This window comes from Agromyces excoecariae (genome assembly GCF_051715505.1).
Taxonomy (GTDB): Bacteria; Actinomycetota; Actinomycetes; order Actinomycetales; family Microbacteriaceae; genus Agromyces.
Window position 1 is genome coordinate 564,970 of sequence record NZ_JBPSLA010000001.1, and the last position, 110,612, is coordinate 675,581.

Annotated in this window: 104 protein-coding genes and 1 pseudogene (2 of these 105 only partly in view); 51 read left to right on the forward strand and 54 right to left on the reverse strand. The window is 73.2% G+C overall.

Annotated features, from left to right (window positions below; all coding sequences use genetic code 11):
• The 3 genes in view from ACSJD1_RS02625 to ACSJD1_RS02635 are tightly spaced (at most 56 nt apart) and all read left to right on the forward strand, a layout consistent with a single transcriptional unit that may run on beyond the window.
• Positions 1-929, forward strand: the 3' end of a protein-coding gene (locus tag ACSJD1_RS02625) for a cation-translocating P-type ATPase (protein ID WP_438853757.1). 1,978 nt of this gene lie to the left of the window's left edge; the window shows 929 of its 2,907 coding nt (coding positions 1,979-2,907); the start codon falls outside the window, past its left edge; its stop codon occupies positions 927-929.
• Between the two features lie 41 nt (positions 930-970).
• Positions 971-1,963 (forward strand): arginase family protein, encoded by a 993-nt coding sequence (locus ACSJD1_RS02630; RefSeq protein WP_438853758.1) that lies wholly within the window; start codon positions 971-973, stop codon positions 1,961-1,963.
• Between the two features lie 56 nt (positions 1,964-2,019).
• The gene (locus ACSJD1_RS02635) at positions 2,020-2,502 is read left to right on the forward strand and encodes a SixA phosphatase family protein (RefSeq protein WP_438853759.1); all 483 of its coding nucleotides are present in this window, start codon (positions 2,020-2,022) and stop codon (positions 2,500-2,502) included.
• 293 nt (positions 2,503-2,795) lie between these two features.
• Here ACSJD1_RS02635 and ACSJD1_RS02640 read toward each other — a convergent pair.
• From ACSJD1_RS02640 to ACSJD1_RS02660, 5 genes and pseudogenes are all read right to left on the reverse strand, one after another.
• A pseudogene (locus ACSJD1_RS02640) lies at positions 2,796-3,378 on the reverse strand (ATP-binding cassette domain-containing protein); the annotation flags it as partial.
• Entirely contained in the window at positions 3,375-4,220 is an 846-nt protein-coding gene (locus ACSJD1_RS02645) for an ABC transporter permease (protein WP_438854111.1), read from the reverse strand. The gene ACSJD1_RS02645 and the pseudogene ACSJD1_RS02640, both read right to left, overlap by 4 nt.
• 2 nt (positions 4,221-4,222) lie before the next feature.
• Positions 4,223-5,032, reverse strand: a complete 810-nt coding sequence (modA, locus tag ACSJD1_RS02650; protein WP_438853760.1) for a molybdate ABC transporter substrate-binding protein — start codon at positions 5,030-5,032, stop codon at positions 4,223-4,225.
• Between the two features lie 71 nt (positions 5,033-5,103).
• Entirely contained in the window at positions 5,104-5,520 is a 417-nt protein-coding gene (locus ACSJD1_RS02655; RefSeq protein ID WP_438853761.1) for a TOBE domain-containing protein, read from the reverse strand.
• 103 nt (positions 5,521-5,623) lie between these two features.
• Complete coding sequence (locus ACSJD1_RS02660; RefSeq protein WP_438853762.1) at positions 5,624-6,280, reverse strand: GNAT family N-acetyltransferase; 657 nt, start codon at positions 6,278-6,280, stop codon at positions 5,624-5,626.
• Between the two features lie 189 nt (positions 6,281-6,469).
• Between ACSJD1_RS02660 and ACSJD1_RS02665 the strand changes: the two genes are divergently transcribed.
• The 4 genes from ACSJD1_RS02665 to ACSJD1_RS02680 are packed head-to-tail and all read left to right on the forward strand — an operon-like array spanning position 6,470 to position 10,329.
• Complete coding sequence (locus tag ACSJD1_RS02665) at positions 6,470-7,597, forward strand: ThiF family adenylyltransferase (RefSeq protein WP_438853763.1); 1,128 nt, start codon at positions 6,470-6,472, stop codon at positions 7,595-7,597.
• Complete coding sequence (locus tag ACSJD1_RS02670) at positions 7,597-8,793, forward strand: molybdopterin molybdotransferase MoeA (protein ID WP_438853764.1); 1,197 nt, start codon at positions 7,597-7,599, stop codon at positions 8,791-8,793. Before ACSJD1_RS02665 ends, ACSJD1_RS02670 begins: the two co-directional genes overlap by 1 nt.
• Entirely contained in the window at positions 8,790-9,890 is a 1,101-nt protein-coding gene (gene moaCB, locus ACSJD1_RS02675) for a bifunctional molybdenum cofactor biosynthesis protein MoaC/MoaB (protein WP_438853765.1), read from the forward strand. The genes ACSJD1_RS02670 and moaCB overlap by 4 nt, the downstream gene beginning before the upstream one ends.
• Complete coding sequence (locus ACSJD1_RS02680) at positions 9,883-10,329, forward strand: molybdenum cofactor biosynthesis protein MoaE (protein ID WP_438853766.1); 447 nt, start codon at positions 9,883-9,885, stop codon at positions 10,327-10,329. The genes moaCB and ACSJD1_RS02680 overlap by 8 nt, the downstream gene beginning before the upstream one ends.
• Before the next feature lie 28 nt (positions 10,330-10,357).
• Here the strand turns inward: ACSJD1_RS02680 and ACSJD1_RS02685 are convergent, their stop codons facing one another.
• Positions 10,358-10,633, reverse strand: a complete 276-nt coding sequence (locus tag ACSJD1_RS02685) for a MoaD/ThiS family protein (protein WP_438853767.1) — start codon at positions 10,631-10,633, stop codon at positions 10,358-10,360.
• Positions 10,626-11,693: a GTP 3',8-cyclase MoaA gene (gene moaA, locus ACSJD1_RS02690; RefSeq protein ID WP_438853768.1), complete on the reverse strand. Its 1,068-nt coding sequence runs from the start codon at positions 11,691-11,693 to the stop codon at positions 10,626-10,628. The genes ACSJD1_RS02685 and moaA overlap by 8 nt, the downstream gene beginning before the upstream one ends.
• A 128-nt stretch (positions 11,694-11,821) precedes the next feature.
• On the opposite strand from moaA, the gene ACSJD1_RS02695 reads away from it, so the two are divergent.
• From ACSJD1_RS02695 to ACSJD1_RS02705, 3 genes are read left to right on the forward strand one after another with little or no spacing between them, the layout of a single operon-like run.
• Positions 11,822-12,415 carry a sulfite oxidase-like oxidoreductase gene (locus tag ACSJD1_RS02695; protein ID WP_438853769.1) on the forward strand — a complete coding sequence of 198 codons (594 nt, stop codon included), beginning with the start codon at positions 11,822-11,824 and terminating at the stop codon, positions 12,413-12,415.
• The gene (locus ACSJD1_RS02700) at positions 12,412-13,179 is read left to right on the forward strand and encodes a ferredoxin reductase (protein WP_438853770.1); all 768 of its coding nucleotides are present in this window, start codon (positions 12,412-12,414) and stop codon (positions 13,177-13,179) included. Before ACSJD1_RS02695 ends, ACSJD1_RS02700 begins: the two co-directional genes overlap by 4 nt.
• The gene (locus ACSJD1_RS02705) at positions 13,179-13,436 is read left to right on the forward strand and encodes a DUF6510 family protein (RefSeq protein WP_438853771.1); all 258 of its coding nucleotides are present in this window, start codon (positions 13,179-13,181) and stop codon (positions 13,434-13,436) included. Before ACSJD1_RS02700 ends, ACSJD1_RS02705 begins: the two co-directional genes overlap by 1 nt.
• Before the next feature lie 183 nt (positions 13,437-13,619).
• On the opposite strand, the gene ACSJD1_RS02710 is transcribed toward ACSJD1_RS02705, so the two are convergent.
• A complete protein-coding gene (locus tag ACSJD1_RS02710; protein ID WP_438853772.1) occupies positions 13,620-14,294 on the reverse strand; it encodes a TetR/AcrR family transcriptional regulator in 675 nt (224 codons plus the stop codon).
• A gap of 113 nt (positions 14,295-14,407) precedes the next feature.
• Between ACSJD1_RS02710 and ACSJD1_RS02715 the strand changes: the two genes are divergently transcribed.
• Positions 14,408-15,448, forward strand: a complete 1,041-nt coding sequence (locus tag ACSJD1_RS02715; RefSeq protein WP_438853773.1) for an NAD(P)-dependent alcohol dehydrogenase — start codon at positions 14,408-14,410, stop codon at positions 15,446-15,448.
• Between the two features lie 93 nt (positions 15,449-15,541).
• On the forward strand, positions 15,542-16,027 hold the full coding sequence (locus ACSJD1_RS02720) for a DUF6326 family protein (RefSeq protein WP_438853774.1): 486 nt from the start codon (positions 15,542-15,544) through the stop codon (positions 16,025-16,027).
• A 150-nt stretch (positions 16,028-16,177) separates the two neighbouring features.
• Here the strand turns inward: ACSJD1_RS02720 and ACSJD1_RS02725 are convergent, their stop codons facing one another.
• Positions 16,178-16,804 (reverse strand): hypothetical protein, encoded by a 627-nt coding sequence (locus ACSJD1_RS02725; protein WP_438853775.1) that lies wholly within the window; start codon positions 16,802-16,804, stop codon positions 16,178-16,180.
• Positions 16,805-16,915: 111 nt separating this feature from the next.
• Here ACSJD1_RS02725 and ACSJD1_RS02730 point away from each other — a divergent pair, with 111 nt between their 5' ends.
• Both ACSJD1_RS02730 and ACSJD1_RS02735 read left to right on the forward strand, forming a co-directional pair.
• Entirely contained in the window at positions 16,916-17,254 is a 339-nt protein-coding gene (locus tag ACSJD1_RS02730; protein WP_438853776.1) for a hypothetical protein, read from the forward strand.
• Between the two features lie 59 nt (positions 17,255-17,313).
• Positions 17,314-17,610, forward strand: a complete 297-nt coding sequence (locus tag ACSJD1_RS02735; protein WP_438853777.1) for a DUF503 domain-containing protein — start codon at positions 17,314-17,316, stop codon at positions 17,608-17,610.
• A 19-nt stretch (positions 17,611-17,629) separates the two neighbouring features.
• Here ACSJD1_RS02735 and hutI read toward each other — a convergent pair whose 3' ends face one another.
• The 4 genes from hutI to hutH form a co-directional block, all read right to left on the reverse strand.
• Positions 17,630-18,907 carry an imidazolonepropionase gene (gene hutI, locus ACSJD1_RS02740; protein WP_438853778.1) on the reverse strand — a complete coding sequence of 426 codons (1,278 nt, stop codon included), beginning with the start codon at positions 18,905-18,907 and terminating at the stop codon, positions 17,630-17,632.
• Positions 18,904-20,625: a urocanate hydratase gene (gene hutU, locus ACSJD1_RS02745; RefSeq protein WP_438853779.1), complete on the reverse strand. Its 1,722-nt coding sequence runs from the start codon at positions 20,623-20,625 to the stop codon at positions 18,904-18,906. Before hutU ends, hutI begins: the two co-directional genes overlap by 4 nt.
• A gap of 125 nt (positions 20,626-20,750) precedes the next feature.
• Positions 20,751-22,268, reverse strand: coding sequence for a M23 family metallopeptidase (locus ACSJD1_RS02750; RefSeq protein WP_438853780.1), 1,518 nt, complete (start codon positions 22,266-22,268; stop codon positions 20,751-20,753).
• A gap of 121 nt (positions 22,269-22,389) precedes the next feature.
• Entirely contained in the window at positions 22,390-23,979 is a 1,590-nt protein-coding gene (gene hutH, locus ACSJD1_RS02755) for a histidine ammonia-lyase (RefSeq protein ID WP_438853781.1), read from the reverse strand.
• Positions 23,980-24,063: 84 nt separating this feature from the next.
• On the opposite strand from hutH, the gene ACSJD1_RS02760 reads away from it, so the two are divergent.
• Positions 24,064-24,837 carry an IclR family transcriptional regulator gene (locus ACSJD1_RS02760; RefSeq protein ID WP_438853782.1) on the forward strand — a complete coding sequence of 258 codons (774 nt, stop codon included), beginning with the start codon at positions 24,064-24,066 and terminating at the stop codon, positions 24,835-24,837.
• A 30-nt stretch (positions 24,838-24,867) separates the two neighbouring features.
• On the opposite strand, the gene ACSJD1_RS02765 is transcribed toward ACSJD1_RS02760, so the two are convergent.
• The 3 genes from ACSJD1_RS02765 to ACSJD1_RS02775 form a co-directional block, all read right to left on the reverse strand.
• On the reverse strand, positions 24,868-26,697 hold the full coding sequence (locus tag ACSJD1_RS02765; protein WP_438853783.1) for a glycosyltransferase: 1,830 nt from the start codon (positions 26,695-26,697) through the stop codon (positions 24,868-24,870).
• The gene (locus tag ACSJD1_RS02770; RefSeq protein WP_438853784.1) at positions 26,676-27,269 is read right to left on the reverse strand and encodes an antibiotic biosynthesis monooxygenase; all 594 of its coding nucleotides are present in this window, start codon (positions 27,267-27,269) and stop codon (positions 26,676-26,678) included. Before ACSJD1_RS02770 ends, ACSJD1_RS02765 begins: the two co-directional genes overlap by 22 nt.
• 128 nt (positions 27,270-27,397) lie before the next feature.
• Positions 27,398-28,405, reverse strand: coding sequence for an alpha/beta hydrolase fold domain-containing protein (locus tag ACSJD1_RS02775; RefSeq protein WP_438853785.1), 1,008 nt, complete (start codon positions 28,403-28,405; stop codon positions 27,398-27,400).
• A 212-nt stretch (positions 28,406-28,617) separates the two neighbouring features.
• Between ACSJD1_RS02775 and ACSJD1_RS02780 the strand changes: the two genes are divergently transcribed.
• Complete coding sequence (locus ACSJD1_RS02780) at positions 28,618-29,397, forward strand: HNH endonuclease family protein (RefSeq protein ID WP_438853786.1); 780 nt, start codon at positions 28,618-28,620, stop codon at positions 29,395-29,397.
• A 19-nt stretch (positions 29,398-29,416) separates the two neighbouring features.
• On the opposite strand, the gene ACSJD1_RS02785 is transcribed toward ACSJD1_RS02780, so the two are convergent.
• Together ACSJD1_RS02785 and ACSJD1_RS02790 are read right to left on the reverse strand one after the other, a co-directional pair.
• Positions 29,417-30,598, reverse strand: a complete 1,182-nt coding sequence (locus ACSJD1_RS02785) for a hypothetical protein (RefSeq protein ID WP_438853787.1) — start codon at positions 30,596-30,598, stop codon at positions 29,417-29,419.
• A gap of 109 nt (positions 30,599-30,707) precedes the next feature.
• Positions 30,708-31,259, reverse strand: a complete 552-nt coding sequence (locus tag ACSJD1_RS02790; RefSeq protein ID WP_438853788.1) for a GNAT family N-acetyltransferase — start codon at positions 31,257-31,259, stop codon at positions 30,708-30,710.
• A gap of 291 nt (positions 31,260-31,550) precedes the next feature.
• Here ACSJD1_RS02790 and ACSJD1_RS02795 point away from each other — a divergent pair, with 291 nt between their 5' ends.
• The 5 genes from ACSJD1_RS02795 to paaZ all read left to right on the forward strand — a co-directional run bounded on the left by ACSJD1_RS02795 (position 31,551) and on the right by paaZ (position 38,871).
• Positions 31,551-33,629, forward strand: coding sequence for a DEAD/DEAH box helicase (locus ACSJD1_RS02795; RefSeq protein ID WP_438853789.1), 2,079 nt, complete (start codon positions 31,551-31,553; stop codon positions 33,627-33,629).
• A 235-nt stretch (positions 33,630-33,864) separates the two neighbouring features.
• Positions 33,865-35,067 (forward strand): thiolase family protein, encoded by a 1,203-nt coding sequence (locus tag ACSJD1_RS02800; protein ID WP_438853790.1) that lies wholly within the window; start codon positions 33,865-33,867, stop codon positions 35,065-35,067.
• Positions 35,064-35,849: an enoyl-CoA hydratase/isomerase family protein gene (locus ACSJD1_RS02805; protein WP_438853791.1), complete on the forward strand. Its 786-nt coding sequence runs from the start codon at positions 35,064-35,066 to the stop codon at positions 35,847-35,849. Before ACSJD1_RS02800 ends, ACSJD1_RS02805 begins: the two co-directional genes overlap by 4 nt.
• Positions 35,846-36,715 carry a 3-hydroxyacyl-CoA dehydrogenase family protein gene (locus ACSJD1_RS02810; protein ID WP_438853792.1) on the forward strand — a complete coding sequence of 290 codons (870 nt, stop codon included), beginning with the start codon at positions 35,846-35,848 and terminating at the stop codon, positions 36,713-36,715. The genes ACSJD1_RS02805 and ACSJD1_RS02810 overlap by 4 nt, the downstream gene beginning before the upstream one ends.
• Before the next feature lie 41 nt (positions 36,716-36,756).
• The gene (gene paaZ / locus ACSJD1_RS02815) at positions 36,757-38,871 is read left to right on the forward strand and encodes a phenylacetic acid degradation bifunctional protein PaaZ (protein ID WP_438854112.1); all 2,115 of its coding nucleotides are present in this window, start codon (positions 36,757-36,759) and stop codon (positions 38,869-38,871) included.
• A gap of 69 nt (positions 38,872-38,940) precedes the next feature.
• On the opposite strand, the gene ACSJD1_RS02820 is transcribed toward paaZ, so the two are convergent.
• Complete coding sequence (locus ACSJD1_RS02820) at positions 38,941-41,043, reverse strand: RecQ family ATP-dependent DNA helicase (RefSeq protein WP_438853793.1); 2,103 nt, start codon at positions 41,041-41,043, stop codon at positions 38,941-38,943.
• A 79-nt stretch (positions 41,044-41,122) separates the two neighbouring features.
• Between ACSJD1_RS02820 and ACSJD1_RS02825 the strand changes: the two genes are divergently transcribed.
• The 4 genes from ACSJD1_RS02825 to ACSJD1_RS02840 all read left to right on the forward strand — a co-directional run bounded on the left by ACSJD1_RS02825 (position 41,123) and on the right by ACSJD1_RS02840 (position 43,972).
• Complete coding sequence (locus ACSJD1_RS02825; RefSeq protein ID WP_438853794.1) at positions 41,123-41,686, forward strand: TetR/AcrR family transcriptional regulator; 564 nt, start codon at positions 41,123-41,125, stop codon at positions 41,684-41,686.
• On the forward strand, positions 41,683-42,420 hold the full coding sequence (locus ACSJD1_RS02830) for an ABC transporter ATP-binding protein (protein ID WP_438853795.1): 738 nt from the start codon (positions 41,683-41,685) through the stop codon (positions 42,418-42,420). Before ACSJD1_RS02825 ends, ACSJD1_RS02830 begins: the two co-directional genes overlap by 4 nt.
• Complete coding sequence (locus ACSJD1_RS02835; protein ID WP_438853796.1) at positions 42,417-43,235, forward strand: ABC transporter permease; 819 nt, start codon at positions 42,417-42,419, stop codon at positions 43,233-43,235. Before ACSJD1_RS02830 ends, ACSJD1_RS02835 begins: the two co-directional genes overlap by 4 nt.
• Before the next feature lie 92 nt (positions 43,236-43,327).
• On the forward strand, positions 43,328-43,972 hold the full coding sequence (locus ACSJD1_RS02840; RefSeq protein WP_438853797.1) for a hypothetical protein: 645 nt from the start codon (positions 43,328-43,330) through the stop codon (positions 43,970-43,972).
• Positions 43,973-44,101: 129 nt separating this feature from the next.
• Here the strand turns inward: ACSJD1_RS02840 and ACSJD1_RS02845 are convergent, their stop codons facing one another.
• The 3 genes from ACSJD1_RS02845 to paaI all read right to left on the reverse strand — a co-directional run bounded on the left by ACSJD1_RS02845 (position 44,102) and on the right by paaI (position 46,690).
• Positions 44,102-44,719, reverse strand: coding sequence for a TetR/AcrR family transcriptional regulator (locus ACSJD1_RS02845; protein ID WP_438853798.1), 618 nt, complete (start codon positions 44,717-44,719; stop codon positions 44,102-44,104).
• A gap of 126 nt (positions 44,720-44,845) precedes the next feature.
• Positions 44,846-46,147, reverse strand: coding sequence for a phenylacetate--CoA ligase PaaK (gene paaK / locus ACSJD1_RS02850; RefSeq protein ID WP_438854113.1), 1,302 nt, complete (start codon positions 46,145-46,147; stop codon positions 44,846-44,848).
• Positions 46,148-46,222: 75 nt separating this feature from the next.
• Positions 46,223-46,690, reverse strand: a complete 468-nt coding sequence (gene paaI / locus ACSJD1_RS02855) for a hydroxyphenylacetyl-CoA thioesterase PaaI (protein ID WP_438853799.1) — start codon at positions 46,688-46,690, stop codon at positions 46,223-46,225.
• Positions 46,691-46,833: 143 nt separating this feature from the next.
• Between paaI and paaA the strand changes: the two genes are divergently transcribed.
• The 7 genes from paaA (at position 46,834) to ACSJD1_RS02890 (ending at position 54,425) form a co-directional block, all read left to right on the forward strand.
• Entirely contained in the window at positions 46,834-47,805 is a 972-nt protein-coding gene (gene paaA, locus ACSJD1_RS02860; RefSeq protein ID WP_438853800.1) for a 1,2-phenylacetyl-CoA epoxidase subunit PaaA, read from the forward strand.
• A 78-nt stretch (positions 47,806-47,883) separates the two neighbouring features.
• The gene (gene paaB / locus ACSJD1_RS02865; RefSeq protein ID WP_067948099.1) at positions 47,884-48,189 is read left to right on the forward strand and encodes a 1,2-phenylacetyl-CoA epoxidase subunit PaaB; all 306 of its coding nucleotides are present in this window, start codon (positions 47,884-47,886) and stop codon (positions 48,187-48,189) included.
• Positions 48,186-49,052 carry a 1,2-phenylacetyl-CoA epoxidase subunit PaaC gene (paaC, locus tag ACSJD1_RS02870; protein ID WP_438853801.1) on the forward strand — a complete coding sequence of 289 codons (867 nt, stop codon included), beginning with the start codon at positions 48,186-48,188 and terminating at the stop codon, positions 49,050-49,052. The genes paaB and paaC overlap by 4 nt, the downstream gene beginning before the upstream one ends.
• Before the next feature lie 65 nt (positions 49,053-49,117).
• Positions 49,118-49,618 (forward strand): 1,2-phenylacetyl-CoA epoxidase subunit PaaD, encoded by a 501-nt coding sequence (gene paaD, locus ACSJD1_RS02875; RefSeq protein ID WP_438854114.1) that lies wholly within the window; start codon positions 49,118-49,120, stop codon positions 49,616-49,618.
• A complete protein-coding gene (gene paaE, locus ACSJD1_RS02880; RefSeq protein WP_438853802.1) occupies positions 49,618-50,832 on the forward strand; it encodes a 1,2-phenylacetyl-CoA epoxidase subunit PaaE in 1,215 nt (404 codons plus the stop codon). The genes paaD and paaE overlap by 1 nt, the downstream gene beginning before the upstream one ends.
• 106 nt (positions 50,833-50,938) lie before the next feature.
• Complete coding sequence (locus ACSJD1_RS02885; RefSeq protein ID WP_438853803.1) at positions 50,939-51,712, forward strand: enoyl-CoA hydratase/isomerase family protein; 774 nt, start codon at positions 50,939-50,941, stop codon at positions 51,710-51,712.
• A 100-nt stretch (positions 51,713-51,812) separates the two neighbouring features.
• Positions 51,813-54,425, forward strand: coding sequence for a N,N-dimethylformamidase beta subunit family domain-containing protein (locus tag ACSJD1_RS02890; RefSeq protein ID WP_438853804.1), 2,613 nt, complete (start codon positions 51,813-51,815; stop codon positions 54,423-54,425).
• 35 nt (positions 54,426-54,460) lie between these two features.
• Here the strand turns inward: ACSJD1_RS02890 and mnhG are convergent, their stop codons facing one another.
• Genes mnhG through ACSJD1_RS02920 form a run of 6 tightly spaced genes read right to left on the reverse strand, consistent with a single transcriptional unit; the run spans position 54,461 to position 60,830 of the window.
• Positions 54,461-54,838 (reverse strand): monovalent cation/H(+) antiporter subunit G, encoded by a 378-nt coding sequence (mnhG, locus tag ACSJD1_RS02895; RefSeq protein ID WP_438853805.1) that lies wholly within the window; start codon positions 54,836-54,838, stop codon positions 54,461-54,463.
• Positions 54,835-55,107: a monovalent cation/H+ antiporter complex subunit F gene (locus ACSJD1_RS02900; RefSeq protein ID WP_438853806.1), complete on the reverse strand. Its 273-nt coding sequence runs from the start codon at positions 55,105-55,107 to the stop codon at positions 54,835-54,837. The genes mnhG and ACSJD1_RS02900 overlap by 4 nt, the downstream gene beginning before the upstream one ends.
• The gene (locus ACSJD1_RS02905; protein ID WP_438853807.1) at positions 55,104-55,817 is read right to left on the reverse strand and encodes a Na+/H+ antiporter subunit E; all 714 of its coding nucleotides are present in this window, start codon (positions 55,815-55,817) and stop codon (positions 55,104-55,106) included. The genes ACSJD1_RS02900 and ACSJD1_RS02905 overlap by 4 nt, the downstream gene beginning before the upstream one ends.
• A complete protein-coding gene (locus ACSJD1_RS02910) occupies positions 55,814-57,427 on the reverse strand; it encodes a Na+/H+ antiporter subunit D (protein WP_438853808.1) in 1,614 nt (537 codons plus the stop codon). Before ACSJD1_RS02910 ends, ACSJD1_RS02905 begins: the two co-directional genes overlap by 4 nt.
• Entirely contained in the window at positions 57,424-57,879 is a 456-nt protein-coding gene (locus ACSJD1_RS02915; RefSeq protein WP_438853809.1) for a sodium:proton antiporter, read from the reverse strand. Before ACSJD1_RS02915 ends, ACSJD1_RS02910 begins: the two co-directional genes overlap by 4 nt.
• On the reverse strand, positions 57,876-60,830 hold the full coding sequence (locus ACSJD1_RS02920; protein WP_438853810.1) for a Na+/H+ antiporter subunit A: 2,955 nt from the start codon (positions 60,828-60,830) through the stop codon (positions 57,876-57,878). Before ACSJD1_RS02920 ends, ACSJD1_RS02915 begins: the two co-directional genes overlap by 4 nt.
• A 144-nt stretch (positions 60,831-60,974) precedes the next feature.
• On the opposite strand from ACSJD1_RS02920, the gene ACSJD1_RS02925 reads away from it, so the two are divergent.
• Positions 60,975-61,850, forward strand: a complete 876-nt coding sequence (locus tag ACSJD1_RS02925) for a sulfurtransferase (protein WP_438853811.1) — start codon at positions 60,975-60,977, stop codon at positions 61,848-61,850.
• Positions 61,851-61,856: 6 nt separating this feature from the next.
• Here the strand turns inward: ACSJD1_RS02925 and ACSJD1_RS02930 are convergent, their stop codons facing one another.
• Entirely contained in the window at positions 61,857-62,693 is an 837-nt protein-coding gene (locus ACSJD1_RS02930; RefSeq protein ID WP_438853812.1) for a class I SAM-dependent methyltransferase, read from the reverse strand.
• A 111-nt stretch (positions 62,694-62,804) separates the two neighbouring features.
• Here ACSJD1_RS02930 and ACSJD1_RS02935 point away from each other — a divergent pair, with 111 nt between their 5' ends.
• Positions 62,805-63,761: an FKBP-type peptidyl-prolyl cis-trans isomerase gene (locus ACSJD1_RS02935; protein WP_438853813.1), complete on the forward strand. Its 957-nt coding sequence runs from the start codon at positions 62,805-62,807 to the stop codon at positions 63,759-63,761.
• 73 nt (positions 63,762-63,834) lie between these two features.
• On the opposite strand, the gene ACSJD1_RS02940 is transcribed toward ACSJD1_RS02935, so the two are convergent.
• Both ACSJD1_RS02940 and ACSJD1_RS02945 read right to left on the reverse strand, forming a co-directional pair.
• On the reverse strand, positions 63,835-64,632 hold the full coding sequence (locus tag ACSJD1_RS02940; RefSeq protein WP_438853814.1) for a glycosyltransferase: 798 nt from the start codon (positions 64,630-64,632) through the stop codon (positions 63,835-63,837).
• The gene (locus ACSJD1_RS02945) at positions 64,626-65,141 is read right to left on the reverse strand and encodes a glycosyltransferase family protein (RefSeq protein WP_438853815.1); all 516 of its coding nucleotides are present in this window, start codon (positions 65,139-65,141) and stop codon (positions 64,626-64,628) included. Before ACSJD1_RS02945 ends, ACSJD1_RS02940 begins: the two co-directional genes overlap by 7 nt.
• Before the next feature lie 150 nt (positions 65,142-65,291).
• On the opposite strand from ACSJD1_RS02945, the gene ACSJD1_RS02950 reads away from it, so the two are divergent.
• Together ACSJD1_RS02950 and ACSJD1_RS02955 are read left to right on the forward strand one after the other, a co-directional pair.
• Entirely contained in the window at positions 65,292-65,708 is a 417-nt protein-coding gene (locus tag ACSJD1_RS02950) for a transferase (RefSeq protein WP_438853816.1), read from the forward strand.
• A 127-nt stretch (positions 65,709-65,835) separates the two neighbouring features.
• Positions 65,836-67,575 (forward strand): alpha-glucosidase, encoded by a 1,740-nt coding sequence (locus tag ACSJD1_RS02955; protein WP_438853817.1) that lies wholly within the window; start codon positions 65,836-65,838, stop codon positions 67,573-67,575.
• A gap of 19 nt (positions 67,576-67,594) precedes the next feature.
• Here the strand turns inward: ACSJD1_RS02955 and ACSJD1_RS02960 are convergent, their stop codons facing one another.
• Entirely contained in the window at positions 67,595-68,644 is a 1,050-nt protein-coding gene (locus ACSJD1_RS02960) for an LLM class flavin-dependent oxidoreductase (protein WP_438853818.1), read from the reverse strand.
• Positions 68,645-68,884: 240 nt separating this feature from the next.
• Here ACSJD1_RS02960 and ACSJD1_RS02965 point away from each other — a divergent pair, with 240 nt between their 5' ends.
• Positions 68,885-70,387 (forward strand): FAD-binding oxidoreductase, encoded by a 1,503-nt coding sequence (locus tag ACSJD1_RS02965; protein ID WP_438853819.1) that lies wholly within the window; start codon positions 68,885-68,887, stop codon positions 70,385-70,387.
• A 193-nt stretch (positions 70,388-70,580) separates the two neighbouring features.
• The gene (locus tag ACSJD1_RS02970) at positions 70,581-71,765 is read left to right on the forward strand and encodes a hypothetical protein (RefSeq protein WP_438853820.1); all 1,185 of its coding nucleotides are present in this window, start codon (positions 70,581-70,583) and stop codon (positions 71,763-71,765) included.
• A gap of 53 nt (positions 71,766-71,818) precedes the next feature.
• On the opposite strand, the gene ACSJD1_RS02975 is transcribed toward ACSJD1_RS02970, so the two are convergent.
• On the reverse strand, positions 71,819-72,325 hold the full coding sequence (locus ACSJD1_RS02975) for a hypothetical protein (protein WP_438853821.1): 507 nt from the start codon (positions 72,323-72,325) through the stop codon (positions 71,819-71,821).
• A gap of 75 nt (positions 72,326-72,400) precedes the next feature.
• On the opposite strand from ACSJD1_RS02975, the gene ACSJD1_RS02980 reads away from it, so the two are divergent.
• On the forward strand, positions 72,401-73,402 hold the full coding sequence (locus tag ACSJD1_RS02980; RefSeq protein WP_438853822.1) for an LLM class F420-dependent oxidoreductase: 1,002 nt from the start codon (positions 72,401-72,403) through the stop codon (positions 73,400-73,402).
• A 128-nt stretch (positions 73,403-73,530) separates the two neighbouring features.
• On the opposite strand, the gene ACSJD1_RS02985 is transcribed toward ACSJD1_RS02980, so the two are convergent.
• Positions 73,531-73,815: a glutaredoxin family protein gene (locus ACSJD1_RS02985; RefSeq protein ID WP_438853823.1), complete on the reverse strand. Its 285-nt coding sequence runs from the start codon at positions 73,813-73,815 to the stop codon at positions 73,531-73,533.
• Positions 73,816-73,928: 113 nt separating this feature from the next.
• Here ACSJD1_RS02985 and ACSJD1_RS02990 point away from each other — a divergent pair, with 113 nt between their 5' ends.
• Positions 73,929-74,366 carry a YdeI/OmpD-associated family protein gene (locus ACSJD1_RS02990; RefSeq protein WP_438853824.1) on the forward strand — a complete coding sequence of 146 codons (438 nt, stop codon included), beginning with the start codon at positions 73,929-73,931 and terminating at the stop codon, positions 74,364-74,366.
• Between the two features lie 57 nt (positions 74,367-74,423).
• Here ACSJD1_RS02990 and ACSJD1_RS02995 read toward each other — a convergent pair whose 3' ends face one another.
• The 3 genes from ACSJD1_RS02995 to ACSJD1_RS03005 all read right to left on the reverse strand — a co-directional run bounded on the left by ACSJD1_RS02995 (position 74,424) and on the right by ACSJD1_RS03005 (position 81,601).
• A complete protein-coding gene (locus tag ACSJD1_RS02995; protein WP_438853825.1) occupies positions 74,424-77,966 on the reverse strand; it encodes a TM0106 family RecB-like putative nuclease in 3,543 nt (1,180 codons plus the stop codon).
• 89 nt (positions 77,967-78,055) lie between these two features.
• Entirely contained in the window at positions 78,056-80,881 is a 2,826-nt protein-coding gene (locus ACSJD1_RS03000) for a helix-turn-helix transcriptional regulator (RefSeq protein ID WP_438853826.1), read from the reverse strand.
• Between the two features lie 90 nt (positions 80,882-80,971).
• A complete protein-coding gene (locus tag ACSJD1_RS03005) occupies positions 80,972-81,601 on the reverse strand; it encodes a TetR/AcrR family transcriptional regulator (protein ID WP_438853827.1) in 630 nt (209 codons plus the stop codon).
• Positions 81,602-81,702: 101 nt separating this feature from the next.
• Between ACSJD1_RS03005 and ACSJD1_RS03010 the strand changes: the two genes are divergently transcribed.
• The 5 genes from ACSJD1_RS03010 to ACSJD1_RS03030 all read left to right on the forward strand — a co-directional run bounded on the left by ACSJD1_RS03010 (position 81,703) and on the right by ACSJD1_RS03030 (position 88,813).
• Positions 81,703-83,319, forward strand: coding sequence for a purine-cytosine permease family protein (locus ACSJD1_RS03010; RefSeq protein WP_438853828.1), 1,617 nt, complete (start codon positions 81,703-81,705; stop codon positions 83,317-83,319).
• Entirely contained in the window at positions 83,316-84,350 is a 1,035-nt protein-coding gene (locus ACSJD1_RS03015) for an agmatine deiminase family protein (protein WP_438853829.1), read from the forward strand. The genes ACSJD1_RS03010 and ACSJD1_RS03015 overlap by 4 nt, the downstream gene beginning before the upstream one ends.
• On the forward strand, positions 84,347-86,089 hold the full coding sequence (locus tag ACSJD1_RS03020; RefSeq protein WP_438853830.1) for an amidase: 1,743 nt from the start codon (positions 84,347-84,349) through the stop codon (positions 86,087-86,089). Before ACSJD1_RS03015 ends, ACSJD1_RS03020 begins: the two co-directional genes overlap by 4 nt.
• Positions 86,090-86,235: 146 nt before the next feature.
• On the forward strand, positions 86,236-88,506 hold the full coding sequence (locus ACSJD1_RS03025) for a cell wall-binding repeat-containing protein (RefSeq protein ID WP_438853831.1): 2,271 nt from the start codon (positions 86,236-86,238) through the stop codon (positions 88,504-88,506).
• Between the two features lie 79 nt (positions 88,507-88,585).
• Positions 88,586-88,813, forward strand: a complete 228-nt coding sequence (locus ACSJD1_RS03030) for an RNA-binding S4 domain-containing protein (RefSeq protein WP_438853832.1) — start codon at positions 88,586-88,588, stop codon at positions 88,811-88,813.
• Between the two features lie 19 nt (positions 88,814-88,832).
• Here the strand turns inward: ACSJD1_RS03030 and ACSJD1_RS03035 are convergent, their stop codons facing one another.
• From ACSJD1_RS03035 to ACSJD1_RS03065, 7 genes are all read right to left on the reverse strand, one after another.
• Complete coding sequence (locus ACSJD1_RS03035; protein WP_438853833.1) at positions 88,833-90,476, reverse strand: molybdopterin-dependent oxidoreductase; 1,644 nt, start codon at positions 90,474-90,476, stop codon at positions 88,833-88,835.
• Between the two features lie 81 nt (positions 90,477-90,557).
• On the reverse strand, positions 90,558-90,962 hold the full coding sequence (locus ACSJD1_RS03040) for a TM2 domain-containing protein (protein WP_438853834.1): 405 nt from the start codon (positions 90,960-90,962) through the stop codon (positions 90,558-90,560).
• 59 nt (positions 90,963-91,021) lie between these two features.
• Positions 91,022-91,720: an alpha/beta hydrolase family protein gene (locus ACSJD1_RS03045; RefSeq protein ID WP_438853835.1), complete on the reverse strand. Its 699-nt coding sequence runs from the start codon at positions 91,718-91,720 to the stop codon at positions 91,022-91,024.
• Between the two features lie 130 nt (positions 91,721-91,850).
• The gene (locus tag ACSJD1_RS03050; RefSeq protein ID WP_438853836.1) at positions 91,851-92,732 is read right to left on the reverse strand and encodes a tryptophan-rich sensory protein; all 882 of its coding nucleotides are present in this window, start codon (positions 92,730-92,732) and stop codon (positions 91,851-91,853) included.
• A gap of 101 nt (positions 92,733-92,833) precedes the next feature.
• Positions 92,834-94,063, reverse strand: coding sequence for a carboxylate-amine ligase (locus ACSJD1_RS03055; RefSeq protein ID WP_438853837.1), 1,230 nt, complete (start codon positions 94,061-94,063; stop codon positions 92,834-92,836).
• Between the two features lie 187 nt (positions 94,064-94,250).
• Positions 94,251-95,462, reverse strand: coding sequence for an adenylate/guanylate cyclase domain-containing protein (locus tag ACSJD1_RS03060; RefSeq protein ID WP_438853838.1), 1,212 nt, complete (start codon positions 95,460-95,462; stop codon positions 94,251-94,253).
• Between the two features lie 73 nt (positions 95,463-95,535).
• Positions 95,536-98,466: an aminotransferase class III-fold pyridoxal phosphate-dependent enzyme gene (locus ACSJD1_RS03065; protein ID WP_438853839.1), complete on the reverse strand. Its 2,931-nt coding sequence runs from the start codon at positions 98,464-98,466 to the stop codon at positions 95,536-95,538.
• Positions 98,467-98,613: 147 nt separating this feature from the next.
• On the opposite strand from ACSJD1_RS03065, the gene ACSJD1_RS03070 reads away from it, so the two are divergent.
• Positions 98,614-98,832 carry a hypothetical protein gene (locus ACSJD1_RS03070; RefSeq protein ID WP_438853840.1) on the forward strand — a complete coding sequence of 73 codons (219 nt, stop codon included), beginning with the start codon at positions 98,614-98,616 and terminating at the stop codon, positions 98,830-98,832.
• 22 nt (positions 98,833-98,854) lie between these two features.
• On the opposite strand, the gene ACSJD1_RS03075 is transcribed toward ACSJD1_RS03070, so the two are convergent.
• The 5 genes from ACSJD1_RS03075 to msrB all read right to left on the reverse strand — a co-directional run bounded on the left by ACSJD1_RS03075 (position 98,855) and on the right by msrB (position 102,809).
• Positions 98,855-99,613, reverse strand: coding sequence for a hypothetical protein (locus ACSJD1_RS03075; RefSeq protein ID WP_438853841.1), 759 nt, complete (start codon positions 99,611-99,613; stop codon positions 98,855-98,857).
• A 36-nt stretch (positions 99,614-99,649) separates the two neighbouring features.
• Positions 99,650-100,582 (reverse strand): PLP-dependent cysteine synthase family protein, encoded by a 933-nt coding sequence (locus ACSJD1_RS03080; RefSeq protein WP_438853842.1) that lies wholly within the window; start codon positions 100,580-100,582, stop codon positions 99,650-99,652.
• A 20-nt stretch (positions 100,583-100,602) separates the two neighbouring features.
• Entirely contained in the window at positions 100,603-101,670 is a 1,068-nt protein-coding gene (locus ACSJD1_RS03085) for an FUSC family protein (protein WP_438853843.1), read from the reverse strand.
• 90 nt (positions 101,671-101,760) lie between these two features.
• Positions 101,761-102,321, reverse strand: a complete 561-nt coding sequence (msrA, locus tag ACSJD1_RS03090; protein ID WP_438853844.1) for a peptide-methionine (S)-S-oxide reductase MsrA — start codon at positions 102,319-102,321, stop codon at positions 101,761-101,763.
• Positions 102,318-102,809 (reverse strand): peptide-methionine (R)-S-oxide reductase MsrB, encoded by a 492-nt coding sequence (gene msrB / locus ACSJD1_RS03095; RefSeq protein WP_438853845.1) that lies wholly within the window; start codon positions 102,807-102,809, stop codon positions 102,318-102,320. The genes msrA and msrB overlap by 4 nt, the downstream gene beginning before the upstream one ends.
• A gap of 202 nt (positions 102,810-103,011) precedes the next feature.
• On the opposite strand from msrB, the gene ACSJD1_RS03100 reads away from it, so the two are divergent.
• Positions 103,012-103,977 carry a 5'-3' exonuclease gene (locus ACSJD1_RS03100; RefSeq protein WP_438853846.1) on the forward strand — a complete coding sequence of 322 codons (966 nt, stop codon included), beginning with the start codon at positions 103,012-103,014 and terminating at the stop codon, positions 103,975-103,977.
• Positions 103,978-104,079: 102 nt separating this feature from the next.
• Here ACSJD1_RS03100 and ACSJD1_RS03105 read toward each other — a convergent pair whose 3' ends face one another.
• Both ACSJD1_RS03105 and ACSJD1_RS03110 read right to left on the reverse strand, forming a co-directional pair.
• Positions 104,080-104,826, reverse strand: coding sequence for a hypothetical protein (locus ACSJD1_RS03105; RefSeq protein ID WP_438853847.1), 747 nt, complete (start codon positions 104,824-104,826; stop codon positions 104,080-104,082).
• A gap of 62 nt (positions 104,827-104,888) precedes the next feature.
• The gene (locus ACSJD1_RS03110) at positions 104,889-105,440 is read right to left on the reverse strand and encodes a hypothetical protein (protein ID WP_438853848.1); all 552 of its coding nucleotides are present in this window, start codon (positions 105,438-105,440) and stop codon (positions 104,889-104,891) included.
• Between the two features lie 102 nt (positions 105,441-105,542).
• On the opposite strand from ACSJD1_RS03110, the gene ACSJD1_RS03115 reads away from it, so the two are divergent.
• The gene (locus ACSJD1_RS03115; protein WP_438853849.1) at positions 105,543-106,031 is read left to right on the forward strand and encodes a nucleoside deaminase; all 489 of its coding nucleotides are present in this window, start codon (positions 105,543-105,545) and stop codon (positions 106,029-106,031) included.
• A gap of 51 nt (positions 106,032-106,082) precedes the next feature.
• Here the strand turns inward: ACSJD1_RS03115 and ACSJD1_RS03120 are convergent, their stop codons facing one another.
• Complete coding sequence (locus tag ACSJD1_RS03120) at positions 106,083-106,901, reverse strand: class I SAM-dependent methyltransferase (protein WP_438853850.1); 819 nt, start codon at positions 106,899-106,901, stop codon at positions 106,083-106,085.
• Positions 106,902-106,998: 97 nt separating this feature from the next.
• Here ACSJD1_RS03120 and ACSJD1_RS03125 point away from each other — a divergent pair, with 97 nt between their 5' ends.
• Positions 106,999-107,529: a hypothetical protein gene (locus tag ACSJD1_RS03125; RefSeq protein ID WP_438853851.1), complete on the forward strand. Its 531-nt coding sequence runs from the start codon at positions 106,999-107,001 to the stop codon at positions 107,527-107,529.
• 46 nt (positions 107,530-107,575) lie between these two features.
• Here ACSJD1_RS03125 and ACSJD1_RS03130 read toward each other — a convergent pair whose 3' ends face one another.
• Positions 107,576-108,070, reverse strand: a complete 495-nt coding sequence (locus tag ACSJD1_RS03130; protein ID WP_438853852.1) for a hypothetical protein — start codon at positions 108,068-108,070, stop codon at positions 107,576-107,578.
• Positions 108,067-109,173 carry a LacI family DNA-binding transcriptional regulator gene (locus ACSJD1_RS03135; RefSeq protein WP_438853853.1) on the reverse strand — a complete coding sequence of 369 codons (1,107 nt, stop codon included), beginning with the start codon at positions 109,171-109,173 and terminating at the stop codon, positions 108,067-108,069. Before ACSJD1_RS03135 ends, ACSJD1_RS03130 begins: the two co-directional genes overlap by 4 nt.
• Before the next feature lie 241 nt (positions 109,174-109,414).
• Here ACSJD1_RS03135 and ACSJD1_RS03140 point away from each other — a divergent pair, with 241 nt between their 5' ends.
• Together ACSJD1_RS03140 and ACSJD1_RS03145 are read left to right on the forward strand one after the other, a co-directional pair.
• Complete coding sequence (locus ACSJD1_RS03140; protein WP_438854115.1) at positions 109,415-110,266, forward strand: ABC transporter substrate-binding protein; 852 nt, start codon at positions 109,415-109,417, stop codon at positions 110,264-110,266.
• Positions 110,267-110,348: 82 nt separating this feature from the next.
• A protein-coding gene (locus tag ACSJD1_RS03145) for an amino acid ABC transporter permease (RefSeq protein WP_438853854.1) crosses the window boundary here: on the forward strand, positions 110,349-110,612 show its 5' portion. 525 nt of this gene lie beyond the right edge of the window; the window shows 264 of its 789 coding nt (coding positions 1-264); it begins with the start codon at positions 110,349-110,351; its stop codon lies beyond the right edge, outside the window.

Genomic DNA, 110,612 nt, shown 5'->3' on the forward strand with positions numbered 1-110,612 from the left:
CCGGCGACGGCGTGAACGACGCGCCCGCGCTGAAGTCGGCCGACATCGGGATCGCGATGGGCATCACGGGCACCGAGGTCACCAAGGAGGCGGCGAAAATGGTGCTCGCCGACGACGACTTCGCGACCATCGTGCACGCGGTCCGGGAGGGCCGGGTGATCTTCGACAACATCCGCAAGTTCCTGCGCTACCTGCTCTACTCGAACATGGGCGAGGTGCTCACGGTGTTCCTCGGCGTCGTGCTCGCGGGCGCCCTCGGCTTCGCCGGCGCCTCCGACGAGGCCGTGGTGCTGCCGCTGCTCGCGACCCAGATCCTCTGGATCAACCTCGTCACCGACTCGGGCCCCGCGCTCGCGATGGGCGTCGACCCCGAGGTCGACGACGTCATGGCGCGGCCGCCGCGCGGCCTGCACGACCGTGCGATCGACCTCGGCATGTGGATCGGCATCGCCACGACGGGCATCGTGATCGCGATCGCGACCCTGCTCACCATGGACGCACTCCTGCCCGGCGGGTTCGTCCCGGGCGGAACCGACACGTTCGAGACCGCGCGCACCGCCGGGTTCACGACGCTCGTGTTCGCGGGGCTCTTCACGGCGTTCAACGCCCGATCGGCGACGTCGAGCGCGTTCCGCGGGGTCTTCGCGAACCGCTGGCTGTGGGGCGCGGTCGCGCTCGCGGTGGTGCTGCAGGTCGCGGTCGTGTCGTGGGCGCCGCTGCAGGTCGCGTTCGGCACGAGGCCGCTCGACGCCGCGCACTGGGCGCTGTGCGTCGCGATGGCCTCGTCGGTGCTGTGGGTCGAGGAGCTGCGCAAGATCGGCATCCGGATGATCGCGCGTCGGCGGGCGACGGGCGGCACCGGCGCCGGTGCCGTCGGGGATGCCGCGGCATCCGGTCCGTCCGGGATCGGAGACACGCGCTCGCGCTGAACCATGGGCCCGCGGCATCCGTCGTCGCTATCGTCGGCAGCATGACCGAGGCTGCCGCACTCTCGTACGACCCGCTCTGGCCGCGAGCCGGCGACTGGCCGGCGTTCGAGTCGATGGCGGATGGCGCGCGCGCCGCGCTCGCGATCCTCGGCGTCCCCGCGTGGCGGACGTCGCTCTCGCCCACCGCGGCCCACGCGACGCCCGCCGCGATCCGCGCCGCGCTGCGGCGGTACAGTCCGGCGCTCGTGCCCGACCGCTCGCGCGACCCGTTGGACTCCCCGCTCGCGGACGCGATGGACCTCGGCGTGCTCGACCTCGTCGACGCCGGCGACATCGAGGAACCCGACGGCGACGCCGGCGAGTCGCGCACGCGCGCCCGTGTCGGCGAGGTGCTCGCGCGATCGGAGGCGCTCGTCGCCCTCGGCGGCGACAACTCGGTCACGTTCGCGACGGCGCTCGGCGCCTGGGGCGCCGACCTCGGCACCGCGGGGATCGTCACGATCGACGCGCACTACGACCTGCGCGACGGCGTCTCGAACGGCTCGCCCGTGCGCCGGCTCATCGAGGCCGGGCTCGACCCGAGCCGGATCGTGCAGATCGGCATCCAGGACTTCGCGAACTCGGCCGCGTACGCGCGCCGCGCCGCCGACCTCGGGATCACGGTGATCCACCGGAACGAGCTGCATCATCGCCTCCCGCACCTCGCGATGGCGGAGGCGCTCGAGATCGCCGGCGCGGCCGGCGGGCCCGTGCACCTCGACGTCGACGTCGACGCGTGCGACCGATCGGTCGTGCCCGCATGCCCGGCGTCGGTGCCCGGGGGCCTCGCGGCGTGGGAGCTCCGCGCGCTCGTCCGCGCCGCGGCATCCGACCCTCGAGTGCGCAGCGCCGACCTCGTCGAGATCGACGCGACCGCCGACGCTGCCGACGGGCGCACCGTGCGCCTCGCGGCCCTCTGCGTGCTCGAGTTCGCCGCGGGCGTGGCGCTGCGGAGCCTGCCCGGACCCGCGGAGCCGGTGGTCGTACCCGAGTAGCACCGCGCGGTCGCGGTGTCTCGCCACGGCCCTCGCAGAGTGGCAGACTCGGCCGCATGAAGACGCTCGTGCTCGTGCGCCACGCGAAGTCGGCGTGGGGTGACCCGACGCTCGCCGACCACGACCGCCCGCTGAACGAACGCGGGCGGCGCGATGCCCCGGAGATGGCGAGGCGGCTCCGCGAGCGCGGGGTCGTGCCCGACGCGATCCGGGCGAGCACGGCGGTGCGGGCCCGGACGACGGCGGAGGCCATGGCGGCCGAGCTCGACCTGCCCGCCGACGCGCTCGTGCTCGACGAGCGGCTCTACGGCGCGGGCCCCGACGCGATCCTCGCCGTCGTCGCGGAGCTCGGCGAGGAGCCCGGAACCGTCATGGTCGTGGCGCACGATCCGGGCATGTCCGACCTCGCGTTCCGGCTGTCGGGCGAGATCGAGCACATGCCGACGTGCGCCGTGGCGGAGTTCCGGTTCGCGGTGTGGTCGTGGTCCGAGCTCGCCGAGGCCGACGCGGTCGCGGTGCACCTCGACACACCGCACTGACCCGGTTCGCCCGGTCCGCCCGGCACCGGACGGTCGGCGTGCGTCAGCGCTCCGTCGGAGCCGGCCGCCCGGCGTTCACGAATCGTCGCCGGGAGTCGCGAGCATCCGCCGCACGTACGGGGTCGCGGGTGCCGCCGCGAGTTCCGCGAGCGTGCCCCGCTGGGTGACGCGTCCGTCCTCGAGCACGAGCACGTGATCGGCGAGCGTCGCGGCGTCGGCCCGGCTGTGCGTGACCACGACGGTCGCGCCGCCGAACTCGCGCACGTGCCGGGCGAGCTCGGCGCGGGTGTCGTGCCGGAGCTCGACGTCGAGGGCCGACATCGGCTCGTCGAGCAGGAGCACCTCGGGCTCCGCCGCGAGCGCCCGGGCGAGGGCGACGCGCTGCGCCTGCCCGCCCGAGAGCTGGGCGGGCAGGCGATCGGCGAGCGGCCCGAGGCCGTAGCGCTCGAGCCACGGCTCGGCGGCGGCGCGAGCGGCATGGCGCGATCCGCGCATGCGTGCGGCGAACGCGACGTTGTCGCGGACCGTGAGGTGGGGGAAGAGCACGTAGTCCTGGAACAGCACGCCGACCCGCCGCCGCTCCGGGGGGAGGCGGTCGACGCCGCGGTCGCCGATGCGCACCGAGCCGGCGTCGATCGGCACGAGGCCGGCGATCGCCGCGAGCAACGTCGACTTGCCGGCGCCGTTCGGCCCGATGACGGCGAGCGGATGCCCCGGCACCGCGTCGAAGGCGGCCTCGACGCGGTGCGCGCCGCGCGTGACCGTCACATCCGCGTGCAGAGCGGGCCGTCGCGCGGCCGGCACCGGCCCCCGGGGCAACGGGCTCGGCGGGGTCTGCGGATTCGGCTCGGTCGGCGGCCGGTCGGGGGGCGTCATCCGCGCACTCCCGGCAGCCACCGGTCGCGGAGGAGCAGCAGCACCCCCACGGACACGGCGAGCAGGAGCAGCGCGAGCGCGATCGCCTCGTCGGGATCGGTCTGCATCGCCAGGTAGCTCGCGATCGGAAGGGTCCGCGTGACACCGGGCAGCGAGCCGGCGAAGGTGATCGTCGCCCCGAACTCGCCGAGGGCGCGCGTGAAGCAGAGCACGGCGCCGGCAGCGACGCCGGGTGCAACGAGGGGCAGGGTGACGTGGCGGAACACCTGCCAGCGCGACGCCCCGAGGGTCGCGGCCGCGAGCTCGGTGCGACGGTCGGTCGATCGCAGGGCGCCCTCGACCGCGAACACGAGGAACGGGAGCGCCACGAACACCTGCGCGATGACGACGGCGCCGGTGGTGAACGGCACCGTGATGCCGAACAGGTCGTCCAGCAGGCCGCCGAGCAGCCCGCGTCGACCGAGGAGCAGCAGCAGCGCGATCCCGCCGACGACGGGCGGCAGGACGAGCGGCACGGTCACGGCGGCCCGCAGCAGGCGTCGGGCGGGGGTCGGCCACTCGACCGCGCGTGCGAGCAGCGCGGCGAGCGGCACCCCGAGGACGAGGCACGCGCCCGTCGCGACGATCGCAGTGCCGAGCGAGAGCAGGAGCGCCTCGAGCACGGACTCGCGCGCGAGCAGCCCGCCCAGCTCGCCCCACGGCGCGCGCACCACGAGCGCGACGAGCGGGAGCACGAGTACCGCGAGCCCGATGCCGGCGAGCAGGGCGACGGGCCACGCGAGCCCGCCGTGCGGGCGGACGGGGCCGCGACGCGGCGGCGCGTTCGGCGCAACCGGCCGCATGGTCACGGCGCGCCGAACCCGAGTCGGCCGAGCACCTCGCGCCCCTCCGGGCCCGTCACGAACGCCGTGAACGCGATGGCCGCGGTCGGATGCGGCGCGTCGGCGAGTGCGGTGATCGGGTACCGATTGACGACGGATGCCGCCGCGGGCACCGCGATTCCCTCGACCGCGTCTCCGGCCGACCGCACGTCGGTCCGGTACACGAGTCCGGCGTCGACCTCGTCGAGCGCGACCTTCGTGAGCACGGCCTTCACGTCGGACTCCAGCGTGTCGGGAGCGGCGTCGATGCCCTCCTCGGCGAGCAGGGTCGCCGCGGCGGAGCCGCAGGGCACGCTGGGATCGCACAGCGCGATCCGGAGTTCGGGACGCGCCAGGTCGTCGAGTCCGGTCACTCCGGCGGGGTTGCCGGCGGGCACGACCAGCTCGAGGGTGTTCGTGGCGAAGACCGTGACGGCGTCGGCGAGCCCGGCGTCGACGACGACCCGCATGGGCGACTCGGCCGCGGCGGCGAAGACGTCGGCCGGCGCGCCCGCGACGACCTGCTCGGCGAGCGCGGCGCTGCCGCCGAGGTTCAGCGCGACCTCGACCTCGGGATGCCGCGCCTCGAAGCCGGCGGCGAGTTCCTCGAACGCCTCGGTGAGCGACGCGGCGGCGAAGATCGTGATCGTGCCGGCTTCGGGCGTCTCGGAGGTCGCCGCCGCCGAGCCACCGGTTCCGGGGTCGGAGGCGCCCCCATCGGCGGTACCGGTCGGGCCGCTCGCGCACGCCGCGAGCACGCCCACGCCCGCGATCGCGACCGCGATGCGCGCCACCCGCGGAGTGCGCACGACGCGGGAGCGGGGCATCCGCCGTCGGACACGCCGGACCCCTCGGGCGACTCGGTTCACGCGTCGCCGCCGCTCGGCAGCTCGATGGAGACGACGGTCGCCTTCGCGCTCGCCGCCGCGAGCACCCCGGGCTCGAGTCCGAGTTCGTCGGCGGCCTCGCGGCTCATGAGCGACACGATGCGGAAGGGGCCGGCGCGCAGCTCGACCTGGGCCATCACGCCGTCGCGTTCGACGGCGGTGACGAGTCCGACGAAGCGGTTGCGCGTCGACGCCCGGGCGAGGGGGAACGCCTGCGCGAGCGCCCCGTCGTCGGCTTCGTCGCCGAGCAGTCGGACGAGCTCGGTGCCGGCGACCATGCGCATGCCGTTCGGCCCGCGCTCGAGCTCGAGGCGTCCGGCGTCGGCCCAGCGCCGGATCGTGTCATCGCTCACGCCGAGCAGTGCGGCCGCCTCGCTGATGCGGAACGAGTTCATGCTCTTCTCCGCAGATGCGTCGCCATGTAACGAACATACCCGCGTATGCGGGTCCGAACCAGTGCGAGGCGCGCCTCGAGCCGGGGCCTGCGCGCACGACGACTCAGCGGCCGTGCAGCGCTCGGTACCGTTCCGCGTCGAGGGCCATGACCCGCGTGGTCCCGTCGTTGCGCTCCTCCTCGAAGCCGAGCCGCTCGGCGAGCGCCTTCGAGGCGGTGTTGCCGACCGTCATGTGCGCCTCGGCCTCTGAGGCCTTCAGGTCGTCGAAGGCGAGCCCGAGCATCGCGAGCCCCGCCTCGGCGGCGTACCCCTTGCCCTGCCAGCGCGGGCCGACGACCCAGCCGACGTCCACCCGGCGCGCGCCGGGCTCGAGCGAGCGCAGGTGCAGCGATGCGTCGCCGATGAGGCGATCCTCCAGCACGACGGCGAGCGCGAGGAAGTCGTCGCGCTGCTCGAGCCGGTCGTGGTGCGTGCGGTTGAGGAGGTGCACGAACGATTCGGCGCGCGTGCGCAGCGGCCATGAGAGGTGCTCGACCACGGCCGGATCGGACTGCAGCTCGTACCAGGCCGCGGCATCCGCCAGCCGGTGCGGTCGGAGTCGGAGGCGCGGCGTGACGATGACGGGGGAGCGGACGCCGTCCGGGATCCGTGGCCCGCGCATGAAGCGCGGGCGCTGCGGGACGAGGTCGCGAAGCAGTCGCAGCACGTCGGTGGGTGCGAACCGCCCGGTGCCGGGCGGTGCTCCTGTCGTGCGGCTCATCGAGGCCCCCCATCACGCTTCCGCGTTCGTCGACGCCGCGCAAGGCCCCCTGACCGGTCGCCTGCCGACGGTGCGACCGCGGCACCCCACCGGCACGGCCTGCGTTCGACCGTATGCGGCGATCCTGTGAGGACGGTAGGGATTGCCTGTGGCGACCCGATGGCGTAGGTCGGCTGCGAGAATCGATCCATGCCCATCGATCCCGATTCGCCTCGGTTCGCACGGCAGCGCGTGCTGCCCGGCATGGGTGCCGCCGGCCAGCAGCGGCTCGCGGGGGCCCACGTGGTCGTGCTCGGCGCGGGCGGCCTCGGCAGCGCCGTGATCCCCGCGCTCGCCGCGGCGGGCGTCGGGCGGCTCACGATCGTCGACGACGACGTGGTCGAGCCCACGAACCTCCATCGCCAGACGCTCCACCACGACGCCGACGTCGGCCGGCCGAAGGTCGATTCGGCGACGGATGCCGCGCTGCTCCTCGCACCCGACGCGGAGGTTCGCGGGGTGCGCGCACGGTTCGACGCCGGCAACGCCGACGACCTGCTCGTCGCGGCCGACCTCGTCGTCGACGGCACCGACGACATCCTCACCCGCTACATCGCCGACGACGCCGCGGCCCGCGCCGGGATCCCGCTCGTCTGGGGGTCGGCGGCGAGGTTCTCCGGCCAGGTCGGGGTGTCGTGGGAGGGGCGCGGCGTCTCGTACCGCGACCTCTTCCCCGAGCCTCCGGCCGACGCAGGCCTCAGCTGCGAGATCGACGGCATCCTGCCCAGCGTGTGCACCGTGACCGGCGGGCTTATGGCCGGCGAGGCGCTGAAGCTCCTCACCGGCCTCGGCGATCCGATGCTCGGGCGGGCGGCCGTGTACGACGCGCTCTCCGGGCGCACGCGCGAGATCGTGTACGCCCGGGCCGACGACGCACCCGTCCGCGCCGCACCGGGGCCGCCCACCGCGTCGGCGGCGGCCCAGGCACCGGCGGCGACTCGTGGCACCGCCGCGTCCCCGGTCGGCGAGGTCGACGCCCTCGCGCTCGCCGCGGAGCTCGCCTCCGACCGCCCCCCGCTGCTGCTCGACGTCCGCGAGCCGTGGGAGGCCGACCTGGTCGGGATCGCGGGTTCGAGGCTGATCCCCCTGCACGAGCTCGGCGCCCGCACGCGCGAGCTCGACCCCTCGGCATCCGTCGTCGTGTACTGCCACCTCGGCGTGCGGTCGCGCCTCGCAGCCGAGCACCTCGCGGCCGCGGGCTTCGCCGACGTGCGCAACCTGGTCGGCGGCATCGACGCGTGGTCGGTGGCCGTGGACCCCGACCTGACGAGGTACTGATGACGCGGATCCCGTTCGACGAGCACGCACGGTTCGTGCGATCCCTGCTGGCTCCGCTCGGCGCCCGGCCGACCGAGCGGGTCGCGGTCGCCGATGCGCTCGGTCGCATCACGGCCTCGCCGGTCGAGTCGCCGATCGCACTCCCGCCGTTCCGGAACTCGCAGATGGACGGGGTGGCGGTGCGGGCCGCGGAGGTCGCCGGTGCTCCGGTCGAGCTGCCCGTCGTCGGCGAGTCCGCTGCGGCGCCGGGAGCGCCTGCCCCACTCGGCCCGGGCACCGCCGTGCGGATCATGACCGGCGCGCCCGTACCGGACGGCGCCGACGCGGTCGTGCCCGTCGAGGACACGGAGGAGGTCGACGGCTCGGGCTCGGTCCGCATCCTGCGGCCGCGCGCCGCGGGCGAGTTCGTCCGCGAGGCCGGATCCGACCTCGCGGCCGGAGACGACGTGCTGCCCGCCGGCATCCGCCTCGCGCCGCGCCATCTCGCGGCGGCTGCGGCTTCCGGGCTGACCGAGCTGCTCGTGCGCGAGCGCCTGCGCGTCGCGGTCGTGAGCACGGGCAGCGAGCTCGTCGAGCCGGGCACGCCGCTCGGGCCCGGCGAACTGCCCGACGCGAACGGCGTCGCGCTGCGCGCCGCGGTCGCCGCGTGCGGTGCCGTCGTCGTGCACACCGGACGCGTCCGCGACGACGTCGCGGCGCTCCGCGCCGAGCTGGATGCTGCGGTCGATGAGGGTGCCGAGCTCATCCTCACGAGCGGCGGCATCTCGAAGGGCGCGTACGAGGTGGTGCGCGAACTGATCGAACCGCTCGGCGCGTGGGTCGGCTCGGTGGCGATGCAGCCCGGCGGTCCGCAGGCGACCGGCGTCTTCCGAGGAGTGCCGCTCATCGGGTTCCCGGGCAACCCGGTCAGCGCCCAGCTCTCGTTCGCGCTGTTCGTCGCGCCGTCCCTCCGCGCGATCGCGGGCCTGCCGCCCGCCCGGACCGAGCGGATGCCGCTCGCCGAGGACGTCTCGTCCGTTCCCGGGAAGCGGCAGTTCCTCCGCGGCCGCGCGACCGACGGCGGTCGTGCGCTTGCCGTCGGCGGCCCCGGTTCGCACCTGGTCGCCGCGCTCGCCGCATCCGAACTCCTCATCGTGATCCCCGAGACGACCGAGGCGCTGGCGGCCGGCGACGAGGTCGATACCGTGTACCTATGAGCGAGGGTCGGATGAGCGAACTCACGCACCTGGACGACGACGGCCGAGCGCGCATGGTCGACGTCGGCGGCAAGCCCGTCACGCGCCGTGTCGCCATCGCCGAGGGGCGCCTCGACACGACCGCCGAGGTCGTCGGGCTCGTCCGATCCGACGGGCTGAAGAAGGCCGACGTGCTGCCGACCGCCCGGATCGCCGGGATCTCGGCGGCCAAGCGCACGAGCGAGCTGATCCCCCTGGCGCACATCGTGCCGCTCGACGCCGTCTCGATCGACTTCGGCTTCGGGGTGTCCTCCGTCACGATCCGTGCGACCGCGTCGACGACCGGGCGCACGGGCGTCGAGATGGAGGCGCTCACCGCCGTCGCCGTCGCCGGCCTGACGCTGCACGACATGGTCAAGGCCGTCGACCCCGCCGCGCAGCTCGGCGGCATCCGGCTCGTCGAGAAGCGCGGCGGCAAGCGCGGCGTGTGGCGGGCGGACGGCACCGGCGGCGAGGCATCCTCCCCCGGCATCGAGGTCGACGCTTCGACGACGGATGCCGCGGGCGCGCGCCGCGCGATCGTGCTCGTCGCCTCGACCCGCGCCGCAGCCGGCACCGCCGACGACACGACCGGGCCGGTGATCGCCGGATGGCTCGGCTCGCGCGGCTTCGACGCGGCCGCGCCGCGCGTGGTCGCCGATGCCGACGTCGCCGAGGCGCTGCGCGCCGCCGTCGACGAGCAGCCGGCCGTGATCCTCACCACCGGCGGCACGGGCGTCAGCCCGACCGACCGCACTCCGGAGGCGACGGCGGCATTCCTCGATCGCGAGCTCCCCGGCGTGGCGGAGGCCATCCGCACGGCCGGGCGCGCGGCCACCCCGACGGCGGCGCTCAGCCGTGCACTGGCCGGGGTCGCGGGCCGGACCGTCGTGGTCAACCTCCCCGGATCGCGCGGTGGCGTGGGCGACGGGCTCGCGGTGCTCGACGAACTGCTGCCGCACCTCGTCGACCAGGTCGCCGGCGGCGACCATGCCCGACGCCCGATCGCGGGCGCCGTCGGAGACGAGCCCGTCGGCGAGTCGGAGCGCATGGAGCACGGGGGAGCGCCGCATGCCTGAGCCCGGTACCGCGAGGCCCGGAGCGGATCCGGACGTCTACGCCGTCGTCACCGATGCCGTCATCGATCGCGCGGAGGTCGAGTCGTTCGTGCTCTCGCGACGCGACGGCGCGCTCGTGACGTTCGAGGGCGTGATCCGCGACCACGACCACGGCGAGAGCGTGTCGGCCCTCGACTACTCCGCCCACCCCGACGCCGAGCGGTTCCTGCGCGAGACGTGCATCGAGGTCGCCCACGAGACCGGGCTCGCCGTCGCGGCGGCCCACCGCGTCGGCGCGCTCGCGATCGGCGACGTCGCCCTCGTGGCATCCGTCGCCGCACCGCACCGCGCCGAGGCCTTCGCCGCATGCGCCCTGCTCGTCGACCGCATCAAGGAGCGCACCCCGATCTGGAAGCGGCAGCACCTCGCCGCCGGCGCGAGCGAGTGGGTGAACCTCTGACGCAGGGGTGCGCGGCGGAGTTCGCCGCTCAGCCGCCGGCGAACGGCGGCAGCACGTCGACCTGCGCCCCGACGCGGGCGGCAGAGTCGCGACGCACGACGCCGTCGACGAGGAACGAGCCGTTCGCGACCACGCGGGCCATCTGCGGGCCGTACCGGTCGACGAGCAGGGCGCCGAGCGCGCCGACCGTCGTCGCATCGCCCTCGAGCTCCAGGCGCTCCTCCTCGACTCCGGCGGCCTCGGCCGCCGCGGCGAAGTAGCGCACGAGCACGGTCGTGGTGCCGGTCGTCGCCGCCTCAGCCACCGATGCCTCCCATCGTCCGGACGGGGCGGACGAAGTCGACGTCGTCGATCCCGTGGCCGGCCTTCTTCGCCCACATCGCCGCCCGCCACCGGTCGGCGATCTCGTCGTCGCCCGCGCCGGAGCGGAGCAGCTCGCGCAGGTCGGTCTCGTCGTCGCCGAACAGGCACGAGCGGACCGAGCCCTCGGCGGTGAGTCGGGTCCGGTCGCACGCGCCGCAGAACGGGCGGGTCACCGACGCGATGACGCCGACCGTCGCCGGGCCGCCGTCGACCAGCCACTCCTCGGCCGGCGCGGCCGGATCCTCGCGACCGACGGGCGTCAGATCGAAGCGCGCGCCGAGCACGCCGAGCAGTTCGTCGGCGTCGACCATGTTCGCGCGGCGCCACGCCTCCTCGGCGTCGAGCGGCATCTGCTCGATGAAGCGGAGCCGGCATCCGTGCTCGATCGCCCAGGCGAGCAGTGCGGGCGCATCGTGCAGGGTCTGCCGCATGAGCACGGCGTTCACCTTCAGCGGCCCGAGGCCGGCCCGGTGCGCGCCCGCGATGCCGGCCAGCACCGCGGGAAGGCGGTCGCGCCGGGTCAGGCGGGCGAAGTGCTCGCGGTCGAGCGTGTCGAGCGAGACGTTGACCCGCGTCAGCCCCGCGTCGCGCAACGCCTCCGCACGCTTGTCGAGGCCGATGCCGTTCGTCGTGAGCGCGAGCGGCGTACCGGGCGCCGCCTCGGCGCTCCGGCGCACGATGTCGACGAGGTCGCCGCGGGTCAGCGGCTCGCCGCCGGTGAAGCGCACCTCGCGGACGCCGAGGTCGCGGACCGCGATCCCGACGAGGCGGCCGATCTCGTCGGCGGACAGCAGCTCGTCGCGCGGGATGACCGGCAGGCCCTCGGCGGGCATGCAGTACGTGCACCGCAGCGAGCAGGCCGACGTGATCGAGATCCTGAGGTCGTGGGCGACGCGCCCGAACCGGTCGACGAGGCCGGTGACGTCGGGGCGGCCGGCCGTCGAGGGCGCAGCGGCATCCGCCCGGCGGATCGCCGGGATGCCGAGCGCGATGGCAGCCATGACCCCACCCTACGCAGCACCCCGCCCGATCGGGGGCGTCGGACGTTTCGTGAAGATGACGAAGCGGATCCACCGGTGACATCCGGCCCCGCCCTCACTATCGTGAGACCGACGGGGGAGGGGGCGCCATGTCGTTCATCACGAGGGGCTTCTCGGGACGTTCGCGCGAGCGCGACGATCGGCTGCCGCCGGGCCAGACCCTCGTCGGCGACTTCCCGGTGCTGTCGGCCGGTCCGACGCCCGACGTCGACACCGCGGACTGGGAGTTCACGATCCGCACCGAGTCGGGTGCGCAGCACTCGTGGAACTGGGATCAGTTGATGGCGTTGCCGATCGAGGACGTCACGACCGACATCCACTGCGTCACGCACTGGTCGAAGCTCGGGACCGGATGGCGCGGGGTCGCCCTCGACACCCTCTTCGAGGGCGTCGACACCGACTACGCGTACACGATGGCCCACAGCTACGGCGGGTACACGACGAACGTGCCGCTCGACGACCTGCTCGACGGCAAGGCGTGGATCGCGTTCGAGTTCGACGGCGAACCGCTCGACCCGGAGCACGGGGGCCCGGCCCGCTTGGTCGTGCCGCACCTGTACTTCTGGAAGAGCGCGAAGTGGGTGCGCGGCCTCGTGATGATGGAGGACGACGAGCCCGGGTTCTGGGAGCAGAACGGCTACCACCTCCGCGGCGACCCGTGGAAGGAGGAGCGGTACTGGTGAGCGACGCCGCCGAGGCGCCGGCCGTGCCGCGTGCGGGCTGGCACGTCGCGACCGTCGCGCGCACCGCTCGCGAGACGCCGAGCGCCGCCCGACTCGAGCTCGACGTCGACGGATGGCCCGGCAACGCCGCCGGTCAGCACCTCGACGTGCGGCTGACCGCGGAGGACGGCTACACGGCGACGCGGTCGTACTCGATCGCCTCGTCGGGCGACGGCTCGCGGGTCGTGCTCGCGGTCGACGAGCTGCCCGACGGAGAGGTGTCGCCGTTCCTCGTGGAGGCGGTGCGCGCCGGCGACATGCTCGAGGTGCACGGGCCGCTCGGGGCGTTCTTCGTCTGGCGACCGAGCCCGAACGGCGGCACTGCACGCCCCGTCCAGCTCATCGCGGGCGGATCGGGCATCGTGCCGCTCTACGCGATGGCGCAGGCGCACGCCGATGCCGACGATCCGACGCCGTTCCGGATGCTGTACGCGGTGCGCACGCCCGACGACGTGTACTTCGACGACGAGCTGTCGGCGCTCTCGGCGGCGGGCGCGCCGTTCCGGCTCGACGTCGTGTACTCGCGCCGCGCCCCCGACGGCTCGTCGACGCCGCCGGGGCGGATCACGCGCGAGCAGCTCGAGGCGGCGGTGATCCCGGCCGCCGATCGCCCCGTCGTGTTCGTCTGCGGTTCGACGGGGTTCGTCGAGCGGGTCGCCTCGTGGCTCATCGAGCTCGGGCACGACGCCCGGGACATCCGCACCGAGCGATTCGGAGGCACCTGATGACCGGTCACGTCGACGGCAACGCGATCGCTGGACCGCTCGCCGACTTCTTCTCGTTCGACGTCACGATGGCGACCGGGCGCTGTCGCGCCTGCGGCACGGTCGCCGAGCTCGCCAGGGCGATGGTGTACGTCAGCGGCGCGGGCACGGTCGTGCGGTGCTCGACGTGCGACCACGTGCTCGCGGTGCTCGTCGACATCGGCGAGCGGGCGTGGATCGACCTCGGCGGCGTGACCGCGATCGAGGTGCGACGCTAGCGGAGCGCGTCCTGCCGCGACGGCGACGCCTGCCCGGGAGTTCGCAGGAACCTCCCGGCTTCGCCCGCTGCGGTTCGGCCTAGGCTGAGCTCGCAGCCTGGGTCGTGAGGGTCCGGGGTGTCGACGGAATCGCCGGCAGGCTCGTCGACCCCACGTACCGGGGGCTTCATCCGGTGAGCGACGTCATGCAGGGGTTCTCAGCGGCTCCAGGGCGTCGAGGATGAGGTCGAGGCCGAAGACGAACTCGTCCGCCGGGTCGAAGCCGGCCGCGACGAGCGCCGCGGCGGATTCGTTGAGGTGGGGGAACTGCTCGCGAGGGAGCTGGGGCAGGTAGACGTCCTCGGCGAGGTCCGCGAACTCGCCGGCGGTGTCGAACGGCAGGCTGGCCTCCTGCAGGGCGAAGCCGTAGACGTAGCTGTCGAGCAGCCAATTCGCGTGGGTCGCCATCGAGACCGGGAATCCGGCCGTTCGCAGGCAGGCCAGGACCGCCTCGTGATGGCGGAGGTTCGCGGGCCCCGGCGAGGTCCGCGACTCCATCAGGCCGATCGCCCACGGGTGGCGTGCGAGAACCCGGCGGGCGGATGCCGCCCTCCCGCGCATCGCCGACTGCCAGTCGATCCCGTCGCGCGGGAGCTCGATCTCGTCGAACACCACGTCGATCATCGCGTCGAGGAGTTCCTCCTTGCTCGCCACGTAGTGGTACAGCGACATCGCCCCCGCGCCGAGCGTGCGCGCGAGCTGGCGCATGCTCATCCCCTCGGCGCCCTCGCGGTCGGCGAGCCGGATCGCCTCGGCCACCACCCGCTCCTTGCTGAGGCCCGCGTCTGTCGCGGCCTGGCGTTGGTCCCTCGCAGACACGGCTCTCCTCGTTCGAACGGCTTGACAATCGTACAGCGTACGGTCATAGTACAGCGTACGACGTACGGTGTACGAGCCAGCGGGAGTCGCGGCTCGTGCGTGAGGAGGGCTCCATGGGAATCGAACAGCGATCGGATCCCGACACGTCCCCGGCGCGGGGTGCGGGTCCGGCCGGGGCGGCGACGATGCGCGCCGCCGTCCAGCACCGCTACGGCCCGCCCTCGGTGCTCGAGTCGTCGGAGGTCGGGCGGCCGTCGCCCGGCCGGGGCGAGGTGCTCGTCCGCGTGCGTGCGGCCTCGGTGCATCCCGGCGACTACTTCATCATGACCGGTGAGCCGTACGTGGTGCGCCTGGCGTTCGGGCTCCGTCGGCCGCGCCGGGGCATTCCCGGCATGGACCTCGCCGGCGTGGTGTCGGCGGTCGGGGAGGGAGTCACCGCGCTCCGTCCCGGTGACGAGGTGTTCGGCTGGAGTACCACGGGGTCGCTCGCCGAGTACGCCGCGGTGCCCGCGGACGACCTCGTGCCCGTGCCTGCCGGCGTCTCGCTCGTCGAGGCGGCGGCCGTGCCCACCTCGGCCATGACGGCGTTGCAGGCGCTGCGCGACATCGCGAACGTTCGACCGGGCCAGAACGTGCTGGTCACCGGGGCTTCGGGCGGCGTGGGCTCCTTCGCCGTGCAGATCGCCACGGCGTTCGGCGCCGAGGTGACGGGAGTGTGCAGCACCCGCAACCTCGACCTCGCCCGATCGCTCGGAGCCGACCACGTCATCGACTACACGGAAGCCGACTTCACCCGTTCCGGCAAACGCTACGACGTCATCCTCGACAACGTGGAGGCTCAGCCGCTGGCGGCGGTCCGCCGAGCACTGGCACCCACGGGCGTCGTGATCCCCAACAGCGGACGAGGCGGCCGCTGGCTCGGCCCGATCGGCCGGGTCGTCACGGCGCGCGTGCGGTCGGGGTTCACCCGCCAGAAGCTGAGGCCCTTCACGTCGTTCGGGAAGCGGCAGGACCTGCTCGCGCTGGCCGAGCTGCTGACGGCCGGGCAGGTCACGCCCGTCATCGACCGCACCTACGCCCTCGACGACGCCGCCGACGCCCTCCGCCACGTCGGAGCCGGGCACACCCGGGGGAAGGTCGTGATCACCGTCTGACATACGCACCGACGACGACCCATCCCGTGGGCGTGCACGTCCAACCCGCCGCCACTCCGGCGGACGGACCGCTCACCTCGAAAGGACCTACCGATGACCATGCGGACCAACACCTCCAACCCGCTCGACACCCTGCCGATCCCGGTGCAGGCCAAGCTCGCCGCCGCCTGGACGAGCTTCATGTTCCTCTACCTCTACGTCGACTACCTCCACCTGTACCGGCCCGGCACCGTCGACGGCATCCTGGCGGGCGTCGTCTTCGAGTTCGACGTCAGCTCGGCGTTGCTGACCGCGTTCCTCGCGCTGATCTCGATCCCGGCGCTGATGGTGATGCTCTCCATGACGCTCCCCGCGCGCATGAACCGCGCCGCCAACCTCGTCGTGGCAGCGCTCTACATCCCCGTCACGGCGTTCAACGCGGTCGGCGAGACCTGGGACTGGGCCGTCTTCTACGGGCTCTCCATCGGGCTCGAGCTGCTGCTGCTCGCGTTCATCCTGCGCTCCGCCTGGACGTGGCCGCGAGTCCCGGTCGTCGCGGCCGATCCCACCACCGACGTTCGGCAGGACGTTCGACGCTAGTGTCCGCGCGAGGCGCATGGGCCGGACGAGCCGTTCGGTCGAGGTCGAGCCGGCGTCGTGTGGGCGAGACGGAGCTCCCGGATCATCTCCTCGAGCCCGGCGACCTCAGTGCGCAGCCCCGCGACCTGCGCCTCGGACGCGGCGACCCCCTCACGTCACGGTCGACGCGACCGCGAGCCACCACACCGGGAACGCGATCCAGGCGAGCCCGCCGAGCACGACGGCGATTCCGAAGAGCGCCGACCTGAGCGCCGAGCCGTCGGCCGCGAGGAACCCGATGCCGCCGATGACCGCGCAGGCCGCGAGTGCGGCGGCGATCGCGATGGCGAGCACCGTGAGCCAGCCCGGCAGCGCGCCCGCGTCGCGGGCGACACCCGCGGCGACGGCGGCCCATGCGAAGGCCACGACGGTCGCCACGACCGCAACCACCGACTGCGCCCGCAGGTCGGCGAGTCCGCCGAGCATGAGGAGTGTCACGATCGCGAGCGCTGCGGCGCCCGCGCAGGCGACGACGGTCAGCGCCCACAGCCATGGACCCGCGGCGACGTAGCGGGCGAGCAGCACCATCGCGACGATCCACGGCAGGGCGCCGATGGCCGTGAGCCAGTCGTTCACCGGGCCGAGCCACGACCACCTCGACTGCGGGTTCGAGAAGGGCGTCGCGAGCACGAAGAACAGGATGAGCGCGACGAGCGACGCGAGACTCACGAACCCCTGCAGCCCCGCCCAGATGCGGACCTGCTCGGTTCCGGCCGCTCGGTCGATGGCGAGATCCATGATCCCCACCTCCCGGAGGTGTCCTCGAGTCCATCGTCCTCCCCATCGGGTCCGTTGTCACCGGTTCGAGGAGTCGGCGCGGCCGACGGCGAACGGCGTGACAATGGACGCATGCGGGTCCAGGTGCTGCACATCGACGACTGCGGGAACTGGCGGGATGCCGCTGCGCTCGCGCGGTCGGTCCTCGATGAGTTCGGCCGCCCGGACGTGCCGGTCGAGTCCGTGCTGATCGAGACGGAGGAGCAGGCCGCGCGGACCGGCTTCGCCGGATCGCCGACCGTGCTCGTCGACGGTGCGGATGTCGCCGGAGCGGATGCCGCCGACCCCGTCGACGCCGCCGGGGTCGGCGCGGTCGGTGCGCTCGCCTGCCGGATCTACCGCACCGAGCACGGGCCCGCCGGCCTGCCCGCGAGGTCTCGGATCGAGGCTGCGATCCGCGCGCGCGAGTAGGCGGGGTTCGCCCGTCGGTGACGCTCGCCTCGGGAGGGCCCGCGTGCGAGGCTGGCGGCATGTGGATCGGGTGGATCGAGTTCGACCTGCTGCTCGGCGATGTGCACTCGCTGAAGGAGAAGCGCGCCGTCGTCCGGCCGATCCTCGCCGACTTGCGTCGTGCGACCGAGGCATCCGTCGCCGAGGTCGGCGCCCATGACCTGCATCGCCGGGCCGAGCTCGGCGTGGCGGTCGCGGCGGCCGGAGCGGAACGGGTCACCGAGGTGCTCGATCGGTCGGAGCGTCTCGTGGCGTCGCGACCCGAGGTGACGCTCCTCGGCGCGCGACGCCGGCTTCGGCGCTCCGACGACGACTGACGCGCCGCGCGCACGTCGATCAGGCGACGCGCACGCCGTCCTTCCAGGTCTCCGCGACGAGCGGCACGCCCGGACGGTAGGCGAGGTGCACGTGGCTCGGGGCGTCCAGTACCGCCAGATCTGCGCGCATTCCCGGCCGGATGGCGCCGACATCCGCACGCCGCAGCGCTGCCGCACCGCCGGCGGTCGCGGCCCATACGGCTTCTGCAGGCGTCATGCCCATGTCGCGGACCGCGACAGCGATGCAGAACGGCATCGAGCTCGTGAAGCTCGACCCGGGATTGCAGTCGCTCGCGAGCGCGACCGTCACGCCCGCGTCGATGAGTCGACGCGCATCGGGGTAGGGCTGCCGGGTCGAGAACTCGACACCCGGCAGCAGCGTCGCCACGGTCGACGAAGCCGCGAGCGCCGAGACGTCCGCGTCGGCGAGGTAGGTGCAGTGGTCGACGGATGCCGCGCCGAGTTCGACGGCCAGCCTGACCCCCGGGCCTTCGCCGAGCTGGTTGCCGTGCACCCGCACGCCGAGCCCGGCCGCTCGGCCTGCCTCGAGCACGCGCCTCGACTGCTCCGCGGTGAACGCACCGCGTTCGCAGAAGGCGTCGACCCAGCGCGAGTACGGCGTGCACGCCTCCAGCATCTCGCCGACGACGAGGTCGACGTACGCGTCGGCGCCCGGGCCGTCGGGCTCCCGGAACTCGAACGGGACCACATGCGCGCCGAGGAATGTGACCTCGTCGGTCACCTCGGCCGCGAGCCGAGCCAGCCGTGCCTCGTCGGCGACGCCGAGCCCGTAGCCCGTCTTGATCTCGAACGTCGTGGTGCCCTGGCGGTGCAGTTCATCGACGAAGCCCGCGAGCCGGGACCGCAGCTCATCGTCGGTCGCTGCACGTGTCGCCGCGACGGTCGAACGGATGCCGCCGGCCTCGTATGCCCGTCCGGCCATACGAGCCGCGAACTCCGCGGCGCGGTCGCCACCGAACACGAGGTGGGTGTGGCTGTCGACGAAGCCCGGGATGACGGCCCGACCGCCGAGGTCGACGACCTCGACCTCGGCGTCCCACGCGGTGCGGTGCTCGTCGCCGTCTCGGCGATCCTCGCGGTCGTGCCGGACCTCGTCAGCGTGCGACGGTGCGTTGGCCGCCGGCCCCGCCCAGACGACGCGACCGTCCTCGACGAGTACGGCCGCATCGCGGACGATGCCCGACGTCCCGCCGTCGCGTCCTTCGGTCGGCTCGTTCGTGACCAGCTCGCCGATGTTCGTCAGCAGCATCCACCGCACCGCACCGCCGTCTGTCATGCGTCCATCATGGGCACGTTCAGGCCGCGCTCGCGAGCCACCTCGACGGCTCGGTCGTAGCCCGCGTCGACGTGGCGCATCACGCCCGTGCCGGGGTCGTTGACCAGCACGCGGGCGATCTTCTCGGCAGCGAGGTCGGTGCCGTCGGCGACCACGACCTGGCCGGCGTGGATCGAACGGCCGATGCCGACGCCGCCGCCGTGGTGGATCGACACCCAGGTCGCACCCGAGGCGGTGTTCAGCAGCGCGTTCAGCAGCGGCCAGTCGGCGATCGCGTCGGAGCCGTCGGCCATCGACTCGGTCTCGCGGTACGGCGACGCCACCGAGCCGGAGTCGAGGTGGTCGCGACCGATGACGATCGGCGCGGAGAGCTCGCCCGAGGCGACCATCTCGTTGAACTTCAGGCCCGCGAGGTGGCGCTCCTTGTAGCCCAGCCAGCAGATGCGCGCGGGCAGGCCCTCGAAGTGGACCTTCTCGCCGGCCTGCTCGATCCAGCGGCGGAGGTGCGCGTCCTCGGGGAACAGCTCGAGGATGGCGCGGTCGGTCGCGGCGATGTCGGCCGGGTCGCCCGAGAGCGCCGCCCAGCGGAACGGGCCCTTGCCCTCGGCGAAGAGCGGGCGGATGTACGCCGGGACGAAGCCCGGGAAGTCGAAGGCGTGCTCGTAGCCGCCGAGCTCGGCCTCGCGCCGGATCGAGTTGCCGTAGTCGAAGACCTCGGCGCCCCGCGCCTGGAAGCCGACCATGGCCTCGACGTGCGCCGCCATCGACCGGCGCGCGAGCTCGGTGAACTCGTGCGGGTCGGAGGCCGCGAGCGCGTGCCACTCCTCGACGGAGACGCCGACGGGCAGGTACGAGAGCGGGTCGTGCGCGCTCGTCTGGTCGGTGACGATGTCGATCGCGACGCCGCGCTCGAGCAGCTCGGGGAAGACGGATGCCGCGTTGCCGACGACGCCGACGCTGAGCGCGCGACCCTCGGCCTTCGCGGCGAGCACTCGCTCGACCGCGGCGTCCAGCGACGGCGCGACCTCGTCGAGGTAGCCGTGCTCGACCCGGCGGGTGAGGCGGGTCTCATCGACGTCGACGATGAGCACGGCGCCGCCGTTCATCGTCACGGCGAGCGGCTGCGCGCCGCCCATGCCGCCGCAGCCGGCGGTGAGGGTCAGGGTGCCCGCGAGCGACGCGTCGGCGACCTCGTCGGCCGAGGCGCCGCGCTTCGCCGCGAGCGAGCGGGCGACGGCGCCGAAGGTCTCGTAGGTGCCCTGCAGGATGCCCTGCGTGCCGATGTAGATCCACGACCCGGCCGTCATCTGGCCGTACATCGTGAGGCCGAGCTGCTCGAGCCGGCGGAACTCGGGCCAGGTCGCCCAGTCGCCGACGAGGTTCGAGTTGGCGATGAGCACGCGGGGCGCCCACTCGTGGGTGCGGAAGACGCCGACGGGCTTGCCGGACTGCACCAGCAGCGTCTCGTCGGGCTCGAGCTCGCGGAGCGTGCGCGTGATCGCGTCGAACGCCTCCCAATTGCGGGCGGCCTTGCCGGTGCCGCCGTAGACGATGAGGTCCTCGGGACGTTCGGCGACCTCGGGGTCGAGGTTGTTCATGAGCATGCGCAGCGGCGCCTCGGTCTGCCAGCTCTTCGCCGAGAGCTCGGTGCCGTGGGCGGCGCGGACGGTGCGGGGGCCGGCGACGGCGTCGGCCTCGGTGGGTGCGGCGGTGGTCATGTTCCGATCCCACACCCTCGCGGGGGCGTCGACAACGGATGCCGCCGGGCTCGCGTCCGGGATCCCGGACTCGCCGGGTCGGCACGCCCGACTGGCGGGCGGGACGTCGCAGCGGCGCGGGCGACTCAGCCGAGGCTGACGCCGCGTGCCGCCATGAACGGGACCGCGTCGGTGGCGACGCCGTCGAGCCGCACCTCGAAGTGGAGGTGGCACCCCGTCGAGGCGCCGGTGCTGCCGACCGCGCCGATCAGCTCGCCCGCTGCGACGACCTGGCCCTCGCCGACGAGGATGCCGCCGTCGCGCAGGTGCGCGTAGCCGGTCGTGACGCCGTCGCCGTGGTCGAGGAGGATCCAGTTGCCGTACGAGCCGTTGCGACCGGCCGTGACGACGACGCCGCCGGTCGCGGCGAAGACGCCCGTCCCGCATTGCGCGGCGATGTCGGTGCCCCGGTGGAACTCGTTCACGCCGGGAAGCGGCTTGTCGGGCCGCGGGCCGAAGCCGTCGGTGATCGACCCGGAGGCGGGCGAGGCCCAGCCCTGTTCGCTCAGCTGACCGCCGTCGGCCGGGATGTTCGAGAACGCCGAGGTCACGTCGGAGGCGGCGAGTCGCGTCTGCGCTCCACTCAGTGCCGCACGAGCGGCCGCCACGACGCCTTCGGCGACGACGACGTCGTTCTCGAACTCGTCGATCGGGATGGCGTCGACCGCCTCCCAGGCGGCCGCGGCGCGCTCCTCGGCCGCATCGGCGTCGGCGTCGCGACGCTCGGCGATCGCACGCAGGCGATCGGAGTCGCCGGCGAGCTTCTGCACGCGATCCATGCCGGCGAGGCCCGCGAGCAGGTCCTTGCCGGAGCCCATCGCGGCCGCCATCGAGCGCATCGCCGCGCCGTCGCCCTCGACCGCGTCGAGGTAGACGCTGGCCGCGGTCTCGGCCGCGTGGCGGGCGTCGGCGGCCTGCTCGTCGAGGCGCTCCGCGACCGCGCGGGCGACGGTGCGAGTGCTGCGTGCGGAGGCGAGCGCCGCCTCGGCACTCCGGAGCTCCGTCATCGCGAGCGTGAGCTTCGTGCGGAGGCCGGAGATCGCCGACGTCCGCGAGTCGGCCGTGCCGACCGTCGTGACCCTGAGCATCTGCGCGACCGGGCCGTCGCCGACGAGGACGAAGGGTGCCGAGACGCCGGGCGCCTGCGGCGCCGGAGCGGGCGCCGGCGCCGGGCTGGGCGTCGGCGTGGGGTCCGGCGTGGGCGTGGGATCCGGCGTGGGCGTCGGGTCGGGGGTCGGCGTCGGGTCGGGAGTGGGTGTCGGGTCGGGAGTGGGTGTCGGGTCGGGAGTGGGCGTCGGGTCGGGGGTCGGCGTCGGGTCGGGAGTGGGTGTCGGATCCGGCGTCGGCGCCGGCTCCCCGGTCGCCGGTGGATCGGTCGGTGCGGGATCGCCGGTCGCGTCGGCCGTCGGATCGGCGGTCGTGGCCGTGCCGTCGGCTTCGCTCGAGACCGAGGTCGTCGTGACGAGTTCCTCCGCGCCGGCCGGCGCGATCGCCGAGAGGCTGAACAGCAGGCCGCCGGCGATCGCCGCGATCGCAGCGGTGCACCTCCGAGCGGGCCTCGCTCGGAACGGGTCTCGTTCGTCGATGTCTCGGGTTTGGAACATAGGGCTTCCTCGGCCGGCAATCCTCGCCGGCACCCCCCAAGTCTGCCCTGTTCCGGGAACGGCGCACAAGGACCCCGGTCCCCGCGGTGCTCCCCCGTTCGGGGCTCAGCGCGCGCTCGGGTCAGGCGAGCGCGGCGCCCGCTCCCGCGCGCTCGAGCACCGCGCCCGATCGGACCGCATCCACGACCCGCTCGATCTCAGGGGAGAGGAAGCGGTCCGCGCCCGGGATCGCCCCGCTGGAGGCGACGAGTTCGACGACCCGGCCGGTCGCGGCTCCGGGCTCCAGCGGCGCCCGGAGCGCGAGGCCGCGAGCGGCCGTCAGGACCTCGATCGCGACGACACGGGTGAGCCCGTCGATCGCGCGACGGAGCTTGCGCGCGGCGGCCCAGCCCATCGACACGTGGTCCTCCTGCATGGCCGACGACGGGATCGAGTCGACCGACGCGGGGACGGCGAGGCGCTTGAGCTCCGAGACGATCCCCGCGGCGGTGTACTGGGCGATCATGAGCCCGGAGTCGACGCCGACCTCGTGCGCGAGGAAGGGCGGAAGGCCGTGGTTGCGGGCCTTGTCGAGGAACCGGTCGGTGCGACGTTCGCTCATGGAGGCGACATCCGCCACCGCGATCGCGAGGAAGTCGAGCACGTACGCGACGGGCGCGCCGTGGAAGTTGCCGTTCGACTCGACGCGACCATCGGCGGTCAGCACCGGGTTGTCGACGGCGCTCGCCAGCTCGGCCTCGGCGACGGATGCGGCGTGCGCGAGCGTGTCGCGCGCGGCGCCGTGCACTTGCGGCGCGCAACGCAGCGAGTACGCGTCCTGCACCCGCGTGCACTCGGGGCCCTTGTGGCTCGCCACGATGGGCGAGCCCGCGAGCAGGCTCCGGATGTTGGCGGCCGAGACGGCCTGGCCGCGCTGCGGCCGGAGCGCGTGCAGGTCTGCGGCGAACACGGCGTCGGTGCCCATGAGTCCCTCGACGCTCATCGCCGCGGCGACGTCGGCGGTGGCGAGCAGCATCCTGAGGTCGTGGATCGCCAGGGCGAGCATGCCGAGCATGCCGTCGGTGCCGTTGATGAGGGCGAGGCCCTCCTTCTCGCCGAGGTGGAGCGGGGCGATGCCGGCCGCGTCGAGGGCGGTGGCGGCATCCGTCGGCGCCGTGTGCGACCCCTCGGATGCGGTGCCGCGCACGCGCACGTCGCCTTCGCCCATCGCGACCAGCGCGCAGTGCGCGAGCGGCGCGAGGTCGCCCGAGCAGCCGAGCGAGCCGTACTCGCGCACGACCGGGGTGATGCCGGCGTTCAGGATGGCGGCGTAGGTCTCGGCGGTCTCGCGGCGCACGCCCGTGCGGCCGGTCATGAGCGTCGAGAGGCGCAGCAGCATGAGCGCGCGCACGACCTCGCGCTCGACCTCGGGACCGGAGCCCGCGGCGTGCGAGCGGACGAGGCTCGCCTGCAGCTGCGGGCGGCGGTCCTCGGCGATGAAGGTCGTCGCGAGCGCGCCGAATCCCGTCGAGATGCCGTAGTGCGGCTGCGGGTCGGCCGCCAGGTCGTCGATGATCGCACGGCTCGCGGCGACCTCGTCGATCGCGCCCGGGTCGAGCTCGACGCGGGCGTCGTGGCGGGCGACGGCGACGACGTCGTCGATCGACAGCGGTCCGGTGCCGACGGTGACGGATGCCGCGGTGCGGGCTGGTGCGGGCGCGATCGTGCTCATACGTCCGATTCCACACCGTCGTCGCGCGGGTCGGAACGCGGGGGAGTACGCTGCCGTCCGGGATACCGGACGAAGGGCGAGGGCATGTCGGACGCATCGAAGGTGCCTGCGGCCGACCAGGTGCTGCGGATCCTCAGCCACCTCGCGACCCAGCGCGGCCCGGTGCCCGCCGCCTCGATCGCGTCCGCGCTCGGGCTCCCCCGCTCGACCACCTACCACCTGCTCGGCGTGCTCCAGGAGCGGGGCTTCGTCGTGCACCTGCCCGAGGAACGCCGCTACGGCCTCGGCGTCGCCGCGTTCGAGCTCTCCAGCGGGTTCAGTCGCCAGCAGCCGCTCACGCGGCTCGGCCGCCCGCTCGTCGCGGCCCTCGTCGACCGCCTCGGCGAGTCGGGCCACCTCGCCGTGCTGCACGGCCGCGACGTGCTGTACCTCGTGGAGGAGCGCGCCCCGCGACGGCCGTCGCTCGTCTCCGACGTCGGCGTGCGTCTCCCGGCCCACCTGACCGCCTCGGGTCGCGCGATGCTGCAGGCGCTCCCGCCCGCGCAGCTGCGCGCGCTCTACCCCGACCGGGCCGCGTTCGCCGACCTCCCCTCGACGACGGATGCCGCCCCCTGGACGTACGCGCGCCTGAAGTCCGTGCTCGCCGAGGCGCGGGCCGCGGGCGTCGCCGGCGAGCACGGCGAGGTCACGCGGGGGCTCGCCTCCGTCGGTGCACCCGTGCTCGACCACCTCGGCTGGCCCGCAGCCGCGATCGCGGTCACGTTCGCCGAGGGCGCGTCCGACGAACTGGTGGACGCGGCGAGCGGAGCCGTCATCGACGCAGCCGCGACGCTCTCGCGACGGATCGGCGCTCGCTGAATCCGCGCCCGCTGTACCGGCTCCCGCAGATCAGGCGCCGGGCGAGCCGCCGGCGCTGCGACGGGTCGCACGACGGATCCGGTCCCGGAGACGTGCGGCCAGACTCCGGGTATCCGGATGCCGAGTCCCGGCCGGCACGTCCACCGCGCCCGACGAGTTCAGGATGACGAATCCGACGCGGAGGCGTCCCCCACCCAGGAAGGCGGTCGCGTCCGCGTCGAGACGGAGCCGGACGCGGCCGGAACGCGCCACCACGGCGCTGCGACGGATGACCGGACCCGACCGATGCTCGAGCCGCACGAGCACGCTCGCGCCGTCGGGAAGTCCGTCGAGGTGCGCGGACACGCGCAGACGCGCGCCGGGCCGTCGGAGGCGGAGCCGTCGGACGACCGGGGCGGGCGATGGAAGGCCGCCCGACGTCTCGAACCGACCTCGATGGCGCGCCTGCGCGGAACGCTGCACCTCGGCCCATCGTGCGACGGTGGAGGCGGCGTCCGAGGAGGCCGCAGCACGGCGTGCGGCCTCGCGCATGCGCCGACGCTCGGCTTCGGGCAGCGTCGCGAACGCGACGACCGCGTCCGCGAGTGCGGCGACGTCGCCCGGCCGCGCGAGGAACCCGGTCACGCCGTCCTCGATGACGTCCGCCGGACCGTACGGCACGTCGTAGGCGACCGGCACGCATCCCCTCGCCATCGCCTCGAGGAGCACGAGCGGCGCGCCCTCCGACGTGCTCGTGAGCAGGGTCAGCGACGCCTCGGCGAACGCGTCCGCAGCGTGGGCGCGATAGCCGACGAAGGCGACCGAATCCTCGAGCCCCGCACGGTCGGCGGCATCGCGCAGCCGCTCGCGTTCCGGTCCGTCCCCGATCACCGTGAGCCGGACGGACGCCCCGCGGGACCGCGCCACTCGGACGCATTCGATCGCGTGGTCGATGCGCTTGCGCGAGGTCAGTCCCGCGACCACGACGATGGAGGCGGGATCGCGACGCGGTCCCGCGCCGGGATCCGCCGGACGGCGGACCTCCGGCGTGGCGTTCGGGACGACCGCGAAGGTGCCGGCGCCGACGAGCAGTGCATCGGCATCGGCTCGCTGGCGTTCGGTGAGGAACACGACGGCGTCGAATGCCTCCGGGTGGGTGAGCGCGTCCCGCCGCGAGGCGCGGATCACGCCGAGGGGGCGCTCCGCTCCTGCGAGGTGCGAGTTGTGCACGACGTGGATCGTGACGAGCTCGGGCCGACGGACCGCCGCGACGAAGCGAGCGGCCGTCTTGCTGTCGACGATCGCGAAGGCGGGGCCGTCGCCCGCGACGTCCGAGATCCAGTCCGCGTAGCACGACCATGCCGATCGCCAGGTGCGCAGGGGGCGCTCGTCGGCGTCGAGCGCGGTCATGACGCGCCGGATCCGCCCGGAACGATGCCGCTCGTCGATGAGCGCGAGGGAGCCGTCGGCGCGACGATGCTCGATGCGGAGGCCGCCGTCGACCTCGTGGGTCTCGACCGTCCCGGGACCCGCCACGCGGACGTCGCCGCGGACGTCGTCGTACAGGTTGCGGAGGCGTACGCCCGGCACGAGCCGGCCCTGGCGGGTCAGTCGTTCCGCGATCGCGATGTGGTCCGGCCGGGCGTCGAACGTGAGCACGTCGACCTCCGCGCCGCCGAGCTCGACGAAGCTCCGGGACCGGTGGAGCAGGGCGGCCGTCATCCCGCCGGGCGAATCGGGGATGGCCCACGTGATCGCGAGCTGCCGACCCGCCGGCAGTCCGTCGGGAGGCACGCCCTCGGCGACGGACCCGGGGGCTCGCACGGGCGAGGGGGTCCCGCGCGGCGGGGCTGGCCGCGTCATCCTGCGGGCGTCAGCCATGGCCGGAGCATCCGCGTCACCCAGGGCAGCACCCAATACGTCATGATCGGCGTGAGCACGAGCGTCGTGACGAGCACCCGCAGCGCGAGCGGCACGTCCTCCCACCACGGCGCGAGCGCGACGAGCAGCGTGAACGCGAGGTTCACGGGGAAGAAGCCGAGCCAGATGCTGACCGCCTGCTTCCAGCGCGGGGGAGCGGGCGGGAGCGCGGCATCCGCCGGCCCCGAGTCATCCGTCACCGCCGGCACCGAGCCCGTGGCGGGGTCGTCGAACCACCCCTCGATGCCGGTTCGGCGCTTCGCCCTCTCCGCCCGCACGAACCCCCGGCCCATCTCGAGCCACCACGAGCGCTCGGGCGATCGCTCCCAGGCCTCGAGGGTCTCCTCGTTCGCGAAGCGGTAGAGCATGTGCCACACGTCCGAGTCCTCGCCGGCGCGCACCCATCCCGACCCGAGGAAGCCCGGGTAGCGATTGGCGAGGTTCACGCCGGTCTGCACCCAGACCGTCGCCTCCGCGATGCGGTCGGGATCGACCTCGCGGCGGATCGACACGGTGATCGGTTCGGTGCCCATGCCTCCATCACAGCGCATGCGCATGTCAGGCGCATTGCGGGGCGGAGTCGCGTTCGGGAGCGCCGCGCTCGGCGGGTCCCGGCGGACGGGCCGCGCTCGCCGGATCGCGTCGGCGCGTCGCTCGCCGGTCAGCCGAGGTGCGCGTGCAGGAAGGCCGCGACCCGTTCCCGGAGGCCCTCGTCGAGGATTCCGATCGAGTGCGCCCCGCCCGGCACCACCGCGAGCTCGACCTCCACCGCCGACGCGCCGAGCGTGTCGGCGAATCGCTGCGACTGGGCGAGCGGGATGATCTCTGACTCGGCGTGCCCGATGAAGAACGGCGGGTCGGTGGGGTCGACCTGCGCCGTCGCCGACGCATCGATCGCCTGCGGGCATCGCTCGTCGGGCGTCCCCGGCTCGCACCCGAGGAAGTCGCCCACGATGCTGCGCAGCCAGTCGGACGCGGCATCCGCGTCGAGCTCGGGCAGGCCGAGCCCGACCGGGCCGGAGAGCTCGGCGACCGCGGCGACGCGCGAGCCCACGTCGAGCGGTCCCTCGCCGAGCGTGCCGAGGAGCGCCGCGAGGTGCCCGCCGGCGGAACCGCCGAACGCGCCGATGCGGGCGGGGTCGATGTCGAACCGCTCGAGCTGCTCCGGTTCGCGCAGCCACGCGACCGCGGCCGCGACGTCGTCGATCTGCGCCGGGTAGACCGCGTCGGGCACGAGCCGGTAATTGACGGATGCCGCGACGAAGCCCTCGCTCGCGAGCCACAGGCAGACGTTGCGCCAGTCGGCGTTCGCCTTGTCGCCGCGCGCCCAGCTGCCCCCGTGCACCGAGACGACCGCCGCGTTCGCGCCGGCGATGGCGGATGCCGCCGGGCGGCACACGTCGAGCGTCAGGACCGTGCCGTCCTCGGCGACCGCGTACTCGAGGTCGGCGTCGACGCGGAGGTCGGCGGGCGCCTCGAACGTCCGGATGCCGATGATCTCGTTGCCCGCGACCTCGCTCGACGCCTGCCGCGCGCTCGGGTCCAGCTCGCGCAGCGGCTGGTGGAACGCGGACGCCACGGCGGCGACCGCCAGCGCTGCGCTCACGGCGAGGGCGATCCGCACCGGCCGGCGACGCCGGCTGCCGCGGAAGCCGGAGGGTCGGGTCATGGGTGGGGGGCTCCGGGGTTCTGGGGTGAGGTGATGCTACCCCAGGATCGGCGCGATGCCGACACCGGATCGGGTGGTGTCCGCGGGCCCCCCGAGGCCGGTCGGCGGGGTGGGCGGGCACCGGTACGCTCGGGTCGCCCCTCGACCTCGCGGGCGCATCGATCCGCCATCCGATCCCCCGCGAGCCGACCCCCCGAGACCCGAAGGCACCCGTGACCCGACCCCGCCCCGCCCGGCGACGCACGACGCGCGCGCTCGCCGCGATCATCGGCATCTCCCTGTCCTGCGCGCTCACCGGATGCTCCGCCGACGAGCTCCTCGACGTCGTCGAGGTGATCGCGGCCGAGCTCGTCGAGCAGGCGTCGGACGGCGAACCGGGCGCGACTGCGGACCCGGGACCCTCCGCCCCCGACGGCGACCTCACCGCGGAGGAGTTGGACGCAGCGCGCGAGGCGCTTGCGGCGCTGCCGGTGAAGGGTCGTGCGCCCATGACCGGATACGAGCGCGACGCGTTCGGCCACGGCTGGATCGACGTCGATCGGAACGGCTGCGACACCCGCAACGACGTGCTCGCGAGGGATCTCGTCGACCCCGACCGGCCGGCCGGATGCCGCGTGCTCTCCGGGGTCCTCGACGACCCGTACACGGGCGCCGTGATCGAGTTCGTGCGCGGGCAGGGCACGTCGCAGCTCGTGCAGATCGATCACCTGGTGCCGCTCGCGAACGCCTGGGTGACCGGCGCGCAGCAGCTCACCGACGAGGAACGCGTGGCGTTCGCCAACGACCCGCTCAACCTGCTCGCGGTCGACGGGTCGGCCAACCAGCAGAAGGGCGCGGGCGACGCCGCGACCTGGCTGCCGTCGAACCGTTCCTTCCGATGCGAGTACGTCGCGCGCCAGGTCGCCGTCAAGCTCGCGCACGGGCTCTGGGTGACGCCGCCCGAGCACGACGCGATCGAGCGGGTGCTCGACGGCTGCCGCCCCGTCGCCTGAGCCGGCGTGCCGTGCGGGTTCAGCCGACGGGGTCGCCCGTCAGCGGATCGATCGCGACCGACGCGTCCTCGTACGGCGCGTCGAGCAGGACCAGGACGCGGACCGGTCGCCGGCCCTCCTCGTCCGCCACGGTCCAGCGCTCGACGAGGACGATCACCGAATCCGGGTCGAGGATGCCGGAGTGCTCGCGCGCGGCGTCGATGAAGTCCGGGATGCGGGAGAAGTCGACCTCGTCGACATCGAACAGGTCGCCGCGCGGGTCGTCGGGCTGGATCGGGTCGGGTCCGCCGTGCTCGGTTCGGTCGTAGCGGTACTCGTAGCCGTCGATCGTGAGCGCTCCGGGCTCGCTCGGCGCGGACGCCAGGGCGTAGTCGTCGTAGAAGCCGATCCGGACGAACACCGTGCCACCGGTCTCGTGGGCGAGCGCCTCGACGATCTCCTGGTGGCGGTCGCCGAGCGCGACGCCCGCCGAGGCCGGATCTCCGGACGCGAGCGCGCGGGTGATGCGGTGGATCGAGTCGAACGCCGGGACCAGCACCGCCACCGCCGCGACGACGGCGACGGTTCCGAGCAGCACCGAGCGCCAGACGTGGCGCGCCGAGCGTCGACCCGGCGCGGAGGCCGAGCGGCTCGACGTGCGCGCCGGAGACGTCACCCACGACGACACGGCCGAGCCGAGCGGGACCGTCCGCTCGGCTCCGCTGCGCAACTGCTCGGCGTCGCGACGCGCCGCCAGGTCGGGAGTCGGGTCGAGGTCGAGCACGACGTCGGCCGACGCCGCATCCGGTCGACGCACCACGATGATCGAGCCCGGCTGGAGTTCGTCGAGCGCAGCCCGGGCGACGGACGCGCGATGCGTCGTCGAGTAGGCGGCCCGGTCGGCCGGCGCCACCGTCAGGGTCAGGTCGACCTCGCTGCGGTCGGCTCCGCTCCGGCCGCCCGTGCGGTCGCCGGAGCGGTGCACGCGCTCGACGCGGGCGAGCGCGGGCTCGCCCGCGTCGCCGACCCCGGCCGGCACGGCCGCCGCGCGGGCCGGATCGAACGCACCCGCGCTGCGGAGCCCGGCGAAGACCGCCGCGACGATCGCGACGGGGAGGGACAGCGACCAGAGGATGATGTACCGCGGATCGCCGGTCGCGATCGCGCCGAGCACGCCGCCGACGGTGACACCCGCGGCGACGGCGGCGAGGAGCGCGAGCATGCGGAACCTCCGGGTACGTGGTCCGATCAGCATGCCCCGTCATGGCGACGTCGCGCACCCACCCGATCGGTGGACGGTTGCCCGAGCCCCGGCCCGGTGACGACCGCCGCTACTCGCCGACGGCCAGCGGGCGCTCGTCGAGCGGCTCCGAGCCGAACCCGGCGAGCGGCGCCGCCCCGAAGCCCACGAGCGACTTGGCCATGCAGATGCTCGCGGGCACGCCCACGTAGCGACCGAACGGCTCCACCCGGCGGTAGCCGTGCTTGGCGTAGAACGCCTGCGCGGGAAGGTGCTGCGTGCCGGTCTGCAGCACCAGTTCGCGGATGCCTCGAGCGCAGGCATCCGTCTCGACCCGATGCAGCAGCCGGCCCGCGATGCCGGTTCCGCGTGCCGGCTCGTCGACGTACATGCGGACGATCTCCGCGCGCCCCTGATCGTGCGTGCCGTCGTCGATGAGCGCGATCATGCCGACCGCGGTGCCGTCGTCGGTGCGTGCCACGTAGACGGTCGCGCCCGGGCGCGCGAGCTCGGCCGCATCGAGCTGCACGCACCCGCCGCCCGCGGGATAGAGCGCACGCGAGTACGACGAGCCTGCCTCGAGCAGGCGCGCGACCCCGGCCGCGTGCGGCGGCTCGATGGAGATCGACGGCGGTGTGGTCACGACGAGAGCGTACGTCAGTCGCGTTACCGCTCCGTTACGTTCCTGCGGCGGAATGCGACGTGGGGCGTATTCACAGGGGGGTGTCCGGTATCGTTGGCAGGTCGGTTCCAGGCACCGTGCACGTCGCACGGATGGGTTTGTGAGTCTTGAGGGCCGGTTCCACGCGCAGTCCGCGCGCGGATAGTCACCGTATGTGAACGGCCCCGGTCGACGATGCTCCCGGGTTCTCAGTCGTGCCGCGCTCGCGCGGCCGGTTGCCATGTACACGCAACCACAACCCAGGAAGCCCCGATGCCCAAGAACAAGAAGCCCGCCGGCGGTCGCCCCGCCAAGAACTTCGACCCCTCGTACGCGAAGAGCTCGCGCCGCAGCGCCACTCGCGCGGGCGGCTCGCACAAGCCGGGCTCTCGCAGCCCCGGCCACCGCGGCTACCGTCCCGAGGAGGCCGACGCCCCGAAGAACCGCTGGACGCGTGAGGAGCGCGTGGCCAGCGGTCGCACGCCGCACCGCGCGGAGCGCGCAGGACGCGATGAGCGCGCCGGTCGCGACGACCGCGGGCCGCGGTCCTTCGGCCGTGACGAGCGTGCGCCGCGTCGGTCCGACCGTGACGACCGTCCGGCCCGTTCGTTCGATCGGGATGACCGGGGTTCGCGTCGGTTCGACCGCGACGACCGTCCGGCCCGTTCGTTCGACCGGGGCGACCGCGCGCCGCGGCGCTCCGGCCGCGACGACCGCCCGTCGCGCCCGTACGAGCGCGACGACCGGGGTTCGCGCCGGTTCGACCGCGACGACCGTCCGGCTCGTTCGTTCGATCGGGATGACCGGGGTTCGCGTCGGTACGACCGCGACGACCGTCCGGCTCGTTCGTTCGATCGGGATGACCGGGGTTCGCGTCGGTACGACCGCGATGACCGTCCCGCCCGTTCGTTCGACCGCGACGACCGCGCGCCCCGGCGCAGCCGCGAGTTCGACCGCCCCGGCTTCCGCGACTCCGAGCGCCGCCCGTCGTCGTTCTACCCCGCGAACGACCGCACCGCCCGCGCCGACCGCAGCGATCGAGCCGACCGATTCCAGCCGGCCGACGACGTGGTGCTCGAGCGGCTCGAGGCCGACGCCATCGCGGCCGAGGCCGTCGACGGCATCCGCTTCGCCGACCTCGGGCTCGGAGGCAACATCGTCCGCGCCCTGAGCGAGCTCGGCGCGGAGTCGCCCTTCCCCATCCAGGCCGCGACCATCCCGGTCGTGCTCGAGGGCCGCGACGTCCTCGGCCGCGGCCGCACCGGCTCGGGCAAGACCATCGCGTTCGGTGCGCCGACCGTCGAGCGCCTCATGCAGGACTGGGCGGCGTCGGGCAAGTCCGGCGGCAAGCGCCAGATGGGCCGGAAGCCCCGCGCGCTGATCCTCGCCCCGACCCGCGAGCTCGCCCTGCAGATCGACCGCACCGTGCAGCCGATCGCGCAGAGCGTGGGCCTCTTCACGACGCAGATCTACGGCGGCGTCCCGCAGGGCCGCCAGGTCGGCGCGCTCCAGCGCGGCGTCGACATCGTGATCGGCACGCCCGGCCGCGTCGAGGACCTCATCGAGCAGGGCCGCCTCGACCTCTCCGAGATCATGGTCACGGTCCTCGACGAGGCCGACCACATGTGCGACCTCGGCTTCCTGGAGCCCGTGCAGCGCATCCTCCGTCGCACCCCGGCGGGAAGCCAGCGCCTCCTCTTCTCGGCGACGCTCGACACCGGCGTGGCCGCGCTCGTCGACGAGTTCCTCGTCGACCCGGCGGTGCACGAGGTCGCCGGCGAGGACCAGGCGTCGAGCACCATCGAGCACCGCGTGTTCGTCATCGACAACCGCGACAAGCGCGACATCGTGGCGAGCCTCGCCGACCGGAACGGCAAGACGCTGATCTTCTCGCGCACCCGCGCGTTCGCCGAGGACCTCACCATGCACCTCGAGGACGCCGGCATCTTCGCCGTCGCCCTGCACGGCGACCTGAACCAGGCCAAGCGCACGCGCAACCTGCAGCAGCTGACGAGCGGTCGGGTCGACGTGCTCGTCGCGACGGATGTCGCCGCCCGCGGGATCCACGTCGACGACATCGACCTCGTCATCCAGGCCGACGCGCCCGACGAGTACAAGACGTACCTGCACCGTGCCGGCCGCACGGGTCGCGCGGGCCGCGAGGGTCGCGTCGTCACCCTGATCCCCCGCAACCGCCAGCGTCGCCTGGCCGACCTCCTCGGCCGCGCCGAGATCGAGGTCGACTTCGAGGACGTCCGCCTCGGCGACGAGCTCCTCGCCGACCTCGGCCCGATCCGCACGGCGGCCCCCGCCCCCTCTGCGGCGGCCGACGAGGACGCACCGGTCGCGTAACGGCGACCCGTCGCGGGCGTCGTCCCGCGGCATCCGCCTGCCCCCACCGCACGAAGGCCCCGACCACCCGGTCGGGGCCTTCGTCGTCGGACCACGACGTGCTCGACTGGCGGATGCGGCATCCGTTGGGCATACTTACTGACTGAACGGTCGGTTGTGAATGCAGCCGGAACGGATGACGCGGACGCCGCACGGCGGCGTGCGACGGTCCCGACAACGCGGTCAGGAGTAGAGCATGGCGGAGGCGTATCTCGTCGGCGGGGTGCGGACCCCGGTGGGTCGGTACGGAGGCGCGCTCGCGAGCGTGCGGCCCGACGACCTCGCGAGCCTCGTCGTCGGCGAGGCGATCCGCCGTGCCGGGCTCGAGCTCGACGCGATCGAGGAGGGCGCGATCGACGAGGTGATCCTCGGCGCCGCGAACCAGGCCGGTGAGGACAACCGCAACGTCGCCCGCATGTCGGTGCTGCTCGCCGGGCTCCCCGACTCGGTGCCCGGGATGACCGTGAACCGCCTGTGCGCGTCCGGCATGTCGGCCATCACGATGGCCGCGCAGGCGATCCGGGCAGGCGACGCCGACCTCATCGTCGCCGGCGGCGTCGAGTCGATGACCCGTGCGCCGTGGGTCCAGGCCAAGCCCGAGAAGCCGTGGGCGAAGCCCGGCGAGGCCTACGACACGTCGATCGGGTGGCGCTTCCCGAACGCCAAGCTGCTCGCGCGCGACAAGGCCACGTACTCGATGCCCGAGACGGCCGAGGAGGTCGCGCGCATCGACGGCATCACGCGCGAGGAGGCCGACGCGTTCGCGCTCCGCAGCCAGCAACGTGCAGCCGCGGCGATCGACGCGGGCCGGTTCGAGGCCGAGATCGTCGCCGTGCCGACCGCGCGCGGCGAGGTGCTCGTCGACGAGGGGCCGCGCCGCGACACGTCGCTCGACGTGCTCGCCGGGCTCCGCCCGGTCGTGAAGGGTGGCAGCGTGGTCACCGCCGGCAACTCGAGCTCGCTGAACGACGGCGCCAGCGCGATCGTCGTCGCGAGCGCGTCGGCCGTCGAGCGCTACGGCCTCACGCCGCGCGCCCGGGTCGTCGTCGGCGCCTCCGCCGGGCTCGCGCCCGAGATCATGGGCCTCGGCCCGGTGCCGGCGACCGAGAAGGCGCTCGAGCGCTCCGGCGTCTCGCTCGACGACATCGGCTCGATCGAGCTCAACGAGGCGTTCGCGACGCAGTCGCTCGCCTCGATGCGCCGACTGGGACTCGACCCCGAGCGGGTCAACGCCGACGGCGGCGCGATCGCCCTGGGGCATCCACTCGGCTCGTCGGGGGCGCGCCTCGTCGTGACGCTGCTCGGCCGCATGGAGCGCGAGGGCTCGCGCTACGGCCTCGCGACGATGTGCGTGGGCGTCGGCCAGGGCAGTGCCCTGATCGTCGAGGGCGTGCGATGACCCCGCCGGATGTCGCGGTGTCGCCCGACGCGCCGAAGCCGCTCCTCGTCGAGCGCCGCGACGACCGCGTGGTCGCGACGCTCAACCGCCCCGACAAGCGCAACGCGATCGACCAGGCGACGATCGACGCGATCCACGCGCTGTGCGCGGAGCTCGAGGCCGACCCGCGCATCCTCATCGTCACCGGTGCCGACGGCGTGTTCGCGTCGGGCGCCGACATCGCCCAGATGCGCGAGCGCACCGCCGCCGACGCGCGCGCCGGCATCAACGCGAACGCGTTCATCCGCATCAACGAACTGCCGATGCCCGTCATCGCCGCGGTCGACGGCTGGGCGCTCGGCGGGGGCGCCGAGCTGGCGTTCGCCGCCGACATCCGCATCGCCACGCCCGACGCGAAGTTCGGCAACCCCGAGACCGGGCTCGGCATCATCCCGGCCGCGGGGGCGACCTGGCGGCTGAAGGAGATCGTCGGCGAGGCGCGTGCCGCCGAACTGCTCCTGACCGGTCGCATCGTCGACGCCGCCGAGGCGCTCTCGATCGGGCTGGTCACCGCGGTCCACCCCGCAGCCGACCTGGTCGCGGAGGCCCACGCGATCGCCGACCGCATCGCGAGGAACGACCCGGCCGCGACCATGGCGACCAAGCGCGTCATGCGCGCGCCGCGCGCCGACCACCCCCACGTCGACCTCGAGGAGCAGGCCGTGCTCTTCGAGAGCCCGGAGAAGCACCGCCGCATGACCGAGTTCCTCGAGCGGCGGTCGGCGAAGAGGAGCGCGAAGTGAACGACACCACCACGACGGCACCCGAGCGGGTCGGCGTCCTCGGCGGCGGCCGCATGGGCGCGGGCATCGCGCACGCGTTCCTCCTCGCCGGATCGCACGTCACCGTGGTCGAACGGGACGCGGATGCCGCCGATGCGGCCCGCACGCGGGTGCTCGACTCCGTCGCAGCCTCCGTCGCGCGCGGCACGACCGATGCGACCGCCGACGCGCTCGCCGATCGATTCGCCGTCGCGACCGATGTCGCCGGGTTCGACGGCTCCGACCTCGTCGTCGAGGCCGTGCCCGAGGACCTCGGCCTGAAGGTCGATGCGCTCACCCGCGTCGAGGCCGTACTGGGGGCGGATGCCGCGCTCGCGTCGAACACGTCGTCGATCTCCATCGACGAGCTCGCCGGGCGGCTCGACCGGCCCGAGCGATTCCTCGGCCTGCACTTCTTCAACCCGGTTCCCGCGTCGTCGCTCGTCGAGATCGTGCGCGGCACCGGCACCGACGGCGCGCTGGTCGAGGAGGCGCGCGGCTGGGTCGAGGCGATCGGCAAGGCGCCCATCATCGTGCACGACGCCCCGGGCTTCGCCTCGAGCCGGCTCGGCGTCGCGCTCGGGCTCGAGGCGATCCGCATGCTCGAGGAGGGCGTCGCCTCGGCCGAGGACATCGACACCGCGATGGTGCTCGGCTACAAGCACCCCGTGGGCCCGCTGCGGCTCACCGACCTCGTCGGACTCGACGTGCGGCTCGGCATCGCCGAGTACCTCGCGGGCGAGCTCGGCGAGCGATTCGAGCCGCCCGCCCTCCTGCGCCGCAGGGTCGCCGAGGGCAAGCTCGGTCGCAAGACCGGCGAGGGCTTCCACCTGTGGGACGCGCAGTGACGCGCGTCGCCGACACGACCGACACGACCGAGGAGACCCACATGACCGGCATCCTGCCCAGCTACGTCCGCGACGCGTGGTGGACGCCCGACGCCTCGGCCGAGGCATCCGCCACCGAGGTGCGCGACGCCTCGACCGGCGAGGTCGTCGCGCGCGTCTCGACCGAGGGCCTCGACCTCGGCGCGGTGCTCGAGCACGCCCGCACGGTCGGCCAGCGCTCGCTCGGCGAGCTCACGTTCCACCAGCGCGCCGTGCTGCTGAAGCAGATGGCCCTCGTGCTCACCGAGCGCAAGGCCGAACTGTACGAGCTCTCCGCACGTACCGGCGCGACCAAGCGCGACTCGTGGGTCGACATCGACGGCGGCATCGGCGTGCTCTTCACCTACTCGTCGAAGGGTCGCCGTGAACTGCCGAACGCGAAGGTCGTCGTCGACGGCCCCGTCGAGCCGCTCTCGAAGGACGGTTCGTTCATCGGCCGCCACGTCTACACGCGCCTGCCCGGCGTGGCCGTGCAGATCAACGCCTTCAACTTCCCCGTGTGGGGCTCGCTCGAGAAGTTCGCGCCCGCGTTCCTCGCCGGCGTGCCGACGGTCGTGAAGCCCGCGACGCCGACCGGCTACCTCGCCGAGGCGTTCGTGCGGATCCTCGTCGAGTCGGGCCTCCTGCCTGCGGGCTCCCTCCAGCTCGTGTCGGGCAGCGTGCCCGACCTGTTCGACCACCTGCGCGTGGGCGACCTCGTCGCCTTCACCGGGTCGGCGTCGACCGCCGAGCGTCTCCGCGCCCACGATTCGGTCCAGACCGGCGGCGTCCGGTTCACCAGCGAGACCGACTCGATCAACGCGTCGGTGCTCGGCACCGACGCCGTGCCCGGCACGCCGGAGTTCGACGCGTACGTCACGCAGCTCGTCGTCGAGATGACCTCGAAGGCCGGGCAGAAGTGCACGGCGATCCGCCGCGCGATCGTGCCCGCCGCGTCCGTCGATGCGGTCGTCGACGCGGTTCGGGCGCGACTGGCCGAGAAGGTCGTCGTCGGCGACCCGCGCACCGAGGGCGTCACGATGGGGCCGCTCGCGTCGCTCGCGCAGCGCGACGAGGTGCTCCGCCAGGTGCGCCGGCTTCAGGAGGCCGGCGGCGAGCTCGTGATCGGCTCGATCGAGGCGCCCGAGGGCGTGGGCGCCGACGGCGCCTTCGTCGCGCCGATGCTCCTGAGCTTCACGGATGCCACGGCCGACGCGGTGCACGAGGTCGAGGCGTTCGGCCCCGTGGCATCCGTCATCGCCTACGACACCATCGACCAGGCGGTCGACCTCGTCGCCCGCGGAGGCGGCTCGCTCGTGACGAGCGTCGCCACCCACGACCCGGACGTCGCGGTCGCACTCGCGTCCGGGATCGCCGCGATGAACGGCCGCCTCCTCTTCCTCGACCGCGACGACGCGCGCACGTCGACCGGCCACGGCTCGCCCGTGCCGCACCTCGTGCACGGCGGCCCCGGCCGCGCCGGCGGCGGCGAGGAGCTCGGCGGCATCCGCGCCGTCTTCCACCACATGCAGCGCACGGCCGTGCAGGGCTCGCCCGCGATGCTGACCGCGCTCACGGGCGTCTGGCACTCGGGCGCCGCAGCGCGACCGTACGCGGAGTCGGGCGACGTGCACCCGTTCCGCAAGTCGCTCGCAGAGCTGCGCATCGGCGACCAGGTCGCGTCGCCCTCGCGCACCGTGACGCTCGAGGACATCGAGACGTTCGCGAACTTCACGGGCGACACGTTCTACGCGCACATGGACGAGGCGGCCGCGGCGGCGAACCCGTTCTTCCCCGGTCGCGTCGCGCACGGCTACCTGCTCGTGTCGTGGGCTGCCGGCCTGTTCGTGGACGCCGCGCCCGGGCCGGTGCTCGCGAACTCGGGCCTCGAGAACCTGCGCTTCATCACGCCGGTCTCGCCCGGCGACGAGATCCGCGTCGAGCTCACGGCGAAGCAGATCACGCCGCGCGAGACCGACGAGTACGGCGAGGTGCGCTGGGACGCGGTGCTGAAGAACCAGCGCGACGAGATCGTCGCGACCTACGACGTGCTGACGCTCGTGGCGAAGGAGCAGGCGCCCGACGACGCGGCCGCCGACCGTGCCGAGGTCGCGCAGGCGGAGGCGCAGCCGGCGTGACCCGGTGAGCGGGCCGTCGGGCGGGTCGCGCCGCGCTCACCGCGCTCGCGACTCGACCGCCGGGAACGCTCAGCCGCGCAGCGCGAGCGCGAACGGCAGCACGTCGGTCGCGCCCGCACGGCGGAGCTCGCGGGCCGCGATCGTGAGGGTCCAGCGGCTGTCGGCGAGGTCGTCGACGAGCAGTACGCCGGCGGCCGGCACGTCGAGGGCGTCGGCCGAGAAGCGGTTCCAGGTCCCGGCGAGCCGGAACGCGCTGTTGCCGCCCGGGCCGCCCGTCGGGCCGCCATCGACGAGGGCGAGTTCGCCGAGGTAGGGCAGGCGGCCGACCTCCGCGAGCCCGAGCGCGAGCGAGCCGACGAGCTGCGGGCGCGAGCGCGACGCGACGGATGCCACCGCCACGGGCCGCTCGCCCCAGCCCCACTCGGCGAGCACGCGAACGCACGCGTCGAGCACGCGCGGCGGCAGAGGCGCGTCAGGGGCATTCGGTGCGAAGAGCTCGCGGAGCGTCGAACCCCAGCCGAGGTCGGTGAGTCGCGCGAGCGCGCGGCCCTCCGCGGCCTGCTCGCCCGGAGCGATGCGCCCCTTCACGGGCACGCCCAGCCGGTCGGCCCCGGTGGGCCACGCACGGCGAGGTTCGATCGGCACACCCACCCGGTCGAGGGCGGACGCGGCGGCGGCCGCGGCATCCGCATCGACCTCGCCCGGGTACCAGGCGCCCGCGCATCGGTCGCAGCGGCCGCACGGTGCGGCCGTGTCGTCGTCGAGGGAGCGCTGGAGGAAGGCCATGCGGCACCCGTCGGTCTGCTCGTACTCGAGCATGTGGCGCTGCTCGGCCTCGCGTTCCTCGGCGATGCGCCGGTAGCGCTCGGCGTCGTAGCTCCACGCCTCGCCGGTGGCGACCCATCCGCCCTGCACGCGGCGCACCGCGCCGTCGACGTCGAGCACCTTGAGCAGCAGCTCCAGCGGCGTTCGGCGGAGGTCGACGCGCGCCTCGAGCGCCGGCGTCGAGAGCGGCACGTCGGAGAGCTCGTCGATGACGCGACGCGCACGCTCCTCGTCGGGCATCGACGCAGTCGCGAAGTAGTGCCAGATCGCCGGGTCCTCCCGGCCGGGGAGGAGCAGCACGTCGGCGTTCTCGCTCGCGCGGCCCGCGCGGCCGACCTGCTGGTAGTACGCCACCGGTGACGACGGTGCGCCGAGGTGCACGACGAAGCCGAGGTCGGGCTTGTCGAAGCCCATGCCGAGCGCGCTCGTCGCGATGAGCGCCTTGACCTCGTTGCGCTTCAGCAGTCCTTCCGACTCCTCGCGCTCCTCGGGGTCGGTCTGCCCCGTGTAGGCGCGCACGTCGTGGCCGCGCTCGCGCAGGACGCGCGCGGTGTCGACGGCCGCCGACACCGTCAGCGCGTAGACGATGCCCGAGCCCGGGAGGTCGTCGAGGTGGTCGATGAGCCACGCCAGGCGGCCCGTCGAGTCGGGAAGCCGAAGCACGCCGAGCCGCAACGAGGATCGGGCGAGCGGGCCGCGGATCGTGAGCACGTCGGAACCCAGCTGCTCCGCGACATCCGCAACGACCCGGCTGTTCGCGGTCGCCGTCGTCGCGAGCACCGGCACGTCGGCCGGGATCTCGGCGATCAGGTCGCGGAGGCGCCGGTAGTCGGGCCGGAAATCGTGCCCCCAGTCGCTGATGCAGTGCGCCTCGTCGACCACCAGCATGCCGAGCCGGCGCACGAGCGAGGGCAGCTGCTGTTCGCGGAAGGACGGGTTGTTCAGCCGCTCGGGCGAGACGAGCAGCACGTCGACCTCGTCGGCGTCGAGACGGGCGAGGACCTCCTGCCACTCGTGCGCGTTGGCCGAGTTGATCGAGACGGCCCGCACGCCCGCGCGCTCGGCGGCCGCGACCTGGTCGCGCATGAGGGCGAGCAGCGGCGAGACGAGGATCGTCGGACCGCCGCCACGACGGCGGAGCAGAAGCGTCGCGACGAAGTAGACGGCCGACTTGCCCCACCCCGTGCGCTGCACGACGAGTGCCCGCCGACGGCCGGCGACGAGCGCCTCGATCGCCTCGAACTGGCCGTCGTGGAACTCGGCGTCGTCGCGGCCCACGAGCTCGCGGAGCGCGGCGAGCGCCTCGGCGCGGAGGTCGGAGGAGCTGGCCGGGTCGGGGGTGGGCATGCGACCAGCCTTCCGCATGCGGCTGACAGCCCGGCGGGCACCCTTGCGGAACACGGATGTTAGTGACTAACATTCACGCATGACCACCACGCCCACGGCGAGACGCCTCCGCACGCGGCAGCGCCTCATCGACCACGGACTCGACCTCATCGAGCGGCAGGGATACGACCAGACCTCGGCCGCCGAGATCGCGCGGGCCGCGGGCGTCACCGAGATGACGTTCTTCCGGCACTTCGCCACGAAGGAGCAGCTCGTGCTCGAGGACCCGTACGACCCGTTCCTCGCCGAGGGCATCGGCGACCAGCCGCGCGACCTGCCGCCGCTGCGACGCGCCGCACGCGGCATCCGGGCGGCCTGGCGCGCGCTGCCCGAACCCGAGCAGCCCGAGATCCGGCGGCGCGTGCGCATCGCGGCGCGCACCCCGGCGCTTCGAGGCGCCATGTGGCGGAGCACCGGCAACACCGAGCAGGCGATCGTCGCGCGGCTCGTCGCCGACGGGGCGCCCGCGTTCGAGGCGCGCGCCGCGGCATCGGCCGTGATCGCGGCGCTCGTCGCGGGCCTCTACGCGTGGGCCGACGGCGAGATCGACACGCTCGGCGCGGCCATCGAGCGCGCCCTCGACGTCGTGGCGGGCGAGTCATGAGCGCCGCACTCCGGTTCGAGGCACGCGACGTCTCGCGTGAGTTCCGCGGCGGCGCGGGCGTGCACGGCATCGACCTCGACGTCGCCGCGGGCGAGATCCACGCGCTCGTCGGGCTCAACGGCGCCGGCAAGACCACGCTCATGCGGCTGCTCCTCGGCATGCTGCGGCCCGACACCGGCACCGTGCGCGTGTGCGGCGTCGAGGCCGGCCGAGCGGATGCCGCGACATGGGCACGCGTCGGCCAGCTGGTCGAGCACCCGCTCGCCTATGCGGAGCTGACCGGCCGCGCGAACCTCGAGGTCGCGGCGCGGCTGCACGGGGTCGACCGCCGGGGCGCGGCGGCGGCGGTCGACCTGGCGATCGAGGAGTTCGACCTCGGGCGCTACGCCGGGGTCCGGGCGAGCCGCCTCTCGCTCGGCAACCGCCAGCGCGTCGGCATCGCGGGCGCGCTGCTGCACGAGCCCGAGGCGATCGTGCTCGACGAGCCGACGAACGGGCTCGACCCGGCGGGCGTGATCGTCCTGCGCGAGTCGCTGCTCCGCCGGGCGGCGACGGGTGCGGGCATCCTCGTCTCGAGCCACCACCTCGACGAGGTCGCGCGCGTCGCCGACCGGATCACGGTCGTCAACGACGGTCGGGTCATCGGGTCGCTCGACCCTGCCGGCTTCGACCTCGAGCGGGCGTTCTTCGCCCTCGTCCACGGCGACGACGAGACCCGGAGGGCCGCGGCATGAAGAGCGCCAGCACTCGTCGCCTCGGTTCCGAGGCGGGCCCGCGCCGCGCAGCGCTCTCCGGCTTCGCGATCGCGGTGGTCGTCGAGCGGCGCAAGGCCACGGCCTCGCGCGTCATGGCCTCGATCACGGTGCTCCTCGTCGTCGGCGTGGGCGTACTCGCGCTCGGGATGCTGCTGGCCGCGGCATCCGGCGACGAACAGGTGGTCGCCAAGCTCGGCCCGCTCGCCGGCGTGCCCGGGTGGGCCGGCCTCGTCGGCGTCGTGCTGCAGATCACCGCAGCGGCCGGGGTGCTCGCCTTCGGCGTCGCGCTCAGCTGGATGTTCGGCCGCGAGTTCGCCGACGGCACCGTCGCGGCGCTCTTCGGCCTGCCGGTGTCGCGGCCCGCGATCGCGCTCGGCAAGCTCACCGTCTACGTCGCGTGGTCGGTCGTCGTCGCGGCCGCGCTCACGGGCGTCGTCGCGATCGTCGGGTTCGCGATGAGCTTCGGTGCGACGGATGCCGCGGGCGTCGCCGAGCTCGTCCGCCTCCCGGTGCTCGTGGTGCTCTCCGCGCTCATCGCCGTGCCGGCCGGGTGGGTCGCGACGATCGGGCGGGGCCTGCTCCCCGGGATCGCCGCGACCGTCGGCATCATCGTGGTGGCGCAGGTCTCCGCGATCGCCGACGTCGGCGCATGGGTGCCGTTCGTCGCACCCGCGCTCTGGGCGATCGCGCCCGACGCCGTGCCCGCCGCGGCCCTGCTCGTCGTGCCATCGGTGCCGCTCGTGTTCGGTGCGCTGTGCATGCTCGCGTGGTCGCGGCTGCAGCTGGATCGCTGAGGGGGCATCGGCCCGACGCCGGGCGCGCCTCGGCCTTCCCGGGACATCGCCCGAACTTGACCGCGCCCTCCCCGCCGGTCACGCTGGACCGCATGCCCCACCAGCACCCGCTCCACGCCGACGTCGACGTGCCCTGCCTCTGCTGCGGGAGCGTCCAGCGCTTCCGGTTCGCCTCGTCGTCCGACCAGGTGGTGTGCGCCCACTGCCGGTCGCACCTCGGCCCGGAGCGGGCGGAGCAGCGCGACCGCGAGCACATCGCGCTCTGGCGCGGCATCCTCGAGGCGCACGATCGTGAGGCGGGAGCGGCGGCCGACGCAGCGGCGGAGGCGTCCGCCGCGGCGGCCGAGACCGTCGCACGGCTCACCGCCGAGCGCGACCAGTTGCGCGCCGGGGCCCTCGACGGCACGACCGAGGCCGGTGCCGCCCTCGGCGAGCAGCTCCGAGATGACCGCGTCCGCCGCGCCGAGCGGGCGACGCAGCTCATCGCGAAGCGCGTCGACACCGCGATGGTCGCGCTGTGGCGCCTGCAGGCGTTCCACCACCCCGACCCGCGGAAGCCGGGGACCTGCACGTGCGGCCGCTCGCTGCCGGCGTGCGGCGAGAGCCGCGTGCTCGAGGGAGTGCGGCAGGAGATGCTCGACTGGGAGCGGCGCAACCTCGACCTGCTCCGCGCGGGCGAGCGCCACGGGCTGCCGCCCGAGCATCCCGACGTGGCGAGCGGCGCCGGCAGCCGCTGAGGCCGGACGACGTGCCCGGCGCCTGGCGCCGGTGCCGGGTCGTCGTCAGCATCGGCGGGTGCCGGGCCGACGCGACCCGCCGATCGTGACGACGAACCGGATGATGGGGCCGGACGGCGCCGGCGGAGGTCAGGCGCGCGGGGCACCCGCCGGCACGCGGATGCCGTCGAGCGCGACGGCCACGACGTCGTCGGCAAGCCGCGCGGCATCCTCGCGGCCACCGGGCCGGTACCACTCGACGATCGAGTTGATCATGCCGAACAGCAGTCGCTCGACGATGCGCACGTCGATGTCTGAGCGCAGCGAGCCCTCGGCCTGCGCCTCGGCCACGAGCGAGGTGACCCGCTTGTCGAACGCGCGCCGACGAGCGAGCGCGCGCCGCTCGACCTCGGTGTTGCCGCGCACGCGCAGCAGCAGCGTCACATACGGCAGCTGGTCGACGAGCACACGGACCGCGCCGCGGAGCACGCCGTCGAGCCGGTCGGCGGCGCTGCCCCCCGCGGCCTCGGTCTCGTCGAGCACGCCCTCGAGCGAGCTCAGCGCCTGGTCGAGCGCACGATCGAGGATCTCGTCCTTCGAGGTGAAGTGGTGGTAGATCGCCGACTTCGACAGGCCGAGGCGGTCGGCGAGCACGCCCATCGAGGTCGCGTCGTAGCCGTACTCGTTGAAGGCGGCGACGGCGACCTCGAGGATGCCCTGCTGGTCGTACCCGGGGCGTCCCCGTCGGAGCGTCGCGTTGCCTGACATCCCGTCAGTCTCGCATCCCCGCCGGCGCACGCGGAGAAAGGACGCGATTCGGTGTCGGGAGCGGCGCTCGAACGCCCGCTTCCGTCCGAAGTGCGGCGCCCGCGGCGCCGGCGGCGAGGCCGCACATCAGTTCGGCTCGCGAAGGTCGTAGACGCGCTTGTACTTGCCCTCGCTGCGCGGCAGCGTGCCCGGCTCCTCGAGTCGGACCGTCACCGACGAGCCGACGAACTCCTTGATCCGCCCGGCGAGCACGACGGTCGCCGCCCGGCACGCCTCGACCTCGAGGTCGGGGTGGCGTTCGATGCGGACCGTGAGGTCGTCCATGTGCCCGGTACGCGTGAGCTCGAGGATGAAGTGCGGCGTCAGGTGCTCGATGCCGAGCACGAGCTCCTCGATCTGCGTCGGGAAGAGGTTCACGCCGCGCAGGATGATCATGTCGTCGTTCCGGCCCGTGATCTTCTCGATGCGGCGCATCCCGGGGCGCGCCGTGCCCGGCAGGAGCCGGGTCAGGTCGCGCGTGCGGTAGCGGATGACCGGGAACGCCTCCTTCGTCAGAGACGTGAAGACGAGTTCGCCCTTCTCGCCGTCGGGCAGCGGCTCCCCGGTCTCGCCGTCGATGACCTCGGGCAGGAAGTGGTCCTCCCAGACGTGCGGGCCGTCCTTCGTCTCGATGCACTCGTTCGCGACGCCGGGGCCCATGACCTCGCTGAGGCCGAAGATGTCGACGGCGTCGATCCCCATGCGCTCCTCGATGCGGCGGCGCATCTCGTTCGTCCACGGCTCGGCGCCCAGGATCGCGGTCTTCAGCGACGTCGAGCGCGGGTCGATGCCCGCCTCCTCCATCGCGTCGGCGATCGTGAGCAGGTAGCTCGGCGTGCACATGATCGCGTCCGGCTCGAAGTCGCGGATGAGCTGCACCTGGCGCGCGGTCTGGCCGCCCGACATCGGGATGACGGTCGCGCCGAGCTTCTCGATGCCGGCGTGCGCGCCGAGCCCGCCCGTGAAGAGGCCGTAGCCGTAGGCGTTGTGCACCTTCATGCCGGGGCGCACGCCGGAGGCGCGCAGGCAGCGGGCGACGAGCGTCGCCCAGCGGTCGAGGTCGTCGTGCGTGTAGCCGACGACCGTGGGCCGGCCGGTCGTGCCGGAGGAGGCGTGGATGCGGGCGACCTGCTCCATCGGCACGGCGAACATGCCGAACGGGTAGGTCTGCCGCAGGTCCTCCTTCGTCGTGAAGGGGAGCTTCGCGACATCCGCCAGCGTCTGGATGTCGTCGGGGTGCACGCCGTGCTCGTCGAACTTGCGGCGGTACAGGGGCACGTTCTCGTAGGCGTGGCGCACGGTCCACTGCAGGCGCTCGAGCTGGAGGGCCTCGATCCCGGCGCGCGACAGGCGCTCCTCGGGGTCGAGCTCGTCGAGCGCGGGCGGCACGAGGCCCGACACGATGGGCCGGATCTCGTCGGTGCTGTGCGGAAGGGTCGTCGTCGACACGGTGGCTCCCGGGGGTCAGATGGTGCGGTTGGTGGAGATCGAGCGGCCGCGGAACTCGGCGACGGCGTCGCCCAGCTCGTCGACGACCGTCACGTCGTAGAGGCCCGTGCGGCCGCTGCGGGCCCGGCGCACCGCGGTGGCGGTGAGCGTCTGCCCGGCGACGGTGGACTTCAGGAAGGTGATGTCGGCGCCCGCGGCGACGGTGACCCGGTGGTCCTCGTTGCAGGCGATCGCGAAGGCCGTGTCGGCCAGCGTGAAGACGAGTCCGCCGTGGGTGATGGCGAACCCGTTGGTCATGTCCTCCCGGACGCGCATCGAGACGACCGCGTGACCGGGGTCGTCGCGCTCGACGACCATGCCGAGCATGGCCGAGGCGAGGTCGCGCTGCATCATCTCGCGGTTGAGGCGATCGGATGCCGCGGCATCCGCCTGCTCGTCGGCGGGTCGATCGGCGCCGTGGCGTTCGGTCGCGACATCCGTCATGCGCTGCTCCTCATCGAGTGCGGGGGAGTCGCCGGCGGCCCTGATTGCCCCGGCGCAGATCCTCAGCATATACTAACTGAACGATCGGTTGGTAAAGTGGTCCGACACCGCACCCGCCGGTCCCGAGAGCATTGGAGTCGACGATGACCGCACCCGCCGACCTGACCGTGGTCGAGAACGAGGAAGCGCAGGCGCGCTTCGACGACCTCATCGCGCAGGACTCGCGCATCGAGCCGCGCGACTGGATGCCCGACGCGTACCGCAAGACGCTGATCCGCCAGATCAGCCAGCACGCGCACTCCGAGATCATCGGCATGCAGCCGGAGTCCAACTGGATCTCGCGCGCCCCGAGCCTCAAGCGCAAGGCCATCCTCATGGCCAAGGTGCAGGACGAAGCGGGCCACGGCCTCTACCTCTACTCCGCCGCCCAGACGCTCGGCATCGGCCGCGAGGAGATGATGCAGCAGCTCATCGAGGGCCGCGCGCGCTACTCGTCGATCTTCAACTACACGACGCCGACCTGGGCCGACATGGGAGCCATCGGATGGCTCGTCGACGGCGCGGCGATCTGCAACCAGGTGCCGCTCTGCCGCGCGTCGTACGGCCCGTACGGCCGCGCCATGGTGCGCATCTGCAAGGAGGAGTCCTTCCACCAGCGGCAGGGCTTCGAGATCCTGCTGGAGCTCATGCAGGGCACCGAAGCCCAGCGCGAGATGGCGCAGGACGCGGTCGACCGCTGGTACTGGCCCTCGCTGATGATGTTCGGGCCGCCCGACGACGAGTCGCCGAACTCGGCGCAGTCGATGGCGTGGAACATCAAGCGGTTCTCCAACGACGACCTGCGCCAGCGCTTCGTCGGCATGCTCGTGCCGCAGGCCGAGGTGCTCGGCGTCACGCTCCCCGATCCGAACCTGAAGTGGAACGAGGAGCGCCAGGCGTACGACATGAGCGAGATCGACTGGCACGAGTTCCACGAGGTGCTCGCCGGCCGCGGTCCCGCGAACGCCGAGCGCCTGCGCCGCCGCCGCGAGGCCCACGAGGAGGGCGCGTGGGTGCGCGAGGCCGCCGCCGAGTACGCCCGCAAGCAGGCCGCGAAGGCCGCGGCCGCCGCCTGACCCGCGGCCGGCGCAGAACGGCGCCGGCCCCACCAGACCCGCGATCCGCGACGGAGCGGACCGAGACGAGGAGACGAGATGAGCACCCCCGGCGAGACCGGCACCGAGGCCTGGCCCCTGTGGGAGGTCTTCGTGCGCGCCAACCGCGGACTGAGCCACGTGCACGTCGGGTCGCTGCACGCGCCCGACGCCGACATGGCCGTGCGCAACGCCCGCGACCTGTACACCCGACGCAACGAGGGCGTGTCGATCTGGGTCGTGCCCGCCGACGCCGTCACCACGAGCGACCCCGACGCCAAGGGCGCGTTCTTCGAGAGCCCGGCCGGCAAGAACTACCGGCACGCGGTGTACTACACCAAGTCCGAAGGGGTGAAGCACCTGTGAGCGCCGAGACCCACGGCGGCGACCTCGACCCGCACGGCGACGTCACGGTCGACCGCGTCGCCCTCGCCGAGGAGCTCGCGGGTGCCGCGGCCGGTGCCGGCCGCGCAGCCTCCGCCGACGTCGCGGCGTACGCGCTCGGCCTCGGCGACGACGCGCTCGTGCTCGCCCAGCGCCTCGGCGACTGGATCACCCGCGCCCCCGAGCTCGAGGAGGACGTCGCGCTCGGCAACATCGCGCTCGACCTGCTCGGCCACGCGCGCTCGCTGCTTCACTACGCGGGCACGCACGACGGCCGCAGCGAGGACGACCTCGCGTACTTCCGCGACGAGCCCGAGTTCCGCAACCTCTGGCTGTTCGAGCAGCCCAACGGCGACTTCGCGCACACCATCGCCCGGCAGCTCGTCGCGTCCACCTACCTGGTCGAGCTCCACCGGCGCCTCGAGGCGTCGACGGACGCCACGCTCGCCGCGATCGCCGCGAAGGCGTCGAAGGAGGTCGACTACCACCGCGACCACGCGATCCAGTGGACGCTCCGCCTCGCGGGCGGCACCGACGAGTCGCGCCGCCGCATGATCCGCGCGGTCGAGCAGACCTGGCCCTACGTCGAGGAGCTCTTCCGCGACGACGAGGTCGTCGTGCGGCTCGCCGAGGAGGGCGTGGCGCCGCTGCCCTCGTCGCTCCGCGAGCCCTTCGACGCCGTGATCGACGCCGTGTTCGCCGAGGCGGAGCTCGCACGCCCCGAGGGGCGGCTCGCGTTCACCGTCGACGGCCGCGGTCGCGAGGGCCGGCACACCGAGCACCTCGGGCCGCTCCTCGCCGAGATGCAGGTGCTCGCACGCGTGCACCCGGGGGCGTCGTGGTGACCGCGGCCGAGGCACGGCCCGGCGCCGGCGTCGACCCGGATGCCGCGGCATCCGTCGCGCGACCCGTGCCGAGCGACCCCGCCGCGCGGGCAGCCTGGGACGTCGCCGCGACCGTGACCGATCCCGAAGTGCCGGTGCTCACGATCGAGGACCTCGGCGTGCTGCGCTCGGTCGCCGTCGACGACGACGGCGCCGTGCACGTCGAGCTCACGCCGACGTACAGCGGGTGCCCCGCGATGGACGCCATGCGCGACGACGTCGTGCTCGCGCTCACGCACGCCGGGTACGACGAGGTCGACGTGCGCATGGTGCTCGCGCCCGCCTGGACCACCGACTGGATGAGCGAGTCCGGCAAGGACAAGCTCCGGAAGTACGGCATCCAGGCGCCGTCGGGCCAGGCGCCCGTGCGCGACGCCGGGCCCATCCGCCTGCAGATGGCGGTCAAGTGCCCGCGCTGCGACTCCCTGAACACCCGCGAACTCGCCCGCTTCGGCTCGACCTCGTGCAAGGCGCTCTACGAGTGCCGCGATTGCCTCGAGCCCTTCGACTACTTCAAGGTGCTCTGATGGCCGCGATCAACCTGGGCTCCACGGGAGCCCCCGCCCGCGACGCCGCGGGCACGCTGACGACGGATGCCGCGATCGCCGACGCGTTCCTCCAGAGCGCGGTCGGCGGCGACACCGCTCCCAAGCGCCGTCGGGCGCGGTTCCACTCGCTCGAGGTCGCCGAGGTGCGTCCGCTGACGGACGACTCGGTCGAGGTCACCTTCGCGGTGCCCGACGAGCTCGCCGACGACTACGCCTACCTCCCCGGGCAGTACGTCGCGCTGCGGCGCGACTTCGACGGGCACGAGCTGCGCCGCTCCTACTCGATCTGCCGGCCACCGGTGCGCGGGAGCGTGTCGGTCGCGATCAAGCGCGACCTCGGCGGGCGCTTCTCGACGTGGGCGAACAGCGAGCTCGCGGCCGGCGACCGCATCGACGTCATGAGCCCGCAGGGCACCTTCACGTCGGGCCTCGACTCGCTCGACGGCAAGCACGTCGTCGGCATCGCCGCGGGTTCGGGCATCACCCCGCTCATGGCGCTCGCGCACACCGTGCTCGCCCGGTCGGATGACGCGCGGTTCACGCTCGTCTACACGAACCGCTCGACGCGCGACGTGATGTTCCTCGAGGAGCTCGCCGAGCTGAAGGACCGCTACCCGGCACGGCTCGCGCTGCACCACGTGCTCTCGCGCGAGCAGCGCACCGCGCCGCTGCTCTCGGGCCGCATCGACGCCGACAAGCTCGAGCGCATGCTCGACGCGCTCATCCCGCCGGCGACGGTCGACGAGTGGTTCCTGTGCGGGCCGTTCGAGCTCGTGCAGCTCGCACGCGACACGCTCGAGGCGCGCGACGTGCCCGCCGGCCGGGTGCGGTACGAGCTCTTCACGACCGACGCCGACCGGGCGACCGAGCCCCGGCACGGTCGCCCGGTCACGGTCGAGCGCGGCGAGCCGACCGTCGCGATCGAGTTCACGCTCGACGGCCTCTCCTCGAGTGTGGAGAGTCCCGTCAGCGCGAACGAGTCGATCCTCAACGCGGCGCTCCGCGTGCGTTCCGACGTTCCGTTCGCCTGCGCGGGCGGCGTCTGCGGCACCTGCCGTGCACGCGTCGTCGACGGCAGCGTGAACATGACCGAGAACTACGCACTCGAACCCGAGGAGCTCGAGCGCGGATACGTGCTCACCTGCCAGTCGCACGCGACATCCGACCGCGTCGTGGTCGACTACGACGTGTGAGCGGCTGACCACCCACCCGACCGCCCGCTGCGCGCTTCCGCGACGACCGCGCCGCCCGGGCCGCGCGCCGTCGCGAACCGCGCACTCGATGAGGAGAAGGACACGGATGATCGAGCTCGAGATCCAGGACGGCGTCGCCGAGATCACGCTGAACGCCCCCGCCAAGCTGAACGCACTGGACGAGGCGGCGCTCGCCGAGCTCGGCGAGGCGTACGACCAGGCCGAGTACGCGAGCGTGCGCGCGCTCGTGCTGCGCGGCGAGGGCCGCGCGTTCTGCGCCGGACGCGACATCGCGGGCGTCGACCCGCGCGACGACGACGTGCAGGGCTACCTCGGCGGCCGCGTCGAGCCGCTGCTGAAGCGGATGTCGCGCTTCCCCGCGCCCACGTTCGCCGTCGCGCACGGAGCGTGCCTCGGCGTGGGCCTCGGCCTCCTCATCGCGAGCGACATCGTGTACGTGGCCGACACCGCGAAGGTCGGCTCGCCGTTCAAGAACCTCGGCGCGACCCTCGACTCCGGCGGGCACGCGCTCTTCGTCGAGCGCCTCGGCGCGCACCGCACGATGGACCTCATCGTCACCGGTCGGCTCATGTCGGGCGCCGAGGCGGTCGCCGCCGGCCTCTTCTCGAGGGTGTTCCCGGCCGACGAGGTGCTCGAGGCGACGCGAGCGGCGGCTCGGGAGGCGGCATCCGGTCCCACCCAGGCCTTCATCGCCTCCAAGCGCCTCGTGGCCGACCTGCGCGACCACCGGCACGGGCTGTGGGCGTCGATGTCCGACGAGAACCGGGCGCAGGCGGCGCTCTGCGACACCGACGACTACCGGGAGGGCTTCGCCGCGTTCCAGGAGAAGCGCACGCCGCAGTTCACGGGTCGCGGCTGAGGATTTTCGCCCCGTACGGGGGGCAGACCGCCCGCCGCATCCGCCCGTACGATCACGGGGACCGGCGTCACCGGCGCCGAGTTCGTACCTGAGCAGACTCGTGAGAACCGTACTCGTCCTCCTCGCCGTACTCCTGACCGCAGCCGTGTCGGGACCGCTGCCCGAGCCGCGCGCGGCGTTCGCCCAGCCTGCCGGGGTCGCGACCGCGGTGAACGCCGCCGTGCCGCCGCCCGTCAACGAGGTCGTGCTCGAGAATCGGCTCGGCGGCGACTCGTCCTGGCGGATCCCGTGGGCCGGATACTCGCTCGCCACCGACACCGACCTCGCCGTCAAGGGCTACGCGTCTGCGGTCAGCGTCGAACAGGGCGAGTCGGTCGGGCTCCACGTCCACGTCGCGTCCGCGGGGTCGACCCGCTACGACGTCTACCGGCTCGGCTGGTACCAGGGAATCGGCGGACGGCGCATCACGGGCGGGACGTTCAACGCGACGCCGCAGCCGGCGTGCGGGACGCTCATGCCCGAGGGGACGATCACGTGCGACTGGGCGAGGTCGGTCGAACTGCACACCTCGGAGGCGTGGGCCAGCGGGGTCTACGTCGTCGTGCTGACGCGCGGAACGAAGCAGAACTACGCCTCGTTCGTCGTCCGCGACGGCGACCGGACCGGGGCGCTCGTGCACCTCCAACCCACGTTCACCTACCAGGCGTACAACAACTTCCCGGCCGACGGGCGAACGGGCAAGAGCCTGTACTCGTTCAACTCGTTCGGCGCGACCACGATCGCTGGGGACACCAGCGGCGTCAAGGCGAGCTTCGATCGTCCGTACGCCAACGCCGGCGCCGCGCTGATCGTCGCGGAGGAAGCCCCGATGATCCGCTACGCGGAGTCGCGGGGCTTCGACGTCACGTACGCGACCGACCTCGACCTGCACCTCGACCCCGGCCTCCTCGGCGGGCAGGAGGGGATGCTCTCCGTCGGGCACGACGAGTACTGGACCGGCGAGATGTTCACCGCCGCCGAACGTGCCAGGGACGCCGGCGTCGACCTCGGGTACCTCGGCGCCAACAACATGTACTGGCAGGTGCGGCTCGAGCCGTCCGAGACGACGGAGGTCGCCGACCGCGTCCTCGTCTGCTACCGCAGCGCCGAGCTCGACCCGGTGAAGGACGAGACCCGGACCGTCATGTTCCGGGAGCTGCCGCGACCGGAGCAGCCGGTCGTCGGGCAGGCGTTCCCCAACATCGACGGCACGGGCCTGGTCGGCTCGGACGCGGCGTGGCGCGTCCGGCAGTCCGATCACTGGATGTACCGCGGTACCGGCCTGCGCGACGGGTCGACCATTCCCGGCCTCGTCGGCATCGAGATCGACCGCCGGCTCCCGCAGCAGCCGGCGCCGACGGTCCTCGACGGGACCTCGCTCGCCGTGCTCGCCCAGTCGCCGTTCGTCGCCCGCAACGGGCTTCAGGGCATCCAGGAGTCGACGTTGTACCAGGCGCCGTCATCCGCCCGCGTCTTCAGCGCAGGCACGTTGAACTGGACGCAGGGACTGATGGGCGGGGACATCACGCCCCAGCAGAGCGTGCGCACGATGACGACCAACCTGCTCGCCCGCTTCACCGGCATGCGGGTCGACGCGTCGACCGAGCGCGTCGGCGGCAGCGACCGGTACGGCACCGCCGTCGCCCTCTCGAAGCACGGCTTCCCCGCCGGCGATGTCCCCGTCGCGTTCCTGGCGACGGGTGCGAACTTCCCGGACGCGCTCGCCGCGGCCGCGGCCACCGGCGGAGCCGGCCCCGTCCTGCTGGTTCCCGGGCAGACGATCCCGCAGGCGGTGCTCGACGAACTCGCACGCCTCCGGCCCGCGAGCCTCGTCGTCTCGGGGGGCCCGTCCGTGGTCTCGAACGACGTCCTCGATCGGGCATCGGAGGCGGCCGGCGTCGCCGCCGTTCGGGCATCGGGCGCCGACCGGTACGTCACCGCGGCGGATGTCTCGGAGCGCACGTTCGCCCCGGGCGTCCCGGTGGCCTACGTCGCCGCGGGCACCGACTTCCCCGACGCGCTGTCGGCAGGGACCGCGGCGGCGCAGCTCGGCGGGCCCGTCCTGCTCACGGCGCCGAACGCGCTCCCCGACGCGACGCTCGCCGAGCTCGACCGGCTCGACCCGCAGCGCATCGTCGTCGTCGGCGGGACGGGAGCGGTCTCCGAGGGCGTCCGATCGCGGCTGACGCCGCTCGCCCCCCAGGTGACGAGGCTCGGCGGCGTCAACCGGTACGAGACGGCGATGTTGGTGGCGCGCGACCTCGCCGGACCAGCGTTCGCAGACACCGTGGGGCTCGCGACCGCACTGAGCTTCCCTGACGCCCTCGCGGCCGGACCCGTGGTCGCGGCGTCCGGAGGTTCGCTGCTGCTCGTGGGCGGGTCGGTGACTCCGGAGCTCGCCGAGGAGCTCGTCCGATCGGATCCGCGCGTCGTGCTGCTCTCGGGTCTCCAGGGGGCGATCCCCGACAGCGTGGCCCAGCAGGTGGCGGCCCTGTTCGCGCCCGACGCCACGCCGTTCGAGGCTCCGGTGGCTCGCCGGGCCCAGCCGAACGACCCGACGGTTCCCGACACGGGTCCGGACACCGAGTACGCCGACCCGAGCCTGCGTCCCGAGCTTCCGTGGCTCGACGACCCGCCCGCCGAGTGGCAGTACGTTCCCGGATCGGCCGGCTGAGGTCGCGCGACCTGCCGCGCCCGTGCTGAGCTCCGTCAGCGGGCGCCGAGGTCGGGGCCGCCCGGGTGCTCCTCCTCGTGCTCGGCGATGTCGTGGCCGAGGTCGTCCTCGATGAGGAGGTCGCGGCGCAGCGCGTCGGTGCGGTAGGCGGCGCGGCCGAGCATGTGCGCGGTCATCGGCTGGGTGAGCAGCTGGAACGTCATGATGAGCACGATCGTCGAGACGACGCCCCATGCCGGCACGCGCAGGATGACCGCGAGGAGCACGACCGCGAGGCCGAGCACCTGCGGCTTGGTCGCCGCGTGCAGGCGGGTCAGCACGTCGGGGAAGCGGAGCGCGCCGATGCCCGCGGCCATCGACAGGAACCCGCTCAGCAGGATGAGCGCTCCGATCCCGATCTCGACGGGGGTCACGAGCGGTCCTCCTTCCCGATGAAGCGCGCGATCGCGATCGAGCCGACGATCGCGAACATCGCGAGCACGAGCAGCACCACGAGGGTCTCGGTGTGGCGGTTGATCGCCATCTCGGCGGCGAGCGCGCACATCGCGATGGCGAGGAGGACGTCGGTCGCGAGGGCGCGGTCGAGGATCGTGGGACCGCGGATGATGCGGACGAGCGCGGCGATCGCGCCGATGCCGAACATCGCGCCGGCGAGGATCCCCATGACGGCCAGTGGGCTCATGCGTCGTCCTCCCGTTCGGCGATCTCCTCCGGCTCCGGGCGCGCGCCCTCGAGCCCGCGCCCGGTCGCGCGGCGATGCCGGCGCGCCGCGCGGACGGCCTCGGCCTGCTCGTGCGTGCCGATGGCGAGCACGATCCGCTCCTCGGTGCCGAGCACCTCGCGTCGCACGCGCTCCAGGTCGGCCGCGGTGCGCGTGCCGAGGGCGTGCAGGTAGAGCAGTCCGCGTTCGCGGTCGATGTCGACCACGACCGTGCCGGGCACGACCGTGATCGCCTCGGCGGTGAGGGTCGTGACCAGGTCGGAGCGCGTGAGCAGCTGCACCGCGATGATCGCGTTCATCGGCTTCCAGCCCGGCGAGACGGCGCCCATCGCGACCTGCACCGATGCGACCGCCACGTCGAACATCATGCGGAGGCCGAGCAGCAGCCCGCGCCAGGGATTGAACCGGCCGCTGAGCAGGACGGGTGGCAGGTAGAACCCGCGCGTCACCGCGATCGCGAGGATCACGCCGGTCGTGACGGTGAGCACGTCGACGTGGTCCCACAGGAAGATCCACAGTGCGACGAGTGCGACGAGGAGCGGCAGCTGCCGCCACACCGCCTGCCATCGGCTGAGTTCCTCGGGTCGGGTCGGGCGGGGCGGAGGGGGCGGGGGCGGCGAGGCGCCGGAGCCGGCTGCCGCCGTGGCCGGGTCGTGCGCGGCATCCGTCATCGCACACCCCCGGGGAAGACGATCGAGACGTACACGGTCGCGTCGCGGAGGTTCTCCGCCGCCCGGCTCGAGAGCTCGAACAGCGGACCCGCGAACACCGTGAGGGCGAGCGTGAGCGCGACCAGCGCGGCGGTCGCGGCGAGCATGAGCACGGGCGTCGTGCGGGTCGCGACGAGGGTGGCGCCGGCGGGCGCCTCCTGCACCGAGTCGATCAGCCGCGAGCGGTAGCCCTCGAGCTCGGCCTTCGGGCGCCAGAACGCGAGGTTCCAGAAGCGCGCGAGGGCGTAGAGGGTCACGAGCGAGGTCGCGGTGCCGATCGCGACGACCGTCCAGATGAGCCAGGCGGGCCCCGGCGAGGAGGTGCCCAGGGTCTCTGCCGCCGGGGTGCCGCCCGCGGCGTCCGCACCCGAGACGAACAGGCCCACCTTGCCGAGGAAGCCCGAGAACGGCGGGATGCCGCCGAGGTTCATCGCCGGAACGAAGAACAGCACGGCGAGCATCGGCGACGCGCGGCGCAGCCCGCCGAGGCGCGTGATCGACGTCGACCCGCCGAAGCGTTCGATGAGCCCGGTCGTGAGGAAGAGGGTCGTCTGCACGCTGATGTGGTGGATGACGTAGTAGATCGTCGCGGCGAGGCCGGCGACGCTCGCGAGCCCGATGCCGAAGATCATGTAGCCGATGTGGCTCACGAGCGTGAACGAGAGCAGTCGCTTGATGTCGGCCTGCGTGAGCGCACCGAGGATGCCGACCGAGAGGGTGAGCCCCCCGATCACGAGGAACAGCGTCGACAGGTCGGATTCGGGGAAGAGCACGGTCTCGGTGCGGATGATCGCGTAGACGCCGACCTTCGTGAGCAGGCCCGCGAACACGGCGGTGACCGGGGCGGGCGCGGTCGGGTACGAGTCGGGCAGCCAGAACGACAGCGGGAAGACGGCGGCCTTGATGCCGAACGCGATGAGCAGGAGCAGGTGCAGGATCAGCTGGACGTCCTGCGGCAGTTCGGCCAGGCGCACCGACAGCTGCGCGATGTTCGCGGTGCCCGTCGCTCCGTAGACGAGCGCGATCGCGCTGAGGAAGAACAGCGACGAGACGAGGCTCACGATGATGTAGGTGACGCCCGCACGGATGCGCTCGCCCGTGCCGCCGAGCGTCAGCAGCACGTAGCTGGCCGACAGCAGGATCTCGAACCCGACGTAGAGGTTGAACAGGTCGCCCGCGATGAACGCGTTGAAGACGCCCGCCGACAGGATCAGGTAGGTGGGATGGAAGATCGACACCGGCGTCTCGCGGTGCTGGTCGGCGATCCCCTGGCCGACCGCGTAGACGAGCACGCCGAGCAGCATGAGCGCCGAGATGATGATCATGATCGCCGACAGCCGGTCGACGACGAGCACGATGCCGAACGGCGGCGGCCAGGCGCCCACGGCGACCGCGATGCCCGAGCCCGACGCGTCGACCTGCGCCAGCAGCACCGCGGCGATCGCCGCGACCGCGGCGAGGACCGCCGTGCTGACCGCCATCTGAGCGCGCTGGCGCCGACCGAGCATGAGCGCCACGGCGGCGCCGATGAGCGGCAGCAGCACCATCAGGGGCACGAGCGCGTCGGTCATCCGCGACCCCCGTCCTCGTCGCTCGCGTCGAGCACGGCCTGCACCGCGCGGTCGTCCTCCTCGGAGCTGCGGTAGAGGTCCGCGGTCTCCTCGGCGTCCTCGGCCATCTCGTCCTCGTCGCCGATGAGGTCGCCGCGCTCGCCGAGCTGGGCGAGCCACCAGCTGCGGTAGATGAGCGCGAGCATGAACGCGGTGATGCCGAGGTTGATCACGATCGCGGTGAGCACGAACGCCTGCGGCAGCGGGTCGGACATCGCCTCGGGGTCCGCGCCCGCTCCGAGGATCGGCGCGAGCCCCGGCATGCCGCCCATCACGAACATGAACAGGTTCACGCCGTTGCCGACGAGCAGGAACCCGATGAGCACGCGCGTGAGGCTCCGTTCGAGCATGACCGCGATGCCGGAGCCGAAGAGCACGGCGGCGACGATCACGAGGGTGAGGGAGGCGGTCATGCGCGCACCTCCGCGGGGTCGGCCGGCACGGCGTCGGGGCCGGCCTCGTCGATCTGCCGGTCGATCTCGGCGCCGAGCGTGCGGAGGATGTCGAGCACGAGCCCGACCACCACGAGGTAGACGCCGATGTCGAAGAGCGTCGACGTGCCGATCGAGAGCGTGCCGAGCACCGGGACCTCGGTCTCGAACCACGACGACTCGAAGACCGTGAGCCCGAAGACGAGCGAGGATGCCGCGGTGCCGGCGGCCACGAGGAGCCCCGTGCCGAGCAGCACGCCCGCATCGATGGGGGCGGCCTCGCCGAGCTCGTACCGACCGCCCGCGAGATAGCGCGCGACGAGTGCGAGCCCCGCGAGCAGCCCGCCCGCGAAGCCGCCGCCCGGGGCGTTGTGGCCGACGAACAGGAGGAACACCGAGACCACGATGGCCGGGTGGAAGAGCAGGCGCACGAGGACCTCGATGAGGATCGACCGGTTGCGCGGCGACAGCGTCCGACCGGCGATGAGCCAGGTCTGGCGGGTCGCGGCGGCCTCGGCGGCGGCGTCGGTCTCGTGCTCGACGTCGGCGAGGCGGCGGCGCGCGGCGCGCATGCTGTCGGCCGGCTCGGGAACCGGGCGGAGGCGGCGCCGCCGGTCGACGTCATCCAGGCGCGGCGCACCGCCCTGGCGGCCCGAGACGAAGATGAGGCTCGCCACGCCCGTCGCGACCGCGACGAGCACCGAGATCTCGCCGAGCGTGTCCCACGCGCGGATGTCGACGAGGAGCGCGTTCACGAGGTTCTTCGCATGCGCCTCCTCCGCGAGTGCGGGCAGCCCTCCGGCGACGGTCGGCTGCACGCGCGACCCGAGTGCGACGACGCCGACGACGGCCATGACGATGCCGGCGAGGGCGCCGAGCGCGATCCGCAGCGGCGCCCTGACGACTGCGCGACGCCCGGTCACCTGGCGCGGAAGGCGCCGGAGGACGAGCACGACGACCACGATCGTGATCGTCTCGACGAGCGCCTGGGTGAGCGCGAGGTCGGGCGCGCCGCCCATGCCGAAGATCAGCACCATGCCGTAGCCGGTCGCGCCCACCAGCAGGACGGCGGTCAGCCGCTGCCGCACCACGACGGCCGCCGCCGCGGCGACGACCATGGTCAGGCCGATCACGGGTTGCGCCCAGCCGTCGGCGAGGCGGATCCCCGTCGGCCACGAGCCGTTGGCCGCCGCCGCACCGCCGATGCCGAGGATGAACACGGCGACGATCATGGCGAGGTAGCCGGGCAGCCCGCCGGACTGGATCAGCGTCGTGACCCGCGCCGCTCCGCGGTCGATCGCGCCGACGAGGCGCACGTAGCCGCGCGCCGCGTCGATCGTGTCGGGCACCGAGGCCTGCGCGTGCGCGACGGCATCGCGCTGCCACACGAGCAGCGTGCCGACGCCGAACACGAGCGCCGAGATCGCGAGCGCCGGCTCGAGGCCGTGCCAGAGCCCGAGGTGGTACTCGGTCGGTCCCGGCAGCGCCGTCGCGTAGGCATCGAGCAGCGGCTCGACGAGCGGGAGGGCGAACGCCGTCGCGAGCGAGGCGGCGGCGAGCACGCCGGGGGCGAACGACATCATCGCGGGCTCGCGGTGCAGCGGCGTCGGTTCGGAATCGCGGCGCGAACCGAACGCGCCCCACACGAACCGCGCGCTGTAGGCGAACGTCAGCATCGAGCCCAGCACGGCCGCCGCGAGCGCGACCCACGCCCACGTCGAGTCGGGCCCGCCGGCGGCGCCGGCCTCGAGTTGCGCCGTGAACACCGCCTCCTTGGCCACGAAGCCGAGGAGCGGCGGAAGCCCGGCCATCGACGCCGCGGCGACCGTGGCGAAGGCGGCGAGCCACGGCATCCGTCGCGCGAGGCCCGACAGCCGGCGCTTGTCGCGCGTGCCCGCGGCGTGGTCGACGATGCCGACCGTGAGGAACAGCGCCGCCTTGAAGAGGGCGTGCGCGAGCAGGAGCGCGGTGCCCGCGAGCGCCGCGTCGCGCGTGCCCTGGCCGACGACGAGGATCAGGAACCCGAGCTGGCTGACGGTGCCGTAGGCGAGCACGAGCTTGAGGTCGGTCTGCCGGAGTGCGCGCCATCCGCCGACCAGCATCGTGAACCCGCCGACGCCGATGACGATCGGATGCCACACCGCGAGCCCCGCGTACGCCGGTGCGAGCACCGCCACGAGGTACACGCCCGCCTTCACCATCGCGGCCGCGTGCAGGTAGGCCGACACGGGCGTCGGGGCCGCCATCGCGGCCGGCAGCCAGAAGTGGAAGGGCACGAGCGCGCTCTTCGAGATGGCACCGACGAGGACGAGTGCGACGCCGACCTCGGCGGCCGCGCCGGTCACCGGGTCGGCGACGAGCGCGGCGAGGGAGGTCGTGCCGCCCGCGACGGTGAGGATCACGAGGCCGACGAGCATCGCGAGGCCGCCGAACGTGGTCACCGTGAGCGCCTGCAGGGCCGCGCCTCGCGCCTCGCGCTTGGCCGCGTCGTGCCCGATGAGGAGGTACGAGAGCACGCTCGTGGCCTCCCAGAACGTGAACAGCACGAACACGTCGTCGGAGGTGACGAGGCCGAGCATGACGCCCGCGAAGCCGAGCAGCAGCGCCGCGAACCGGCCGAGCGAGGGCTCGTCGTCGCGGAAGTACCAGGTGCAGTAGAGCAGCACGAGCGCGCCGATACCGGTGACGATCAGCGCGAGCAGGAGCGAGAGCGGGTCGAGTCGGAACGAGAGCGCGATGTCGAGCGCCCGGATCCACTCGATGCGCTCGGTCACGACCTCGCCCCCGGCCACGGCCGGGACGAAGGTCAGCAGCCAGGCGAACACGACGGTCGGCACGATCGCGATGACGGGGAAGACCCGGCGGCCCATCACCCGTGCGGCGAACGGCGTGACCAGGGCCACTGCGGCGAACGCCAGCAGGGAGAGGATCATCCGTGCTCCCCCCCGCATGCGCTTCGGCCGTCCGTCCAGTCTAGGCGAGGCGCGGGACTGCATCCGGGGCCCGGGGACGCGCACCGACGGGCCCGGAACGGGCGGGCGGATGCCTCGTCGCGACCGGGCTGCGAGGATGGGCGCATGCCGATCCTCATCGATCCGATCGAGCTCGCCGCGCGCCTCGACGCCATGGGCGATGCACGCTCCGACGCACCGCGCACGCGCGTGCTCGATGTCCGATGGACGCTCGCCGAACCCGACGGGAGCGGCGCATACCGCGCGGGGCATGTCCCCGGAGCCGTGTACGTCGACCTCGACACCGAGCTCGCCGATCACTCCGCCACGGGGGAGGGGCGGCACCCGCTGCCGGACGAGGCGGCCTTCGAGCGCGCGATGCGACGCTGGGGGCTCCACGACGACGACACCGCGGTCGTCGTCGACGATGCGGCCGGGATGTCGGCCGCGCGCGCGTGGTGGCTGCTGCGGCACGCGGGATTCGGCGACGTCCGCATCCTCGACGGCGGCCTCGGCGCGTGGCGTTCGGCCGGCCTCCCCCTCGAGCGGGGCGACGTCGTGCCGGAGCCGGGGGACGCGAGCGCGCACTTCGGCGCCATGCCCGTGATCGACCTCGACGAGGCCGACGCGCTCGGGGCGGCCGACGGCGGAGTGCTGCTCGACGTGCGCGCCGCCGAGCGCTACCGGGGCGAGGTCGAGCCGATCGACCCGAGGGCCGGGCACATCCCCGGCGCCGTCTCGGCACCCGCGACCGGCAACCTCGACGCGGACGGTCGGTTCCTCCCCGCCGAGGCGCTGCACGAGCGGTTCGTCCGGCTCGGCGCGGACGGGCGGCATCCGGTCGCGGCGTACTGCGGCTCGGGCGTCACCGCCGCGCACGCCGTGGCCGCGCTCGAGATCGCGGGGATCGAGGCGGCGCTCTACCCGGGCTCGTTCAGCCAGTGGTCGAACCACTCCGAGCGACCGGTCGCGACGGGATCCTCACCCGACGGGAAGGCGTAGCGGCGGTCAGTCGCCGGCGGCCGCCCGATCCGGACGGTGGCCGACCCCGATGAGCGTCGTGAGGTCGACGGAGGCGACGCCCCGCTCCTCGATCGCCGCGAGGTAGCGTTCGCGGACCGCCTCGATCGCCTCGTCGTCGAGGTCGCCGAGCAGCGCGCGCATGCGCGTCCCGCCGACGAGTGCCCACGACCGTTCGCGGGTCAGGTCGAGGTGGCGCGGCACGGCCTCGGCCCGCACGTCGACGAGCCCGCGTTCGGCGAGCCAGTGCGCGAAGCCGCCCGCCGTCCCGGCGCCGGAGACGACCCCGTCCCCGTCCCCGTCGAGCGCGGGCTCCAGGTCCTCGCCCTCGGCGAGCGCGGAGGCGAGCAGCTCCGGGAGCGGCGCGAACGCGCCATCCGCCCAGACCGTCACGGCCACGCGGCCGCCCGGCCGGGCGCACTGCACGAGGTGCTCGACCCCCGCCGACGCATCCTCGAACGAGGAGGCACCCAGCACGCACTGCACGAGGTCGTAGCCCGTGTACGGCCAGGTCGTCGCGTCGGCCGCGTGCACCCGGAGCCAGGGCACGTGCGTGCCGGTGCGATCGGCGAGCGTCGCCAGCCTGGCGCCGGAGACGTCGACCGCGTCGACCAGGCCGCCCGGCCCGACCAGCTCGGCGGTCGGCAGCGCCGACGTGCCCGTGCCCGCGCATGCGTCGAGCACGCGCTCGTCGAATCGCGGCGCGGCCCGCAGGACCGTCGCACGCGAGATCGGATCCCACAGCACCTCGTCGAGCTCGGTGGACGTGCCGTCCGCGTCGGTGGACGCGGTCGCGACGTCGGGCTCGACCCCAGTTTCCCCCATGTGCACATTGTGACCCGCGCCCGCGCATTCGTGAAGACTCAGGGAATCGAGACATCCGGGAGGCAGACTTGTGGTTCACGTCTGCTTCGAATCTGAATCGAGTACCCCTCCATGAATCGTGCCCTGCGTCGTGGCGCGCCCATCGCACTCGTCTCCGTGACCGCCCTGCTCCTGGCCGGATGCGCCGCCGGCAGCGAGACGCCCGAGCCCACGTCGACGGATGCCGCGGCCGCGTGCCTCGAGGTCGACGCCGGCGAGCAGAGCGACGCCGTCGAGGTCTCGGGCGACTTCGGCGGCACTCCGACCGCGACCTTCGATGCGCCGCTCGAGGCCGAGGAGCTCCAGCGCACCGTCGTGACCGAGGGCGACGGCGACCCGACCGTGCCCGGCGACAAGGTCAGCGCCCAGGTGACCGCGTTCTCCGGCAGCACCGGCGAGCAGCTCTTCTCGCAGCCGGCGACCCTCGAACTGATCGAGGGCACCCTGTACGACGGCTTCCGCGCGGGCGCCGACTGCGTGCCGGTGGGCTCGCGCGTCGTGACCGTCGCACCGGCGTCGTCGATCTACGGCGACGAGGGCAACGAGGGCATCGGCGTCGCGCCGGGCGAGACGCTCGTGATCGTGACCGACGTGCAGGAGCTCGTCGAGCTGCCCGTCCCGGGCGAGTGGACCGAGGACGTCCCGACCGTCGAGTACGACGCCGACGGCGCGCCGACCGTCACGATCCCCGATGCGGAGCCGTCGGACGAACTGCTGGTGAAGGTCCTCGAGGAGGGCGACGGCGACGTCGTCACCGAGCAGGACACCGTCACCGTCGACTACCAGGGCGTGGTCTGGGAGACCGGCGAGGTCTTCGACCAGAGCTTCGGCAAGACGCCCGTGCCGTTCTCGATCTCGGGGGTCATCCCCGGCTTCGGTGCGGCGCTCGTCGGCCAGCCGGTCGGCACCAAGCTGCTCGTCACCATCCCGCCGGCCCTCGGCTACGGCGAGGGCGAGTCCTCGAACGGCCTCGGCGGCCAGACCCTCGTCTTCTACGTCGAGATCACGGAGACCCGCACCGACGGCTGATCCGGACCGCACCGGCCGCGCCCGCGGCATCCCCCTCGAGGGCGGATGCCGCGGGCGCGGTCGTTCCCGGCGTTCAGCGCGCCGTCTCGGACGCCGGCCGGCGCGCGGCCGCCGCCTCGAGCTCGGCCGCGATGAGGCCCGCGGTGTCGTACTCGGCGATGCGGCGCGCCATCGCCCGCGCGCGGTCGCGGAACGACGGCTCCGCGAGCAGCCGGTCGACCGCCGCCCCGACGGCGGCCGCCGTCGGAGTGCCCGTGCGAAGGGTCAGTCCCGTCCCAGACCACTGGACGCGCATCGCGACGTCGGGCTTGTCCTCGGTGTCGCCCGCGGCGACGATCGGCACGCCGTGGCTGAGCGCGTACTGCGTGCCCCCGAAGCCCGCGTTCGTCACGAACACGGCGGTCTTCGGCAGGAGCAGGTCGTAGGGGAGGAACTCCGCGGCGCGTGCGTTCGCGGGCAGCTCGCCGAGCTCGGCGACCGGTCGGCCTCCCGTCGCGGCCACGACGAGCACATCGCGATCGGCGAGCGCGTCGAGCGTCGGGCGCATCAGCCGGTCGAAGTCCCGGTTGTCGATCGTGCCCTGGCTGACGTGCACCACCGGGCGGTCGCCGTCGAGTTCGTGCCACCAGTCGGGCAGCGGGCCGGCGACGGGCGCGGGCGGCAGCACGGTGCCGACGAAGCGCACGTTCGGGCCGAGGTCGCTGCGCGGGTACTCGAACTCGGCGGGCGAGAGCTGCAGGAACCGGTCGCAGAGCGTCGACGCGTCGAACAGGAATCGATCGAGCGGCGGTCGGCCGAGTCCGTCCAGGATGCGGTCGGCGAGCGCCTGGGTCTTCCGGAACACCACCGTCGTGACGAGCGTGTTCAGCATCCGGTTCCTGAGGCGACCGAGGGCGTCGGATCGCGGCGGGAGGCCGAACCCGCCGGGGGCGGCATCGATGCTCTGGTGCGAGAGGGGGATGACGCCGACGGCGATGATCGGCGGTCGCGAGCCGGGGCGTCGAGGAGCAGCGGGATCACCCCGGTGAACGCGGCCTCGACGAGGATCGCGTCGGGCTCGAGCTCCGCGACGAGCGCCTCGAGCGCGCGGAACTGCGCGGCGAGGGGGCGGACGAAGATGCGCTGCACGTCGTACTCGAGTCTCGCGATGCCGCGGTGGCGGTCGCGCTCCGGCAGGTGGTCCTGGATCGCGCGGTCGTCGAAGTCGGCGATTCCGTCGAGCGCGCGATGGCCGGCACCGGCGGCCTCGACCGCGGCGCGGAAGCGCGAGCCGGTGAGCACGGTCACGTCGTGGCCGCGCGAGACCAGGTCGCGGGCGATGGCGATGATCGGGGCGGCGTGGCCCTGGATGGGGCTCGCGCAGAGCAGGTAGGTGGACATGGGGCCGACGCTACGGACGCGCGTGCAGCGAGTGATCAGGGAAATCCATGGAATTCGCGAGGGAGGGCGCCGAAGCTGGGGAATGCCCAGATCAGCGCGGGTGTTGTACCTGTATCCGGCACCCCTATGGCCGGACGGAATGGAGGACGAGTGGGCATCAGCTACGTCGAGTTCGAAGACGATGCCGGCATCCTGCGCCGCTACCGCAAGCACGTGAACGGTCGCGGCCTCGTGGCGACGACCGCGAAGGTGGATGCGACGGCGTTCGTCGACCCGACCGCATACGTCGATCCGGGCGCGGAGGTGCAGCGGGGCGCGACCCTGTCGCACGGCGCCTGGGTGGAGCAGGACGCGATCGTCGCGGAGAACGCGACGGTCGGGGTCAACGCGCGCGTGGGCCGCGGTGCCGTCGTCGGCCGCTTCGCCGTCGTCGGGCCGTACGCGGCCGTCGGCGCGGGCGCCCGCGTGCAGAACGGCGCGCGCGTGCCGCGCGAGGCGACCGTCCCCGAGGGGGCGGAGCATCGCGCCTCGGGCGACGACCTCCGCCGCCTCGGCCTCGCGGCCTGAGCCGCGTCGCAGCAACGGATGCCCCGGGCGCGTGCCCGGGGCATCGTCGTGTCCGGCCGGCCCGATGCATGGCCGACTCGCACCTTCGACGGATGACGCGGCGCGCTCGTCCTGCGAGGATCGGGGCATGGCGAACGAACGCGAGCCCAGGCATCCGTCGACCGCCCCGGACTGGTGGAAGTCCGCCGTGGTCTACCAGGTGTACCCGCGCAGCTTCCAGGACTCCGACGGCGACGGGATCGGCGACCTCCGCGGGATCCTCCAGCGTCTCGACCACCTCGAACGCCTCGGCGTCGACGTGGTGTGGCTCTCGCCGATCCACCGCTCACCGCAGGCCGACAACGGGTACGACATCAGCGACTACCGCGACATCGACCCGACCTTCGGCACGCTGGAGGACTTCGACGCGCTGGTGACGGCGATGCACGAGCGCGGCATCCGCCTCGTCATGGACCTCGTCGTGAACCACACCTCCGACGAGCATCCGTGGTTCGTCGAGTCGCGGTCGAGCCGTGACAACCCGAAGCGGAACTGGTACTGGTGGCGTCCGCCACGCGAGGGCACGCACGGCGGCGACCCCGGCGCCGAGCCGACCAACTGGGAGTCGTTCTTCTCCGGCTCGACCTGGGAGTGGGACGAGTCGACCGGGGAGTACTACCTGCACCTGTTCGACGTGAAGCAGCCCGACCTCAACTGGGAGAACCCCGAGGTGCGGCAGGCGGTGTACGAGATGATGCGCTGGTGGCTCGACCGGGGTGTCGACGGCTTCCGCATGGACGTGATCAACCTCATCTCGAAGCATCCGCACCTGCCCGACGGCCCCGTGCGCTCGGGTCGGCGCTTCGGCGACGGCGGCGCGGCGTACACGAACGGGCCGCGCCTGCACGAGTTCATGCAGGAGATGCACCGCGAGGTGTTCGACGGGCGCGAGGGCCTCATCACGGTCGGCGAGACGCCCGGCGCGACGATCGAGGAGGCGATCCTCTTCACCGATCCCGAGCGGCGCGAGGTCGACATGGTCTTCCACTTCGAGCACGTGGGCCTCGACCACGGCGCGACGAAGTTCCACCCTCGGCCGCTCGCGCCCGGCGAGCTCGCGGCATCCCTCGCGAAGTGGCAGGAGGGCCTCGCCGAGCGCGGGTGGAACAGCCTCTACCTCGAGAACCACGACCAGCCGCGCTCGGTCAGCCGCTTCGGCGACGCGGAGGCGCACTGGTACTCGTCGGCGACCGCGCTCGCGACCGTGCTGCACCTGCAGCGCGGCACGCCCTACGTCTACCAGGGCCAGGAGCTCGGCATGACGAACGCGCCGTTCGCGAGCCTCGACGAGTACCGCGACGTCGAGTCGCTGAACGCGTACGCCGAGGCCGTCGCGAGCGGCACGGCCGTCGCCGACGCGCTCGACGGGCTCAGCCTCATGAGCCGAGACCACGCCCGCACGCCCGTGCAGTGGGACGCGACGCCGAACGCCGGCTTCACGACCGGCATCCCGTGGCTCGCGGTCAACCCGAACCACTCGACGATCAACGCGGCCGCGCAGGTCGGCGACCCCGGCTCGGTGTTCGAGTACCACCGGCAGCTCATCGCGCTGCGCCACGGACGACCCGTGGTCGCCCACGGGTCGTTCGAACGGGTGGACGCCGGGCACCCGGCGATCTTCGCGTTCGAGCGCGTGCTCGACGAGGACCGCCTGCTGGTCGTGGTGAACCTCTCCTCGGCCGAGCACGACCCGGTCTTCGCCGAGGAGTTCGCGCACCGGTGGCGCGACTCGCTGCCGCTGCTGACGAACACGCTGCCCGACGCGCCCGGCGGGTTCGACGCGCCGCTCGGGCCGTGGGAGGCGCGGGTCACCTCGCTCACCGGCTGATCGAGCCGCCGGCGCCGCGCTACGCGGCCGTGCCGTCCGCGAGCAGCTCGAGCGTGCGCACCCGGCCGGGCGACGCGTCGGCCGGCTCATCCGCGCGCGCACCCGCGATCGGGGTGAGCATGACCTCGTCGATGCCGTGGCGTTCGGCGAGGGTGCGCACCGCGGATGCCGCGGCATCCGCCTCGCCGATCACCCACCGGGTGCGCATGCGCGCGATCACGTCCTCGGCGTCGGAGTCGCGCGGCGCGGCCTGCGCCTCCTCGACGGTCTCGAGCGGGCGCATCGGCCGGTTGAGGCGCAGCCGTGCCATGGCGCGCAGCTGCGGCAGCGCCCGCGCCTCGGCCTCGTCGAGGGTGTCGGCGACGACGGCGTTCAGGGTGAGGATCGTCTGCGGCGACGGATGGCGCTCGCTCGGCCGGTAGCCCGAGCGGTAGAGCTCGAGCGCCTGCTCGAGGCCCTCGCCCGAGAAGTGGTTCGCGAACACGTACGGCAGCCCGAGCTCGGCGGCGAGCCGTGCCGAGTAGTCGGAGCTGCCGAGCAGCCACAGCTCGGGCACGGCGGTGGCCGCCGGCGTGGCCTGGATCGGGTACTCGCGTCCGCTCGTCAGTCGCAGCATCGCCCCGTCGGGCGAGAGCAGGCTCAGGATGTCGGCGACGTGGTCGGGGAACCGGTCGACGTCGGCGGTCGGGCCGCTCACGCGCAGGAGCTGAGTGATCACCGGGTCGCTGCCCGGGGCCCGCCCGATGCCGAGGTCGATGCGGCCCGGTGCGAGCGCCTCGAGCGCCGCGAACTGCTCGGCCACGACGAGCGGCGCGTGGTTCGGCAGCATCACGCCGCCCGAGCCGACGCGGATGCGGTCGGTGCGCGCGGCCGTCGCGGCGATGAGCACGGGCGGCGTCGTCGACGCCACCGAGGGCATGTTGTGGTGCTCGGCGAACCAGTACCGGGTGAAGCCGAGCCGGTCGGCGGCCTGTGCGAGGGCGACGGATGCCGCGACGGCCTCGGCCGTGGACTGCCCGCTCCGCACGGGGATGAGATCGAGGACCGAGAGGCGTGGCGAGAGAGGCATCCCCCAGTCCAACCGGGCGCGCAGGCGCGCTATTCCGGGCGACGGGGCGAGGGCCGGATCCCCGTCGGATGCTCGGGATAACCCTGAGCGGATCGGCGGGATCCTCCTGATCCTCGAGGGCCTGCCGCGGCATTGGATGGAACTCGTGTCGTGAGCGCCCCCGGTGATCCGGGCGGCCGTCGGACCTGGCCTGAACGGCCGCCGCCCGGCCCGCGACCACCACCCGTGAAAGGACCACCAGTGAACCCGCTTGCCTCCGAGACCGTCGCAGCCGAGACCGCGGCAGCCACCGATACCCCCGCTCCGGCCGACTCGGCCGCTCCGGCCATGCCCGCCATGTCGCTCCGCGAGTCGTTCGCGATCCTCGCCGAGCGCCTCGACGGCCGTCTCTCGCTGCCGGGGGAGCCCGGCTACGACGCCGACCGCCTCGCCTGGAACCTCGCCGTCGACCAGCGACCCGCCGCGGTCGTGGTCGCGGCATCCGTCGCCGACGTCGCGCGCACCGTGCGCACCGCACGCGAGCTCGGCCTCGCGGTCGCGCCGCAGGCCACCGGCCACAACGCCGGACCGCTCGCCGAGGGCCGGGGCCTCGCCGACGCGATCCTGCTCCGGACCCACGAGCTCCGCGCCGTCGAGATCCGTCCCACGCAGCGCCTGGCACGGGTCGAGCCCGGCGTGCTCTGGGGCGACGTCGTCGCCGCGGCCGCACCGCACGGCCTCGCCGCGCTCGCCGGCTCCTCGCACGACGTCGGCGTGGTCGGCTACACGCTCGGCGGAGGCGTCTCGTTCCTCGGGCGTGCGCACGGCCTCGCCGCCAACCACGTCACGGCGGTCGAGCTCGTGACCGCCGACGGCGAGTTCCGCCGGGTCGACGCGCAGCACGACCCGGAGCTGTTCTGGGCGGTGCGCGGCGGCGGCGGAGACTTCGGCGTCGTGACCGCGCTCGAGTTCGGCCTGTTCGAGCTCGACCAGGTCGTGGCCGGCGCGCTGTTCTTCCCGATCGAGCGCACCGAGGAGGTGCTGCAGGCGTGGGGCGAGTGGACGCGCTCGGTGCCCGACACCGTGACCTCGGTCGGTCGGGTGCTCCGGTTCCCGCCGATGCCCGAGCTGCCGCCGTTCCTCTCCGGGCAGTCGTTCGTGCTCGTCGAGGCCGTCATCCAGGAGTCGCCCGAGCGCGCCGACGCGCTGCTCGCCCCGCTCCGCGAGCTGGGACCGGCGATGGACAGCGTGCACCCGCAGGCGCCGGCCGAACTGCTGCAGCTGCACATGGACCCGCCCGGACCGACGCCGGGTCACGGCGACGGCATGATGCTCACCGAACTGCCCTCCGACGCGATCCGCGCGTTCGCCGCGGCGGTCGGACCCGGCTCCGAGACGGCGCTCCTGTCGGCCGAGATCCGCCACCTCGGCGGGGCGTTCTCGCCGTCGGCCGCGCTCGAGGTCGCCGCGGATCGGGGCCTGCCGATCCCCGGCGCGGTCGGCGGCCTGGAGGCCGAGTACCTCGTCTACGCCGTCGGCATCGCGGTTCCGGAGACCATCGAGTCCGTCGTGGCCTCGCTCGGTCGGCTGCTCTCGCGCATCGAGCCGTGGCGCGCTCCGATCGAGTACCTGAACTTCGCCGAGCGCCAGACGACGGGTTCGCGGTTCTTCGGCGACGACGGCCGGCTCGCGCGGCTGCGCGCGATCAAGCACGCGGTCGACCCCTCGGGCGTCATCCGCTCGAACCACCCGGTCGGCCGCTGACGCGACCACGCGGCGGACGGGCCCGACGGATCGTCGGGCCCGTCCGCCGGTACCGCGCCGGTGCGGACGCCCCCGCGTCGCGCCACCCGCCGAGCGCACCGTCGAAGGACGAATGGGTCTGTCGGTTCCGCGCCGAGGTTCCTAGGCTGGGGGACACGCGACGACGTCGTCGCCGGACCTGGGGGAGGGACGTATGACGGTTCACCACGAGCTGCCCACCACGACCGATTTCGCGACTCTGGCTGGTGAGCACCACCCCGCGATCACGATCTACGCGGCCACGTCACCCGTGGTCAGCGAGCGCGAACGCTCCGAGGTCGTCGTGAAGAGCGCGTTCGACGAGGCCATCGACCGCATCCGCACCGACGGCGCCGAGACGGCCGAGGTCGACGCCCTCAAGGCCGAGCGCGATGCCGTGCTCGCCGACCGCGCGCTCTGGGCGGGGCTCTCGCGCTCGCTCGCGATCTTCGTCGCGCCCGGCTTCACCGACGTCTACGTGCTGCCGAACCGTCTCGACGACGCCGTCCACGTCGGCTCGCACTTCGTGCTCGGGCAGTTGCTGCGCGCGCCCAGCCAGGACCAGGAGGCGTTCGCGGTCACGCTCTCCTCCAACGAGTGGGCGCTGTGGCACGCGCTCCCCACCGCGCGCGCCGAGCAGATGCCGCTCGACCCCGAACTGCCGCGCAACCTCGACGACGCCGCGAACCGCGAAGCCGGCGAGGGGCTGCGTCGCCGCGGCGGCGGGCACGGCGATCGGGGGACGAACGAGGGCGACCGGCGCCCCGAGATCCACGACATCTACGCCAAGCGCGTCGCCGACGCCGTCTGGCACGAGCTGCAGGAGCACGACCCGGATGCGAAGGTGCCGCTCTTCGTCTTCGCGGCGGAACCGCTGCTCAGCTCGTTCCTCGATCGGGCGCACAACGGGCGCCGCGTGGTCGGCGTGCAGGGCGGCCCCGATCGGCTCGGCGCCGCCGAGATCGACGGCGAGCTCCGCCAGCAGCTCGCCCAGCTGAACGTGAACGAGGCGAAGACGGCCCTCACGGGGCTCGCCGACGGCAGTGCCGGGCGAGTCGAGCGCGACCTGGCGGCGATCGGGCGGCTCGCCGCCGACGGCGCCGTCGAGCGGCTGTGGTTCGACTTCACGACCTCGGTCAACGGCACGCTCGACCACGACTCGGGTGCGATCGAGTTCGCGACCGACCACGGCGAGGGCGACGCCCTCTCGGACGGCCGGCGTGCCGGCGATCTCCTGCCCCAGCTCGCGATGCTCGTCATCGCGCGCGGCGGCAAGGTGGTCACCGTGCGCGGCGACGACCTCGAACACGCGGTCTGGACGGGACCCGCGATGGCGGAGCTGCGCTTCGCCCTCGCCTGATCGGCCCGCGGCGCCGGTCGTGGCCGACCGGCGCCGTTGGCCGCCACGGCCTCTCAGACGGCGAGCGAGAACCGCGGGGTGACCCTCGCGAACCGGTCGCGCAGCGCCTCGATCATCCGCACCGCGGCATCCGTCATCGCATTCGCGCCGACGGGCAGTGCCCGACCCGCGATGCCGGCACGCCGGCGCGTGGTCGCGCGTGCGCCCGCGCCGAAGGAGTCGTCGGCCTCGAGGACGGGGAGCACGACGGCGGGCTGGCACTCGAGGTGCACCTCGACCTCGTGGGTGCGCTCGTCCTCGATGATCGCCTCGAACGGCACGCGGACCGTGCGGAAGCGTCCCCGACGACGAGGCGGCGCCGACTTCAGGCCGATGGCGAGGCGGTCGGCCGGCGTGCCCCCGAACGGCGTGCGCGCCACGGCGACGACGTCGACCCGCCACAGCTCGCTCGGGCAGGTCGCGACACCGGAGAGATGGATGACGCGGATACCGCCGCTCGTGACCGCGACGGCGGCGAGGTCGTCGACGATGACGTGCGCGTGATCGATCGTGTGGGCCATGTTCGCCGACGGTACGGACCTCGGATGCCGCCGACATCAGTGCTGACGCTGAGATCGCGACCCTAGGCTGACGGAATGCGATTCGGATTCTTCGTTCCCCAGGGCTGGCGTCACGACCTCGTCGGCATCGAGCCCGCCGACCACTGGTCGACGATGCACGGCCTCGCCGCGTTCGCGGACCGCGACGGCTCTCCGTGGGAGTCGATCTGGGTGTACGACCACTTCCACACGGTGCCCGTGCCGAGCGAGACCGAGGCGACCCACGAGGCGTGGTCGCTCATGGCCGCCTATGCGGCGTCGACCTCGCACGTGCGACTGGGCCAGATGTGCACCTGCATGGCGTACCGCAACCCGGCCTACCTCGCGAAGGTCGCCGCAACCGTCGACCTGATCTCGGGCGGCCGCCTCGAGATGGGCATCGGCGCCGGATGGTACGAGCACGAGTGGCGGGCGTACGGGTACGGGTTCCCGCATGCCCCCGAGCGGCTCCGGATGCTGCGCGAGGGCGTCGAGATCATGCACCAGGCGTGGACCACCGGGCGGGCCAGCCTCGACGGCGAGTTCTACCGAATCGACGAGGCCATCGTCCAGCCGCGCCCGTTGCAGGAGGGCGGCGTGCCGATGTGGGTCGCCGGCGGCGGCGAGAAGGTCACGCTGAAGATCGCGGCCGAGTATGCGGCATACACGAACTTCTACGGCAGCCCCGAGGAGTTCAGCCACAAGAGCGAGGTGCTCCGCGGGCACGCCGACCGGCTCGGCCGCGACTTCGGCTCGATCGTGCGCAGCGCGAACTTCAACACCGTGATCGGCGAGGACGAGGCCGACGTGGAGCGTCGCCTGGCGACCATCGAGGCGCGCGTGGCGGGCTCGGCCGGCCCGAAGGCCGCGGCGAAGTTCATCCACGACTTCCGGTCCGACGCGGCGATCGCGGTCGGCACGCCCGAGCAGGTGGTCGAGCGAATGCTCGACATGCGCTCGCGCGGCCTCGGTTACGCCATCCACTACTTCCCCGAGGCGGCGTACGACCGCTCGGGCCTCGAACTCTACGAGCGCGAGGTCATGCCCGCGCTCGCCTGAGCGGGGCGCGATCGGAATCGGCGCACGCGGGGCGCAACGGCGAACGGTCGCGGATGCCGGGTGGGACCTGGCATCCGCGACCGTTCGGTGCGAGTGGATTCGATGATCGCTCGAGCGGATGCCCGAGCTCAGGCGGCGCGGTCGGAGGCGACGGCGTCGAGCTTCGCGCCGAGCTCGGCGTCGGTCGGCTCGGTGAAGTGGGTGCCGTCGGGGAAGACCACGACGGGGATGTTGGTCCGGCCCGAGATCGCCTTCGCGCGGTCGGCGCCGTCGGCGACGACCATGAGGTCGATGTACTCGTAGTCGACGCCGCGGCCGTCGAGCAGCGCCTTCGATCGGCGGCAGTCGCCGCACCACTCGGCGCCGTACATGGTGATGCGGGCAGGGTTGAGGTCGGTGGCAGGGGAGGTCATATGCATAACCTACGTGGGTATCCTGTGCGAGATTCCCAGCAGTGGCGGATGCCTCGGGGAACGGTCCTCGCGTGGGGTTCCGGTGTCGTCGATCGGGTGCGAGGCTCGGGGTCATGCAGTTCGAGACCACGATGTCGCAGACCGGGAACAACACCGGGATCGAAGTGCCGGCCGAGGTCGTCGAGGCGCTCGGCGGCGGCCGGCGCGCTCCGGTCGTCGTGACGGTCAACGGATACGAGTACCGCAGCACGCTCGCCGTGATGGGCGGGCGGCACATGATCCCGTTCAGCTCCGACAAGCGCGCGGCGACCGGGATCTCGGGCGGCGATCCGATCGCGGTCGAGATCGAACTCGATGCCGCGCCACGGACGGTCGACGTGCCCGAGGACTTCGCGGCGGCGCTGGATGCGACGCCCGGCGCACGAGAGGCGTTCGACCGGCTGGCGCCGAGCCATCAGAAGGCGCACGTGACCGCGATCACCGAGGCGAAGGCGCCCGAGACGCGGGCGCGGCGCATCGCGAAGGCGATCGAGAAGCTCGTCGGAGCGTGACCGCGCTGGCGCCGGGCGGCGACCGGGTCGGCATCGCGAGCGGCGACGGGCCGGCCGCTAGCCGACCGGCTCGCGCTCCCACGCGGGCAGTTCGACGCCGACGAGCCGCGCGAAGGCGCTGAGCTGCGCGACTCCTTGGGGCGTGCGGGGCAGCGCGTCGAGCAGTCCGGGCGAGTGGATCAGGTAGGCGGCGACCTGCGCGCGTGAGATCGCGACGTTCAGGCGGTTCTTGAGCAGCAGGAACTCGACGCCGCGCGGTGCCGCGGCCGCCGACGACGCGGCGAGCGAGACGATCGCGACCGCGGCCTCCTGGCCCTGGAACTTGTCGACCGTGCCGACCGGGACCGCCGTGTAGCCCGCGTGGTCGAGCGCCGCGCGCACGACCGCGAGCTGTGCGTTGTACGGGGTGACGACGATCACGTCGCCCTGCCCGAGCGGTCGCGGCTCCGCGGCGACGGGGTCGCCCTCGCCGTGCGCGATGCCCGTGAAGGCGCGACCGAGCAGCGACCTGACGATGCGGACGACCTCCGCGGCCTCCTCGAGCGACTCGGTCGTGTTGCCCTCGTGCTCGATCGGAACCGGGGTCAGGCCGGGCTCGACGCCCTCGATGCCGCGGAGCCCGGCTGAAGGATGCGATGCGAGCTCTCCCTCGTATGACAGCGCCGAGACGGATTCGGCGAGCGCCGGATGCATCCTCCGGCTCTCGGCGAGGAAGTAGCCGAACTCGGCGCGCAGCACGTCGTGACCGTCGGCGATCCACCCGAGCGCGGACATGTCGACGGGTTCGGGGTGCGTGCCCTGGCTCACCTGCGGCAGTTGCTGCGGGTCGCCGAGGAGCAGCAGTCGTCGCGCGGCGACCGACGCGGCGATCGTCGAGGCGAGCGAGAACTGGCCCGCCTCGTCGACGACCAGGACGTCGAGCGCGCGTCGACCGACGCGGTCGGCATTCGCGAAGTCCCAGGCCGTGCCGCCGACGACGAACCCGGCGTCGCGGTTCGCGGCGATGAAGGCCGACATGCCGTCCTTCTCGATCGCCGTCCAGCCGCGCATCGCGTCGTCGCCGCGATCCTTCGGCGCCTTGGCGATGCGTCGCGGGTCGAGTCCTGCCGCGACGACCGCGTCGAGCAGGTGCTCGACGACCGCGTGCGACTGTGCGACGACCCCGACCTTCCAACCGTGGTGGCCGACGAGGCGGGCGATGACGTGCGCCGCGACGTAGGTCTTGCCGGTGCCGGGAGGGCCCTGCACGGCGAGGTAGGAGTCGTCGAGGTCGCCGAGGGAACGGACGACCGCGCCGACGTACTCGTGGTCGGGCAGCGGCGCGAGGGCGCCGGATCGCGTGCGCGGCGGGATACGTCGCAGCAGGTCGACCGCGGCGTCCTTCGGCCAGGCCGGAAGGCGGTCGACGATCGGGCGCGCCCACTCGGCGATCGCGGCCTTCTGGCGCCCGGCCGGCGGCGGGTTGCCAGGCACCAGCGCGAAGGGGAGATCGCGCCACGTGTCGTCGACCGTCGACCGCTCCTCGATCCGCACGCCGTCGGCCGTGGCCTCGAGTACCGTCGCCTTCGCCCAGGCGCGCGAGCCCGGTCGCCGTGAGAACGACGGGAACGGCGCCGGCCAGTCGTAGAGCAGGTACAGCTCGGCGCCGGCGCTGAACCGCGATCCCGGTGCGATGCGGCCGCGGAGGAGCAGCTCGCGCCGATCGAACTGCTGCCGCCCCTCGCGGTACCAGTCGTGCAGCACCACGGTGCGCGCCGGGTCGACGACGAGGACGTCGCGGTGGTCCTCCCAGGCCTCGAGCGGCTGCTCGACGCGGAAGAAGTGGCCCCACCAGAACGTCTTGAGCTCGCGCTCGTGGTAGTCGATCGCGGCGGCGGCGAGGGCCAGTGCCGTGCGGTCGGGGTCGTCACGGCGTTCGTCGGCGCCGCCGGCGAGCGCGGACAGCTCGGTCGCGAGCGGGCTCGCCGCGTACTGCTTCGCGGTCGGCTCGACGAGCAGGAGCGCCGGCACCGGCGCGACGCCGTGCGACCGCGCGAGGCCGAGCAGCCAATCGCGGAGCCGAAGCGTCGAGACGCAGTCGTACTCGTTGTACTCCGCGAGGTCGTCGAGCACGAGCTGTGCGGCCTCCGCATCGCCCGTCGCGGCGAGCTCGCGAGCGCGGACGTACTCGAGGATCGAGTCGCCGCCCGACTTCACGTCGGCCTCGCGCAGCGTGTCGCCCATGTATAGCGGCTCGAGCTTCTTGATCGAGTACGAGCGGCTCCCGACCCGCACTGCTCGCTTCACGATCGGGTAGAGGTCGACGAGCACCCCGTCGGCGAGCAGCTGGTCGACCTCGGCCTCGCCGACGCCGTGGCGTGCGGCGATCGACGTGAGGTGCGTGCGCTCGTAGCTCGCGTAGTGGTAGATGTGCAGGTTCGGGTGACGCTCCCGCCGCTCCTTGACGAGCTCGAGGAATCGCACGAGCGCCTCGCGCTCCTCGGCGAAGCCGTGCGCCCAGATCGGCGTGAACACCTCGTCGACGTCGACCATGCCGAACAGGTAGTCGAGACCCCACTCGGTCGCCGCACCCTCGGTGTAGAGCGGATCGCCTTCGAAGTCGAAGAACAGGTCGCCCGCGTCGGGCTCGGGGATCGCCGCCAGTGCACCCGGCTCGCGCACCTCGACGGGCGGCGGCAGCGGCGGGTCGTCGGGCGAACGGTCGCCTGATGCCTCGGCGTCGCGCGCCTCGACCTCGGCGACGAGCTGCAGTCGAGCCTGCACGCGCAGGCCCTCCAGCGTGGCCTCGAGCACGCCGTCGACCGGGCCGGCCGAGGCCGCGAGCTCGTCGATCGTCGTGATGCCCGCAGCGTGGAAGTGCGCGCGCTGGGTGATGCGGAGCCCCGCGACGAGCAGCAGGTCGCGGTTCGCCTGCACCTCGAGGTCGCAGGTCGGGCACCGCCCGTCGAACGCATAGCGCGGGTCACCCCACTCGACAGGGCCGTCGGCGGTCACGCGCTCCTCGACGATCTGCCGCAGGCGTTCGCGGCGGAGCAGGAACACGGGCTCGATGTCCTCGAGCCGGTGGGTGCTCGTCGTGCCGTCGCCGAGCAGCAGCTCGACGGTGTCGGCACGCGGCACGCCGATGCGGTCGAGCTGGGCGGCGTACGCCGCGAGCTGGAGGAGCGCCGTGACGCGCGCACGGCGCGCGAGCTTGGAGTCCTGCACGAGGTAGCGCCCGTCGGGTTGCCGCACGATGAAGTCGGCGAAGCCGACGAACCCGTCGTCGACGAAGGTCGCCTGGAAGACGACGGGCGCACCCGACTCGAACGCGGCGCGAGTGGCCGCGACCGCTGCCTCGAGCTGCGCCGGATCGCGCAGGTCGGGCCGGGCGATCTCGACGACGCCGTCGCCGAACTCGGCCCGGTAGCGGTCGAGGACCCGGAGCTCGTGTGCATCGCCCATCCGCCCCGCCCGCTCGAGCATGGCGTCGGCCACGGGCTCGAACCGCGTGTCGCGGCCGAGCTTCACGTCGAGCTCGCGGAGGAACGCGAACTCGCAGTCGGAGGCCTTCTTGAGGTCGCTCGCGCTCGTGACCACCATGCCGTCGGCCAGGTACATCGGGCTCCCTCCGCCGCTTCGGTCGAGACCACCGTATCCGCGGCATCCGACATCGCCGCGAGTCGGTGGCCGGGCCCGGCCGGCCTCCTTCAGGCCGAGCGCTCGCGACGCTGCACCATCCGAGCGAGGTCCACGCGGTTGGCGGCGCCCGTCTTGCGCAGCAGGTTCGAGATGTGCGAGCTGACCGTCTTCTCGCTGATCGTCAGCAGCGCGGCGATCTCGGCGTACGTGCGACCGTCGACGATGTACGGCAGCAGTTCGCGCTCGCGGCGCGTGAGGGGGAAGTCGCTCACCTCGTCGTCGTCGACCGCCCCGTCCGGGTGCAGCCGGACGCGCGACCACGCGGCGAGCGACTCGAGCTCGGCGGCGAGCCCCTCGGACTGCGTGCGCTCGGCGATCGCCGCACCGCGCCGGAGCAGTGCGACCGCCTTGGAACGACTGCCGTGGTCGCGGACGAGCCCTCGTTCGGCACCCCGCCGGCACGCATACGCCTCCTCCCAGGCGAGCTCGGCGGCCGCGCAGGCGTCGGCCGCGGCACTCCACCGTTCGAAGGCCTCGTCGTCGTCCCGCGAGCGGGCGACCTCCGCGTCGTAGAGCGCGTCGAGTGCGACGAGGTCGCGGGGATACGAGGTGCCCATCCGTCGAGGAAGCACTCGCGGGTGCGCCTCGCGGAACGCCTCGAGGTCGTCGAGCGCTCGGCCGGGGGATTCGCGGCGGTCCCGCGCGGCGTCGATGAGATCGGCGTGGGCTCGTGCGGCGAGCGGTACGAGCCACTCGGTGGCGTGGGTGCCGGTGTACGCCTCGATGGCCGGTCCGAGCACGGCGAGCGCCGCCTCGGGCTCGCCGGCGGCGATCATGGTGGCGCCCTCAGCGACCGCCCGGGCCGGGACGACGTACGACGGGACGGTGGGGAATCGCTCACGTGCGCGCTGCAGTTCGGCCTCGGCCTCCTCGACGCGACCCTGGTAGGCCGCGAGCCGCGCGGCGACGCCGCGCAGGCTCAGGTCGACGAAGTCGGGCGGATGCTCGGTGCGCACGAACCGCAGCGCCGATCCCACGCCGCCGACCTCGCCGATGGTGAGCCAGCTCGCGGCCTCGGTCACGGCCATCGCCGTGGTCACGCGGTGCGGAGCGCCGGCCTCGACGAGGATCTCCCGGAGCTCGCGGAGCCGGGTCGCCGCCTGGCGGTAGCCGGGCATGGAGTACGCCACCCAGAACGAGGCGAGTGCGGCCGGCCAGAAGTGCCGGCCGGGGATGGCGACGGCGAACGTCTCCTCGGCCAGACGCGTCGCGGCCGCGAGGTCGCGGGTCGTCGCGGCGACCTGACCCGCCGCGGCGAGTGCGTAGGCGAGCGCTTCGCCGTCGTCGATGCGTCGTGCCAGCTCGAGTGCCTGCGCGGCATGGGCGATGCACGCGGGGTCGCCCTCGAGGTTCTCCGCATGCGCGAGGTCGCCGAGCGCGAGGGCGTACTGCCGCCCGTTCACGTCCGACGATGCGTACTCGAGGATCTCCTTCGCGTTGGCGACGGTGTTCAGCTCGCCGCCGATGCGGAACTGCAGCCGCTGCCGTCTGAGGAGCAGTTCGGCGGTGGCCACCGGGTCGGCGTCCCGGTCGACCCGGTCGAGCAGGGCGGACACGGCGGCGTACTCGTCCTCGTCCTCGGCGACCGCCGCCGCGGCATCGGCCCAGGCCGCGAGCACCGCCAGCTCGTCCATGCGGTCGACGTCGGGCGCGGCCCCGGCCAGTTCCGCGTTCCGGCGGGCGAGTCGCAGTCGGGTCGCGTCGTCGACGCCCTCGAGCGCCTCGATCGCCCGACGACTCGCGACGATGCACGCGGCCGCGTCGCCCGCCGCCGCGAGGTGGTCGGCGAGGTCGACGAGCACGTCCGCTCCGTCGAGCCCGCTCTCGATGGCGAGTGCGGTGCTGCGGGCGAGCACCGCGTGGCGTTCACGGCGCTCGACCTCGGGGACCGAGGCGACCAGGAGCTCCGCGATGAGCGGGTGGTGGAACCAGACCCGGCCCTCGGAGTCCTGGTCGAGCACCCGGACGGCGATCGCCGGGCGCAGGTCGCGCCACGTGTCGCGCCACGCGGCGTGGATCTCGGCGAGGCCGGCCGGCCGGACCGGCTTGCCGTGGATGGCCAGCATCACGGTGAGCTCTCGGGTGCGCTCGGGCATCTGCGACCACGACTGCAGCAGTGCGGAATCGAGGTCGGCGGCCGTCGTCGGAGCAGCGAGCGCCGCGGGATCGAGGCCCTCCACGAGGAGCCGAGCATGGTACGGGTTGCCTCCGGTGCGGGAGAGCACGTCGGTCACGAGCGTCTCGTGCGGCGTCTCGTCGAGCAGCCCGGCCAGCAGGTCGCGGACGCCGAGGCGGTCGAGCGCTCCGACCTCCAGCGAGCGCGTGCCGGGCAGTCGGAGCAGGTCGGCGCACCAGCGATCGACCTCGCGAGCGTTGCCGGAGCGAACCGTCGCGATGACGCCGAGCGGCCGATCCTCGGCGCCTCCGGCGAGGAACATCAGCGCGTCGAGCGTGCTGGAGTCCGCCCACTGGAGGTCGTCCATCGCGATGACGACCGGCCGCTCGTCGAGCAGGCGCTGCACGGCGGTGTCGAGCCGAACCGGCACGGGAGACCGGACCGCCGCATCGTCGGGTACGCCTTCGGCCTGTGCGAGCAGGGAGCGGACGGCGAGGTTCGGCACCCTCGTCGTGAGTGGGAGGTTCCGGGCGGAGAGGATGATCGCGCGGCCCTCGACGGCGCGGCACGCGGCGGACATGAGCGCGGTCTTGCCGATCCCCGGTTCACCGCGGAGAACGACCGTGCGCGCCTCGCGGCGCAGCACCGCATCGAGTTCGTGCGACAGCGCCGCGAGTTCTCGCTCGCGCCCTGCGAGTCGCGGCGGGTCGGCCCCCATGCGGTCAGTCTGTCACGGATCCGAGGGTCGCTCAGGGAAAGATCGAGGGCCTGCTCCGGATGCCACGGGCTCCGACGCGCGGTGCCGGAGTCATTCGCGTGCGGCGAGCGTCCCCCGGTCGAGGCCGAGCATCCCCTCGACGGCGCCGTGGATGAGCGACCCGCGATCGCTCGCGTCGCCCCAGCGGACGAGTGCCTGCGCGTTCAGCCCGTCGATCATGCCGAGCAGCTGCCAGGCGGCCGCCGCGGCATCCTCCGTGCGGAACCCGGCCGTCGCGACGCCGTCCTCGATGACCCCCTGGACGACGACCTGCCAGGCGTCCATCTGCACGCGCACGGATGCCGCGAGCGCCTCGTTGCGGCGGCCCATCGCCCACGCCTCGACCCAGACGACCGTCACGTCGTCGCGCGTGCCGTCGAGGAGCGTGTCGAGCAGGGCGCCGAGTCGTTCCCGCGGGCCGGGACGTGCCGCGAGGAACTCGGAGACCTCGTCGATCTCGGCCGCGACGATCGCCGCGAACGTGTCGGCGACGAGGGCGTCCATGCTCGGCTGGTAGTGCGCGACGAGCGCGGGGGCGACGCCGGCGCGGGCCGCGATGGCGCGCAGCGTGATGGCCGTCAGCCCCTGATCGAGTGCGAGCAGGCGCGCGGCCTCGGCGATCTCGGCGGATCGCTCGGCGGGGCTCTTCCGCGAGGCTCGGGTTCGCACGGGTGTTGACATCGTCAGGCCAGTCTAGGTAGTCTCCAACGTTATTGATCGCATGATCAATATATCGATCCCCTCGATCGAACATCCCGCCGTCGAACGACGAGGTTCCGCACATGAGCATCCAGACCCCGGAGGAGATCCGCGCCGACGCCGCCGCGACGCCCTCCGTGCACGCCGCGCCCGCGGCATCCGCCCGCGCCCACGACCCCGTCGCTCCCGCCGCACCGGCCGCCGACCGCGTCGGCCACGTCGAGCAGCACGGCACCGAGCACGTCCCCGCATCCGAACGCCACGGCCGCCCGTCGAGCCTCTTCTGGGTATGGATGTCGGCCAACGTCGGCTACCTCTACTTCGTCGTCGGCGGCGTGCTGATGCTCCTCGGCCTGCCGCTGTGGGAGGCGCTCGCGATCACCGTCGTGGGCAACCTCTGGTGGGCGCTCGTCGGCTGGCTCGCCGTCAGCGGACCGGTCTCGGGCTCGCCGAGCGTGTCGATCATGCGCGCCATGTTCGGCATCCGCGGCAACAAGGTCTTCGGCGCCGGCCTCGGCGTGCTGATCGGCCTCTTCTACGAGATCATCAACGTCGCCTTCGCCACGCTCGGCGCCATCGCGCTGCTCGCGCACGTCGGCATCGCCCTCCCGGCCGGCGGCGAGTGGGCCGTGCTCGCCGTCATCGGCGTGCTCAGCTTCGTGATCGGCGTCTACGGCCACGCGACGATCCTGGCGCTCGCGCCGTGGTTCTCCGCCGCGCTCGCCGTGGTGTTCGTGGTCCTCGCCGTCTTCGTGTTCGGCGCCGCCGACTGGACCTACGACGTCGAGCCGCTCCCGATCGCCGACCATTGGGCGCTCGTCATGCTGGGCCTCGCGATCGTCGCCTCGAGCCCGCTGTCGTGGGGCATCGGCGCCGACTACGCGCGCTACCTGCCTGCGGACGTCTCGAAGAGGGCCGTCGCGTGGTACACGGCGCTCGGCGGCTTCGTGCCGGCGGTGCTCATCGGTGCGCTCGGCGTCGTCGCCGGCACCGCGATCGACATGTCCGACCCCGAGCTCACGATCGGCGAGATCGTGCCGGCCTGGTTCACGCCGCTCTTCCTCGGCATGATCGTGCTCTCGAGCATCACCAACAACGTGCTGGTCGCCTACTCGACGGGCTTCTACGCGCAGGCACTGGCCGAGCGCATCTCCCGTGCAGCGACCACGATCGTGACCGGCGTCGTCGCGACGGCGGCCGCGGGCTGGGTCCTCTTCCTCTCACCGAGCTTCCTCGACGCGCTGAGCGCCTCGCTCGAACTCGCCGTCACGGTCTTCGGTCCGCTCGTGTCGATCTACGCCATCGACATCGTGCTGCGCCGCAACCGCTACGACGGCGCCGCGCTCGACGACACGCGCCGCGGCGGCCCCTTCTGGTACCACGGCGGCGTGTTCCTGCCGGGCGTCGTCGCGATGGCGACCGCGATCACGATCGCCGTGCTCTCGGCCAACACGACCCTCTACGTCGGGCCGATCTCGAACGCCCTCGGCGGCGCCGACCTGTCGGCCCTCGTCGGACCGGTGCTCGGCGCCGGCGTCTACGCCCTGCTGTGGCTGACCACCGACCCGTACCGCGACCCCGCGAAGCGCCCGGGCGCGGCGTCCGCTCGCCACGCGGCATCCGCTGCGCCGGCCGAGACCACTGCCATCATCGAGACGGATGCCGCGGCATCCGCACGCACGAACGGAGACCACGCATGAACTGGCGCATGCCCGCCGAGACCGCTCGGCACGAGCGCACCTGGATGGCCTTCCCGAGCGAGGGGCCCACCCTCGGCGAGAGCGCCATCGAACGCGAGGAGGCGTACGCGGCGTGGACCGCGGTCGCCCACGCGGTCGCCGAGTTCGAACCCGTGACCATGCTCGTCGACCCGACCGAGCGCGACCGCGCCGCGGGGATGCTCGGCGACGGCATCGCCCGGGTCGAAGCGCCCGTCGACGAGTACTGGATGCGCGACCACGGCCCGACCTTCGTCGTCGACGACGAGCGCCCCGGCGTGCTCGGCGCGGTGGACTGGACCTTCAACGGCTGGGGCGACCACGAGTGGTCGGCGTGGCGCAAGTCCGCAGAGCACGCGCGCATCATCGCCGAGCTCGTCGGCGCCGAGGTCGTGTCGAGCATGCTCGTGAACGAGGGCGGCGGCATCCACGTCGACGGCGAGGGCACGGTGCTCCTCACCGAGACCGTGCAGCTCGACCCGCGTCGCAACCCCTACGCCGACCGCGCCCGCGTCGAGGCCGAGATGGCCCGCACGATCGGTGCGACGAAGGCCGTCTGGCTCCCGCGCGGCCTCACGCGCGACTACGACGAGTTCGGCACGAACGGCCACGTCGACATCGTCGCGACGCTCGCCGCTCCCGGCCGCATGCTCCTCCACCGCCAGGACTCGCCCGAGCACCCCGACTTCGAGGTCACGCGCGACCTGCGCGCGCAGCTCTCCGAGCAGACGGATGCCGCGGGCCGGCGCTTCGAGATCCTCGACCTGCCCGCACCGGCGGAGATCCGCGACGGCGACGACTTCGTCGACTGGAGCTACGTCAACCACCTCGTCGTGAACGGCGGCGTCATCGCGTGCGGCTTCGGCGACGAGCGGGCGGATGCCGCCGCGCGCGACATCCTCGAGGCGGCCTACCCCGGCCGGACGGCCGTGACGGTCGACGCCCGGCCGCTGTTCGCCCGCGGCGGCGGCATCCACTGCATCACCCAGCAGCAGCCGGAGGTGACCCGATGAGCGCCGTGTCCGACGCCCGGCCGTTCGACGTCGTCGAGGCCTCGATCGCCGACCTGCGTGCCGCGCTCGAGTCCGGTCGCACGACCTCGGTCGCACTCGTCGAGGCGTACCTCGCGCGCATCGACGCGTACGACGGGCCCGACACCGAGACGGCACTGAACGCCGTCGTGGTCCGCAACCCCGACGCGCTCGACGAGGCCCGCGCCTCCGATGCCCGCCGCGCGCGCGGCGAGCTCCTCGGCCCGCTCGACGGGATCCCGTACACCGCGAAGGACTCCTACCTCGTGCAGGGACTCACCGCGGCATCCGGGTCGCCGGCGTTCGCCGACCTCGTCGCGCAGCGCGACGCGTTCACGATCGAGCGCCTCCGGGGCTCCGGCGCGATCTGCCTCGGGCTCACGAACATGCCGCCCATGGCCAACGGCGGCATGCAGCGCGGCGTCTACGGCCGCGCCGAGAGCCCGTACAACGCCGACTTCCTCACGGCCGCGTTCGGCTCGGGCTCGTCGAACGGTTCGGGCACGGCGACCGCGGCCTCGTTCGCGGCGTTCGGCCTCGGGGAGGAGACCTGGTCGTCGGGCCGCGCGCCGGCGTCGAACAACGCGCTCTGCGCCTACACGCCCTCGCGCGGGGTCATCTCGACCCGCGGCAACTGGCCGCTCGTGCCGACCATGGACGTCGTCGTGCCGCAGACGCGCACGATGGCCGACCTGCTCGAGGTGCTCGACGTCATCGTCGACGACGACCCGGAGACGCGCGGCGACTTCTGGCGCACGCAGCCGTGGATCGAGCTGCCCGCGGCATCCGCGGTGCGCCCCGCGTCGTACCCGGCGCTGGCCACGGATGCCGCCGGCGCATCGGCTGTGCTCGCCGGCAAGCGCATCGGCGTGCCGCGCATGTACGTCAACGCCGACCCCGAGGCCGGCACGGCCGCGCCGGGGGAGACCGTCGGCATCGGCGGGTCGACCGGGCAGCGCATCGAGACGCGCGCGTCGGTGATCGACCTCTGGGAGGACGCCCGCCGCGACCTCGAGTCGGCGGGCGCCGAAGTGGTGCTCGTCGACTTCCCGGTCGTGTCGAACTACGAGGGCGACCGCCCCGGTGCGCCCACGATCGCCACGCGCGGGCTCGTCTCGCCGGAGTACCTGAAGCGCGAGATCGTCGACCTCTCGGCGTGGGGCTGGGAGGACTTCCTGCAGGCCAACGGCGACCCGGCGCTCTCGACGCTCGCCGACGTCGACGGCGCGCGGATCTTCCCGCAGCCCGAGGGCGCCCTGCCCGACCGGTACACGGGCTTCGACGACGACATCGCCGAGTACCCCGCGTGGGTGCGCGCGCACCCCGGCGCCACGTGGGACGACATGCCCGAGCTCGAGGAGGGCCTCCGCGGCCTCGAGGAGACCCGTCGCGTCGACCTCGAGCAGTGGATGGACGAGCTCGGCCTCGACGCGGTCGCCTTCCCCGCCGTCGCCGACGTGGGCCCCGCCGACATGGACGTGGACCCCGCCTCGGCCGACCTCGGCTGGCGCAACGGCGTGTGGGTGGCGAACGGCAACCTCGTGCCGCGGCACCTCGGCATCCCGACCGTGACGGTGCCCATGGGGCTCATGAGCGACATCCGGATGCCGGTGGGCCTCACGTTCGCCGGTCGCGCCTACGACGACACGGCCCTGCTGCGCCTCGCGGCCGCGTTCGAGGCGCTCGCGCCCCGCCGCACGGCGCCGCCGCGCACGCCGTGAGGCGCGCTGACGTGCATCTGCGAAGCGGCCGTCGCATCGCGGCTCCAGGGCGTGGCTGCGCAGGTCGAGGCCGCGCGTGTCGTCTCGGTCTGGAGCGCTGATACGGTGGCGGTACTCTCCGCTGGCCCTACCCCGAAGCGAGCCCGATGTCGCGTTCCATCAGCCGGTCCCTCCTTGCCGCCATCTGCGCGATCCCGCTCGTACTCGGCGTTGCGGTGCCGGCCGATGCGGCGGAGTCCACCGGCACCGTGCGGGGCACGATCAGCGACCCGGCCGGTGGACTGCTCATCCGGGAGGAGACGAACATCACCGTGTCGCTCTACAGCGGTGATGAACTGGACACCCCCGTCCTCTCGACCGATCTCCTCCCGGCCGACTACGGAGGGTTCGAGATCACCGCGGTGCCCGCGGGGCGGTACTCGGTCAAGTTCGACGTCCACAACCGATTCCACGTCGGGGAGTGGTGGGGAGACACCCGACGGGCCGCCGAACGCGCCTTCATCGACGTCGCCGAGGGCGGCACGATCGACCTCGACGTGCGGCTCTCGGCCCCGGTCGCGCTGCGGGGTACCGTGACCGGACGCGACGCGCCGGCCGTGCGCACCGACGACGACATCCGGGTGAGCGCCACGAGCGGCGACGCCGAACTCGACGCGTGGCTTCCCGGCCGGATCGGTACGTCGGACGTGCCCGGGGAGTACTCCCTCCGGCTCCTGCCCGGCACGTACGACCTCTCGTTCGTGGACGCGACCGGCGCGCACCGCCCGCTCACGGTGCCTGATGTCGTCGTCGCCCCCGAGGGAACCACCCGTGACGTCGTACTCGAGGCGGCCCGTGCCTCGATCGGAGGAACGGTGTCGCTGCGGACCGCCTCCGGTGTCGCACCGGCCGACGTCGCCGGGATGCGTCTCTACACATGGTCCGCGGACGCCGGGGAATGGGTCGTGTCGAGCGGATGGTGCGGCCGGGGCGGGGCGCAGTTCCTCGTCGATTGCCTGAGCGCAGGTCGATACAAGCTCTCCGTCCTGGTGCTGTCGTCGGGCTTGGCGGAGGCCTTCTGGGGCGGGACGGACCTCGCATCCGCGTCCGTGATCGAACTGGCGGAGGGCGAGACCAGGTCGGGCGTCGACATCGTCGTGGACGATCCGGCCGGGTTCTCCGGCGTGATGGCGGAGCGGACGTCGGATGGGACGATCCTGCCGGTCAGCGGCGGCCGCGTCACAGTCTGGCGGAAGACGCCGGCGGGCGGCTTCGAGCCCCATCCGATCACGGAGGACGGCCGCGGCGTGGATCAGCTCGCGGCCAACGCCGACGGTACGTTCCACGGTTCCCTGCCACCGGGGACGTACCTCTTCAAGCTCTGGCACGACCGCTACCCGTATACGGGAGCCACGTACTTCGACGGGGCACGCTTCCTCGAAGATGCGACCGAGATCACACTCGGACTCGGCGAGCACCGGGATCTCGGCACGATCGTGCTGCCGGCGTCCTCCTTCAGCGTCGAGCGGATCGCCGGCGCCGACCGGTTCGCGACGGCGGTCGCGGTATCGCAGCGGATCGTCTCCACCGGGCAGCGGGCACCGGTGGTCTACCTCACGAACGCCTTCGACTTCCCGGATGCGCTCGGAGCCGGCCCTGCCGCGATGCGGGCCGGCGGCGTCATCCTCCCCGTCTCGCAGGGATCGGTTCCCGCTGCGGTCGCAGCGGAACTGCGACGCATCCGTCCCGAGCGCGTGGTCATCGCCGGTGGAAGCGCCGTGGTCTCGGACGCGGTGCGCGACGCCGTCCGGGAGATGGTCCCCGCCGGCACCGACCTCGTGCGACTGGGCGGGACGAGCCGATACGAGACCGCCGACCTGATCGTGCGCGACGCCTTCTCCGCCGGGGGGAGCCGTCACGCGATCGTCGCGACCGGCAGGACGTACCCCGATGCGCTCGCCGCCGGTCCCGCAGCAGGCCACCTCGATGCACCCGTCCTCCTCGTCGACGGCCAGCACGGACTTCAGGCGTCGACCAAGGCGACGATCGAAGCACTCGGCATCACGGAGGTGCACATCGTGGGCGGAACGGGCGCGGTCGGCACCTCCCTGGAGTCCGGCCTGAGCGCCCTGCTCGGCGACGCGCACGTGACGCGGCTCGCCGGAGCGGACCGGATCTTCACCGCCATCGCGGTCAACGAGGAGATCTTCGGCGCTACGGACACCGGGTACCTTGCGACGGCAGGTGGGTTCGCGGACGCGCTCGCCGGAGGGCCGCTGGCCGCGATGGAGGGCGCACCGCTGTACCTCAGCAGCCCCGGATGCGTCAACTACTGGGCGCTGCAGAGTATTCGGGAACGGCAGATCGCTCGACTCACGCTGCTCGGCGGAACCGGCGTGCTGAGCAGCGGGGTCGCACAGCTCACGACATGCAGGTGAGCACCTGCGTGCCGTGTCGGGAGGATCGGCCGTCCGGGTCGGAACACCCGGCGACCGGGACTCCCGCTACGATTCGGGGATGACGAATCCCGGCGCGATCGAAGACGTGCCCATCGGCGCCGAGATGATCCGCCTCGGGCAGTTCCTGAAGTTCGCCGGGCTCCTCGACTCCGGCGGCGAGGTGAAGGAGGTCGTCGCCGCGGGCATGGTGAGCGTGAACGGCGAGGTCGACCTGCGCCGCGGGCGCCAACTCCACCCCGGCGACGTCGTCGAGTTCGAGGGCCACCGGCGACGCGTCGCGCGCTGAGGGTCCGGAACGGGACGGGTCAGCGCACGTCGAACGTGCGCTCGTGCAACCCCGTCGCCCCGTCGGGCGCCACCGGCGCGCGGTCGGCGGTCTGGACCTCGCCGTCGGTCGAGGTCGCGCGCACCCGGATCGTGTGGCGGCCGGGCGCGGCATCCCACTCGTACCGCCACTGCACCCAGGTGTCGGTCGAGATCGCCGTCGCGAGCGTCGCGGGCTGCCAGGCGCCGCCGTCGACCTGGACCTCGACCGCCGAGACGCCCGTGTGCTGCTGCCAGGCGACCCCGGCGACGACCACGGTGCCGGCCGACACCGACTGCCCGACGCGCGGCACGTCGATGCGCGAGGAGAGCTTGATCGGGCCGCGTTCGCTCCACCCGCGATCCGACCAGTACGCGCGGTCGAGATCGAACCGCGTGACCTCGAGGTCGGTGACCCACTTCGTCGCCGAGACGTAGCCGTAGAGGCCGGGAACGACCATCCGCACCGGGAAGCCGTGCTCGACGGGCAGCGGCGTGCCGTTCATCCCGACGGCGAGGACGGCCTCGCGGTCGGGGTCGGTGAGCGCCTCGAGCGGCGTCGACGCCGTGAAGCCGTCGATGCTCCGCGAGAGCACCATGTCGGCGTCGGCGGTCGGCGCGGCACGGGCGAGCAGTTCGCGGATCGGATAGCCGAGCCACACGGCCGTGCCGATGAGGCTGCCGCCGACCTCGTTCGACACGCACGCGAGCGTCGTCACGCTCTCGCCGAGCGGCAGCGCGAGCAGTTCGTCCCAGGTGAGCTCGACCTCGCGGTCGACCATGCCGTGGATCCGCAGCCGCCAGTCGGCGGGGTCGACCTGCGGCACGTTCAGCGCGGTGTCGATGCGGTAGAACTCGCCGTTCGGCGTGATCACCGGCGCGAGCCCGTCGATGCCGAGCTCGGCGGATGCCGGGACCGACGCCGTCGTCGCGGGCGCCGGCAGCCGCAGGGCCTCGCGGACCGTGCTCACCGCGCGGGACCCGGCCGAGAGCGCGGTGGACGCGATCGCGGCGAGGACGCCCACCGCGGCGGTCCCGCCGGCCCACACGAGGAAGCGCCGTCGGTCGACGTCGGCGATGGTCGGGGTGGCGGATTCAGGCGCGCCCGATGCCTCCGGCGCCCGGGCGGACGGGCTCGCGGCCACCGCGGCATCCGTCGCCGGGGCCGACCCCGCGACCCGTGCCGGCACGGCGACCCGCTCCGCGGGCAGCCGGGTGAGCAGCATGGACAGCGCGCCCATCGCGGCGAGCGCGCCGATCGCGGCCGGCAGGATCGCGAGGACCGAGGCGTTCGCCCGGGTCGCCGCGGCGAGCGCGCCGAACACGCCGAGGATGGCGAACAGGCCGCGCCCCCACCGGGGATGCCGCGCCTCGAGCAGGCCGGCGAGGGCGCCCACGACGATGAGCACCACCCCTACTCCGATGAGCAGCGCGAGCTTGTCGGCGGTGCCGAACAGGGCGATCGCGGCATCCTTCCCCCACGGCGGGGCGAGGTCGATGAGCAGGCCGCCGATCGACGTGAACGGAGAGGCGGTCGCGGCGATGATCGCCGCCGCGAGCTCGCCGGCGCCGGCGCCGAACATCGCGGCCGCGACGCCCGCGAGCGCGGGCCGCAGGCGTCCGACGGGTGCGCGATCGGTCGGCATGCCCTCAGGCTACGTCCGACTCGGCGGCCGAGCGCCGGCAGCGGCCCTGCCGTAAGCGGTTCGTAAGGAGGACCGGATCCGCTACATCCAGGGCAGCGCCGGGACCAGCTGGTCAGTGAGGTAGGTGAACGACTGCGTCACCGCGCTCATGACCCAACCGAACAGGGTGACGGCGGCGGTCACGATCCACGCGATCGTCTGCTCCTGGCGGGTGCCGAGCACGCGCCTGCCGTCGTCGTCCCTCGCACTGTTGGTGAGCGTCAGCACGAGGTCGACGAGCCACCAGATGCCGAAGCCGCCGACGGTGATGAGCTTCAGGATGCCGGTGCCGACCTTGCCGAGGTAGAAGCGGTCGACGCCGAGCACGCCGAGCAGCCAGGCGAACAGCCACGTGGCGATGAAGGAGCGGTTGGAGGTCGCGTCCTCTGCGGCACGCGCGACCTGAGGGTTCTGGCCGGGCGCCGGGCCCGGCGGGTGGGCGGTCATGACGATTCCCCCTTCGTCACCGCCAACGATGCCGCCGTGAGGCCCCGCGCCGCGGGGCCCTAGGTCCTGCGGTCGGCCGGGGCGTGACGCGCGATGAACTCCGCGACGCGCGGCGCCAGCCCGGCCCCGATCTCGCCCGCCGGGCGCTTCGCGCCCTTCACCTCGAACGAGTGGTTCGCGTCGTCGATCCAGTCGAGGACGGCCGCGGGCGCGAGCCCGCCGACGAGCTCGTCGAGCTGGTCGTTCGGGATCGCGAACGGGTCGTTCCGCCCCTGCAGGAAGAGCATCGGCACACCGGCGAGCTCGGGGAAGTGCTCGTCGCGCGACTTCTCGGGTCGCCCCGGCGGGTGCAGCGGGTACCCCAGGAAGACCAGGCCTGCGGCATCCATGCCCTCGGCGACGGCCATCGACGCCATCCGGCCACCGAACGACTTGCCGGACGCCCACACGGGTTCGCCGTCGGACGCCTCGACGCGCGCTGCAGCCATGACGGCGCGCCAGGTGGCGATCGCGACCGGAGGACGGTCGGGGAAGCGCCGCCCCGCCGCGCGGTACGGGAAGTCGAAGCGCAGCGTCGCCACGCCGAGCCCGCCGATCGCCCGGCAGAAGCCGGTGAGGAACGGATGCTCCTTGCCCGCGCCGGCTCCGTGCGCGACGACGAGGGTCGCGGTCGCGTCATCCGGTCGCCGGAGCACCGCAGGCACCTCGCCGATGCCGTCGCCCACGTCGATCGACAGGACCCGTTCGTCGTCGTCCATGGATCCATGGTGCCCGAGCGCGCGAGTCGCCGCATGCGCCCGTCCGCCGATGCGCACGAACGCGGACGGGGCCGGGACGACTCGAAACGTCCCGGCCCCGCGTGTGCCGCGCCCCCGCGCAGCATCCGTGTCACCCCGACCCGGAGGTCCCCACCCGCCGGTCGTCGCGCGCGGAGCGCATGGCCCCGATCCGCGCGACGAGGGTGACCACGATGACGACGGCCGCCGCGATCGCGGCCGCGATGCCGGTCGGTGCCGACGCCGGCTCGTCCGTGAGGCGCCCGACCGCGACCCACGCCAGGCCCCAGGAGAGCGACAGCGCCGGCGCGATCCGTCCGCGACCCCACCAGGCGAGCGCGACGCCGACCGCGGCGGCCGCCGCGATCACGCCGATGGCCCACGCCTCGGCGGGAAGCCCCCATCCCTCGAAGCCGGCGGCCTGGAGCACCGCGGTCGCGTTCGCCGCCGTCGCGACGACGACCCAGCCGAGGTACAGCCCGATCGAGCCGTCGGTCACGACCGCGTCGACGACGCCGCTCGGCGGCATCCGTCGCAGTTGCACGAACAGCCACGCGAGCACGACCAGCAGGACGACGATGACCGGCAGGCTCGCCCACAGGAGGTCGAGCTGGACGACGCCGATCCACGCCGCGTTCAGCACGAGCGACGCCGCGACGGCGTAGCCGATCCGACGGTGTCGCGCGCTCGCGCGTTGCGCCGGCAGCGCCTGGAAGATCGCGTACGCGAGCATGCCGGTGTAGATCACGCTCCAGATGCCGAACGCCGGCCGTGCCGGCGCGATCAGCGTCGAGTCGGCGTCGAGCCATCCGCCCGCGGCCTCCTGGATCGGCGTCCCGCCGGCAGCACCCGACCCGATGAACGCGGCGCCGATGGCCAGGAGCGAGGTGACGAGGACGACGACCTGTCGCGTGGTGTCGGCGATGCCCCCGCGATCGGCCTCATGCGAGGTCGCTCCGATGCGAGAAGAGCTCCCGCTCTGCGTCGATGTCAACGGATGCCTCCCCTCGTCGTCGTGGACCGGAGCCGACCGGCTCGTGGCCTCCCGACCGGTCGACGATGCCGCCAGCGTACGAAGCCGACGGCAGCGCGGCGTCAACCGTTCGATTGAATCCGACGACCGGCGACCGGGTCCTGCCCGCTCGCTCGGCCGCCCGCGCGGGCCGCACGGGCGCCGCCCGAGGTCGTGCTCGGCCGCGCCGTGATGGTCGAGGCGAACAGGCGCCGGAGGCCGGCGATGCCGGCGCGGTTCCAGGCTTCGAGCTGACGGCGCGCGCCCGTGCCGTCGCGCAGCAGGCGCGCGAGGAGCTGGTGGACGAGCTCACGGTCGCCTGCGCGCTCCAGCGCCTCCGCGAGGTGGCGCTCGAGTCGGCGGACGAGTTCGGGTGCCGGCGCGATCCGGCCGGTCGCGGGGTCGAACGCGCCGTTCGAGAGGCCGGAATGCGCCGCGTGGAGCGTCGCCGCGCTCAGCAGCTCCGGCGGGACGTCGGGATCGGGGTCGTGGAGCGACCGCACCGGGCGGACGGCGGCGGGGTCGGCCCAGAACCGGTCGTGCTCGTCGATGGCTCGCACGACGAGGGCTCGGCAGAGGGCGGCGACGAGCAGCGTGTCGTCGGCCGTGAGCTGCGCGTCCGCCATCCGGAACTCGATCGTCGGCACTCGCTCGGAGAGCCGGACGTTCCACGCGATGAGCGCGAGGTCGCCGAGCCCGCCGAAGCCCAGCATCCCGTTCGTGCGCCGTTCGTAGTCGGCGGCGTCCGCGAACCGGGGTGGGCAGCCCGCCGTCGTCCACCGGCGCAGCTGCACCGTGCGCCAGCCCTCGTACCCGGTCACGTTGCCGCGCCAGAGCGGCGAGTTGCCGGTCATGGCGGTGAGCAGCGGCAGCCACGGCCGCACCGCGTTCAGCGCGGCGACGCCGTGCTCGCGGCTCGGGATGCCGACGTGCACGTGCAGGCCGCTCATCTGGTGGTCGGCGATGATGCCGGCCATCTCGCGCACGATCCGGTGGTAGCGCTCGGTGTCGGTGATCGACGGGAAGCGGTGCGCGTCGGGCGGCGCCCCGACGCTCGCGACGCAGACGGCGTGCCGGGCGGCATCGGCGTCCACCTCGCGCCGGAAGGCCAGCAACCGGTCACCGGCATCCGCGAGGTCGTCGAGCACCGGCGTCGCGAACTCGACCTGCGATGCGAGGAATTCGGGGTGGACGTCCTCGCCCCAGCGCGGGTCGGCGGCGAGCCGGCGGTGCACGTCGGCGGCGATGTCCGCTGGGAGCATCGTCCCGGGGTCGAGGAAGAAGAACTCCTCCTCGATGCCGAACGTCGTCATCGCCGCACACGCACGGGGCGCGCCCTCCGACGCGATTCCGGATGCCTCATGGCGGCAGCGTGCGCCCGTCCCGATGGGGTGTCAAGGGGCTATCCGAGGGGCCCCAACGTGTGCCATCCGGATGGTTCGGCCCGCATCCGCGTGCGCCTCAGTCGACCGCTGCACCGCTCGCCGACCTCGGCCCGGGTCAGTCGGACGCGGCGGCCTCGAAGACCTCGACCGGCTCGGCGAGCCCCTTCAGTTCGACGGGCCCGATCGAGCGGAACGCCAGCCCGGGATCGTCGTTCAGCTGCACCACCGCGCCGGTGACGAGGGTCTGCCCGGCGGTCGCCGCGCCGGAGATCCGAGAGGCGAGGTTGACCGCGCGGCCGAAGTAGTCGCCGTCCTGCATGACGACGGGGCCCGCCGCGATGCCCGCGTGCGCCGGGAGGCCGATCGTCGGCGCCGCCTCGACCATCTCGAGGGTGGCGCGCACCGCGCGACCGGCGTGCGGGAAGTGCACCATGATGCCGTCGCCGAGCCATTTCACCGGGGTGCCGGCGTGATCGGCGACGACGCGCTCGACCATCGTGCTCAGCTCCCTGGCGAGCCGTGCGCCGGTCGCGTCGCCCTCGGCGGCGGTGATCCCCGTGTAGCCCGCGAGGTCGATGAAGACGAAGGCCGGCGGATGCGCGGGCCCGACGGGCGCGCCCGACGCCTCGATCGCCCGCTCGATCCCCTCCACGATCCCCGCGGTCCAGCCTCGTTCCTGCTGACGGCGGTACAGCGTGAGCACCATCTGCTCCATGAGGGGCGTCAACTCCGAACCGAGGTTCGCCGCCTGCACGAGCGCTTCCCCGAAGTCCAGGCCCGATCGCATCAGCCCGCCGATGATGTACGTCTGGAACAGCTCGTTCTCGGCCTCGGTGACGCGTCGCAGGCCGTCGACGTAGACCCGGCCGATCCGGATCATCGCGTCGAGGTCCGTCAGGGCCGCGACCATCCCGATGAGCCGGTAGATCGACTCGTCGTCCTCGCGCGCGATGTCGTCGGGTTCCAGCCGCCGGTTGACCAAGGCCGCGCTCGTCTCGCGGATCACCTCGAACGGGATCCCGAGCCGATCGGCGAGCCGGCCGTACGTCTCGGTGCCGAGTTCCGCCCACGACCGGTACTGCGGCGCATCCATGAACGAGAGGGGCAGCCGACCCGCCGCGACCGCGGCGCCGATCGTCTCGGCATCGAGGCCGGCACGATCGCACGCCTCGAGGAGCCGGACGCGCTGCACGTCGCTGCGGTCGAAGGTGCCGTCGGCGGCGGGGGCGAGCACGCCGAACCGCAGCAGTTGCTCGATGGACTCGAGTCCGACGCCCGAGCGCTCGGCGAGTTCATCGCGGGTGTATCGAACGACCGGGCCGTCCACGTGGGCGAGCCTATGCCGTGGAGGGGGTCCACCGGCAGTGCCCCGTCGTGGGGCGGCCGAGGGCGTGCCCGCGTCACCAGCCTTCGGCGAGCACCCGGTCGAGCATCGCGACGAAGAAGTCCGCGCTCTCCCTCGTCACCACCAGCGGCGGCTTCACCTTCAGCACGTTCTGGTGGTCGCCCGTCGGCTGCATGATCACGCCGAGTTCGAGCAGGCGATCGCAGATCGCCGCGGTCTCCTCCGTCGCCGGTTCGAGGCTCGCGCGGTCGCGGACGAACTCCACGCCGAGGTACAGCCCGAGCCCGTGCACGACGCCGATGAGCGGATGCCGCTCCGCCAGTGCCTCGAGCCGGCCCTTCAGGTACGCGCCCGTCTCGGCGGCGTTCCGCTGGAGCCCCTCGTCGCGGAACGCGTCGAGCACGGTGAGCCCGGCGACGCTCGAGGCCGGACTGCCGCCGGTGGAGGAGAAGAAGTAGCCGCCCGCGCGGTAGCGCGAGGCGATCTCGCGCGTCGTGATGACCGCGCCGAGGGGGTAGCCGTTGCCCGCGGCCTTGGCGACCGCGATCACGTCGGGCACGACGCCCTGCTGCTCGAAGCCCCAGAACCATTCGCCGAGGCGCCCGTACCCGGCCTGCACCTCGTCGCTGATCGCGAGCCCGCCGACCTCGCGGACGGCCGCGTAGACGTCGGCGAGGTAGCCGTCGGGCAGCGGGATGCCTCCGGCGTTGCCGGCGAAGCTCTCCGAGATGAACGCAGCGGGCGCCCGACCGGATGCCGCGAGCTCGCGGATGCGCGCCGCCGCCTCGGGGCCGTACCGGCGAGCGTCCTCGCCGCGGTGGGCGCCGCGGAACGGGTTCGGCGCATCGACGGGGTGCACCCAGTCGGGTCGGGTCGCGAGCGCGTTGGGGTTGTCGGCGATCGAGGTGCTCACGGCGTCGGACGCGTAGGTCCAGCCGTGGTACGCCTCCAGCAGCGCGACGACGTCGCGTCGACCGGTCGCGGCCAGGGCGACGCGGATCGCGAGGTCGGTCGCCTCCGAACCGGAGTTCACGAGGAACACGGTGTCGAGCGGGTCGGGCGCGAGCGCGGCGAGGCGTTCGGAGAAGTCGACGACGGCGCCGTAGTTGAAGCGCGAGTTCGTGTTGAGCGTGCGGAGCTGCTTCGCGACGGCGGCGGCGAGCCCGGGGTGCCCGTGACCGAGCGGCGTCACGTTGTTGACCATGTCGAGGTAGACGCGCCCGTCGGTGCCGACGAGGTGCTCGCGCCATCCTCGCTCGATGCGCGGCGGGGCGTCGTAGTAGTGCTCCTGCACGCCGGCGAACGAGCGGTCGCGACGCGCGATCAGCTCGGCGGCGTCGTCGTCCTCGGTGGTCGAGCGGCCGCGGAGCGGCGTATCGAGACCGCCGTGCAGCCCGATCGCGTCCGCCGGGTCGGCGGTCAGCGCGAGCCATCCGGCGGCGTACGCGGGTCGCACGAGGTGCGGCACGTGCGGGGGTGCGTCGGGCGTTTCGAGCCGGATCCGGGCGCGCGTGCGCGCTGGCACGGTGCCGTCGAGGATCGTCATGCCGTCGGCGGCCTCGACCACGAGCCGGGTGCCGGCGTCGGTCGCGGACACGCGAGTGGCTGCGGCGAACCACACGTCGATGCCGGTCGGCACGGTCGCGGCGGAATCGGCTGCGTGCGTGCGGCTCGCCGTCAGCCGGGGCGTCGCGCGCTCGAGCCACGCGGCGGGCGCGCCGGCGTCGAGCGCCGCGAGGGCGAGGCGCTCCTCGAGGTGCTCGTCGAGCCAGGCGCCGGCGTCGACGTCGTCCGACGTGATCGAGACGTCGAGGCGGGCCGCATGCTGGAGGTCGATCGCGGGGTCGAGCGCGATGCGCGGCGGCGCGGCATCCGCCCCGTCATCGAGGTCGATGCCGAGCGCGACGGCGATCACGTGCGTCATGACGCTCGACGGCACCGAGACGGCCTGCTCGAAGATGCGCCACTCGCGCTCGACGCCCTCGGCGGCATACGCGTTCGCGCCGCCGTCGATCTGCACCTGCTGCTCACCGCTCACGACGAGCACGGCACCCCGGAGGACGACGAGGGGCCACAGCGCGCGGACCTCGGCGGCCGACAGCGCGCGCTGCGCGTGGAAGGCCCGCACCGCGGGCAGCACCGAGACGGGCTCGGCGCCCGCATGATGCAGCACCGACGAGATGGTGATCGCGAGTTCGGCGACCGCCCAGCTGCGCGTCACGTCGCCGAAGTCGATCATGCCGTCGGGCAGGCGGATGCCGCGCTCGGTCGTGCACACGACATTGTCGTCGGTGAGGTCGAGGTGCACCGCCTGCATCGCGAGGTCGGCGGCGACGGCCTGGACGTCGGCCCAGGCGCTCGCCGCGGCATCCGTCACCTGCGCCCGCTTCACGGCGTCGGGGTGGAGGTGCGCCAGCAGGTCGACCACGCGGTCCGCGTACCGGAGGTCCCACTGCAGCACGCGATCGAGGCCGGGATGCTCGAACCCCGCGAGGGCGAGGCTCGCATGCGCGGCGACCTCGCCCATGCGCGCGACGACCGCGGGGGAGAGGTACGCGGGCCCGTTGAGAGTGCCCCCCGGGAGGTAGTCGAGCAGCCGGATGGCGAGGGGCCCCTCGCTCGTCGAGGCGACGACCGACCTGGGTGCGCCGTCGTCGGCGCGGCTGGTGGTCGCGATGCGCAACTGCGGCGCGGCGTCGGCGATGCGCGACGCCGCGTGGTCCTGCGCGTCGAGCTCGTCGGCCGTGAACGCGGGGTTCGTGATCTTCACGACGCCGACGGGCGCAGCGGGCTCGCCGGGGGCTGCGGCCCGCGGGGTCCGTGCGAGGAAGTTCTGGTCCTGCTGACTGCCGAGCGGTTCGAGCTCGACGTCGAGTCCCCACTGCTCGCGCACTATCGTCGCGACCTCGTCGGCGGGCAAGGCGGGCGCCGGCAGCTCGCCGGCAGAGAAGAAGTCGAAGCCCCGGGCGTTCGCGGGCTGGCTCATGTTCGCCCCTTTCCGCCTCGAACATAGTCAGGGCGGATGCCTCCCGCCGAGCGCCGTCGTGTCGATCGCCGTGCCGTTCGTCCGCCGGGCGGGCGACGCGCGCATCACCTGCGACGGATGTCGGCGGTCGCTCGTACCGTGATGGCCATGACGAACCAGCCGCTTCCGACGCTCGAGCCCGACGTGCTCGACGAGCCCTGCCTGCGCTGCGGCTCCGCCGCGGTGCGGGTCATCGTGTACGGCCCGCTCGACCTCGAGGTCGAGGCCGACGCCTCGGCCGCCGGCCTCTCCGGCGAGGCGCCGATCTTCGACTGCCGCGACTGCGGCTTCGAGTGGGGCGAGGCGGTCCGCGACCTGCTCGCCTGAGCTGGTGGGTCGGCGTGCCGACCTAACGGTCGCCGGCGCTGCGGCGGTCGGCTCGCAGGGTGAGGAACGCGGCGCGAGCCACGAATGCCGACCATGCGAGCAGCCCGAGCAGCTTCGCGCCATCCTCGACGAGCACCGAGGCGCGGGTGGCCGGGTCGACGAGGACGTCGACGACAGCCGAGGTGCCGAGGCCGGCGAACATGGCCGCGAGCAGTGCCGGGTCGAACCGCTGCACGATGAGTTCCCGGAAGCGCGCGGCGAAGGCGACGAAGGCGACCGCGTAGGCCGCGGCGAGCACGAGGCCCGATCCCGGCCCGAAGGCGGCGGTCTCGTGCAGCAGCAGCAGGTCGTCCGAGGCGACGACGAGCGTCAGCGTCAGGCTCCAGGCGAGCAGGCGGCGGACGTCCTGGCGGCGCGGGCGGAGAGCGAGCGCCGCGCATGCGGCGCCCGCGGCGAGCAGCATCCCCACGATGCCCAGGTTCGAGACCAGCCCGTACGCCGGGCTGGCGGCTCCGCGTGCGGCCGCGACGACCTGGGCGTCCCGCACGAGGTCGGTCGGCACCATCCACGGCTGGGTCACCACCACCGCCATCGCGATGACCACGGCTGCGGCGATCGCCGCGAGGAGCCAGGGCGGTGTGCGATGGAACGCGTCGCGGATCGGTCGCGGCGCGCGGGTCTCGGTCGTCGTTGCGATGGTGTTCCTTCCTCGGGCCGCGATCGCGGCGCTCCGACCGTGCGAGCGTAGACGCGACCGGCCGGAGGGCACAGTGCTTGACATCCGGTCCTCGGCACGACATCGCGCGGGCGCGCGCCGTCAGGCGTAGATGCGACCGCCGAGGTACTTGAGACCGTGGTCGCAGGCGAGGGTCACGACGCGGTGACCGGCGCCGAGCTCGACGGCCAGGTCGATCGCGGCGCTCACGTTCAGGCCCGTCGAACCGCCGGCGAAGATGCCCTCGGTGCGGGCGAGCCTTCGGCAGGTCTCGAACGCGCGTTCCTGTCCGACGGTGCGGATGCCGTCGAGCAGCCCGCGATCGAGGAATGGGGGATCGGGGAACACCGCGATGCCCTCGACCGCGTGTCCGTGCGAGAGGCCCTCCGTCAACAGCGGCGCCTCGGCGGGCTCGAGGGCGACGACCCGCGGTTCGAGGCCCGAGCTGCGGAGGCCGCGCAGCGTGCCCATGAGCGCGCCGCCCGTGCCCACCCCGGTGCAGAACGCGTCGATGCCGTCGCCCAGCGTGGCGCCGATCTCCTCGCCCATCGAGGCGTACCCGGCGACCACGTCGGGCGAGCCGAACTGGTCGGCGTAATAGTGCCCGGGCTGCTCGGCGAGCGCATACGCTCGGTCGCGCATCCGGCCCACGAGTTCGGGCGTGATCCCGGCTCCGTGGCTCTCCTCGACGAGGACCTCGCCGCCGAACGCCTCGATCGCCTGCTGCTTGCTCACCGAGAACGCGTCGGAGAAGACCGCGGTGAAGCGCAGCCCGAGCACGGCCGCGACGAACGCGAGCGACGTTCCCGTGCTGCCGCCCGTGTACTCGACGACCATGTCGCCGGGGGAGACGTCGCCGCGCGCGACCGCGGCCTGCAGCACCGACGCCGCCATGCGGTCTTTGTAGGACCCGGTCGGATTCGCGCCCTCGATCTTCACCCAGACCTCTGCGGCCCCGTCTGGCACGAGCGACTCGAGCCGCACCATGGGCGTTCCGCCGATCCCGTCGAGCACCCCGCTGTCGTGCGCGTTCATGACGGCCTCCCGTGCGCAGGCTACGCCCCTGAGCGCCGCGCCGTGGGTTCCGGAGGCAGATCGTCCTCGAGGAGCTCCTCGCGGATGCGGCGGAGGTCTTCCATGAGCGAGCCGATGAGGATCCAGTGGTCCGACTTCGGCGGCGCGATCTGGAGCGGCGCCGTGAGGGCCGGAATCGCGGAGGTGAGCGGCTCGGGGTCGACCTCTGCCAGGTGCACCGCGAGCCGGATGTCGTGCGCGACGCGCTGCAGCTGCTCGGCGATCGCGCGCACGGTCGGCTCGGCGGCGAGGTCGTCGTCGTAGTGGTCGACGAAGGCCCGGGTCATCCCGACGACTTGGGTCACGATGGGACTGAGGCGTGCCAGCAGGCGTTGCTGCTCGACGATGCCGCCGCGATGAGCGGATCGCCTCGGGTTGAGGGCGAGCGATTCCTCGGCGTCCGCGATCGCGGTGGCCGCGGCATCCCGCATCGGCCGCATCAGCCGCACTTCGAGCAACAGCTCGGTCAGGTCGGCGGGGCGCTGCGGGGCGCGCAGCGCCCCGGCGAGTCGGTCGGTGGATGCCGCGAGCTCGCTCCCGAGCCGCGCGAGCTGCTCGCGGGCGGGGCCGACGAGCACGGGCGGCACGATGAGTGCGTTCACGACGATGCCGATCGCCGCTCCGATGAGCGTCTCGAGCACGCGGTCGAAGGCGTACTCGGGCGAGGTTCCGCCGAGGGCGAGCACGAGCATCGCGCTGATCGCGACCTGATTGGAGGTGCCGGCCGTCATCCGAAGCGTCCACGCCACGAGCAGGGCGATGAGGATGGCGGCGAGGATCACCCAGCTGGTCGGTCCGAACACGAGGCCGAGGAGCGAGGCGATCACGACGCCCGCGATCACGCCGACACTGCGCTCGAGCGCCTTGCCCAGCGATTGGTTGACGCTCGGCTGCACGACGAGGAGCGCGGCGATCGCGGCGAACACGGGCAGTGGACCGGGGATCAGCCATCCGGCGAGGAGCCACGCGGCGACCGTCGCCACCGCGGATTTCAGCAACTGCAGGATCGGCGCCCGCTTCGTGGCGCGGAACCGTTCGGACAACCGCATGCGACTCACGCTAGCGGCCGAAGGGATGACGCGCCCGGTGCACCGACGCGGGGCCCGCGACCGTGCGGTCGCGGGCCCCGTCTCCCCCGCTCAGCTCGCGGCGGCCGCCTCGGCACCGGCGGCGTCGCGCTTCGGCAGGCGCCATCCGGGCCGCACGAAGTGGCAGGTGTAGCCCCACGGGATGCGCTGCAGGTAGTCCTGGTGCTCGGGCTCGGCCTCCCAGAACTTGCCGGCCGGGGCGACCTCGGTCACGACCGGACCGGGCCAGATGCCCGAGGCGTCCACGTCGGCGATGGTGTCGATCGCGGTGTCGTACTGGGCGTCGCTCGTCGGGAAGATCGCCGATCGGTAGCTCGTGCCGACGTCGTTGCCCTGTCGGTTCTTCGTCGTCGGGTCGTGGACCTGGAAGAAGAACTCGAGCAGGTCGCGGTAGCTGAGCTTCGACGGGTCGAAGACGACCTCGAGCGCCTCGGCGTGGGAGCCGTGGTTGCGGTAGGTCGCGTTCTCGACGTCGCCGCCGCTGTAGCCGACGCGCGTGTCGATCACGCCCGGGAGCTTGCGGACGAGGTCCTCCATGCCCCAGAAGCAGCCGCCGGCGAGGACGGCGGTCTCGGCTCCGGGAACGGTGGTGATGGCGCCTGGGGTGGTCATGCGGTCTCCTCGGTGGTGGTCGTGGCGGATGCCGCGGCATCCGTCGTCTCGAACAGGTGGCGGTACTCGCCGTAGCCCTCGGCCTCGAGGTCGTCGAGGTGGACGAAGCGCAGTGCGGCGGAGTTGATGCAGTAGCGCAGGCCGCCGGCGTCCGTCGGCCCGTCGTCGAAGACGTGGCCGAGGTGGCTGTCGGCGCCCGCCGAGCGGACCTCGACGCGCTTCATGAAGAACGAGCGGTCGACGTGCTCGGTGACGGCCGCCCGGTCGATCGGGCGGGTGAAGCTCGGCCAGCCGGAGCGGCTGTCGTACTTGTGCACGCTCGCGAAGAGCGGCTGTCCCGAGACGACGTCGACGTAGAGGCCCGGCTCGTGGTTGTTCCAGTACTCGTTGCGGAACGCCGGCTCGGTGGCATCGTCCTGCGTGACCTTGCGCTGCAGCGGGGTGAGGCGGTCGAGCGCCTCGGGAGTCCTGCGGTAGTCGTGTGACACGGTTGCTCCTTCTCCGGCGGCTCCGGCTGGGCCGCCCCGGACGAGTGACACCGGCTAGGCCGGTTACGCCTGCGTCCATGAGGAAGAACCGCTGAGGGGCGGCCGATGTTCCGCAGGATGCGCCCGCGCGCTGTGTGTTTGCTGTGAGCGAGCGGTGCGACCGGGATCACCGCCCGTCGCCCGGTGGTGGGAGGATCGGCGCATGGCCGATCGACTCATGCTCCTCGACACCGCGTCGCTGTACTTCCGGGCGTTCTACGGCGTGCCCGACTCGCTGAAGCGCGCCGACGGCACCTCCGTCAACGCGGTGCGCGGACTGCTCGACATGATCGCGCGGCTGGTGGCCGAGTTCGAGCCGACCCACCTCGTCGCCTGTTGGGATGACGACTGGCGCCCGCACTGGCGCGTCGAGCTCATCCCGAGCTACAAGGCGCACCGCGTCGAACTGGTCGTGCCGGCCGGCCCCGACATCGAGGAGGTGCCCGACCCGCTCGAGGCGCAGCTCCCGATGATCCGAGAGACGCTGGGCCTCGCCGGCATCCCGATCGTCGGCGTGACCGCGCACGAGGCCGACGACGTCATCGGCACGCTCGCGACGCAGGCGACCATGCCGGTCGACGTCGTCTCGGGCGACCGCGACCTCTTCCAGCTCGTCGACGACGACCGCGAGGTGCGCGTGATCTACACCGCGCGGGGAATGAACCGCCTCGAGCTGGTGACGAACGAGTGGGTCGTCGCGAAGTACGGCATCGAGGCGTCGCAGTACGCCGACTTCGCGACGCTGCGCGGCGACTCGTCCGACGGGCTGCCCGGCGTCGCCGGGGTGGGCGAGAAGACCGCGGCCGGCCTGCTCGGCGACTTCGGCTCGCTCGACGCGATGCTCGCGGTGGCCTCGGGGGATCCGGATGCCGCGGCCGCCGCTCCCGCGACCATGTCGGCCTCGATGCGGGCGAAGCTCACCGGCGCGCACGACTACCTCGCCGTCGCGCCGACGGTCGTGAACGTGGTGCGCGACCTCGACCTGCCGTCGGCGGAGGAGCTCGGCGCGCGGCTCGCGCCGGTCACGGGCGCGCGTCGTGAGACCCTCGAGGACCTCGCAGAGGAGTGGAACCTCGGCGGGTCGGTCCCGCGACTGCTCGCATCGCTCGACCGCACGCCGGCGGCGTAGCGGAGGCCCTGACTCGAGGCGTCGCGGGCCGACGGTCGAGCGGGGTCGGGCGGTGGGGCGCGCGTCTCAGCAGCCGGGGCCGTCGGGGACGGCCCGCGCGTCTCAGCAGCCGGGGCCGTCGGGGACGGCCCTGCAGTCGCCGGTGACGAGCACGGTGTCGAACTCGCCCACCAGCACGCTCAGCGGCGGTGCGGGGAGGCTCAGCGTCCCGTCGATCCAGCGCCAGGCCGACCCGTCGAAGCGGTACTCGGCGACGTAGACGACGATCGGCTCGACCGTGTAGCGACCGGACGCGGCGTAGGCATGGCTCGTCGGGGTGGCGGTGAACTCGGCGAGACCGAGCTCGCCCCACGTGGCGCCGGGATCCGCAGCCTGCACGAGCGCCCCGTCGGAGTGCGCCCACCGGTAGGCGACGGGGTGGAAGCGCACCTCGGCAGGGCGGCCCAGCAGCGTGCCCGAGCGCGTCTCGACGGATGCCTCGCCGATGAAGTTCGCCGGAAGGCCGACGACGGCCCAGCCCGCGGGCTGCATGCCGCCCGACGGCACGGTCGGCCGGAACGAGGCGATGTCGCGGAGCGTCACGGTCGGCTCGCCTGGCGCGGGCGGTTCGGGCTCGGCGCCCTCGAAGGCGCACACCGTGGGGTTCTCGGGGTTGCAGACGTCGCGCGGAGGTTCGGCGGGGCGGGCGGGTTCGGCGCTACTGATGAGGTCGGGGTCGGGGCTGTAGCCGTCGGCGGTGGAGGTGTCGGTGGTCTTGCTGGATTCGGCGACCGACGAGTAGTCCCCGCGAAGCTCGACGGCGTCCAATGTCGAGTAGCCGCTTACTTGGCAGAGTTGCGCCAACTGCATCGAAACTGTGCATGGCGAAGTCCCGGAGGCCATCGGGAAAGCAGAAGTCGCGAGCGCTGTGCTCAACAGAAGTTGTCGCCAGACCACACTTCATTCCCGTCAATTAAGAGGGCGTCGCCGTGGCTCGCAACCGCATTGATTACGAGCGCAACGCGTGTCTCTCGATCTGCGGGCGTCACATCCTCGTCGGAACCGTTGAAGAGCCTTACCGCGGAAACGTCTTGGCAGGCATAGAAAGTGACGCGGTTCGATGAAGACGTTGCCAGCTTGGGTGAGTCGACCGTGGAACTACCCTCGGTTCGCAGTCCAGCGTCTCGAAAAGCTGCGAAGTCATCCTCGCTGAAGTCCGCGAATTCAGGTGTGGCGACTTCGCGAATTCGGGTCGAATCAACGCCGAGGTCTGAGGTGATGCTGTCGCTGACGGCCAGGTAGGCCTCGTACGCCTCGACCGCCGCCGCGAGCGCCTCCTCGTCGCTCGCGAAGAGCGGAACCTCCGCGGCATCCGTCGCCGGTTGGCTCGGAGTCGCCGACGGCGTCGGCGCGGCGCACGCGGCGAGGCCCAGCACCGCGCCGGTGAGGGCGAGCGCGACAAGACGGGGGAGGGCTCGTGGCATGCGGTCCAAGGTAGGGGGATCCCGCGGAGCGGGTCGCACCTCATCCACAGGCGGGTGCGCAGAATGGGAGGCGGCGGCATCCGTCGACGGAGGAGGACCGGGATGAGCGGCGCGGACGGCATCAGCGACGGCGACCTGGCGCGGCTGCGGCGGTGCGTCGAGCTCGCGCGGGCGGCGCGCGAGCACGGCGATCATCCGTTCGGGTCCATCGTCGTGGCTGACGACGGGCGCGTCGTCGAGGGCATGAACACCGTGGTGACGCGGCGCGATCCGACCGGGCATGCCGAGACGAACGTGGTGCGCGCAGCGGCCGAGGTCCTCGACGCGGACGAGCTCGCGAACGCCACGCTCTACACGAGCACCGAGCCCTGCGCGATGTGCTCGGGTGCCATCTACTGGAGCGGCATCCCGCGTGTCGTGTTCGCGCTGTCCGAGGCCGGGCTGCGCGAGATCGTCGCCGAGCAGGAGGGCGTGCCCACGCTGAGCCTGCCCTCACGCGAGGTGTTCGCGCGGGGCGGGCGCCCCGTGACCGTCGACGGCCCGGCCGACCTGCCCGAGGCCGCCGCCGTCCACGACGGCTTCTGGGTCTGACCGTCCCGCGACGCGCTCGCCCCCGTCGACGCGCTCAGCCGCGCCATCCGCTCAGCCGAGCCGGCCGACGACCACCCACGCCCGCGCCCGCAGCATGATCGAGCCGTCCGGGCGGCACCCCCAGGCGGTGGCTTCGCGCATCCCGTCGTGCACCGCGGTGCGCGTGGCATCCGTCGTCGACTGCAGGTAGGTCGGCGCGGGGCCCTGCCCGCCGAGGAAGGGCTGCCACAGGTCGTCGAAGTCGGCGAAGACCATCGGGATCTCGATCGACTTCACGCGGACGGATTCGAGGTCCATGCCGGGCGCACCCGACCAGAGCTGTCGAAGGGGCTCCGGTCGGCAGAGCGGGAATCGCCGGGCCTCGTCGAACTCCACGGACCCTGCATCGACGTCGGCGGCGACGTCCCAGAACGTGCGGAGCATCTGCATGCCCTCGGCGTAGTCCCAGACGTAGGCGGCGACCAGCGCGCCCGGTGCGGCGACGCGCGCGAACTCGGCGACGGCGGCCTCGGCATCCGGCACGAAGTTCAGCACGAGCCCGGAGACGACCGCATCGACCGAGCCGTCGGGCACCGGAAGGTGCTGGGCGTCTCCGACGGCGAAACGCGCCTCGGGATGCTCCGCGATCTCCGGCCTCGCTCGGGCCAACGTGAGGAACCCCTCCGAGGGGTCGACCCCGATGATCGAGGCCGGCGCCCACCGTTCGATGACGGCGCTCGTGAGCGCCCCCGTGCCGCAGCCGACATCGAGCCAGCGGATGCCGGGTTCCGCATCGAGCACGTCGACGAACTTCGCGGCGACGAGCCGACTCCATCGGCCGACGTACCGTTCGTACGGCTCGCCGTCCTGCCAGACGTCGGCACCTGCCATGACTCGTTTCTACGCCCGTCGGGCGCTCGCGGCAATGGTCGCAGGGTCCGGGCGAGCCCTGTGCCGCCGGGTGCGGCCCCCGGGCTACGCTCGCCGGATGGACCCGAACCCCCGCGCACGCCGGCGCCGAGGAGTCGCCAGGCCGATGCTCGCGGCCACGGGCGTCGTCGCGGTGGTCGCGACGTTCGCGGCCTGTGCACCCGGCGCGCCCGTCGCGCCCGCCACGACCGAACCCCCGGCGGCGACCACCTCGTCTCCGTCGCCGACCGAGAGCGCGATGCCGCCGGCATCCGACGAGCCGATCGCGGCCGACGCCGACCATCCGCTCTCGAACCTCGACGCCTACGCCCTGTGCCGCGCGCGGACCTACGCGTACTACCCGGGCGACTTCGCGTTGCTCGAGTACGCGCCGTTCGCCGACGCGACCGTGCTGCTCCGCGACGACGGACTCTGGTTCGTCTACATCGAGGTCGACGACGGCAATCGCACGCCCGACCTCGTCGACTCGAGTGCGAGCAACTGCATCGTCGGCGGCACGCTCGCCGAGCCGCAGTGGGAGCTCTTCGGCGTCGTGGCCCGCGGACCGGACGTCATCGACGACTACAACGCGCCGCTCGCGACGCCCTGACGGGTCCGGCCGGCGTGGTCGCCCCAACCACGGCGGATGCGTCGGCTCAGGTGGGTACGCCCGGGGCCTGCTCCGTCGTGCCGAACCAGTACGACGGCGCGGGCAGCTGCACTCCGCCGCTCGCCGCGACGATCACGATGAACGCGTAGATCGCGACGCCGATCGCGAGCGCACCGAGCACGGTCGCGAGCGGCACCGCCCACGAGACGCGCACGCCGGCACGGCGGTACCGTGACGGCGCCATCCAGGCCACCCACATCGCGGCCGCCCCGAACCCGGCGATCCACACGGTGCGCAGCGCCTCCCCCTCGAGCGGGGCGAACAGGGCGATGCCGAGCGCGCCCGCGCCGAGCAGGACCGCGCTCCACGCGAAGAGTCGGCCCATGCCGATGCCGCCGACGTCGTACTGATCGCCGAACCACGGTGTCGGGGGCTGCCCGGCGGGGCCGTCGATCGGGCCCTCGATCGGGCGGTCGTCCGAGCCGTGGCCCGGGCCGTCGCGGCGCTCGCGGTCGTCGGGATCGTGCGCGGGTTCGGTCATGCGTCGATCGTACGGGCGCCGGATACCGGGTCGGTCGGGCGGTCGGAATGCGGTGGCGCGATCGATTCGCGTTCGATCAGCCGCTGGGGGAGCACCACCCTCTCGCGGGGGGATCCGTCACCGGCGATCCGCCGGATCAGCAGTCGGGCCGCCTCGGCGCCGATCTCGTGGATCGGCTGCGCCATGACCGTGATCGCGGGGGCGGACAGGCTCGTCCAGTCGGCATCGTCGAACGCGACGAGCGAGACGCCCGACGGGACGGGCACGCCGAGATCGCGGAGCGTGCGGAATGCCGCCTGCGCGATGAGGCTGTCGGACGCGACGATCGCGGTGATGCCCTCGTCGACGAGGCTCCGGACGATCGCGTCGACGCCGTCGCGGCGGGCGTTGAGGCGCACGAAGCGGGCGGGTTCCGTGATGCCGGCGGCGGCGAGCGCCGCCACGAACCCGGTGACGCGGTCGCCGACAGAACTCGATCCGAGGCGGTCGCCCATCCGGTAGTCGCCGTCGTGGACGATCGTCGAGACGAACGCGATCTCCCGGTGCCCGGCTGCGAGCAGCAGCTCGGTGAGCCGGCGCGCACCGGAGAGGTTGTCGGCCACGACCGTGTCGAGGTCGAGCCCGTCGGCGACGCGGTCGAAGAGCACCATCGGTCGTGCGCTGTCGACCGCGGCACGGAGGCTCCCGGGGTCGGTGGTCGAGGCGGGTGCGACGAGGATCCCGTCGACGCGCTTGGCCAGGAGGACCGAGATCGCGTTCTCCTCGGCCTCGGAGTGCTCGTCGGAGTTCAACAGGATCAGGTCGTAGCCGGCGGCCTTCGCGACATCCGCCGCCCCGCGCGTCGCCTGCGCGAAGAACGGGTTCTCGATGTCGCCGACGATGATGCCTATGGAGTTCGAGCGCCCGGTGGTCATGGTCTTCGCGAGGGCGTTCGGTCGATAGCCGAGTTCCTCGGCGGCCGCCTGTACGCGGTCCCGCACGGCCTCGCTCGCCGCACCGTAGCCGCCGAGCACCCGGGCGGCGGTCGCCTTCGACACCTTGGCCGCTGCAGCGACGTCGCTCACGGTCACCTCACGGCGGCCGTTCACGTGGTCTGCCGGCATACGAGATCTCCTCAGAAAAAGTTGTTGACGGATCTCTCGGCGGCCGGTTAGTGTTCCGGAAACGCGTTGAGACCGGTCTCAATCTACGGGACTGAGACCGGTCTCAGCAAGAGTCGGAGGGAACCCTCTCCGGATCGGCGTCCACCGGGAGCACCATCCCGGGCGAGCAACCGCACCACCACCAGCACCATCTCGAAACGAACCGCACATTCCCCCGACAGGAACAGGAAGCAGCATCGTGATCCAGCGCACCACCCTCCGGCGCACGGCCGTCGCCGTCGCCGCGGCGGCCACCGCCCTCGTCCTCTCCGCCTGCGCCAGCGGCGCGGCGGGCACCTCCTCGTCCGACGACGCGGCCGACAACCCCTACGGCCTGATCACCCCCGGCCAGATCCGCGTGGCGAGCCTCGGCGACGCCAAGCCGTACACGTTCACCGACGAGAACGGCGAGTTCACCGGCTTCGACGTCGAGTTCTTCACGGATGTCGCGGGCCGCATCGGCATCGACGACGTCGTGTTCACCGGCCAGGACTTCTCGGCGATCCTCCCCGCCGTCGCGAACGGCCAGTTCGACGCGGGTGTCGCCGCCATCGGCATCACCGATGAGCGCAAGGAGACCGTCGACTTCTCCGACGGCTACCTGGCGGGCTACCTCACCGTGATGGCGAGCCCGGACGCCGGCATCGAGGACGAGGCCGGACTCGCCGGCAAGCGCCTCGGCGTCGTGCAGGGAACCCTCCAGGAGGCCTACGCGGTGAAGAACTTCACCGACACCGAACTCGTCCGCTTCCCTGACAACAACGCCGCCATCTCGGCAGTGAACAGCGGATCGATCGACGCCCACTTCCTCGACTACGAGGCGGCCAAGGAGTACGCCGAGCAGTACGGGCTCGTCAACGCGATCGACATCCCGTCGTTCGACGCACCCGCGGGCTTCGCGATCGCGAAGGGCAACACCGCATTCCAGGAGGCACTCAACGAGGCCCTGCACGCGGCCATGGAGGACGGCACCTGGAAGGAGCTCTACGAGAAGTGGTTCCCGGGCTCGCCGATGCCCGACCAGTACCTGCCGTCGGACGAGCAGGGCGAGTAACCCGCTCCCAGCCCGGTGCGGGCCGCACCACAGCATCCGCGGCCCGCACCGGACCCATCCCCCACCCCAACGGAGGACCTCAATGGACTGGCTCGACACCCTCGTCGCGACGTTCCTCGACTTCGAGGCCATGTGGCAGGTGTTCCCCCAGATGCTCGGCACGGGCCTGGTGAACACCCTCGTGATCTCGCTCGCCGCGACCGCGATCGGCATCGTGCTCGGCATGGTCGTCGCGATCATGGGCATCTCGCGGTCGCGCTGGCTGCGCATCCCCGCCCGCGTCTACACCGACATCTTCCGCGGACTGCCCGCGATCCTGACCATCCTGCTCATCGGCCAGGGCTTC

Excerpts from the sequence above, each read along its gene's own strand:
- ACSJD1_RS02630 (WP_438853758.1), top strand. The coding sequence starts at position 971 with ATGACCGAGGCTGCCGCACTCTCGTACGACCCGCTCTGGCCGCGAGCC.
- ACSJD1_RS02635 (WP_438853759.1), top strand. The coding sequence starts at position 2,020 with ATGAAGACGCTCGTGCTCGTGCGCCACGCGAAGTCGGCGTGGGGTGAC.
- ACSJD1_RS02645 (WP_438854111.1), bottom strand. The coding sequence starts at position 4,220 with ATGCGGCCGGTTGCGCCGAACGCGCCGCCGCGTCGCGGCCCCGTCCGC.
- ACSJD1_RS02655 (WP_438853761.1), bottom strand. The coding sequence starts at position 5,520 with ATGAACTCGTTCCGCATCAGCGAGGCGGCCGCACTGCTCGGCGTGAGC.
- ACSJD1_RS02660 (WP_438853762.1), bottom strand. The coding sequence starts at position 6,280 with ATGAGCCGCACGACAGGAGCACCGCCCGGCACCGGGCGGTTCGCACCC.
- ACSJD1_RS02665 (WP_438853763.1), top strand. The coding sequence starts at position 6,470 with ATGCCCATCGATCCCGATTCGCCTCGGTTCGCACGGCAGCGCGTGCTG.
- ACSJD1_RS02670 (WP_438853764.1), top strand. The coding sequence starts at position 7,597 with ATGACGCGGATCCCGTTCGACGAGCACGCACGGTTCGTGCGATCCCTG.
- moaCB (WP_438853765.1), top strand. The coding sequence starts at position 8,790 with ATGAGCGAGGGTCGGATGAGCGAACTCACGCACCTGGACGACGACGGC.
- ACSJD1_RS02680 (WP_438853766.1), top strand. The coding sequence starts at position 9,883 with ATGCCTGAGCCCGGTACCGCGAGGCCCGGAGCGGATCCGGACGTCTAC.
- moaA (WP_438853768.1), bottom strand. The coding sequence starts at position 11,693 with ATGGCTGCCATCGCGCTCGGCATCCCGGCGATCCGCCGGGCGGATGCC.
- ACSJD1_RS02695 (WP_438853769.1), top strand. The coding sequence starts at position 11,822 with ATGTCGTTCATCACGAGGGGCTTCTCGGGACGTTCGCGCGAGCGCGAC.
- ACSJD1_RS02705 (WP_438853771.1), top strand. The coding sequence starts at position 13,179 with ATGACCGGTCACGTCGACGGCAACGCGATCGCTGGACCGCTCGCCGAC.
- ACSJD1_RS02715 (WP_438853773.1), top strand. The coding sequence starts at position 14,408 with ATGGGAATCGAACAGCGATCGGATCCCGACACGTCCCCGGCGCGGGGT.
- ACSJD1_RS02720 (WP_438853774.1), top strand. The coding sequence starts at position 15,542 with ATGACCATGCGGACCAACACCTCCAACCCGCTCGACACCCTGCCGATC.
- ACSJD1_RS02725 (WP_438853775.1), bottom strand. The coding sequence starts at position 16,804 with ATGGATCTCGCCATCGACCGAGCGGCCGGAACCGAGCAGGTCCGCATC.
- ACSJD1_RS02730 (WP_438853776.1), top strand. The coding sequence starts at position 16,916 with ATGCGGGTCCAGGTGCTGCACATCGACGACTGCGGGAACTGGCGGGAT.
- ACSJD1_RS02735 (WP_438853777.1), top strand. The coding sequence starts at position 17,314 with ATGTGGATCGGGTGGATCGAGTTCGACCTGCTGCTCGGCGATGTGCAC.
- hutI (WP_438853778.1), bottom strand. The coding sequence starts at position 18,907 with ATGACAGACGGCGGTGCGGTGCGGTGGATGCTGCTGACGAACATCGGC.
- hutU (WP_438853779.1), bottom strand. The coding sequence starts at position 20,625 with ATGACCACCGCCGCACCCACCGAGGCCGACGCCGTCGCCGGCCCCCGC.
- ACSJD1_RS02750 (WP_438853780.1), bottom strand. The coding sequence starts at position 22,268 with ATGTTCCAAACCCGAGACATCGACGAACGAGACCCGTTCCGAGCGAGG.
- hutH (WP_438853781.1), bottom strand. The coding sequence starts at position 23,979 with ATGAGCACGATCGCGCCCGCACCAGCCCGCACCGCGGCATCCGTCACC.
- ACSJD1_RS02760 (WP_438853782.1), top strand. The coding sequence starts at position 24,064 with ATGTCGGACGCATCGAAGGTGCCTGCGGCCGACCAGGTGCTGCGGATC.
- ACSJD1_RS02765 (WP_438853783.1), bottom strand. The coding sequence starts at position 26,697 with ATGGCTGACGCCCGCAGGATGACGCGGCCAGCCCCGCCGCGCGGGACC.
- ACSJD1_RS02770 (WP_438853784.1), bottom strand. The coding sequence starts at position 27,269 with ATGGGCACCGAACCGATCACCGTGTCGATCCGCCGCGAGGTCGATCCC.
- ACSJD1_RS02775 (WP_438853785.1), bottom strand. The coding sequence starts at position 28,405 with ATGACCCGACCCTCCGGCTTCCGCGGCAGCCGGCGTCGCCGGCCGGTG.
- ACSJD1_RS02785 (WP_438853787.1), bottom strand. The coding sequence starts at position 30,598 with ATGCTCGCGCTCCTCGCCGCCGTCGCCGCGGGTGTCACCGTCGGCGGC.
- ACSJD1_RS02795 (WP_438853789.1), top strand. The coding sequence starts at position 31,551 with ATGCCCAAGAACAAGAAGCCCGCCGGCGGTCGCCCCGCCAAGAACTTC.
- ACSJD1_RS02800 (WP_438853790.1), top strand. The coding sequence starts at position 33,865 with ATGGCGGAGGCGTATCTCGTCGGCGGGGTGCGGACCCCGGTGGGTCGG.
- ACSJD1_RS02805 (WP_438853791.1), top strand. The coding sequence starts at position 35,064 with ATGACCCCGCCGGATGTCGCGGTGTCGCCCGACGCGCCGAAGCCGCTC.
- paaZ (WP_438854112.1), top strand. The coding sequence starts at position 36,757 with ATGACCGGCATCCTGCCCAGCTACGTCCGCGACGCGTGGTGGACGCCC.
- ACSJD1_RS02820 (WP_438853793.1), bottom strand. The coding sequence starts at position 41,043 with ATGCCCACCCCCGACCCGGCCAGCTCCTCCGACCTCCGCGCCGAGGCG.
- ACSJD1_RS02825 (WP_438853794.1), top strand. The coding sequence starts at position 41,123 with ATGACCACCACGCCCACGGCGAGACGCCTCCGCACGCGGCAGCGCCTC.
- ACSJD1_RS02830 (WP_438853795.1), top strand. The coding sequence starts at position 41,683 with ATGAGCGCCGCACTCCGGTTCGAGGCACGCGACGTCTCGCGTGAGTTC.
- ACSJD1_RS02835 (WP_438853796.1), top strand. The coding sequence starts at position 42,417 with ATGAAGAGCGCCAGCACTCGTCGCCTCGGTTCCGAGGCGGGCCCGCGC.
- ACSJD1_RS02840 (WP_438853797.1), top strand. The coding sequence starts at position 43,328 with ATGCCCCACCAGCACCCGCTCCACGCCGACGTCGACGTGCCCTGCCTC.
- ACSJD1_RS02845 (WP_438853798.1), bottom strand. The coding sequence starts at position 44,719 with ATGTCAGGCAACGCGACGCTCCGACGGGGACGCCCCGGGTACGACCAG.
- paaI (WP_438853799.1), bottom strand. The coding sequence starts at position 46,690 with ATGACGGATGTCGCGACCGAACGCCACGGCGCCGATCGACCCGCCGAC.
- paaA (WP_438853800.1), top strand. The coding sequence starts at position 46,834 with ATGACCGCACCCGCCGACCTGACCGTGGTCGAGAACGAGGAAGCGCAG.
- paaB (WP_067948099.1), top strand. The coding sequence starts at position 47,884 with ATGAGCACCCCCGGCGAGACCGGCACCGAGGCCTGGCCCCTGTGGGAG.
- paaE (WP_438853802.1), top strand. The coding sequence starts at position 49,618 with ATGGCCGCGATCAACCTGGGCTCCACGGGAGCCCCCGCCCGCGACGCC.
- ACSJD1_RS02885 (WP_438853803.1), top strand. The coding sequence starts at position 50,939 with ATGATCGAGCTCGAGATCCAGGACGGCGTCGCCGAGATCACGCTGAAC.
- ACSJD1_RS02900 (WP_438853806.1), bottom strand. The coding sequence starts at position 55,107 with ATGAGCCCACTGGCCGTCATGGGGATCCTCGCCGGCGCGATGTTCGGC.
- ACSJD1_RS02905 (WP_438853807.1), bottom strand. The coding sequence starts at position 55,817 with ATGACGGATGCCGCGCACGACCCGGCCACGGCGGCAGCCGGCTCCGGC.
- ACSJD1_RS02910 (WP_438853808.1), bottom strand. The coding sequence starts at position 57,427 with ATGACCGACGCGCTCGTGCCCCTGATGGTGCTGCTGCCGCTCATCGGC.
- ACSJD1_RS02915 (WP_438853809.1), bottom strand. The coding sequence starts at position 57,879 with ATGACCGCCTCCCTCACCCTCGTGATCGTCGCCGCCGTGCTCTTCGGC.
- ACSJD1_RS02920 (WP_438853810.1), bottom strand. The coding sequence starts at position 60,830 with ATGATCCTCTCCCTGCTGGCGTTCGCCGCAGTGGCCCTGGTCACGCCG.
- ACSJD1_RS02925 (WP_438853811.1), top strand. The coding sequence starts at position 60,975 with ATGCCGATCCTCATCGATCCGATCGAGCTCGCCGCGCGCCTCGACGCC.
- ACSJD1_RS02930 (WP_438853812.1), bottom strand. The coding sequence starts at position 62,693 with ATGGGGGAAACTGGGGTCGAGCCCGACGTCGCGACCGCGTCCACCGAC.
- ACSJD1_RS02935 (WP_438853813.1), top strand. The coding sequence starts at position 62,805 with ATGAATCGTGCCCTGCGTCGTGGCGCGCCCATCGCACTCGTCTCCGTG.
- ACSJD1_RS02940 (WP_438853814.1), bottom strand. The coding sequence starts at position 64,632 with ATGCTGAACACGCTCGTCACGACGGTGGTGTTCCGGAAGACCCAGGCG.
- ACSJD1_RS02945 (WP_438853815.1), bottom strand. The coding sequence starts at position 65,141 with ATGTCCACCTACCTGCTCTGCGCGAGCCCCATCCAGGGCCACGCCGCC.
- ACSJD1_RS02955 (WP_438853817.1), top strand. The coding sequence starts at position 65,836 with ATGGCGAACGAACGCGAGCCCAGGCATCCGTCGACCGCCCCGGACTGG.
- ACSJD1_RS02960 (WP_438853818.1), bottom strand. The coding sequence starts at position 68,644 with ATGCCTCTCTCGCCACGCCTCTCGGTCCTCGATCTCATCCCCGTGCGG.
- ACSJD1_RS02970 (WP_438853820.1), top strand. The coding sequence starts at position 70,581 with ATGACGGTTCACCACGAGCTGCCCACCACGACCGATTTCGCGACTCTG.
- ACSJD1_RS02975 (WP_438853821.1), bottom strand. The coding sequence starts at position 72,325 with ATGGCCCACACGATCGATCACGCGCACGTCATCGTCGACGACCTCGCC.
- ACSJD1_RS02980 (WP_438853822.1), top strand. The coding sequence starts at position 72,401 with ATGCGATTCGGATTCTTCGTTCCCCAGGGCTGGCGTCACGACCTCGTC.
- ACSJD1_RS02985 (WP_438853823.1), bottom strand. The coding sequence starts at position 73,815 with ATGACCTCCCCTGCCACCGACCTCAACCCTGCCCGCATCACCATGTAC.
- ACSJD1_RS02990 (WP_438853824.1), top strand. The coding sequence starts at position 73,929 with ATGCAGTTCGAGACCACGATGTCGCAGACCGGGAACAACACCGGGATC.
- ACSJD1_RS02995 (WP_438853825.1), bottom strand. The coding sequence starts at position 77,966 with ATGTACCTGGCCGACGGCATGGTGGTCACGAGCGCGAGCGACCTCAAG.
- ACSJD1_RS03000 (WP_438853826.1), bottom strand. The coding sequence starts at position 80,881 with ATGGGGGCCGACCCGCCGCGACTCGCAGGGCGCGAGCGAGAACTCGCG.
- ACSJD1_RS03005 (WP_438853827.1), bottom strand. The coding sequence starts at position 81,601 with ATGTCAACACCCGTGCGAACCCGAGCCTCGCGGAAGAGCCCCGCCGAG.
- ACSJD1_RS03010 (WP_438853828.1), top strand. The coding sequence starts at position 81,703 with ATGAGCATCCAGACCCCGGAGGAGATCCGCGCCGACGCCGCCGCGACG.
- ACSJD1_RS03015 (WP_438853829.1), top strand. The coding sequence starts at position 83,316 with ATGAACTGGCGCATGCCCGCCGAGACCGCTCGGCACGAGCGCACCTGG.
- ACSJD1_RS03020 (WP_438853830.1), top strand. The coding sequence starts at position 84,347 with ATGAGCGCCGTGTCCGACGCCCGGCCGTTCGACGTCGTCGAGGCCTCG.
- ACSJD1_RS03025 (WP_438853831.1), top strand. The coding sequence starts at position 86,236 with ATGTCGCGTTCCATCAGCCGGTCCCTCCTTGCCGCCATCTGCGCGATC.
- ACSJD1_RS03030 (WP_438853832.1), top strand. The coding sequence starts at position 88,586 with ATGACGAATCCCGGCGCGATCGAAGACGTGCCCATCGGCGCCGAGATG.
- ACSJD1_RS03035 (WP_438853833.1), bottom strand. The coding sequence starts at position 90,476 with ATGCCGACCGATCGCGCACCCGTCGGACGCCTGCGGCCCGCGCTCGCG.
- ACSJD1_RS03040 (WP_438853834.1), bottom strand. The coding sequence starts at position 90,962 with ATGACCGCCCACCCGCCGGGCCCGGCGCCCGGCCAGAACCCTCAGGTC.
- ACSJD1_RS03045 (WP_438853835.1), bottom strand. The coding sequence starts at position 91,720 with ATGGACGACGACGAACGGGTCCTGTCGATCGACGTGGGCGACGGCATC.
- ACSJD1_RS03055 (WP_438853837.1), bottom strand. The coding sequence starts at position 94,063 with ATGACGACGTTCGGCATCGAGGAGGAGTTCTTCTTCCTCGACCCCGGG.
- ACSJD1_RS03065 (WP_438853839.1), bottom strand. The coding sequence starts at position 98,466 with ATGAGCCAGCCCGCGAACGCCCGGGGCTTCGACTTCTTCTCTGCCGGC.
- ACSJD1_RS03070 (WP_438853840.1), top strand. The coding sequence starts at position 98,614 with ATGACGAACCAGCCGCTTCCGACGCTCGAGCCCGACGTGCTCGACGAG.
- ACSJD1_RS03075 (WP_438853841.1), bottom strand. The coding sequence starts at position 99,613 with ATGTCAAGCACTGTGCCCTCCGGCCGGTCGCGTCTACGCTCGCACGGT.
- ACSJD1_RS03080 (WP_438853842.1), bottom strand. The coding sequence starts at position 100,582 with ATGAACGCGCACGACAGCGGGGTGCTCGACGGGATCGGCGGAACGCCC.
- ACSJD1_RS03085 (WP_438853843.1), bottom strand. The coding sequence starts at position 101,670 with ATGCGGTTGTCCGAACGGTTCCGCGCCACGAAGCGGGCGCCGATCCTG.
- msrA (WP_438853844.1), bottom strand. The coding sequence starts at position 102,321 with ATGACCACCCCAGGCGCCATCACCACCGTTCCCGGAGCCGAGACCGCC.
- ACSJD1_RS03100 (WP_438853846.1), top strand. The coding sequence starts at position 103,012 with ATGGCCGATCGACTCATGCTCCTCGACACCGCGTCGCTGTACTTCCGG.
- ACSJD1_RS03105 (WP_438853847.1), bottom strand. The coding sequence starts at position 104,826 with ATGCAGTTGGCGCAACTCTGCCAAGTAAGCGGCTACTCGACATTGGAC.
- ACSJD1_RS03110 (WP_438853848.1), bottom strand. The coding sequence starts at position 105,440 with ATGCCACGAGCCCTCCCCCGTCTTGTCGCGCTCGCCCTCACCGGCGCG.
- ACSJD1_RS03115 (WP_438853849.1), top strand. The coding sequence starts at position 105,543 with ATGAGCGGCGCGGACGGCATCAGCGACGGCGACCTGGCGCGGCTGCGG.
- ACSJD1_RS03120 (WP_438853850.1), bottom strand. The coding sequence starts at position 106,901 with ATGGCAGGTGCCGACGTCTGGCAGGACGGCGAGCCGTACGAACGGTAC.
- ACSJD1_RS03125 (WP_438853851.1), top strand. The coding sequence starts at position 106,999 with ATGGACCCGAACCCCCGCGCACGCCGGCGCCGAGGAGTCGCCAGGCCG.
- ACSJD1_RS03130 (WP_438853852.1), bottom strand. The coding sequence starts at position 108,070 with ATGACCGAACCCGCGCACGATCCCGACGACCGCGAGCGCCGCGACGGC.
- ACSJD1_RS03135 (WP_438853853.1), bottom strand. The coding sequence starts at position 109,173 with ATGCCGGCAGACCACGTGAACGGCCGCCGTGAGGTGACCGTGAGCGAC.